This window comes from Streptomyces sp. NPDC097107 (assembly GCF_044762405.1).
Taxonomy (GTDB): Bacteria; Actinomycetota; Actinomycetes; order Streptomycetales; family Streptomycetaceae; genus Streptomyces; species Streptomyces thinghirensis.
In genome coordinates, this window is sequence record NZ_JBIWEF010000003.1 from 169,741 (window position 1) to 280,962 (window position 111,222).

The following is a 111,222-nucleotide window of genomic DNA, read 5'->3' on the forward strand; positions in this document are numbered from 1 at the left end:
ACCGTCACCGTGTGGCTGATGAAGGACAGTGCCTCGCAGGACTTCCTGCGGCGGTTCACCGAGGAGTTCCAGCGGGAGAACCCGGACCTCGACCTCGACGTCCGGATCCAGAGCTGGACCGGGATCGGCGACAAGGTGCAGACCGCGCTCAAGACCGACGGCGCGGACGGGCCCGACGTCATCGAGGTCGGCAACACCCAGGTCCCGCAGTACGCGGAGGGCGGCCGGCTGCAGGACCTCACGCTGGAGTCGATGCGCGACTGGGGCATCCGCGACTGGCTGCCCGGCCTCGCCGAACCGGGGCAGTGGATGTCCCAGCAGTTCGGCATCCCCTGGTACGCCGCCAACCGCGTGGTCATCTACCGCAAGGACCTGTTCGAGCAGGCCGGCGTCACCGAGCCGCCCCGCACCCGTGAGGAGTGGCTCACCGTCTCCGAGAAGCTCGACTCGGGCGGTGACCAGGGCATCTACCTGGCCGGACAGGACTGGTACACGCTCTCCGGCTTCATCTGGGACGAGGGCGGTGAGTTGGCCACGCAGGAGGGCGGCACCTGGGCGGGCGCCCTGGACTCGGAGGCCGCCCTGCGCGGCATGGACTTCTACCGTGAGCTGCAGGCCCTGGGTGAGGGTCCGCTGGACGCCGACGAGGAGCACCCGCCGCAGGCCGGCGTGTTCGCGAGGGGGCAGGTGGCGCAGATCGTCGCGGTGCCGGGGCTCGCCCAGTCCATCGTGCGCGAGAACCCCGAACTCGATGGCAAGCTGGGCTTCTTCCCCGTGCCCGGCAAGAAGGCCGGCAAGCCGGGCGCCGTCTTCACCGGCGGCTCCGACCTCGTCGTCCCGAAGAACACCGACGAACGGGAAGGCGCCCTCGCCGTGGTCGAGGCGCTCGTGGGCACCAAGTGGAACACCGATCTGGCCCGCACCATGAACTACGTCCCGAACAAGAAGTCGCTCGCCAAGGCCGTCGCGGACGAGGAGGGGGTCGCCGCCATGGCGGCCGGCGCCGCGCAGGGCCGGGCGACTCCGGGTACGCCCCGGTGGGGCGCGGTCGAGGCGGACAACCCGATCAAGGAATACATGACGAAGGTGCTCACCGGGGAAGACGCGGAGTCGGAGGCCCGCAAGGCCTCCGACCGCATCACCGAACTGCTGGACCTCGACGCGCGCTGACGCGCGCCGCCGCGTCAGCGCACCCGACTCACCGCACGATGCTCACCGCACGAGCCTCATCGCGCCACGCTCAGCGACAGCGCGAAACGGTCCTCGCCGTCCGTCCACCAGTGGGCCAGCTCCAGCCCCGCCGAGGCGAGTTCGGTCCGTACACCGTCCTTCCGGAACTTCGCGGACACCTCGGTCCGCAGCTCCTCCCCGTCCGCGAAGTCCACGGCCAGGTCGAGAGCCTGGACCTTGACCGTCTGCGCGGTGCGCGAGCGCAGCCGCATCTCGATCCACTCCCGTTCGGCGTTCCACAGCGCCACGTGCTCGAAGGCGGCGGGCGCGAAGTCGGCGTCCAGCTCGCGGTTGATCACGGACAGCACGTTCTTGTTGAACGCGGCCGTCACCCCGGCCGCGTCGTCGTACGCCCGGACCAGCACCCGCTCGTCCTTGACCAGGTCCGTGCCCAGCAGCAGGGCGTCGCCCGGGGAGAGCAGCGCGCGGACGGCGGCCAGGAACGCGGCGCGCTCGCCGGGCAGCAGATTGCCGAGCGTGCCGCCGAGGAACGCCACCAGCCGGGGACCCGGCGTCTCGGGCAGCGTCAGCCCGCCGGTGAAGTCGGCGACGAGCGCGTGCACCTGGAGTTCCGGCCGCTCCGCGACGAGCGCCTGACCTGCCTGGGTGAGGGCGCTCTCGCTGACGTCCACCGGCACGTAGCCGCGCAGCCCCGTCAGCGCGTCGAGCAGGAACCGCGTCTTCTCCGAGGAACCGGAACCCAGCTCCACCAGGGTGCGGGCGCCGGTCGCCGCGGCGATCTCGCCGGCCCGGTCGACGAGGATCTCCCGCTCGGCCCGGGTCGGGTAGTACTCGGGCAGCGCGGTGATCTCCTCGAACAGCTCGCTGCCCCGAGCGTCGTAGAACCACTTGGGCGGCAGCCACTTGGGCGTGCTCGTCAGGCCCGCCAGGACGTCGGCGCGCAGGGCGGCGCCGGTGGCGTCCTCGGGCAGCGTGCGGGTGAGACGGAACGGGCTCACGTGCGGGGCTCCTTCGGGGAGACGAAAGCGTCTGCGAGGGCGTGGTCGCCCGGGTCCTTGAGCGGAGTGAGCCGCACGTCCGTGCGGCTCGCCGTGAGCAGGGTGCGGTCGGGGACCTCCTGCCAGCGCGGGTCGTCGTCGTACGGCTCCGAGGCGACCGCCGTGCCGCCGCCGGGGCGGGTCAGGTACCACAGGGTGTCGCCCCAGGTGGTGGCCGTGATGGTGTCGCCGCCCGTGAGCAGCAGGTTGAGCCGGGAGGCGGGGGCGGCCGCCGCGACCTCCAGGACCGTCTCGGCGAGCGCCCGGCCCTCGTCGTCCCCGGCGCGCAGCCGGGCCAGGACCAGCGCCCACACGAGCGCCGAGTCGTTGCGGGCCTCCAGCGACAGCAACTCCTCGGGCGGCAGCGTGCCGGCCACCCGCGCCAGCGAACCGGGCCAGCCCGCCACGGCACCGTTGTGGCTGAACAGCCAGGCCCCCGAGGCGAACGGCGCCGCCGCGGCCTCCGCGTCCGCACCCGACAGCGTCGCGTCCCGCACGGCGGCGAGCAGCGCGCCGGTCCGCACCACCCGGGCCAGGTCGGCGAAGGACTGGTCGGCCCAGATCGGCCCGGCCCGGCGGTACCGGGCCGGCACCGGGTCACCCCCGGCGTACCAGCCGACGCCGAACCCGTCGGCGTTGACCGTGCCGTAGCGCTGGTGCCGGGGCGCCCAGGACTGCCGGTACAGCCCGTGCGGCGGGGCTACGAGAAGCGCCCCGAGAGGTTCCCCGGGGCCCACGTAGGCGAGGTGACGGCACATCAGGCGCCCTCCGCCGACCGGGCGGTGCGGAACCCGGAGAAGATCTGCCGCCGGATCGGATAGTCCCAGTTGCGGAACGTGCCCCGGCAGGCCACCGCGTCCACGGCGAACGAACCGCCGCGCAGCACCTTGTGGTCGGGCCCGAAGAACACCTCCGAGTACTCCTTGTACGGGAACGCCCGGAAACCCGGGTACGGGGCGAAGTCGCTCGACGTCCACTCCCAGACGTCGCCGATCAACTGCCGTATCCCGAGCGGCGACTCACCGGCCGGGTAGCTGCCGGCGGGTGCCGGGCGCAGATGGCGCTGGCCGAGGTTGGCGTGTTCCGGGCCCGGGTCGGCGTCGCCCCACGGGTAGCGGGCGGAGCGGTCGCCGGCCGGGTCGTACCTGGCCGCCTTCTCCCACTCGGCCTCGGTCGGCAGCCGCCGCCCGGCCCAGCGGGCGTACGCGTCCGCCTCGTACCAGCACACGTGCACCACCGGCTCGTCGGGTGGCACCACTTCGGTGACCCCGAAGCGGCGCCGCAGCCACTGCCCGCCGTCGCGGCGCCAGTACAGCGGGGCGGTGACGGAGTGCCGGCGGATGTGGTCCCAGCCCTCCGGAGCCCACCAGCGCGGGTCGTCGTAGCCGCCGTCGTCGATGAACGCCCGGTAGGCGCCGTTGGTCACCGGCGTGGTGTCGAGATGGAACGGCGCCACCTCGCGCCGGTGCGCGGGACGTTCGTTGTCCAGGGCCCACGGCTCGGTCGACGTGCCCATCACGAACGGGCCGCCGGGCACCAGGACCTCGGCCGGGCCGGTGAACAGGGGCACGGGGTCCGGATCCGGGGCGGTGAGGGCCTGCGGGCCCTTGCGGAGCTGGTGCGTGATGAGCATGGTCTCGTCGTGCTGCTGCTCGTGCTGGGCGATCATCCCGAAGGCGAAGCCCGCCTCCGTCAGCCGGGTCCCGTGGAACGCGGTGCTCTCCAGCACGTCCAGCGCCCGGCCGCGCACGTCGGCCGCGTACCGGCGGGCCTCGGCGGGCGACAGCAGCGGCAACTTGGGCCGCTCGGCGCGCGGGTGCTCGAAGGCGTCGTAGAGGCTGTCGATCTCGGGCCGTATCGCCTCCTGCCCGGCGACGGCGCGCAGCAGCCACTGCTCCTCCTGGTTGCCGATGTGCGCGAGGTCCCACACCAGCGGGGACATCAGCGGCGACACCTGGGCGGTCAGGTCGGGGCCCTCCACGCAGCTGGTCAGCAGTGTGGTGCGGTCCCGGGCAGTGACGAGTGTGGCCAGGGCCCGCTCGCGCAGTGTCTCGGCGTCGACGGCCGACTCGCCGGCGGTGGTGGCGGTGTCGGTGGCGGTGTCCATGGCGGTGTCCATGGCGGGGTCGGTCATGGGCGGGTCTCCCTCCCGTGCGGGCCACGGCTCGCGCCGTCCGGCATGTCCAGCAGGTCGTCGGCGGGGCAGCGGCCCCGCTGGACGTAGCGCTCCAGGTACCCGGCGACGGCGTCCGTCACCTCGGCCGTCGCACCGAGCCGGGGCAGGGCGGCGAGCGCCGCGGTGAAGCACGTGACGGCCGCCTCGCGCAGCTCGGGATCGGCGAGGGCGTCGCGGGCCGCGTCCTCGTACAGCGGGTTGTGCGGGGCGGGCAGCCCGAGCGTGCGCTCGGCCAGGGGCTTCACGGCCCGGTAGGCGGTCTCGGCGGCCTCCGGATCGTCGAACAGCGCCGCCGTCACGGCGAGCGGCACCATCCAGCCGTCGTCTCCGGGCTGCGCGTCGATCATGCGCAGCTCCAGGTGGCCGCGCGGCCTGACCGGCGGGAACAGCGTGGTGAGGTGGTAGTCGAGATCCTCCCGGGTCGGCGGTCTCGGCGTCCCGGTCCTGGTCCACTCCCGGAAGGTCATGCCCTCGGGCACCTCCCAGGGCCCGCCGTCGCGGCGGACGCACATCACCGGCGCGTCCAGGACGTGCCGGGTCCAGGCACCGCGCGGGTCGGCGTCCAGCCGGGGACCGCCCGCCCGGCCGGTGCCGATCTGCGCCCAGCGCAGCTGCCGGGTGGACCGCCAGCCGGTGGGCCGGTCACCCGCCAGCGGGGAGTTGGCGAACGCGGCCAGCAGGACCGCGCCCAGCTGATGGGCCAGCCACCAGCGGCGCACATGACCGAGAGGGCCCGGCTCCGCGTGGCCGGCGTCCACGCACACCTGCACGGAGGCCGAGGTGCACATCATGTAGCGGCCGGCGGGACCGGAGCGGTCGAGGCAGGCCTCCATGGCGTCGTAGCGCGGCTGCCGCAGGAAGCGGCGGGGCGCGTGCCAGGGGTCGTGGCCGAGGCCGACGAGGGCGAGACCGTCCTCGCGCAGCACCGCGCGGACGGCGGCGAGGTCGGCGGAGACGGTACCGATGCACTCCATGAGGGAGGCGGCGGGGAGCGAGCTCAGCTCCAGCTGGCCGCCGGGTTCGACGGTCAGCGCCGATCTCAGGGGCACGGTCCGCAGTGCGGAGTAGACCGCTTCGAGCCGTTCGGGTGACACGGGGAGCCGCGGCGCGCGCAGCTCGTGGACGAGCCATTCCACTTCGACACCGAGACGCCTCGGTGGACCGGTCTTGAAGCAGATGCCGTGGACCAGCGCCTCGACCTCGGCTTCGGTGACTGTGGTGCGTGGCCGGGTGCAGCCACTTACCGCATCGGACATGTCGGGATCCTCCTGAGATTCCATCCATGCCGCCGACCCTCTTGCGGTGGGCCGGGTCGGCACACTCGTCCCACCCAAGACCCTCATGTCGCTCCGCACAAGGGTGCATAACGGGACGTTCCAGCTCGGTAATCTCCGCGACCCCTTCGTCTCCGGGGGCTTTCCCCGTCGTACGCCGGTCGGGAAACTCCGTTGCGCCGCACCACAAGCATCACCCAGGATTCCCGCATGAGCACGACGGGGGAGGCCGCGCGGCGCGCGGTCACGGCGTCCACGGGGGTGGCGCCGTGAGCGCGCGCCTGCGGGGCATCGCACAGCGGACGGAACAGATCGTGACGGCAGGGTCCTACCGCGCGCCCGACGGGCGCGAGGTGCCGATCGCGGCGGCGGTCGAGACGGCACGCGACGGTACGCGGATGTACGGGCCCGGGCCGGTCGAGCCCGCCCCCCTGGCCGCGGTGCGGACGGCCTTCGAGGTCACCGGCGAGAGCAGCCTGGAGGCCGCACGCCGCCTCGGCGGCGAGGTCGCCGTCCTCAACTTCGCCTCCGCCCGCAATCCGGGCGGCGGATATCTGAACGGAGCCCAGGCGCAGGAAGAGGCCCTGTGCCGGGCCTCCGCGCTGTACACCTGCCTGCTGCGGGCGCGCGAGTTCTACGATCACCACCGCGCCCACCGCGACCCGTTCTACACGGATCGCGTCGTCCACTCGCCGGCCGTGCCCGTCTTCCGCGACGACCGCGGCCGCCTGCTGGACGAGCCGTACACCGCCGGCTTCCTCACGTCCGCCGCGCCGAACGCGGGCGTGGTACTGCGCACCGCCCCGGATCGGGCCGCCGGGCTGCCCGACGCCCTGGCCGCACGCGCCGAGCGGGTGCTGGAGACGGCCGCGGCCCACGGCTATCGGCGGCTGGTGCTCGGCGCCTGGGGCTGCGGGGTCTTCCGCAACGACCCCGCCCAGGTCGCGGGCGCGTTCCGGGGGCTGCTCGGGCCCGGCGGACGGTTCGCGGCGGCCTTCGAGCGGGTGGCGTTCGGCATCCTGGACCGCACGCCGGGCGGCACGGTCCGGGAGGCGTTCGCGCGTGCCTTCCCGGAGGGGGTCGGCAGCCCCGGGGCGGGCGACCCCGGTCAGCTCCAGCCGTAGCGCTCCCGCAGCCGCTGCCGTACGAGGTCGAACCGCATCCGGTCCAGGGCGCAGGCCTCGCGGCGCATACCGGCGTCGTGCAACCGCAGCACCCGGTCCACGTCGACCCAGGACGCGCGCCCGGAACGGTCCCAGGGACCGCTCCCGATCGGTACCCACTCCCGGTCCCCGTCGTGGCGCTTGCTGGACAACCGCACGGCCAGCAGCGTGCCGGCGGCCTCGCGGGCGACGACGAGCACGGGCCGGTCCTTGCCCCGCCCGTCGTTCTCCTCGTAGGGCACCCACGTCCAGACGATCTCGCCGGGGTCCGGGTCCCCGTCGTGCGCGGGGGAGTACTCGGTACGCACCCCGCCCACGTCCCGGGGATCGGCCTCGGTGGTGGCGGCGGGGCCGTAGCGGCCGGGGACGGCGTCGTCGGCGTCGTCGCTGTCGTCGGTAAAGGCGCTCACGGCCGTACCGTACGGGACGCGCACGCGCGGTCCGCCACATGCCGGCAGGCGTCGCGCAGGCGCCGACGCGGGGGCGGCCACCAGGGCCCGGCCCGTCAGGCCGACCGGCGCCGTCCGCCACCGGATGGCAGGCTGGTCACCGGGGTTCCGCGCCCGGGACCCCGGCCACCGAGCGGAACGAGCACAGGAAGCCGACCTCATGACCGACCAGCTCACCGTGAGCGTCCTGGGCACCGGCATCATGGGTGCCGCGATGGCCCGCAACCTCGCCCGGACCGGGCACACCGTCCGGGCCTGGAACCGCAGCCGGGACAAGGCCGAGCCCCTGGCCGCCGACGGCGCGCACGTCGCGGGCAGTCCCGAGGAGGCGGTGCGGGGCGCCGACGTCGTCCTCACCATGCTGTACGACGGCCCGGCAGCCCTCGACGTCATGCGGCAGGCCGCACCCGGGCTGCGTCCCGGCACCGCGTGGGTCCAGTCGACCACCGCCGGCGTCGACGCGGTCGCCGACCTGGCGGCGTTCGCCCGGGAACACGGCCTCGTCTTCTTCGACGCGCCCGTCCTCGGCACCCGCCAACCCGCCGAGGCCGGACAACTGCTGGTGCTGGCCGCCGGGCCGGCCGACACTCGGGACGTGGTGGCGCCCGTCCTGGATGCCGTCGGCTCCCGCACGGTGTGGACCGGCGAGGACGGCGCCGCCGGCAGCGCCACCCGGCTGAAGCTGGTGGCCAACAGCTGGGTCCTCGCCGCCACCAACGCGGCGGGCGAGGTCCTGGCACTCGCCAAGGCACTGGGCGTGGACCCGGACGGCTTCTTCGACGCCATCGCCGGCGGCCCGCTCGACATGGGCTACCTGCGTGCCAAGACCGCAATGATCCGTGACGGCGCGCTGACGCCGCCCCAGTTCGCGGTCACCACCGCCGCGAAGGACGCCCGGCTGATCGTCGAGGCCGGCGAGGCGAACGGCGTCCGCCTGGACGTGGCCGCCGCCGGCGCGCAACGCCTGGCACGGGCCGCCGCGCAGGGGCACGGTGACGAGGACATGGCGGCGGCGTACTTCGCCAGTTTCGAAGAGAAGCCGTCCGACTGAGCGCACCCTGGGTACCGGGTGTACGAGCAACCCGAACGCCGACACCGCCGACACCGCCGACACCGCCGACACCGCCGACACGGTCTCGGCACCGCCGACACGGTCTCGGCACACACCGAGAACAGAGGAGTCCGCATGTCCAAGCCGCCGCTGCCCTCCGAGGCCGTCGACCTGCTGCGCCGTCCCAACCCGTGCGTCATGGCCACCCTCCGCTCGGACGGCGCTCCCGTCTCCACGCCCACCTGGTACCTGTGGGAGGACGACGGCCGGGTCCTGATCAACCTCGACGAGGGCCGGGTGCGCCTGGGGCACCTGCGCCGCGATCCGCGCGTGACCCTCACCGTCCTCGCGGGCGACGACTGGTACACCCACGTCACTCTCATCGGCCGTGTCAACGAGACCCGCGACGACGAGGACCTCACCGGCATCGACCGCCTCTCCCGGCACTACACGGGCAACCCGTACCCGGACCGGGTCCGTCCCCGGGTCAGTGCCTGGATCGAGGTGGAGCGCTGGCACGGCTGGGGCGCGATGAAGGACAGCGACCAGGCGTCCTCCTGAGAAGCGACCCGAAACCGCGGTGGGTTTCGCCGGGTGTCGACACCTCGCCGCGCCCTGTCTAAGATCTTCGGCGCGGCATCGCGTGCCGGTCACCGTCCGGGTGAGGCATGGAGGCGCCGCGGAGATGCCCGTGGAGGCATTGACCCGTGTCAGTCGAGTTCAACCACACCATCGTCCTCTCCCGGGAGCGGGAGAAGTCCGCTCACTTCCTGGCCGGAATCCTGGGGCTGGAGGTCGGCGAGCCGGCCGGAAAGTTCCTGCCCGTGACGACCGCGAACGGCGTCACCCTCGATTTCGCCACCGTCGACACCGACATCCCCGTGCAGCACTACGCGTTCCTCGTCTCCGAGGGCGAGTTCGACGCGATTCTCGCCCGGCTCGTGGAGGGCGGGATACCCATCCAGGCCGACCCGCAAGGCCGGCACCCGCGCCGGATCAACCGCAACGACGGCGGGCGGGGCGTGTACTTCATCGACCCTTCCGGGCACGCGGTGGAGGCCTTCACCCGCCCTTACGGCAGCGACCCGTCCTCGCCGCTGAACGGCGTCACGGAGGACGTCCCCGGGGCGCGCTGACCGGCGTCCGCACACCGTTGGCCTTCTCTCGTCCGGCCTGTTGTCAGACCTCCTCCGCATACTGGTGGCCTCACAGGGAGCCGGACGCGATCAGGGGGCGGTCATGCGGAGGGTGTACAGCGGTGAACTGGCGGTCGTCCACGGGCGGTTCCACGTGGACAGCCGCCGGGACCCGCACGGTCCCGGACCGTCAGAGGCCTGCGCCGGACAGATCAACGGGCTGTGCGGTGCGGCCGTCCCCGGCTGTCTCCTCCTGGACACCGGCCTGCGTACCGGCAGGGTCGGGCTGACCGTCGAGGTGCACGGGGCCGCCCCGCCGCTCGACGACGGCTGGGAGGACGTGGTGGAGGCGTCCTTCCGGCCCGTCTCCTTCCCGACGGCCGTTCTGCCCTGCGGCCGTGGGGTGTTGTGCGAGGTGGACCTGCCGCCCGCCGACCACCGGGTGCGCTACTGCGCGCGCGGAATGGACCGGAGCGAGGAGACCGGGTTCACCGCGGCCGAGGTCGCCGGGCCGGTCGGTCACTGTCTGCTGCAGTTCTGGCCCGCCCCGCCCGCCGCGGACCGGGTCGTCCGGCAGACCTCACGCAGCGCCGAGGACCGGCACCGGTACGCGCGCAGTCTGCCGCCGTCCCCTTCCGGGGTAGGGACCGCGCGCGAGTGCGCGGAGACCCTGTCCTGGGGCGGTCGGCTGCCCAGCCGGCGAGTGCGGGAGGCCGGCGGCGACGCACGCGGGCTCGTCCCATTGGACCGGGACCTGCTCGACGCCGTCGACGCGGCGTGTCCGGCGACGCAGCGAAGCCTCGCGCGGTGGGCAGCCCACCGGGCCTTCACCGCGGCGGGGCTGGACGACGTCGACTGGATCACGCCGGCGCTGACGGCGCTGGACCGGGGGGAACCCCTGCCCGCCCCGTTCGACGACCCCCAACGGGCCTGGGAACGCTTCTTCACCGACGACCGCACCACCCCCGGCGCGTCGCACGCGTCCGACGGATGCCGTGGCAACCTGCTGCGACAGGCCACGGCCATGCCCGCGCTCCGTGCCGCGGCCCAACCGGACCCGCTGCGCGCAGCGCTCGGCGCCCTCTTCGCCGCCGCGGTCACCCACGGCACCGACTACCCGGCCCTGTTCGCCGAGGCGCGCCGGGAGTTCCCCGCCCTCCGCCGAGGCGTACCGCCGCAGTGACGAGCGACAGGATCGCGACAGGACATGCGCGGGAGTTGAGGCCTCCGTCGGTACCGCGACGACCGGGAGGACTTCACCGGTCACCGGTAGCCTCCACCAAGTCCTGACCGGTCATGCGGTCCTGCCGCGGCAGCAGCAGCGGGGTCGCGAGGAGCAGTACGCCCGCGAGCGCGACGGCCGCACGCGTTCCGGTCAGGCTGGCCAACAGGCCCCACACCGCGGTCAGTCCCGCGGTCGCCAGCTTCCCGCTGACCGTCCAGGCGGACAGGGTACGAGCGACCCGGTCCGTCGGGGTCAGCTCCAGCCGGCGGGTGGCGTACACCGGGTTGAACACGCCGATGGACGCGATCAACCCGAACTCGACGACCATCACGAGGACCAGACCCGAGGTGCCGGGGCCGACGAAGGCCAGCCCGACGGGCCAGCACACGCGCAGCACCCCACTGGTGACCAGCACCCGGTGCTCCCCGAAGCGCGCCACGAGTGTCCGGGCCAGCCGGGAGCCGACCAGTCCGCCGGCGCAGGGCACCGCGAAGGCGAGACCGTACTGCCAGGGCGCGAAGCCCAGATCGCCCAGCATCAGGACGGCGAGCAGCGGTGCTGTCGCCATGATCAGGCCGTTGGCCAGGACCGTGTTGAGGAACAGCGGACGCAGGCCCGGCGAGGCGAGTACGTACCGCCAGCCGTCCAGCAGGTCACCGGCCCGCAGCCGGGGCACGTCGGCGCGCCGCGGACGGGGCTCCCCGCCGCCGATCGCCCGGATCCCCAGCGCCGACAGCAGATAGCTGGCCGCGTCGACGGCCACCGTCACCACCGGTCCGAAGAGCCCGACCGCGGCCCCGCCGACCGGGGGCCCGAGCATCGTCGCCGTCCAGGTCGTCGCCTCGAACCGGCCGTTCGCGGTCAGCAGGTCCCGCGGCCGCACCAGAGCCTTGAGACAGGAACCGGCGGCGGCCCTGAACGTGATGTCGGCCGCGGCGACGACGACCGACACGATCAGCAACTGGGCGAAGCCGAGCCGGCCGAACGCGAACGCGAGCGGCACACTCAGCAGCACCACGCACCGGACCAGGTCCATCGCGACCATGACCGGCCGCTTGCGCCGGAACTCCACCCACGGCCCCAGCGGCACCGCCACCAGCGCTCCCACCGCGAGACCGGCCGCCGCGAGCGCCGCCACCTGCGCCGTTCCGGCGTCCAGCACGACGACCGCGATCAGCGGAAAGGCGTCGAACGCGAGCCGCGTGCCGAACGTGCTGACGGAGTACGCGGCCCACAACCACCCGAACCGCCGCCCCAGCGGCCCGCCGCCCACGACACCCGACTCCGTCACGGGCGACATCAAAGCGAGTGGCGGCCGCGCGGATCAAACAACCGCTCGGAGGCCACGCACAACAGGCCGTTGTGCGCCGTTCGCCGGCGCCCGGACCCGCCGCCCGGGGCCTACCGCGTCAGCAGCTTCCGCAAGGACCCGGCGACCTCGCCGGGCGCCTCCTCCGCCATGAAGTGGCCGCAGTCGACGGTGTCGTGCCGCAGATTCGGGGCCCACGCCCGCCACAACGCGGCGGCGTCGTAGCCGAGGGCGGCGCCCCAGTCCTGCTGGAGGACGGTCACCGGCATCCGCAGCCGGTTGCCGCTGTCGCGGTCGGCCCGGTCGTGGGCGACGTCGATGCCGGCCGAGGCCCGGTAGTCGGCCACGATGGACGGCACCGCCTCGCGGGACGCCCTCAGATAGGCGGCGCGTACGCCGGCGGGCAGGGCGTCCGGGTCCCGCGTCCAGATGTCGAGGAAGTGACCGAAGAACGCGTCCGGCGCGGCACCGATCAACTGCTCCGGCAGTCCGGGCGGCTGCGCCATCAGGTACAGGTGGAAGCCCACCACGGCGGTGGTGCCGTGCAGTACGTCCCACATGTCGAGGGTCGGCAGTACGTCCAGTGCGGCCAGGTGCGTCACCGCGTCCGGATGGTCGAGCCCCGCCCGCACCGCGACGAGGGCGCCCCGGTCGTGACCGGCCAGCGCGAACCGCTCGTGCCCGAGCGCCCGGGCGAGGGCGACGACGTCGGCGGCCATGGCCCGCTTGGCGTAAGTGGTGCCGTCCGGGTCGGCCGGCTTGTCGCTGTCGCCGTAACCGCGCAGGTCGGGGCAGATGACGGTGTGGTCGGCCGCGAGGTCGGCGGCGACGTGCCGCCACATCAGATGGGTCTGCGGGAAGCCGTGCAGCAGCACGATCGGGCTGCCGGAGCCGCCGACGGCCACGTGCAGGGCGACGCCGTCGGCGACCGTCACACGGTCGTGGGTGAAGCCCGGGATGGTCGGTTCCATGGCTGGTCTGTACCTTTCAGGTCACATCGGGGTCTGGTCACATCAGGCGCGCATCAGGGCCGCGCACATCGGGTCTGTTCGCGTCTCGCTGTTGACGCCTTCGAGCCTGCCGGGCCTCGATCAGCAACCGATCAGCACGCGTACCGTGGTGATCGCACCAGCGGTGGCGGATCGGAGCGGACGGAACATGGAAGCGGTCACGTTCGGTGTGCTCGGACCGGTCACGGCCGAGCGCGCGGGCGCCGCGCTCGCCCTCAAGGGCCCCCGGCACCGTGCCGTGCTGGCCCGCCTCCTCCTGGCCCGGCGGCGGGTCGTTCCGCTCGCCCGCCTGGTCGAGGACCTGTGGGACGAACCACCGCCGCGGGCCGTGGGCGCGGTGCGCACCTTCGTCGGGGACCTGCGCCGCGCCCTGGAACCCGACCGCCCGCCCCGGGCCCCGGCCCGGCTGCTGGTCACCGAGGGGCCCGGATACGCCTTGCGCGCGGTGCCGGAGGCCGTGGACGCCTGGCGCTTCGAGGCGGCCGTCGGCCGGGCCGACCGGCTGCCGGCCGTACAGGCGCCGGACCGGCTGCGAGCGGCGCTGGGGGAGTGGCGGGGGCCCGCCTACGCCGACGTCGGCGGAGCGGAGTGGGCCCGCGGCGAGCGCTCCCGGCTCACCGAACTGCGGCTGCGTGCCGTCGAACGGCGGGCGGAACTGCTCGTGGAACTGGGCCGCGCCGCCGAGGCGGTCCCCGACCTGGACGCGCACCTGACCGAGCACCCCTGGCGCGAGGAGGCCTGGCGCCTGCTCGCCCTGGCCCTGTACCGGACCGGACGCCAGGCGGACGCTCTCGCCGTGCTGCGCCGCGCCCGCGCCCTGCTCGCCGGGCAGCTGGGCGTCGACCCCGGGCCCCGGCTGCGCCGCCTGGAGGCCGGCATCCTCGCCCAGGACCCCGGCCTGGACCCGCCCGGCGAGCCGGCCGAGGCGGCGGCCCGGCTGTGGGCCCGCGCCACCGAGGCGTACGACCGCACGGTCGCCCCCGGGGCCCACGCCCGCCTGGAGTCGACCGTCGGCCTGCTGCGCTCCCTCGCGGTCACCGGCGCCGGCGGTCTGGAGGCCGCCCGGGAGCACCGTACGACGGCCGTCGCGGCGGCGGAGGAGACGGGAGACGCGGAACTGACGGCCCGGGTGATCGGCGCCTACGACGTGCCCGCCAACTGGACCCGCAGCGACGACCCCGAACGGGCCCGGCGGATCGTCGAGGCGGCCGAGCGCACCCTCGCCGCCCTGCCGGACGACACCACCGCCGAAGCGGACCGCTGCCGCCTGCTGGCCACCGTCGCCCTGGAGTCCCGGGGCGTCCGGTCACCGCGCGGACCGCGGGCGGCGGACGCGGCCGAGCGGATCGCCCGCCGCCTGGACGACCCCGCGCTGCTCGCCTTCGCCCTCAACGGCGTCTTCATGCAGTCCTGCACCACCGCCGGGCTGGCCCCGTGCCGCGACGCGACCGGCGCCGAACTCGTCGCCCTCGCCACCCGGCACGGCCTGGTCAACTACGCGGTCCTCGGCCATCTGATCCGGCTCCAGGCACGCTCGGCACTCGCCGGCTTCACCGCCGCCGACGAGCACGCCACCGCCGTCGACCGCCTGGCCGAACGGCACGAACGGCCGCTCGTGGCCGTCTTCACCGACTGGTACCGAGCCCTGCGCCGGGCCGCCACCGGCAGCCCGTACGACAGTGCCGAGGCCGCCTACCGGTCCGCCGCCGCGCGGCTCGACGGCGCGGGAATGCCGGGCCTGGAACGCGGACTGCTGCCCCTCGCCCTGCTGGGCCTGCGCCTGGCCCGCGGGCGTCCGGCGGAAGTGGACCCGCGCGCGGACTGGGGACCGTACCGCCCCTGGGCCGAACCGTTCGCCCTCCTCGCCGACGGCCGTGACGCCGAGGCCCGGACCGCACTGCGGGCGCTCCCGGAGCCGCCGCCCGACCTCCTGTACGAGGCCCTGTGCTGCGCCGAGGCCGCACTCGCCCTCGAACTCGGCGACGGCCCGGCCCTGGAGCGGACGTACGGGCGACTGCTGCCCGCGTCCGGCGAACTGGCGGGCGCGGGCAGCGGGCTGCTCACCTTCGGACCGGTCGACGACTGGCTCACCGCGATCCGCCGGGCACTCGGCCCCGCCTCGGCGGGGCCTCACCAGGGCGGGACTCGGAAGCCCGGAACGGTACGCCGGTCGGGGGGCCGGCAGGCGGACCCGGCGGCGGGACACCGACCGGGCGGGTTGCCCCGGTGCCCGCCGGGTACCCGGCGGGCATGAAGTGGCGACAGGTGCAGGACGGTCCGTCCGCGGTGTACGTGGTGGTGCTCGACCCCGGCGAGGACGCGGTCGCCGAACTCACCGCCTTCGCCCGTGACCGCTCCCTCGGCGCCTCCCAGGTGACCGCCGTGGGCGCCTTCTCGGAGGCGGTCGTCGGCTGGTTCGACCGGCAGGCCAGGGACTACCGCCCCATTCCTGTGGAGGAGCAGTGCGAGGTGCTGTCGCTGATCGGTGACGTCGCCGTCGCCGACGACGGGCCGACCCCGCACCTGCACGCCGTGGTGGGCCTGTCCGACGGCTCCACCCGCGGCGGCCACCTGCTGTCCGGGCGGGTCTGGCCGACGCTGGAGGTCGTCGTCCGGGACAGCCCCGCCGAACTGGCCAAGACCCACCGACCCGACATCGGCCTGGCCCTGATCGACCTCGGCTGAGCCGGCCGCCGGAGAACGTTTCACCGGCCCGGGTGCGGGCTACGCGGCCCGCACGGAACCGAGCCCCCACACCCCGGGAGGCGCGACCATGACACGGCGCATCCGAGACGTGATGTCACCCGCCGCGGTGGCCGTCGAGCCCATGACCACGGTGGCGCGGGCGGCGCGGCCGATGCGCGAGGAGGACGTCGGCGACGTCCTCGTGACCTACGACAGCGACCTGTTCGGCCTGCTCACCGACCGCGACATCGTGCTCCGGAGCGTCGCCGGCGGCCGCGACCCCGAGCACACCACGGTCGGCTCGGTGTGCACACCCCCGCCCGTCGTGACCCTCGAACCCGACGACACCGCCGACCGCACGGCCGAGCTGATGCGGCGTCACGCGGTCCGGCGGCTCCCCGCCGCCGAACACGGCGGCGTCCCGGCCGGCGTGGTCACCCCGGGCGACCTCGCGGCCGCCGACGACCCGCGCTCCGCCCCGGCGGACATCAGCAGGGCCGCGCCCGGCCACTGAGGCGCCCGGGCGCCGACGTTCCCGACTCCTTGTACGGAGGGAAGGCATGAGTGACCGACGCCGCCCCGACGGGGCCACGGAACCCGACCCACGCGCGACGTCCGGCGCGATCGGCCGCCGCCTCCCGCGTACCGGCACCGAACCGGTCACCGCACAGAGCCCGCTGCGGCTGCGACTGCTGCTGTCGGCCGTCTTCCTGCCGCTGTTCGTCGCCGGGGCCGCGTTCTTCGGCGTGTGGGCCGCGGACACCGGCCCCGGCGACAGCCCCGGACGCGGCACCCTGGTGGCCCTCGCCGCCGTGTGCGCGGCGTTCGTCCTGCTGGCGGCGGCGGACCTGATGGTCGTGACCGGCCGGCTGAGGCGGGAACGGGGCGCCCCCGCCCGGCACTGAACCCGGCACACCAGAAAGGGGACGGAGGAAACGACATGGCCTCCCCGGCACGAACCCCGACCCCCGCGGCGGACCCCCGGCAGGACCGCCGGGCCCCCGCCCGCACCGCGCGGCTGCGCAGCCGGATTCCCGAACCCGACGAGGAACCGGACCTGCTCGGCCAGTACCTGACCCAGATCGGCGCCACCCCGCTGCTGACCGCGGAGGACGAGGTGAGCCTGGCCCGGCGCATCGAGTCCGGTGTCCGGGCCATGGAGGAACTGGAGTCGGCCGACACCGGCGAGCCCGCGCCGGCCCCCGGACGCCGCCGCGCACTGGAGGAGACCGTCCACGACGGCCAGGCCGCCAAGGACCACATGGTGCGGGCCAACCTGCGGCTCGTGGTGTCGATGGCCAAGCGCCACGCCCATCGCGGGCTGCCCCTCCTGGACGTCATCCAGGAGGGCAACCTCGGCCTGATCCGGGCCGTCGAGAAATTCGACCACACCAAGGGCTTCAAGTTCTCCACGTACGCCACCTGGTGGATCCGCCAGGCCATCGAGCGGGGCCTGGCGACCCACGCGCGCACGGTGCGGCTGCCGGTGCACGTCGTGGAGCAGCTGCAGAAGCTGGCCAAGGTCGAGCGCAAGCTCCGGGGGAGCCTCGACCGAGAGCCGACCGCCGAGGAGGTGGCCGCCGAAAGCGGCATCGACGGCGACAAGGTCGTCTGGCTGCGCCGCGTCGGACGGGACGCCGTCAGCCTGGACACCCCGGTCGACGAGACCGGCGAGACCGTCGTCGGCGACCTCATCCCCGACACCGAGGTGCTCCAGGCACCCGAGGTCGCCGAGTTCCAGGCGCTCGCGGAGGAACTGCGGGAGGCCGTCGGCACCCTCGCGCCCCGTGAGGCCCTGATCCTCAGCCTGCGCTACGGCCTGCACGACGGCCGCCCCCGCACCCTGCACCAGGTGGCGCAGCACGTGGGCCTGACCCGCGAGCGCGTCCGCCAACTGGAGAAGGCGTCCCTCGACCACCTCCGAGCCCCACAGACCCGGGGGCGCCTGCTGGACTGGGCGGGCTGACCGGGCCGGCAGGCATCACACCTGGCAGGCGCACCTATACGCGCAGCCGGGCCCCCTGCCGCAGCAGCTCGTGCTGGACCATCCGGTAGGGCAGGCCGCGCGGTCCGCGCCCGTGCCGGACGGTCAGGGCCGCGCACACCCCGGCCGCCTGCCCGGTCGCCATGGCGATGGGCATGACCCGGTACGAGGAGTGCGCCACGTGCGTCCCGGAGATGCAGCGCCCGGCCACCAGCAGCCGCTCGGTGTCCCGGGGCACCAGGCAGCGCAGCGGGATGTCGTAGAAGCTGCCCTGCGGAACCCGCTTGAGGATGGTGCCGGAGCCGCGCGGGTTGTGGATGTCGACCGGGTAGGCGCCGTGCGCGACCACGTCCGGGAAGGTGCGGGCGGCCAGGATGTCGTGGCCGGTCAACTGGTAGTCGCCGAGCACGCGCCGGGTCTCCCGTACGCCGATGTGCGTGCCGCTCTGCACCACGTACGCCTCCTCGAAACCGGGCACGCGGGTGCGCAGGAAGCGGTCGATCTGGGAGAGCTGGCGCCGGGCCGTGTACTCGGCGCGGGTCAGGTCCCACACGCTGGTGCCGAGCACGCGGTTGACCCGGGTGCTGTTGACCGCGACCTCGCGCGGATGCGGGGTGGCGAAGAAGAGGATGTCCTCGCGCGGCAGCCGCAGCTCGCCGTTGGCCCTGGCCTCCTCGATCAGGTCCCACAGGCCGTGCACGCCGCGCCACTGGTCTGGGTGCTCGCGCACGTAGTCGGCGAAGTCCGGCCGCGCGAAGTCCGCGACGCGGAACATCAGCGTCATGGGCTGCACCAGCCCGTCCTCGGGCCGGCCGATCTCGTACGGCGCCCCGCAGGCGGTCGCCACGTCACCGTCGCCGGTGCCGTCCACGACCACCCCGGCGTCGATCACCACGGGCCCCGACTTCGTCTCGAACACCACGCGCCAGCCGGAGCCGTCGTCGAGGGGCAGCGCGCCGGAGGCGAAGGAGTGGAACAGCATCCGGACCCCCGACTCGTCCATCATCTCGAGCAGGGAGAGCTTGAACAGCTCCGGGTCGAAGGGGACCGTGTAACCGGTCTTCGGTGAGGGCGGCAGACAGCCGCCGCGCCCCATGAGGCGGTCGAGCAGCTGCCACAGCACACCCGCGACCACCGGCTCGCCCTCGCCGTGGTCGGTGGGCAGCAGCCGTGAGGTGTCCCCGGACTCGGTGAACGCGGCCTGCTTGTGCTCGTTGTGGAACGACATCAGCGGCATCACCAGCGCCGCGGTCGCGTTGCCGCCGAGGAACCCGTACCGCTCCACCAGCACGACGTCGGCCCCGGTGTCGGACGCGCCGACCGCGGCGGCGAAGCCGGCGGGACCGCCGCCCACCACCAGGACGTCGCACCGGCCCCCGTGCCGGGCGGGCCGCGGGGGCAGGGTGACCGTGCGGGGCTCGCGGGGCTCTTCCAGGATCGGCATCGCTCTCCTCGGGGATCAGGCGTGCAACGGTCGCGGCTCGTCGGCGTACGGCACGGGGGCCGCCGTCCGTGCGCGCCGTCCGCCGCCGATCGCGTCGATCTCGTCCAGCAGCGAGCCGCAGCGCACGCAGGTCTCGCGGGCCGCCGCGGACAGCTCCCCGATCCGGGACCGGAAGTCCTCCCGGCGCTGCGGGTACTCGTCCCACAGCCGGTCCACCTCCGCCAGCAGCAGCCCGGCCTGCTCCCGCGCCACGCCCACCAGCGCCGGGGCGCCCAGCCGGCGCGCGAAGTCGAAGACCTTGCCGGAGTAGGGCAGCGGCAGCACCGGGACGCCGGTGAGCGCCGCGAAGATCACGAAGTGCAGCCGCATGCCGACGGCCACGTCCAGATGGCGCATGAAGCCGAGGACCTGCCCCGGGCTGTAGTCGCCGTGCAGGATCCGGCCCTTGTCCGGCGCGGTCATGTGGGACAGCACGGCGTGCGCGTGCCGTACGTCGTGCCGCTCCATCGGCAGGAACACCACGTGCGCGTCCAGCCGCCGCACGAGGAAGTCCGCGACGTCGGCGAGCAGTGCGTGGTAGTCGCCCTCGTCGAGCTTCTCCGCGGCCCGCCCCGGTTCGCGCACCGACATTCCCACCAGCCGGGCGCCGGAGGGGATGCCCTCGTCCCGCATCATGGCCTCGGTGAACGGCTCGGGCCCCAGCAGCAGGGCCGGGTCGGCGGTGACCGCGACCTCGCGTTCCAGGCCGACCTCCTCCAGCACCAGCCGGGACTCCTCGTCGCGCACCACGACGTCGTCCATGTCGGCCAGCACGGTGCGCACCGCGTCCCGGTCCTCGGCGTCCGTCAGCGGTCCGGCCCCGACGGCGTACGCGAAGGTCGGCACGTTCCGGGTCTGCGCGGCGCGCACCAGCCGCAGGTAGCGGCGCGCCTCACCGTCGTAGAGGATGCCGCCGCCGCCGAGGACCAGCAGGTCCAGGCCGGGCAGCACGTCCAGGACGTGGTTACGGCTGACGCCCTCCCAGGGGACCACCTCGTCGGCGGCGGGGTGGTGGGTGCGGGTGTGCTCCGCGTCCCGGCTAAGGACGACCAGGTGCGCGTCGGGTCGCTGCGCGCGCAGACAGCTCAGGACGCAGGCCAGGATCGCCTCGTCGCCGGTGTTGAAGCCGCCGTAGGAGCCGAGCACACCGATGCGCGGGCCCGGCCGGGCGGGGTGCGGATGCGAGGGGGCAGTGGTCATCCGGGGGCTCCCGTCACGTCGGAGTCGGCCGGCCCGCCGGCCTCGGTGCGCAGGCCGCGCACGGTGCCGGGTTGCCTGGGCCGCTGCGTGGAAACACCCTGACGAGGAACGTGAACGTGGTCCCCTTCCGCCGCCTGTCACAGGAGCATCAGTGAACGTCTCCCCCAGCGTCTGGCTGCTGACCGTCGCGGGCCTGTGTGTCCTCGTCGCCGCCGACTTCTTCATCGGCCGCAAGCCGCACGACGTGTCGATCAGGGAGGCCGGGATCTGGACGGCCGTCTGGGTGGTCCTGGCCTGTCTGTTCGGCGTGGGGCTGCTGGTGTTCGCGGGCGCAGGCCCCGGGGGCGAGTTCTTCGCCGGTTACATCACCGAGAAGTCGCTCAGCGTCGACAACCTCTTCGTCTTCGTCCTGATCATGGCCAAGTTCGCGGTGCCCACGCAGTACCAGCAGCGCGTACTGATGGTCGGCGTCATCGTCGCCCTGGTGCTGCGCGCAGCCTTCATCGCGGCCGGCGCGGCGATCATCTCCGCCTTCTCCTGGGTCTTCTACATCTTCGGCGCGTTCCTGATCTGGACCGCCTGGAAGCTCATCCAGGACGCCCGCAAGGGAGGGCACGACGAGGAGTACGAGGAGAACAAGCTGCTGAAGTCGATCGAACGCCGTTTCGGTGTCGCCGACCGCTATCACGGCACCAAGCTGTGGATCGAGGAGAACGGCAAGCGGGTGATGACCCCGATGCTGGTCGTGATGCTCGCGATCGGCTCCACCGACGTCCTGTTCGCCCTGGACTCCATCCCAGCCATCTACGGTCTGACCCAGGATCCGTACATCGTGTTCACGGCCAACGCGTTCGCTCTGATGGGCCTGCGCCAGCTGTACTTCCTCATCGGCGGTCTGCTGAAGAAGCTGGTGCACCTCTCGTACGGTCTGTCGGTCATCCTGGGCTTCATCGGCGTCAAACTGATCCTGCACGCCCTGCACGAGTCCGGGGTCCACGTCCCCGAGATCGGCATCCCCTTCTCGCTCGGCTTCATCGTGATCGTCCTCGCGGTCACCACGGCGACGAGCCTGTGGGCCGCGAGGGGACAGGACCAGGGGCGGGACGTGTGACGGGGGGCCCGAAGGCCTACTGGATGGTCCAGCCCACGCTGCCGACCCCCGAGCTGTAGATCGCGCAGACGCCCGAGGACTCGCCGTACTGCCCCGGCGCCAGCGTCACCCACTGTCCCGAGACGTCCGGCGCCCAGCCGCAGACGACCTCGGCGCGGAAGGTGACGGTGCGGCCGGTGTTGTTGCTGCAGCCGGCGATGCCGTGGTCCGGGTTGTTGTTGTGGACCCAGCCGTCGCAGTCGACGCCGGCCGCCGCCGGTGCCGACGGGGCGGCCTGCGCCGGAACCGCGAAGCCGGCGGCGGTCAGGGCCAGGGCCGAGACCGTGGCCGCCAGCCCGGCCGTGACGACGTTCTTCCTGCGGTGCATAGGTACCCCCATGAGATCGCGCTTCCTTCGGTTGCGCGACCAGTCAAGGAGATGACGGCTCCCGCGTGAACCTCGGACATGTGAGGGTCGCTCCTGCTCGCTTCCCGCCCCGGTGGGCCGGTGCCTCAGCAGCCCGCGCGGGAGGGCCTGCCGCGCGAGACGACGCGGGTGCCGTGCCCGTCGACGACGCGGGCCTGGAGCGAACCGCAGGCGCACCGGGTCCACAGGGTGCCGCCCGCGGCGGTCGGGTGCGCGGACAGCACCTGGAAGGGCTCGGCACCGTCGGGCCACCCGCAGTGCGGGCAGACGACACCGGTCGTGCTGGGCATGGCGACTCCTCGTTCGTCGGTCGGCGGGTGTTCGAGCCTCGCTCCACAGACAGGGTGCGGTCACGGATCCGTTCACGTCCAGGTTGACTTTACGGACTCCATCGTGAAGCGTGCACTTCATGATTGACCTGCGCAGGTTGCACGTCCTCCGGGCCGTCTCCCACTACGGCACAGTCACCGCGGCGGCCCGCGCCCTGCACTTCACCCCGTCCGCCGCCTCCCAGCAGATCCGCCAGCTCGCCCGCGACCTGGGCGTCGACCTGCTGGAGCCGCAGGGCCGAGGGGTCCGGCTGACCCCGGCCGCGGAGAGTCTGCTCGCGCACGCCGACGCCATCGAGGCCCGCTGGGACGAGGCCGAACTCGACCTGCGGGCCGAGGAGGGGGCGCCCGCCGGGCCGCTGCGGGTGACGGGGTTCCCGGTGGCCGTCTCCGTGCTGCTGGCACCGATGGCCGCGCGGCTGCGCGAACGGCATCCACGGCTGTCGGTCCGGATCCGGGAGGTCGAGGTGGGGGAGAGCTTCGACCTGCTCTTCGAGGGCGAGGCCGATCTGGCGGTGGTGGAGGCGACCCCGTCCAACCCGCCGTCGGCCGACGCGCGCTTCGACCAGCGGCCGCTCCTCGACGACCCGTTCGACCTGGTCGTCCCCGAGGGACACCCGCTGGCCGGACGGGAAGGGGTCGATCTGGCCCTCGCGGCCGACGAGCCGTGGATCGCCCCCGTGCCGCAGAGCCCTTGCCGTCCGCACGTGATGTCGGCGTGCGGTGCCGCCGGTTTCACCCCCGACGTGGTCCATCACGCGCTCGACTGGAACGTCGTCGCCCACCTGGTCGCCCACGGGCTCGGCGTCGCGCTGATACCCCGGCTCGCCCAGCTGACCCCGCAGTTGCCGATCGTCCGGGTGCCCTGCGCCAACCGGCCGCACCGCAAGCTGCTGACCTGCACACGGAGTGGCGGTCACCGGCGTCCGGCGGTCGCGGCCGCGCTGGAGGAACTGCGCACCCTGGCCGCGACCGCGGTGGCCTGACGCACAGCAGTACATACGCCGGTACACACGCCGGAACCGGAGCTCGGCGGAGCTCCGGTCCCGTAGGCGTCCCGCGTGCCGTCAGGCGGCGATGGCCTCGTCCGCGTGGCCGTGCAGCCGGGCGACGACCTCGGTCAGCTGGGCGGCGACCTCGGCGTCGTCGGCCGGGTGGGTCTCGGCGAAACGGGTCATCGAACCGGGGATGGACAGCTTGAGGTCCTCGATCACCTTGCCGCCGGCGATGCCCACGGCCTTGCGGGTGTCGTCCTGCGCCCACACCCCGCCGTACTGGCCGAAGGCGGTGCCGACGACGGCGACGGGCTTGCCGGCGAAGGCGCCCGCGCCGAACGGGCGGGACAGCCAGTCGATGGCGTTCTTGAGGACGGCCGGGATGGTGCCGTTGTACTCCGGCGAGAAGAACAGGAAGGCGTCGGACGCCTGGGCGGCCTCGCGCAGCTTCGCGGCGGCGGCCGGGACGCTGCCCTCGACGTCGATGTCCTCGTTGTAGAAGGGGATCTCGGCCAGCCCTTCGAACAACTGCACCTCGGCGCCCTCCGGCGCGAACTTGGCGGCCGTCTCGGCGAGCTGGCGGTTGTGCGAACCGGCGCGAAGGCTGCCGACGAGCGCAAGGATGCGGACAGACATGAGTACTCCCACTGACGGAGCAGAGGCTGCGGGAACAGACGCTGCTGAGACACTGCCGTAAAGATCCGGACCGGGGTCCGTTTAATTTGTAGCATCTCAAACGGACCGCGGTCCAGTTTTCTTCCCGATGCTTTACGCTGGCTTCATGTCCGCCGCCCTGCCGCCCTTCCCGAAGCCCCAGGAGACCGCCGGTCCCCCTGAGCTGCTGCAAGTCGGCACGGGGACCGAGGAGGACGAGCCCTGCCTGCGCGCCGACGCCGCGCGCAACCGGGCCCGGCTGCTGGAGGCCGCCGCCCGGCTGGTCGCCGAGCACGGCGCGGCCGGCGTCACGATGGAGGCGGTGGCCGCGGCGGCCTCGGTGGGCAAGGGCACGGTCTTCCGCCGCTTCGGCGACCGCACCGGCCTGCTCATGGCGCTCCTCGACCACTCCGAGAAGAAGTTCCAGGCCGCGCTCCTCGGCGGCCCGCCGCCGCTGGGGCCCGGGGCGCCGCCCGTCGAGCGGCTGCGCGCCTTCGGCTGCGCGATGCTGCGCCGCTCCCTCGACGAAATGGACCTGCAGCTGGCCGCGGAGCCGAGCGCGGAACGCCGCTACACCTCCGCGCCGCGCCGCTTCCTGCGCGGCCACGTCGCCCTGCTGCTGCGGCAGGCGGTCCCGGACGGGGACAGCGAACTCCTCTCCCACACGCTCCTGGCGTACCTCGACGCCGCCCTCGTCCACCACCTCACCGAACAGTGCGGGGTGCCCCCGGCGCGACTGCAGGCGGGCTGGCTCGATCTGGTCGCGCGGGTGACCCGCACCGAGCACTCGGCCTGACCCCGCGACCGCCGCGCCCGCGAGGTGGGATTTCGTCCGATCCGGACGGCGTCGCCCCGCCCGTCGCCCCGTACCCGGCTTCTGCCAAGATGCCGTACGTCATGGTGCAGATACCGAAACAGCCCGCCCCCGAGCCCCTCGCACCGCGCTCCGTCCCCACGAGTGCCGATGTGGCCCGCCTGGCCGGCGTCTCGCGCGCGACCGTCTCCTACGTTCTCAACAACACCAGCGCCGTCCGGATCAGTGAACCCACCCGCCGCCGCGTCCACCAGGCCGCCCGGGAACTCGGATACGTCCCGCACGCCGCGGCCCGCTCCCTGCGTGCCGGACACAGCCGTACGGTGCTGATGCCCGCGCCGTCCTTCCCCGCCGGACCGCTCTACAGCCGGTTCCTCAGCGAACTCCAGGGGGCCCTCGGCCGCCTCGACTACACCGTCGTGCAGTACGGCACCGTCGGCCTGTACGACGACGAGGCCGCCCGGGCGTGGGCGGAACTGCGCCCGGTCGCCGTCCTGGTACCCGGCTCGGGTCTCGGCCCGCGGGGCGTGGAGGTCCTCAAACGCTCCGGCGCCCGGGCGGTCGTCACCCTCGGCCCCGAGGCCGTCGAGGGAGCACACGCCCTGCTCATGGACCACGAGACCGTCGGCCACACCGCGGCCCGCCACCTCTACGACCGCGGACACCGCGGGATCGGCGTCGTCGTGCCCGCGGAGGACGGGCTGGAGGTCTTCTCGGCGCCGCGCCTGGCCGGCGCCCGCCGCGCCGTGCGCGACACCGACGCCACCGTCACCGAACTGCCCCTCGCCCACGACGAACGGGACGCCGCCCGGCTGGCCGCCCGCTGGCGCTCCCTCGGCCTGGACGCCGTGTTCGCGTACAACGACGAGTACGCGATGCTGCTGATGCGGGCCCTGCAGGACGAGGGCCTCGGCATCCCTGCCGACGCGGCCGTGATCGGCGCCGACGACCTGATGCTCGGCCGCCTGCTGCGGCCCCGGCTGAGCACCGTCCACCTGGAGCTGCCCTCCGGCCGCGACCTGGCCGCCCTGGTCGACCGCGCGGTCCACGACCCCACCACCGCGCCCGGGCGCCACGAGGTGCTGGGCGCGGCGGTGGTGCACCGCGAGTCGAGCTGACCGGCGGCCGGCTCCGCTCCGCTGCTACTGGCCTGCTGTTGACCTTCCAGTGACCTGCTACTGGCCGTCCTGCCCGGCCTGGCCCTCGGCCTGCGCCTGCTGGTCGGCGACCGCCTTGCGGACCTCGTCCATGTCCAGCTTGCGGGCCTGGCCGATGACGTCCGTCAGCGCCTCCTCGGGCAGCGCGCCCGGCTGCGCGAACACGGCCACCTGGTCCCGGACGATCATCAGAGTCGGAATCGACTGGATGCCGAAGGCCTGCGCCAGCTCGGGCTGCGCCTCGGTGTCCACCTTGCCGAACACGAGGTCGGGGTTGGCCTCGGCCGCCTTCTCGTAGACCGGGGCGAACTGCTTGCACGGACCGCACCACGACGCCCAGAAGTCGATCAGGACGAACTCGTTGTCCGTGACCGTCTGGTCGAAGTTGTCCTTGGTGAGCTCCACGGTGCTGCTCATGGTGTGACCCTCTTCCTGGGTTCGGGTGCGTAAACCGTCGGCACAACACTGCCGACCTGGTGGGTATTCCGCGCACGTACCCATGTGGCCACGTCGCACACCACCCACCAGACTGACCCCATGACGCAATCGGATTCCATCGCGTACGACGTCGTCGTGATCGGCGCGGGCCCCGTGGGGGAGAACGTCGCCGACCGTACCCGTGCCGCCGGACTGTCCACCGCGATCGTGGAGAGCGAACTGGTCGGCGGCGAATGCTCCTACTGGGCGTGCATGCCCAGCAAGGCCCTGCTGCGACCCGTCCTCGCCCGCGCGGACGCCCTCCGCCTGCCCGGTCTGAGCCGGTCGGCGCGAGACCCCCTCGACACGGCCGCGGTCCTCGCCCGCCGCGACGAGTACACCTCCCACTGGAAGGACGACGGCCAGGTCCAGTGGGTGGAGGGCATCGGGGCCGACCTGTACCGCGGCCAGGGACGGCTCGCCGGGCCGCGCACGGTCGAGGTGGCCGGGCCCGACGGCACCCACCGGGTACTGACCGCCCGGCACGCCGTCGCCGTCTGCACCGGCAGCGGCGCCGCCCTGCCCGGCCTGCCCGGACTCGCCGAGGTACGCCCCTGGACCAGCCGCGAGGCCACCAGCGCCAAGAGCGCGCCAGGCCGGCTCATCGTGGTCGGCGGCGGGGTCGTCGCCGTCGAGATGGCAACCGCCTGGCAGGCCCTTGGCTCCCGGGTGACCCTCCTGGTACGCGGCAACGACGGCCTGCTCGCCCGCATGGAGCCGTTCGCCGGCGAACTGGTCGCCGAGGCGCTCACCGAGGCCGGCGTCGACATCCGCACCGGTACCTCCGTCGAGTCCGTCAAGCGCGAGGGCGACACCGTCGTCGCCGTCACCGACACCGGCGACCGCGTCGAGGCCGACGAGATCCTCTTCGCCACCGGCCGCGTCCCCCGCACCGACGACATCGGCCTGGACACCGTAGGACTGGAGCCGGGCTCCTGGCTCCCCGTCGACGACAGCCTCCGAGTCGAGGGCCACGACTGGCTCTACGCCGTCGGCGACGTCAACCACCGTGCCCTGCTCACCCACCAGGGCAAGTACCAGGCCCGTATCGCGGGCGCCGCCATCGCCGCCCGTGCCTCCGGCGTACCGGGCCTGGACTCCGGCCCGTGGGGCGCGCACGCCGCGACCGCCGACCACGACGCCGTCCCCCAGGTGGTGTTCACCGACCCCGAGGCGGCCTCCGTCGGCCTGACCCTGGCCGAGGCCGAGCAGGCCGGCCACCGGGTCCGCGCCGTCGACGTCGACCTCGCCACGGTGGCCGGCGCGAGCCTGTACGGCGACGGCTACAAGGGCCGCGCCCGCATGGTCGTCGACCTGGAGGACGAGATCGTACGCGGCGTCACCTTCGTCGGTCCCGGCGTCGGCGAGATGATCCACTCCGCGACCGTCACCGTCGCCGGAAGAGTGCCGATCAGCCGCCTGTGGCACGCGGTCCCGTCGTACCCGACGATCAGCGAGGTGTGGCTGCGGCTGCTGGAGACATACCGCGACAACTGACCGGCTCCCCCCGCCGCACCAGCGGCACTACCGCCCAAGCCCGCAGCCCGCTGTTGCCGCTGCCGTCGCCGCCGCAGCTGCGGGCAGTCGTGACTCCCCCAGTGCCTGAACGGCCTGGAGCTGTGCGCCAGCCGGTGGTGGTTGCGGCGGTGGACGGGCCCGGCCCTCCGGTGTGGCGGAGGGCCGGGTGGCTGTCAGTTCTCCATGCCGAAATAGCGGCCGAGGTAGTTGCTGATCTCGGCGCTGTGGGGGAGCAGTTCGGGCAGGTGGGTGGCCAGGGTGTCGCGGGTGGCGGTGGCGAGGGCGGCGGCGCTCGTGGCGGCGGGGCGGACGTAGGGTTCGAGGCGCTTGATCAGTTCGTAGTTGCTGTCGATGTTCTCGGCGCGCATCGCCTTCTCCAGGGGCGGCGCTCCGGGCGGTGGGACGGGTGCCAGGACCCGGCTGAGGTAGGTGACGCGGTGCAGGATCCGCCAGCACGGGGGCTTCACGGAGTTCTGCCGGGTCTGACGCAGTGCGGCGGCGTCGGGGGCGTCACTGCCTGAGAGCCAGGTCGGGTCGACGACCTTGTGGTAGAAGTCGTCGAAGTTGGCGCTGTTCTCGCCGAGGTAGAAGGTGAGGAAGCGGTAGGCGTCGACCTTGCCCGGCACCAGGACCGGTTTGCCGGCGACGTCGTAGACCGGTTTGCCGTCCTTGTCGCGGCGTTGAAGGTCGCCCGAGGGCGCGCACTGGACGTTCAGGCCGAAGGAGCGGGAGGCGTCTTTGCCTTTGGCCCTGGTGGTGCTGAGGCCGCCGCCCACCGAGGCATCCATCTGGCCCCACCAGCCGAGTCCTAGGGCGCCGAAGCTGCCCTCGAAGCTGGCGCCGAACTTGCCGCTGAAGGCGTAGGAGCCAGAGGTGGTCTCGCTGACGGCGTCGGTGGCCTCGGTGGTCTCGGCGAAGAAGCCGCCCTTGGCGGTCCAGACGTAGTTGTTGACCAGGTCCCGGTGCGAGAAGCCACTGGCGGCGGCACTGCCGGCGATGTTGCGACCGCTCTCCTTGTGCCCGGCGGACATGCCCATCGAATCCAGCAGTGCGGTGGCCTGGGCCCCGGTCGGGTCCTGGTGGTGCGTTTCGGTGGAGATCGACTCGTAGAAGGCGTGCAGCCGCTGCTGGTCGCGGGTGATCCGACGCTTGAGCGCGTAGGCGTCCCGGGGTTTGAAGTAGCTGTACTCGCCGTAGTTGGCGGCGGTGGGATAGTCGGGATCAAGGACTTTACCCCGGTCGTCGAAGCCGACCGCACCGTCCAGAGTGCCCTGCTTGGTGTAGCGGGGGTTGATCGGGAAGTGAATGACGTTCCAGTCCCGCGGGATGTCGGGGTTGGGCAGCATCCGATAGGCGACCAGGGCGCCGGTGTGCGCCAGGCGCAGCGCGAAGACGTCGGCGGTCTGGGACTGCACCAGTGCCAGGCCGGTGTTGGCGGGCACGTACCGCCGGCCGATCGCGGCGTTCAGCACCTTGGCGGGATCCTCGGTGTGGCCGGTCAGCGCCAGGCTGGTCTTGCGGGCGGTGTTCCTGCCCTGGCTGACCCTGGTGTCCTGGCTCCACGTGTTGGCGTATTCCAGGCTGCCCGACATGCCGAGCTTCAACTGGCCCTCGGCCAGCGGGGTGGCGGTGCCGAAGCCCAGCGGCGCCGTGATCGTCATGACGCTCGCGTCGGTCTCGATGCCCAGGGCGAAGTTGAAGGCTGCGTTCACGCTGCGGGTCTTGCTGGAGGACAGGCTCTGCACAATCTGGTCGGCCTCGGCGAACTCCACCGTGGAGGCTCCGGCGTAGCCTTCCCCCGTGTCGGTGAGGTTCTCCGAGGGCACCGGTGGGGCGCCCTCGACGTAGCCCATGAGCTGCGGGTCGAACTGGGCCTGGCCGACCCACTCGGTGGTCAGGTCGCCCACCTTGTAGCCGGTGACCAGGTGCCAGCGGCCGCCCCGGACGAATCCGTAGCAGCGTTTGAGGACGCCGAGGGCTTCGCCCTTGGCGTCGAACTGGAGGTCTGCGTACTCGGTGGCGCCGGGTGCGCCGGCGATGGTGTCGTGGAAGGGGGTGCGGACGTCAGCGAGGGCCGAGCGCACCTGGGCGGTGTCGGTGGACACCGGCGCGGTGGAGAGCAGGATGCGCGGCCGCGTGGCGGAGAAGCCCAGGTTGTTGCCGCGCAGACCCTCGTCCCGGACGGACGTGCTGCCGGGCTCGGTGGAGTCCCGGTCGAACGGCCAGTAGCCGAGCAGGTCCTGCTTCTCCCCGCGCAGGCGGGTGAACAGGTTGTCCTGGATCTGCTCCTGGGTACGGACGGTCCGCCAGATGCGGACCTCCTCCAGCGTGCCGGTGAGCAGGTCGACCGGCTTGCCGCCCTCCAGCCGGGCGCCCAGGGTGAGTTGGGGGTCGCCCCAGGCCGCGGCGGTGTCCTGCGCGGTCAGTGGTGCCTCGGAGAGCGGCTCGCCGTTACGGTACAGCCGCAGCGGGCTGGCCAGGGGGTCGACGTCACGGGTCCAGCGGGCGCCGCGCAGCTTCGCCGGGAAGGTACCGGACACGTCGAGGGTGACGTTGCCGGCGTTCTCGTTGAACGCCCAGCGCGCCAGCAGGCCCTTCTCGCGCGAGGTGACCGGCAGCCCGAGCCGGGCCTGCGGCCGGGCGGAGTTCCACAGCCGCAGCTCGCACAGCACGCCGGTCAGCCCGCGGCCCATCACCACCTCGCTGTTGTTGGCCTGTGCGCCGGGGCCGCTGTACACGAAGCTGCCGACGGCACCGCCGTCGAGGTAGAAGCGGATCTCCTGCTCCGGCTGTACCGCGTTCGTGGTCGTCTGGGAGGTGGTGGACACTGCGGGCTTGCGGCCCTCGCGCACCACGGTGATGCGCTGGAACGCGCCGGGCGTGACGGCCCGGTCGGAGGTGTAGCGGACGGGCTTGCCGTTCGCCTCGGCGAAGGCGAACTCCACCAGGCCGTCGGCCCGGATGCCCAGGTGGTACGGGACGCCGTCCCGGCCGCCTTCGACGGCTGTGCCCTTGGTGAGCAGGCCGATGGGCGTGCCCGGCTTGTCGATGCGGACGAACGCCTCGACGGTGAGGTCATCCAGCACGTCCAGTGCGGGTTGCGCGGCCACCGACAGGCCCTCTCCGCCGTCCAGGCTCAGTGCCCAGGACTGGGTGAAGGTGGCGGCGAGGTGCGCCCACTCGTTGCAGGGGAAGCGCTCACCCGACTTCAGCACCCGGTCGCCCACCCGGGCGGTCACCTGGTAGCCCTTGATCGGCGAGGCCGGGCCGCTCGTGCCGGGGAAGGCCCAGTACCCCAGCAGGCCGGGTTCCCGGCCGGAGAGGCGCTGGTGGCGCTCGGCGGAGATCTCCTGCTTGGTGCGGGCCCGGCCGAAGACCCGGACCTCGTCGATCTGGCCGTCGAGGTAGTCGCCGTTGAACGGGAAGTGGCCCAGGATCAGCGGGCCGTTGCCGGTGTAGGCCCCGGTGGCGGTGCGGCGGGCGACCTCGACGCCGTCCCGGTAGAGGACCTGCTCGCGGGTGGCGTTCCTGTACACCGCGGCCCAGTGGTGCCACTCCAGGTCAGGGTAGGCCTGGGTGGTCTTCAGGTCGTCACGGTACAGCGAGAAGCAGAAGGTCTCGTCGGGGTGGAACCACAGGTGCAGGGACTGGTCGACCCGGCCGTCCATCGCGCCGTGGAACAGCAGCGGCTCGACGCGGCCCCGGGCCTGGTTGCGCTTGGCCCACAGCTCGATGGTGAAGTCCCGGTTCGCCAGGTCGAGCGAGGGAGTCAGCTGGGCCTTGGTGCCGTTAACGAACTGCCAGGCCGGCAGGGCGGCCGGGGTGAGTGCCAGGGAGTAGCCCGATTTGTCCGTCCTGGCGTGGACGATCCGGCCCCCTCCGGCCTCGGGGTTAACCCATGCCTCCAGGCTCAGGTCGCCGGTCGGGGTGACGCTCGGCAGATGGGCGGCGGGCAGTGTCAGGTACTGGTCCTTGCCGTCGAACAGAAAGGCCCGGCCCGGCATCTCGGCTCGCCAGCGGCAGCCGCGGCCGGTGATGCTCGCCTTGGCGGTGCCGTTGGGCACGGTGTCGACCCCGCCCGTGATCAAGGAGATCAGCCGGGATCCGGTGGACAGCAGGACCCCGGGCCGGGTGGACTCGGCCCGGGCCCAGTCGTAGCCCACCAGGCTGACCTTGTCGCCGGGCTTGATCGCCGTGCCGGCCGTGGTGAGGGTGAGTGTCTTGGAGCCGGAGGGGACATCCGCGTCCACCGCGTACCCGGTGCTGCCGATCATGAGGTGGGCCTTGGCCGGGACCAGGGTGGTGGTGGCCCCGGTGAGCACTACGGTGCTGCCGGACACGCGGGCGACCGCGCCGACCGTCACCGGCCGGCCGGGGCTCCCTGTCAGGGCGGCCGCCATCTGGTCGGCCTTGCGAGGCAGGGACTTCCAGGTCTCGGTGTCGGCGCCGACGGTGAGGGTCAGGTCGCAGCGGCCCGGGGCGTCGCCGTCGGCGACCTTGATGGTGGCGGAGTCCAGGGCGATGCCCGGGTCGCGGGCGACGAAGGAGAGTGTGCCGCTGTCCCCGGCCAGCGTCCGGGCTCCGCGGACGACGGCGGTGTCGTAGTACACGGCGAAGAACTGGTCGTCGGATCCGCGGAAGTACAGCACGACGTTTCCGGTGCCGCTGTCCAGCAGGGCGGGCCGGTCGGTGCCGCGGGCGAATTCGAGCAGGCCCCCGGACAGGCTCAGGCCGGTGCAGTCGACCGCGAGCAGCGGCATCGCCACCGTCAGGTCGTCGTCGCCCTGCAAAGCGTGCGACATACGGGCCAACCGGTCCCGGGCGTCCTGCAGTTCCGCCTGCTTGGCGGTCAGCGTGAGCTGCAATTCAGCGACCCGCTGCTGGGCGGTCCTCGCCTCTTGGAGCAGGGCGCGTGCGGCGTCCATCTTCTCCTTGGCCGCGGCGTACTGCACGTCCAGACCCGATTTCATGGACAGACGCGTCATGCGGAACAGGCCCGACTCCGCCTTCAGGCATTCGCTCGATTGAACTACGAAGGGATACTCGGCCGTGGAGGGCAGGCCGATCGCGAGGCGGCTCTTGCGGTTGACGATGCGGACGTTCTCACCCTCGGGAACCAGCTGGAAGTGCGTGCTTTCGTTGCTCAGTTCGCGGGATACAGCCGTGCTCAGGTTGGCGTTCTCCGCCGTCGAGTTACCTGTGACGCGCAGGTCCGCGTTGCGCTCCTGGGAGACCAGAAAGTAGTAGCGCAGGCCGTCCTGGTACGCGCCGGTGGACTCCACCCGCCAGGTCGACGGGAGGTTGGGGGTGAGGAGCACCTTGGTCTCCTCCATCGACGAGCCACCGGCGGCGTAGAGCCGCTGCACTGCTGTGCCTTTTACCAGACGCGGTGTTGTGAGCTCCAGTGTGTATATCCAGGAGGTCTCCAGGTCCCTCGCGGCGAAGTAGTGGCGCTCCAGGTCGTCGAACGCCGGTTTCAGCCGGTCGTGTTCCGCCTGCCGCTCAGCCACCTTGCCCGAGGTGGCATCCAGCCGGGCGATATCCGACGGCATATCCGCGACCTCGGACTCCAGCCGCCTGGTCAACTGCTGGAGGGCGCTGATCTGCTCCGAGTCCTGACCCTTCGTCGGCCGCTTGAGCACCGCCGGGTCCAGCACGTCCGGCACCTGGGCCAGCCGGCCGTCGCGGCCCACCGCGAAGTCCAGGCTCGCCAGACACGGGCTCTGGCCGTACTTGGCGGAGAACGCCAGCATCACCCGGGCCTGCCGCTTGGCGGGCTTGGGGTCGGGGCGATACCCGGCGACGGCACTCTCCTGCTGGTGGTAGAGCACCGCAGACATGCCGGACACCACCGAGCGGCCCTTGAGCACGAAGCTGTCGCGCCGCACCCCGGGGTGGTCGCCGACCGGGGCCTCCGAGCCGGTCCACTGCGCGTCGCCGCCCAGAGTGCCGTGCAGCGCCCGGTCGGTCTGGTCGTAGGCGGTGGTTCCCGTGCCCTCGTCGAAGCGGTAGTAGGCCACCAAGCCCGGCTCGTTGCCGATCAGCCTGTGGTTCATGTCCTCGGCGAGCTCGGTGGCGGAACGCACCCGGTCCCAGATCCGCAACTCGTCGAGGTCGCCCTCGAAGCACTCGTCCGCACCACCGGAGGAGTGCTTGCCGACCAGCGTCTTCACACCGGTGGCCGGAGCGAACGGCAGCGCCCCACTGCCGGCGGGCTTGCCATTGACGTACAGCTTCGCGGTGGTGCCGTCGAAGGTGGCGGCGATGTGGGTGTACAGGTCCGCCGGGACCGGCTCGGTGGACAGCAGCGGCGACGTCGCACCCTCGTGGGTGAGGCTCACCAGGCCGGCGGCGTCCACGGCCAGCAGGTACTCACCGCTCCTCGCCAGCACCGGGCCGTCGTGGGACGCCGGCTTGACCCACGCCTCGATGGAGTAGGGCCTGCCACCGAACCGCAGCACCGCCGGATCGCCCAGGTCGACGTGGGCGTCGGCGCCGGCCAGCCGCAGCGCGGTCTCGGCCTGCCCGTCGCTCCCCGTCACCGGCACCAGCCCGCTCCCGGTGAACGGACAGGCCCCGGGGCTACGCTCGAACACCGAGTCCCGGTAGAGCGGGTCCGGGCTGGTGTAGAAGCGGGTGCCCTGGGTGTTGAACAGGCCCTGCGCGCCCTGCTCGATACTGAAGGAGTCGATTCGCCCGGTGGCGTCGTTGTGGGCGAACAGCTGCCAGCGCTGCACTCCGCTGATCGCGGTCGGCACGAGCACCGCGGCGAACCGGCCCTGCGTCAGGTTCCGGACGAAGGAAAGCTCCTGGGTCGGCTCGTAGAAAGGGCGGCCCTCCATGTCCTCCGTGCCCAGGCTGTCCTTGGCGGACTCCGGAAGCGTGGCGTGCCGACTGCGCTTGTAGCGCACCTCCAGGACCGGCTTGAGCTTGCCGTCCACGAGCAGGAACCGGTCGCACAGCAGGGTGTCGCGCACCAGCGGCACCTTCTTCGTGCCGCTGAGCAGGTAGTCGTTGCGGGACGCATCCCCAGAGGAGCCGCCACCGGCCAGCTTGAACACCGCCCCGGAGTGGGTCTCGTTGACCGACTGCCGCAGCACCACCACGTACGTGCCGTCCGATATGACGTGGAACGGGGCGTCCGCAGTCAGCCGCGCGGTGGTGGTCAGGAAGGGGTCCGTTTCCTCAGCCGTCGGCCGTTCGGCGGCGGACGCCTCGGCCCCGCCCCGCTTGACGGTCGGCATCGCCGTCGCACCGGCGACGGCGTACCCCACCTCCGCCAGTTCTCGGGGGAAGGGCAGCTCTGCCGGATTCTCGCTCCAGTACGCTGTGTCTGCTTCGCCCTTGGTCGGCGGCCCGGACAGGTCCAGCACGGAGTAAACGACCCGGCGGGATGCGTCCATCGCGAAAGCGATGGTCGTGCCCTGATGTCGAGCCATGGTCACGTGCCGGTACGACCGGTCCCCGTAGACCTTGAGCAAGGAATCCTGAGATGCCACTGTTCCCCTCCCACGAGCATGAACGCCAGGACCTCCGGTTCCCCCTGCGGTCCGGAGCGGCGATGGACTTGCGGCGCACCCTCGGGATGCGCCGGTCAGTCTGACATGTAGGGCTTTGGTGAAGAGGCGGTTGGGAAATTGTCAAGAATATATGACTTGATGGGGTAATAGATGGCTGGACTTCGACGGCCACCACCTGGCTGGACGCTGCCGCCCCGGCCGCCTCCGGGCCCGGCCGAATGCCCCACGAGGCCACCCGACGACATCACTTGCGGCAGAAGCCCCGAGCGGCCCAGCGTCCCCCAGCCGGGCTCCCCGTATTCTCCTCGTCGAGCGGCGGCCAGGGCCTGATCCCTCTTCTGGCACAGCGCCTCGGCCCCAGGGCTCCCATCCAGCGATGCCGTGAGCGAGCTCACCCCGTGGGCTCGCAACAGGATCCTGCACGCGCAGGGCACGCAGCTCGGCACGAGCCGCGTTGAGATCCTGGCAAAGTGCAGCGCTCTGTTCGCGCAGCATGCGGTTCTCCACCGTCAGCGCTGCGCCTTGTCGGGCCGCGACGTCGACCGCGGCACGGGGCCTGCCGCCAGCGAGGTGAACTTCGATTGGATCGCACCCCCGGTCATGGGCATGCTCGCCGGAAAGATCACCGGTGTGCGGAGGCGTTGGTCGACCACCGACGCCCAATGTAGATCGCCCAAGGACCCCGGCTCTGACGACTTCTCGGCCCGAAGCCGGTCGCCTTCTCGGCCCGAAGCCGGTCGCCGCAACATAGATCACGATCGCCGGTTACCCAAACCGGCGATCCTCGTGACACTTGAAGCTCCCCTTCCCCCAGAACTCCAGCAGTCCGCCATGCGCGCGATCTGCTGGCCGCCACGTCGGAGGAGCCATTTCCCAGCCCCACTCACCCGCGCGCCCGGGTAGGCAGGACAGCAAGCACTACCCAGCGTTACCGCACAAACGCGCCCACAGGGGGCTTTTGCCCATGATCAGTCGACGACGTCCACAGCCGGGAGTGCTCACCCATACCAACACCCCAGGTCAGAGGCTCGCGAGTGCCCACCGAAATGCGCAACCTACACGAGAGTGGGGAGGCACCCCGCAACGCCGGGCCCCGCACCCGCCCCGGCGCCCACCTCCCCAGCGACCCATCAGACCGCCGGTCCCACCGGCCCGGCTGCCCCCGAAGCCCCCGAAGCCCCCGAAGATCCCGCAGACCCGGGAGGCAGCCCAAACCCCAACCCCGCCGCAGCCCGCTCCGGAGTCACCTGCCCCCACCACTCCGCCATCGCCCGATTCGACGCCAGCGACCGCAACTCGGCCCGGTCCAGGTACAACACACCGTCCAGATGATCCGTCTCGTGCTGCACGATCCGCGAGGGCCACCCTGCGAACACCTCGTCCACGGCCCGCCCGTGCCCGTCCCGCGCCACCAACCGCACCTCGGCATGCCGAGCCACCACCGCCTGCCACCCCGGCACACTCAGACAGCCCTCGAAGAACGCGGCGCGCCCGCCGCCCACGGCCTCGTACGACGGATTCACCAGCACCCGGAACGGCTGCGGCACCCGCCCGCGCGCCACCCGCACCTCGTCCGGCACCGGCGCCGGGTCCTCGATCACCGCGATCCTGAGTCCCACCCCCACCTGCGGCGCGGCCAGACCGACACCCGGCGCCGCGCGCATGGTGCGGCGCAGCGCCTCGACGAACCGCGCCAGCAGCGCCGGCTCCAACTGCCCGTCGAAGGGCTCGGCGGCGCGCCGCAGCACCGGATCGCCGGCCTCGACGATCGGCAACGGCCCATCGGCGGCGAGCAGTTCCTCGACCCGATCGGCAAGGAGCGCGCGATCACTCGGAGTTCCCATCGCGCCAGGATGCCACGGCGTACGGCATCCGCCCGCCGGCCACGACGGTGTGACGCAGGCCACGTGCGGGGCCGGGAACCCGGCGCACTCCCGCCCCGACCACTGGGACCACCCCGTCCCCACGACGTCCCCGGAGCGCCCACAGATGACCACCACGTCCCCGACTCCCACGGACGAGGCCGCCAAACCGCCGACCCCGCCGCCTCCGCCCGGCAGATGGTCCACACTCCGCCCGCTCGTCCTGCGACTGCACTTCTACGCCGGACTGTTCGTGGCGCCCTTCCTCCTGGTGGCGGCGGCCACCGGTTTCCTCTACGCCGCCTCGTTCCAGGCCGAGAAGATGGTCTACGCACATGAGCTGACCGTCCCCGACGTGGGTGACCGCAAGCTGCCCGTCTCCGAGCAGGTCGCCGCCGCCCGGCAGGCCCGTCCCGAGGGCACGGTGTCGGCCGTACGCCCCTCACCCGAGGCCGACGCCACCACCAGGGTGCTGCTGACCGGCGTCGAGGGTGTCGACCCGGGCCACACGCTCGCGGTCTTCGTCGACCCGTACACCGCGAAGGTGCGCGGCGCCCTCGAACAGTACGGCTCGAGCGGCGCGCTGCCGCTGCGCACCTGGATCGACGAGTTCCACCGGGACCTGCACCTGGGTGAAACGGGGCGTCTGTACAGCGAGTTCGCCGCCAGCTGGCTGTGGGTGATCGCGGGCGGCGGCCTGGTGCTGTGGTTCTCCCGCCGCCGGGCCCGGCGCAAGCTGCGCGGCACCAGCGGCCGGCGCCGCACCCTGGGCCTGCACGGCACGGTCGGCGCGTGGGCGGCGGCCGGATTCGTCCTCCTCTCGGCGACCGGTCTGACCTGGTCGACCTACGCCGGGGCGAACATCGAGGACCTGCGCGTCTCGCTCGGCCAGACCACCCCGTCCGTGTCGGCGTCGGCAACCGGGGGCGGGGAGCACGCGGGCCACGGCGCGGCATCGGGCGCGGGCGGGGACGCCGCGCACGGGGTCGGCCTCGACAAGGTCCTGTCCGCCGCGCGCGCCGAGGGCCTGGGCGACCCCGTGGAGATCGTCCCGCCCGCCGACGCGTCCTCCGCCTACGTCGTCAAGCAGGTGCAGCGCAGTTGGCCCGAGAAGCAGGACTCGGTCGCAGTGGACCCGGCGACCGGCCAGGTCACCGACGTACTGCGCTTCGCCGACTACCCGGTGCTCGCCAAGCTCAGCCGCTGGGGCATCGACCTGCACACCGGCAGCCTGTTCGGCCTGCCCAACCAGATCGCCCTGATGCTGCTGGCCGCTTCCCTGGTCCTGCTCGTCATCTGGGGGTACCGCATGTGGTGGCAGCGCGGCCGGGGCTCCGCGTTCGGCCGCCCGATCCCGCGCGGGGCGTGGCAGCAGGTGCCGCCATCGCTCCTCGTCCCGCTGCTCGCGGCGGTCGCGGTCCTCGGCTACTTCGTGCCGCTGCTCGGCATCCCGCTGGCCGCGTTCGTCGCGGCCGACGTCGTACTCGGCGAGATCGCCCACCGGCGGGGGCGGCGGACGCACCCGGGCGCCGCGACGCCGAAGCGCTGACTCACGGCGGCGGGGCGGTGGATCACGGCGGCGGGGGGTGGCTCACGGCGGCGGGGCGGTGGATCACGGCGACGAGGCGGTTGGCCGGCGCCGCCCCCTCACCGCCTCGTCGCCTCACCGCTACGTCGCCTCACCGCTCACCGCTCACCGCCTCACCGTGACGCCGCCGCTCAGCGGTCGGTGGAGTCGCCCGCCAGCGCGGAGGCGATCCGCAGTTGCGCGTCGGCCTCGTCCTGGCGCCCCTGCCGTTCGAGGGTGCGTCCCAGCATCAGCCGGGCGTACTGCTCGACGGGATCGCGCTCGACGACGATCCGCAGTTCGTCCTCCGCCCGCCGCAGTTGGGCCGAGTGGTAGTAGGCGCGCGCCAGCAGCAGCCGCGGTCCGGTCCGCTCGGGCACCTCCTCGACCAGACCGCTCAGGACGCGTGCCGCGGCGGCGTAGCCCCTGGCGTCGAAGAACATCCGCGCGCGCTCCCAGCGCTCCGCCTGCGTTCCGTGGTCGTAGTACGTGGTGTCCACTCGTGACCTCCTTCGGTGTGCTGCAACCACGCCAGCTGATTGAACATTCCACCATCGGTGGGAGCGGGGGAGACGTGTATCCGCCCGTCACGGTGACGGCCGGAGTACGGCCTGACGCGGAGGCCCGTCCGGCGCTAGTTTGGGCGGCATGAGCAATCTTGATCGCGAGGCGGTTCCCAGCCTGTGCGGCGGCCGCGGCTTCGTGGTGGCGGAGCCGGTGCGGGAACTCCTCAGCCCTCGCCACGTCAAGCTCGGCGAGTCCACCGAGGTCCGCCGACTCCTGCCCAACCTGGGCCGGCGCATGGTCGGCGCCTGGTGTTTCGTCGATCACTACGGCCCCGACGACATCGCCGACGAGCCCGGCATGCAGGTGCCGCCGCATCCGCACATGGGCCTGCAGACGGTGAGCTGGCTGCACGAGGGCGAGGTACTGCACCGCGACTCCACCGGCAGCCTCCAGACCATCCGCCCACGCCAGCTGGGCCTGATGACCTCGGGCCGCGCGATCAGCCACTCCGAGGAGAGCCCGCGGTCGCACGCCCGCTTCCTGCACGGCGCGCAGCTGTGGGTCGCCCTCCCGGACGCCCACCGCCACACCGACCCGCGCTTCGAGTTCCACGCCGACCTGCCCGTCGTCACCGCCCCCGGCCTGACGGCCACCCTGCTCCTCGGCACCCTCGACGGCACCTCCTCGCCGGGAACGGCGTACACCCCCATCGTCGGCGCAGACCTGACCCTCACCGGCGGTACGGACGTACGTCTCCCACTGGAACGGGACTTCGAGTACGCCGTCCTGTCCATGGCCGGCGAGGCCCACGTCGACGGCGTGCCGCTGGTACCGGGCTCGATGCTCTACCTCGGCTGCGGCCGCGACGAACTGCCCCTGCGCGCCGACTCGGACGCGAGCCTGATGCTCCTGGGCGGCGAGCCGTTCGAGGAGGAGCTGATCATGTTCTGGAACTGGATCGGACGGTCCCAGGAGGAGATCGAGCAGGCCCGCCGGGACTGGATGGAAGGGGCCGGGTTCGGTGAGGTCAAGGGCTACGACGGCGCCCCGCTGCCCGCTCCGGAACTGCCGCCCGTGCCGTTGAAGCCGCGAGGCAGGGTGCGCTGACCTGCGGTAACGCGCTAGTTTCGGTGGCTGTCGAGCGGAGACCACGGTCGACGGTGACGGCGGTGGGGAAGGACGAGGCAGGCGGCGCAGGGCAGTAGAGAATGAGGTCATGACGATATGCAAGAAGTGCCGGGCGCAAAAGCGTAGTTGGCCCCGGTCCTGTGCCCGGTGCCGGTCCGAGTCGGACCGGACGGACGCTGCTGAAACCGCCGCTGAGATCGCTGTGGAGGCAGGACTGCTCGGTTGGATCTGGCGTGGAGTCGCGGGAGCCGTGCGGCTGGTGCTGCGCGCGCTCAACTGACCGTTTCAGCGTGAGATCGGAGTGTCGGCCGACGGTGGGCACACCTCCACGACGGGACGGAGCACCGTCAGGGATGCTTCCTGGCGAGCCACCATCGCGAAGGGGAACCAGGCGATTTCCAAGCAGAGATCGACATCGTCCGGGTGGTAGCCGCTCCGCCGCCCACCCGCGAGATCGCCCGCGGCACGAGAAGCCCCCGCGCGGTGGAGATACGGGGCCGCCTCGACGTCGTCCCCGGCGATGGACCGGCCGATGTATTCGGCGCAGGCCAGGTCCTCGTTTGCCTGGCCTCCCTCACCGGTGACCACGAACGTCACCGGCCCGGGCTCCTTGGCTCGCAGGAACCGCGCGGTCGGGCCGGCCACCACGAAACTCGCGCACAGGACCAGTGGTGCGTTCGCGACCGCCAGCGCGCCCACGGTTCCTGCCGTCGTCTTCTGCACCAGCGTGCGGCCGGCGAAATCGCACGACCTGAGCAAGCCGGGTGAGTTCACCGTGTCGAAGCCCGCCGCTGGAGCTCCGTCCTTCAGGGCCAGCCAACCCGGGTGGCTCTCCTTCAGGGCAAGTGCCTCACTGGCCGCCGAGGCCAGGACGATCCTCTCGACGCCGCGTGAGAAGGCCCAGGCAGCCACGGTGAAGGCGCGCATGACGTCGATGACGACAGCGACACGGGGAACGCCGGTCAACTCCGGTATGCCGGCGAAGTGGTGGTCCATCACACCATCCTGCCGCTTCCCGCAGCGCACGGGGCCGATTGGCCACACCACCCCCCGGAAACGAGTCCCTGCGGGACCATGAAGCATGCGTTCGGACGTTTGGCACCTCACCGAAGACATCGGCGATTTCCTCGGCCGGGCCGGGGACTTCCTCCGTTCTCGCCCCGTCCTGCACAACACACCGCTCACCGTGATGGAGAAGTGGCGGACCCGACCGGGGGCGTTCGAGCCCGGTACGGTCCTCTTCGGCCGGCTGGAGTGGGAAGGCGAGACCCGGGCGATCTTCTTCCTTCCGCCGACCCGCCGGCTGACCCTCACCCCGCTTTCTCCCGAACGGGCCGGCGCCCTCGCCGCCCGTCTGCACGGCCTCGGGCACACTCTTTCCGGCGTCACCGCGGACCACGACACCGCCACCGCGTTCGCCGAGGCCTGGCAGCGGCACACCGGCGCGACGCCGACGCTCCGCGTCGCAATGCACCTGTACCGCCTCGGCACGCTCACCCCGCCGGAGCCGCACCCGGAGGGCCGCAGCCGGATCCTGGGCGAGCAGGACCACGACGACCTCATGCGCTGGTGCCGTGAACTCGCCGCAGACCTCGGGGAGACCGCCACCATCGACGCCGGCTCCTGGGCCGGCACGCGATTCGCCGAGAAGCGCTACACCTTCTGGGAGACCCCGGACGGCACCCCCGTCTCCATCGCGGGCGTGAACCCGCTGGTCGCCGGCATGGTCCGGGTGGACCCCGTCTACACCCCAGCCCGCCTCCGCGGGCGCGGCTACGCGGCCGCCGTGACGGCCGAGGTGAGCCGGGCCGCGCTCACCTCGGGCGCCACGGAGGTCGTGCTGTACACGAACGCGGCCAACTCCACCAGTAACGCCCTCTACCAGCGCCTCGGGTACCGGCGGGTAACCGACTGGGCCCCGTACGACTTCGCGTACGCCGATCCGCAAGCCGGTGAGCGCCGGGAACACTGAAGCCCACTCGGCCCGCCCCGCGGCCGTCGGGGGTGCCTCTGTGCTTTTGGTCGAGCGAGGCGTGGTGTTCGGGGTTCGTGGAAGGTGCCGTCGCGGACCATCGCGAGCAGCGCGTTGGTCCGTTGCCGGGCCAGGCGGAACTGACGATCACCGTGTGGGACAGCTTCCTGGTCTCGCGGGCTCCCCCCTGCTTCCCGGTCCCGCCGGCCCTCCCCTACGTCCCGGTCTCGCGGGAGAGCAGGTGCAGGGCGCGCAGCGTGGCCTCCAGGGCGAAGCGGTGATCGGGATCGGCGAGGCGGTCGCCCAGGAGGGCGTCCAGGTTCCGCAGGCGGTAGCGCACGGTCTGGGCGTGCACGCCCAGCATCTCGCCCACCTGCTCCGCCGGCGCACGCGTCGAGACGTGCACGCGCAGGGTCTCCACGAGCCGGTCGCGGCGGCTGGCCGGCAACTGCTCGATGGGGGCCAGTTCCGCGGCCGCGAGATGGCTGACGAGCACCGGGTCCGACAGCAGCCACAGCGTCACCAGGTGGTCCTCGCAGCGGACCACGGGGGCGTCGGCCACCACACCCTCGTCGATCAGCTTGAGCACATGGCGCGCCCAGCGGACGGAGTCGGCCGCCTGGGCCAGCGGCACGGTCAGCCCCAGCACGGCGGGTGAGCCCGCCAGGGCGGCGTCGAGCATGGCCAGCCGCTCGGGGGTGAGGGTTCCGGGTATCAGCAGGTGCGGATGGGGGATGTCCAGGTCGAAGAGGACGTCGTCGGCCAGCCCCGCTTGAAGGTGCTCGGGGAGCGGTGTGCGCAGGGCGACCAGGGTGACGTCGGCGGGCAACGGCCATGCGGCTGCCTCGCAGAGCCCGGACAGGGCCTGCGGGAGCGGCGGTCCGGTGAGGATGAGGTGGAGGAGCCGTCTGCGCTGTGCCGGCACCTCGGAGGAAGCCCGCGACTGCACCTCGACGTAGCCCTCGCGGGAGATCTGCTCCAGCTCCTCGACGTAGGCGAACAGGGCGTCGGCGAAGGCGAGTATCAGGGTGGGGGAGAGCCGGTACTGCTGGCCCACGGCCCTCGCCCGGCGCAGCGCGATGCGCGCGCCGAGCCGGTACGCTCCCTGGAGGGTGTCCAGTTCGCGGCCCTCGTACGCTTCCACGCGGCCGAACCTGCGCAGCAGTTCGTCGCGGAGCGCGGCGTTCTTGCCGGGATCGGCGACGCGGTCCACGAACGCGTACAGGGCCTGTTCGACGCCTTGGCGGATGGCGTCGGCGTTGGGGCCGTTGAGCAGCCGCCCGTACACGGGGTAGGCACGGGTGACCTCGGCGCCGATCTCCTTCATGAGGCCGGGTAACTCGGGCCGCATGAAGGCGGCGAACTCCTTGGGGAGCGGTTCTAGCGGTTCACCGACTTCCGGTGGCCGCGTGGTTGAAGGCATCAGTGCCGTCCCTCGCTCTCCGGTGCCCACGGTGCACCGGTCGTGTGCCCCGGTCCTTCACGAAGGAGGCACACGCCGGACTTGACGTGATGTGTGTCTGGGCTGCTGAAGCTAAATCAAGTTCGTTGGGACGTACACAGCCTGTGCACATTTAGATGCGGTGGGACGCGGCGGGGCTGCCGGTACGGCTGGGAATCGCCGTCCCGCGGCCATTACTCGACGGCGGAGTGCCAGTTCCGTGAGAGGTGCTTGCCCGCGTCGGGTGCCACCGTGCCGGGGGCGTTCAGGCCGGCGAGATGGGTCTGGGCGTTGTTGAGCGTCAGGCTGTTGTTCCCGGCGGCGGAGGGCAACCCGGTCTTGGCGTTGACCGCCGCGTCGATCAGACCGAACAGCCCCAGCCCGCAGCCGCCGGCACCGGGCACGGCGAAGGAGCTGTCGTTCTGCGTGGCCCCGGTGAGGTTGATGCGGCTCATCTCACCGTCCTCGGCGACCGTGCCGTCACCCCGGAAGAACGACATGCCGAAGTCGGGGAACTGCCGGTTCTCCGGGCGCAGTACGATCGGCTTGGCCGCGGAACCGATGTAGCACTTGCTGCCGAGGAACGGGTTCTCCAGGTGGATGCGGACCGGGAGGGCGACGATCGGCTGGTCGGTCAGGATGCCGGCGGTCTGGTCGAAGTCGTAGGGGGCGCCCACGGACTCCACCGTCGCCGTGATCTTGTTGAGCGTGCTGTTGCTGAGCTTCTCGCAGATGGCCGTGATCGCGGGGATGTTGCTCGGGCACATCAGTCCCAGCAGCCCGCCGGGGACGGTCGCGGAGTCGGCGATGAGGGCGCCGCCCGCGGGGGCCACCACGGTGCTGGTCCCGTCGGAGTTCTGGACGACGCCGATCTGGAGGTTGGTCCTGCCCGTGGTCACGGTGGTCTTGCCCAGCTTGATGGAACCGCTCGGCGAGGTCGAGACCACACACTGCGGGGTGCGGGCCAGACCGTCGGCGGCCAGCATCGCCGGAGCGTCCACGGGACAGCGGGTGAAGGGCGCCCACTCGCCGTTGGGCACGGCGGCCGCCGCCGCGGTCGCGGTGCCCATCGAGGCGAAGGCGCCGAGGGCGGTGCCGAGGGCGGTGGCGGTGGTGGCGACTCTGGCGCCGAGGGAGAACCGCATGATGAGGCCTTCCGTATCAGGGGATGGAGGGTGCGGGGCGGAGCCGGGGATGGGTGGGTCCGGGCGGAGCCGGGGATGGGTGGGTCCGGGCGGAGCCGGGGATGGGTGGGTCCGGGCGGAGCCGGGGATGGGTGGGCCCGGGCGGAGCCGGGGATGGGAGTGCGCGGGCGGAGCCGGGGATGGGAGTGCGCGGGAGCCGGGACGGGGTGGTACGGCGGGAGGGCGGTCAGCGCTCGGCCACCGGGATCTCCAGGGGCTGCCGGTCGGGGGTGCACTCGTCCGGGTTGGGCTCCTCGGCCCAGACGTAACAGGCCTGCCCCTGGACCATCTTGACGTAGTTGCCGGGACCGGAGACGGAGGCCGTGAGCAGGCGGTCGAGGTTCTCGCCCCCCGCGGTGCCGCAGCCCGTGAAGTCCGGGATGGCGACCTCGCCGGTCAGCGGACCGCCGGAGAGCAGCAGGTAGCCGGTGGCGGGTTCGCCGGTGACCTGTTCACCCCGGCCGTGCAGGACCAGGTGGTCGCCGGGGAACTTCTCCGGGTCCGGTTCCGGTGAGACGAGGGATGTCCTCGTCCGGCACTTGGCCCCCACGTCCAGCGGGGTGCCGTTCACCTTCAGGGACGTCACACGCAGCACGACCGGTGCGCGGACGTAGGTGTCCGTGCTGGTGAAGAGAAAGTCGGTGGCGCCGTTCGAGTCGATGGTCATCGGACCCGTCTGCTCCAGCACCATCGTGGCCGTGGTCGGAGTGAAGTCGAAGGTGAGGAAGGTCGCCTGGAAGGGAAGCGTCTCCTTGCGCTGCTGGTAGTACAGGTCCGCGGTGGAGTGCTGCCTGATGTAGGCGCCGCTGAAGTCCGGGAAGAACTCGAACTCGGGCTCGCCCTGGGTGATGAGCGTGCAGAACGGCGGGACCAGCGCGGCGCCGTCGAGCTTGGTCACGTTCGAGTAGCCGGTGATGTAGGCGTTCAGGGACATCGGGCCGGCCGGGTACTTCTCGTCGTACTTGCAGGGCGGTGCCTTCCGCTCGGCGGCGGGGCCGTCCGGCGCGGGCTCGACAACCTTCGGGGCGCGTTCGCCCTGGCGCTCCGCCGGTTCGTCCGTCGGATCTCCCGGCGTTCCGGAGGCGGAAGGGGACCCGGAAGACGAGCCGCTGGGGGTGCCCGCGGGGCCTTCCTCGTCCGTGCCGACCTGGACGGTGGCCAGTCGGCCGCCGCCCGGGGCCTCGTCGGTGAGGGTGCAGTCGACGGTCACCGAGGCGGGATCGGTGGAGCCGCCGTCCGTCGTGGTCAGGGCGAGGTCCAGGGCGAAGCCACCGCCGGTCAGGGTCAGTTCGCCCGCACTCTGGCCGGTCACCGAGGGCACGTCCCCCGTCGCGGTCAGCGTCAGCGGTCCGGTCGCGGTCAGTTGCGTGGGCTCCGTGCCGCCGCGCCACGTCGCCTCGGCGGTGGCCTCGCCCTGCGCCACGCCGACCGAGAGCCGGGTCGCGGCCCGCACACCGGAAGCGCCCAGCGCCGTCAGGTCCGCCACCGCAGGCTCCGGCAGTTCGACGGTCGTGGTCACGTCCGACGGCTCGATCGCCTCACCGGGCGCCACCCGCTCGGGGAAAGCCGCCGAAACCTTGACCGTCGCGGGCTGCTGCCCAGAGGGGAACAGGCACGTGTACGGCAACGCGGCGTCGACCTCCTGCGTACCGGCCGCCCCCGCCGCGGCGGGCACGGTGGCCGCCAGCACGACGAACGCGGCGATCGCCGCGTTGCGGGCGCGGCCGCGGACCGTCCGTCGGACGGCGGTACGGGGGCCTGTCATCTCTCACTCCGCTCGGGTCGTTCCACGGTCCGGACGGCCGGTGGCGGCCGCGGCGTGCCGGCGGCCCGCACGTCCGGCCGGGATCACCGGCCGGGCGGCGAGCCGCCCTCCTGCTTACGGGTTGGACCCGACGATCTTCGGGATGGTGTTGCTGCCCGTGACCTTGACCGCGTACTTGCCCTTGAAGGTGGGCTTGGTGGCGGTGGTGACCACGGAGCCGCAGCCGGAGGCCGAGGTGACGACCAGGTCGCCGCTGACACTCGCGACCGAGAGGATGCCGGTCGAGTTGGTGTAGGTGGCGGTGGCCTTGCCCTGCACGTTGAACACGCAGGCGCCGGCGGTGACCTTGGCCTTGACGTTGCCGACGTGGCCCTTGGTCACACCGGTGGCCGCGGTGTAGTCCTGGGCGACGACGGTCCAGGGCGTGGTCGCGATGGTCGTGACGTTGCCCAGGACGCTGGTGCAAGGCGAGCCGCTGGTGCCGAAGTTGATGGCGTTGATGCCGGCCACGGTGGCGGGGTTGCCGGTGGTGCTCGCCATGGTGCCCGAGGCGCTGGACGTCGTACACGTCATCGGGATGTTGGCGGTCAGCACGATGTTCCCGCTGTTGGTCGCCGAGAAGTTGGCCGGCGACGGGGTGACGGTCCAGACCGTCGACGGAACGGCCGAGGCGGGGGCGACGGTCATGGCGAAGGCGGCGGCACCCGCGCCCGCTACGACGGCAATTCTTGACAGGGACTTCTTCATGACGTGGGGACTCCCTTGTGGATTGACCGGCAGAGAGGGATCTCGCCCGTACCTGTGGAGTGGGGACGGGCGCAGTGCGGCCCGGAAATCGACCGCGAGCCACGACGTTACTTGCGGGAAACTTAGGCGAACAATGGCGTCGGTCATGATTCTTTGGAGAACTGGAAATATCTGTTCCCCAAGTGAGCGGTCCGGAGCCCGGCATAGTCATCCGCTGCTAAGTAAGGCGCCCGCGCACGGTTCGCAGCCGTGTCGCTCCTGGGGAGGTGGGGACGGTCCACGGGCTCCGGCCGGCCCCGCCGTACTCACCGAGTGACAAGAAGAAGGCGCGTATTTGTCGCCGTGCTGACAAACGCGCTATGGCTCAACCGAATCCTTCGGGAAAGTCGGAACCTCCTCTTGCCCGCTCAGGTTACTCAGCCGTAGCGTGCCGGGCACGGCGCTGATCTCCTGGTGGGTGCCCCCCCATGCCGAGGAGGCGCGATGGCTGTCTTCCGGCCTTGCCCTCCTTCAGGGGCGGACATCCGTCGGCAGGGCCGCGTGGAGCTCCTCCCTCCCGGAGCCGCGCGACCCTGCCCCGCACCCGGCGGACAAAGCGCCGGACGCGTCTTGTCCACGCAGTGACAAAAGGCGAGGAGGCCGGCGTCCCACCGGTTGTCAGCACACCGCGCACCGGCTCGGCGTGCGCTCCGCGGCACGCACCGATCTCACCTGTTTTGGAGGTGATATGGGAATCGAAGTAGTGGTCGAGGGCCTCACCAAGTCCTTCGGCAGGCAGAAGATCTGGCAGGACGTGAGCCTCACCCTGCCGGCCGGAGAAGTGAGCGTCATGCTCGGTCCGTCCGGCACCGGAAAGACGGTGTTCCTCAAGTCGCTCATCGGACTGCTGAAACCGGAGCGCGGCCATGTCCTCATCGACGGCGTCGACATGGTGAACAGCCCGGAGCGCGATATCTACGAGACCCGCAAGAAATTCGGGCTCATGTTCCAGGACGGCGCCCTTTTCGGTTCCATGTCCCTCTTCGACAACATCGCCTTTCCGCTGCGCGAGCACACCCGGAAGAAGGAGGCGGAGATCCGCCGCATCGTCATGGAGCGGATCGAGGTCGTCGGTCTGCTGGGCGCCGAGGGCAAGTTGCCCGGAGAGATCAGCGGCGGCATGCGCAAGCGGGCCGGACTCGCCCGCGCGCTCGTGCTCGACCCGCAGATCATCCTGTGCGACGAACCCGACTCCGGACTCGACCCCGTCCGCACCGCCTACCTCTCCCAGCTGCTGATCGACCTGAACGCGCAGATCGACGCGACGATGCTGATCGTCACCCACAACCTCGACATCGCCGCCACGGTCCCCGACAACATGGGCATGCTCTTCCGGCGCGAACTGGTCACCTTCGGCCCGCGCGAGGTGCTCCTCACCAGCGAGGAGCCGGTCGTGGCCCAGTTCCTGGCCGGCCGCCGCGAGGGACCGATCGGGATGTCGGAGGAGAAGGACGCCGCCACCCTCGCCGCCGAGGCCGCCGGGCCGCGGGGCGCCGACGGCCCCCGGGAGATCACTCCCCAGCTGGAGCCGTCTCCCGGGCTCCCGCCGCGCCGCGCCGTCACCCGGCGCCGGGAGCGGGTGCTGGGCATGCTCGACCGGCTGCCGCCCGCCGCCCGCGCCGCCATCGAACGCACCTACGCGACCCCCGCGACCCCCGCGGCCGCCGGGCCCACCGCGCCCGGCACACCCGGGGCCCAGGGAGTCACCGCCCCGACGCTCCGGATGCCGGCCACCGGGAGCGGCACATGATCACCGGTGCTCTGCGGCAGACCGGTCGGCTCTTCGCGCTCGCCGCCGAGGTGGCCCGGGCGATCTTCCGGCGGCCGTTCCAGTTCCGGGAGTTCGTGGAGCAGTTCTGGTTCATCGCCAGTGTCACGATCCTGCCCGCGGCCCTGGTCTCGATCCCGTTCGGCGCCGTGATCGCCCTCCAGGTCGGCTCGCTCACCCAGCAGCTCGGCGCCCAGTCCTTCACCGGCGGCGCCAGCGTGCTGGCCGTCGTGCAGCAGGCCAGCCCCCTGATCGTCGCCCTGCTGATCGCGGGCGCGGCCGGCTCCGCGATCTGCGCCGACCTCGGCTCGCGCACCATCCGCGAGGAGCTGGACGCGATGGAGGTCATGGGCGTCTCACCGGTGCAGCGCCTCGTGGTCCCCCGGGTCCTGGCCACCATGGGTGTCGCGGTCCTGCTCAACGGCCTGGTCTCCGTGGTCGGCATCCTCGGCGGCTACGTCTTCAACGTCTTTCTCCAGGACGGCACCCCCGGCGCCTACCTCGCCAGCTTCTCCGCCCTCGCCCAGCTTCCCGACCTGTATGTCAGTGAACTCAAGGCCCTGGTCTTCGGGTTCATCGCGGGCGTCGTCGCCGCCTACCGGGGCCTGAATCCCCGCGGCGGCCCCAAGGGCGTCGGCGACGCGGTCAACCAGTCCGTCGTCATCACCTTCCTGCTGCTGTTCTTCGTCAACATGGTGATGACGGGCGTCTACCTGCAACTCGTCCCGCCGAAGGGAGGTTGAGGTCCGTGGCCTCCCCGCTCGTCTGGCTCGACCGCTCCGGCGACCAACTCCTCTTCTACGTCCGCTCCCTGCTGTGGATCCCGCGCACCCTGCACCGCTACCTCAGGGAGGTGCAGCGGCTGCTCGCCGAGGTCGCCTTCGGCACCGGTGGCCTCGGGGTCGTCGGCGGCACCATCGGCGTGATGATCGCGATGACCCTGTTCACGGGCACCGTCGTCGGTCTCCAGGGCTACGCGGCCCTCGACCAGATCGGCACCGCGGCCTTCACCGGCTTCGTCTCCGCCTACTTCAACACCCGCGAGATCGCGCCGCTGGTCGCCGGACTCGCCCTGTCCGCGACCGTCGGCGCCGGCTTCACCGCCCAACTCGGCGCCATGCGCATCAACGAGGAGGTCGACGCCCTCGAAGGCATGGGGATCCGCTCCCTGCCCTACCTGGTCACCACCCGCATCATCGCCGGCGTCGTCGCCATCATCCCCCTCTACGCTATCGGGCTGGTCTCCTCCTACCTGGCCTCCCGGTACGTCACGGTCCTCTTCAACGGCCAGTCCCGGGGCACCTACGACCACTATTTCAACCTGTTCCTCTCACCCACGGACGTGCTGCTGTCCGTCCTGAAGGTGTTCATCTTCAGCGTGATGGTGATCGTCGCCCACTGCTACTACGGCTACCGCGCCACCGGCGGCCCGGCCGGCGTCGGCACGGCCGTCGGCCGGTCGGTGCGCAACGCCATCGTGCTGATCAGCGTCACCGACTTCTTCCTGTCGCTGGCGCTGTGGGGCGCCACCACGACCGTGAAGGTGGCGGGCTGAGATGACCGCAGTGAACACGGCACGGGGCGCGACCGCGCGCCGCCGCCTCGCGGGCGTGGTGTTCCTGGTGGTCCCCGCCCTCCTGGTGTGGCTCGCCATCGCCGTCTACGAGAAGAAGTTCACGGACTCCGACCCGGTGGTCGTGGAGGCGGCGAGTGTCGGCAACGAGATGCACCTGGGCGCCGAGGTGAAGCTGCGCGGCGTCGTCGTCGGCGAGGTCCGCGAGATCGACGCCACCGACGACGGCGCCCGGCTCACCCTCGCCCTGCGGCCCGGGGCCCTCGACGACATCCCGGCCGACGTGCGCGCCCAGATGCTGCCGACCACCCTGTTCGGCGAGCGCTTCGTCGCCCTGGTGCCCCCCGCCGCGCCCTCCCCGCAGCCGCTGACCGCCGGTGCCGTCATCCCGCAGGACCGCTCGGAGAGCGCCGTGGAACTCCAGCAGGTGCTGGACGGCGTCCTGCCCATGCTCACCGCGGTGCAGCCGCAGAAGCTCTCCGCCACCCTCTCCGCCGTCTCCCAGGCCCTTGCGGGACGCGGCGACCGGCTCGGGGAGACCCTCAGCCTCCTCGACTCCCACCTGCGGGAGTTCAACCCCCAACTGCCCACCCTCAACCGTGACCTGAGAGAGCTGGTGAAGGTCAGTCACGTGTACGCCGACTCCGCGCCCGACATCATCACGGCCCTCACCGACTTCACCACCACCAGCGGCACCCTGGCCGAGAAGGAGAGCGAGCTGGCCGGCACCCTCGGGGCCACCACCACGACGGCCGAGGACGTCACCGCCTTCCTGCGGCAGAACCGGGACAACATCATCCGGCTCTCCGCCTCCTCCCGGCCGACCCTGGAACTCCTCGCCGAGTACTCCTCCGCCTTCCCCTGCACCCTGCGCACCCTCGCCGACTTCGTCCCGGCCATGGACAAGGCTCTCGGGAAGGGCACCGACCGGCCCGGCCTGCGGGTCGACGTCACCACCGTGACCTCCCGCGGCGCCTACCGGCCCGGCAGCGACACCCCTTCCTACGACTCCGGCGGCGGGCCCCGCTGCCATCCCGTGCCCTACCTCGGGGTCGCCGCGAAACCCGCCGTACAGGTGCCCGCGTCGGCCGGCCAGGGCCTCGGTCCGGCCAACTCCCCGCAGGAGAACGACCTCGTCAACGAACTCCTCGCGCCCGCCACCGGCAAGGCCCCCGCCGACCTCCCCGAGTGGAGCAGCCTCCTGGCGGGCCCGGCGCTGCGCGGCACGGAGGTGACCCTGCGATGACGTCCGCCCCCTCCGCCCCCACCCGGCGCCGTCCACTGACCGGACCGCTGCTGAAATCCCTCGCCTTCCTCGTCGTCACGGCACTGGCCACGACCGTCCTCGGACTGAGCGTCTCCGGCACCGGCGTCGGCGACGACAGCCTCTCCTACAGGGCGCTGTTCACCGACGCCACCGGCGTCACCGACGGCGACAGCGTGCGCATCTCGGGCGTCGAGGTCGGCGAGGTCACCGACGTCCGCGTCGTCGGCCGGCGGACCGCCCAGGTCACCTTCAGCCTCCGCGACGACCGCACGCTGCCCCGCTCGACGACCGCCGCCGTGAAGTACCTCAACATGGTCGGGCAGCGCTACATCGCCCTCGACCGGGACAGCGGCGACCTCACCGGGACGCTCGATGCCGGCGACACGATCCCGCTGGACCGCACCGCCCCCGCGCTCGACCTGACCCTGCTGTTCAACGGGTTCAAGCCGCTCTTCGAGGGCCTGTCCCCGAAGGACGTCAACGAGCTGGCCGGCTCCATCGTCCAGGTCCTCCAGGGCGAGGGCGGCACCGTCGACAGCCTCATCCGGCACATCGGCTCCGTCAGCACGACGGTCGCCGCCAAGGACAAGGTCATCGGCGAGGTGGTGAAGAACCTCAACACGGTCCTGACCACCCTCAACGACCGCGAGGCCGACTTCGACGACCTCGTGGACACCCTCCAGAAGCTCGTCTCCGGCTTCAGCGCCGACCGCAAGCCCCTGGGCAAAGCCGTCGCGGCCATGGGCGACCTGACCACCGTGACCGCCGACCTCCTCGAAGAAGGGCGGGCGCCGCTCAAGCAGGACATCCGCGAACTGGGCCGGCTCTCCGGCAACCTCGGCGACGCCACCCCGCAGATCGAGGACTTCCTCGCCCGGACCCCCGCCAAGATGACCGCGCTCGGCCGCCTGTCCTCGTACGGCTCCTGGTTCAACCTCTACCTGTGCGAGGCGCGTGTGGGCCCCGTGACCACCTCCACCGGCGAGGACGCGCCGACCGGCATCGCGGTCACCGAAGCGAGGTGCGGCGCATGAGCACACTGACGCGCCCCGACCGCGGTGCCGGGAGCCGGGCCACGCCCCGCCGCCCCCGCGCGCCCCGCCTGAAGCCGGTCAAGGACCGCAACCCCGTCACCGTGGCGGTCGTCGGTCTGCTGCTGCTGGCGCTGCTCACCGTCTTCGCCTACAACGCCGACCGGCTGTCCCTGACCGGCGGCACCACCTACACCGCCGACTTCACCGAGGCGGCCGGCCTCGACGACGGCGACGAGGTACGCGTCGCCGGAGTCAAGGTCGGCGAGGTCACCTCCGTCGCCCTCGACGGCGACCGGGTGAAGGTGGCCTTCGAGGTCGAGAACGCCTGGATCGGCGACCGCACCACCGCCGCCATCGCCATCAAGACGCTGCTCGGCGACAAGTACCTGGCCCTCGACCCCCTCGGCTCGGGACGCCAGGACCCCGGCGACCGCATCCCGCGGACCCGTACCACCTCCCCGTACGACGTCACCCAGGCGTTCCAGGACCTGAGCGGCACCGTCGACGCCATCGACACCCAGCGGCTCGCCGAGAGCTTCGAGACCATCTCCAGGACCTTCGAGAAGTCGCCGCCGCACGTCCGCAAGGCGGCCACCGGCCTGTCCGACCTGTCGAAGTCCGTGTCCAAGCGCGACCGCGAACTGTCGGAACTGCTCAAGGGCAGCGCCCGGTTCACCAAGACACTGGAGAACAAGGAGTCGAGCTTCGAGACCCTCATCGAGGACGCGGGACCGCTCCTCGGCGAGCTGCGCGACCGACGGGACGCCATCGACGCCCTCCTCGTCGGCAGCCGCGACCTGGGCACCGAACTCGGCGGCCTGGTCGAGGACAACGACAAGCAACTGGAGCCCACCCTCAAGGCGCTCGGCCGCGTCACGACCGTCCTGGAGAAGAACGGCACGCAGCTGGACCGGACGCTCGCACTGGTCGGCCCCTACTACCGCCTGGTCGGCAACACCCTGGGCAACGGCCACTGGTTCGACAGCTACCTCTGCGGGGTCGTGCCCCGCGACTACCTGCCCGCACAGTCCCAGCCCACGAACGGGTGCGTGCCGCCGAAGCAGCAGGCGGCGGCCCCGGGGAGCGGTGAGTGATGAGCAGACGCAGAAGACTCCTGTCGGCGGCGATCGCCCTCGCCGTGGTCGCCGCCGGCCTGGCCACGGTCCGCGCCCTCGACGACGACGGCACCCGCGTCACCGCCTACTTCGACCGCGCCGTCGGCATCTACGCCGGCTCCGACCTGCGGATCCTCGGCGTCCGCGTCGGCGAGGTGGAGTCCGTGGAGCCGCAGGGCACCCGGGTGCGGGTCGGGCTCGCCCTCGACGACGGCGTACAGGTCCCCGCCTCGGCCCGCGCCGTGGTCGTCGCACCCAGCGTCGTGGCCGACCGCTACGTGCAGCTCACCCCGGCCTACCGCTCCGGACGGGCCCTCACCGACGGCGCCGTGCTGCCCGCCTCGCGCAACCGCACCCCCGTCGAGATCGACCAGCTCTACGCGTCCATCACCGACCTCAGCGAGGCCCTCGGGCCCGAGGGCGCCAACTCCTCCGGCGCCCTGTCCGAACTGCTGAAGACCGGCGCCGCCAACCTCGACGGCAACGGCGAGGCCATCGGCGACGGCATCGAGGAGTTCGGCAAGGCCGCCAAGACCCTCGACGGCTCCAGCGACGACCTGTTCGCCACCCTGGGCAGCCTGCAGACCTTCACCACCATGCTGAAGGACAAGGACACCGACGTGCGCACCGCCCAGGAGCGACTGGACACGGTCGTGGGCTTCTTCGCCGACAACAAGGACGACCTGGCCGGCGCCCTGGAGGAACTCGGCACCGCCCTCGCCCAGGTGAAGACCTTCATCCAGGACAACCGGGGCGAGCTGAAGAAGAACGTCGACAGGCTCGTGCCGATCACCGAGACCCTCGTCCGGCGGCGCGCGTCCCTGGCCGAGGCCCTGGACGTCGCCCCGCTCGCCGCCGGCAACGTGGTGAACGCCTACGACACCCGCACCGGCATGCTCGACGGCCGCGCCAACCTCAACGAGATCAGCATGGGCGGCCCCCTGCTGCCCCTGCCGGTCACCGGAGGCGCGGCGACCTCGGGGGAGGGGGCGCGATGAAGCGCGTCGTGGGACGCCGAGGCCGGGGGACCGCCCCGGTCCAGGCGCCGGACGAGGACCAGGTGGAGACCGAGCGGGCCGACCGCGTAGAGGTCCACGGCACGGTGAAACGGGGAGCGCTCACGACCACCACGGCCGTCGGCGCCGGACTGGGCGGACTCCTCGCCCTCGGACTCGGCTTCGCCCTGACCCTCGGCGCGTTCTCCGCCACGGCCCCGAGCTTCGGCGGCATCGAGGACCTGCCCCTGCCGGGCGGTGCCGACCTCGGCTCCCACCCGTACACCGTCAACGCCGAACTCGACGACGTCCTCAGCCTCGTGCCGCAGGCCGCGGTCAAGGTCAACGACGTAGCGGTCGGCCGGGTCACCGCCATCCGCCTCGACGGTGACGCCTGGTCGGCCCGCGTCACCATGGAGGTCAACGGAGACGTGCGGCTGCCGGCCGACGCCACGGCCCGCCTCGAACAGTCCAGTCTGCTCGGCGAGAAGTACGTCCAGCTCAGCGCGCCCGGCACGTCGGCCGCCGCGGGACGGCTCACCGACGGCGCCGTCATCCCGCTGGCGCGCACCGGCCGCAACACCGAGGTCGAGGAGGTGTTCGGCGCGCTGTCCCTGCTCCTCAACGGCGGTGGCGTCAACCAGCTCAAGACCATCACCCAGGAGCTGAACAAGGCCCTGGGCGGCCGCGAGGGCGAGGTCCGCTCGATGCTCGAACGCGTCGAGAAGCTGGTCGGCAACCTCGACGACCACCGGGGAGACATCACCGACGCCCTGGACGCCGTCAACCGCCTGTCCTCCACCCTCGCCGGCCGCAAGGACGACGTGCGGACCGTCCTGACCGACCTCTCACCCGGGCTGAAGACCCTGCACGAGCAGCGCGGCTCCCTGCTCACCATGCTGCGCTCCCTGGACACGCTCTCCGGGGTCGCCGTCTCCACCGTAGAAGCGAGCAAGGACGACATGGTCGCCGACCTCAAAGCCATCGCGCCCACCCTCAAGGCCCTCGCCGACGCGGGCACCGACCTCCCCGACTCCCTGGAGGTGCTGCTGACGTACCCCTTCACCGACGAGGTGCTGAACGGGGTGAAGGGCGACTACCTCAACGTGTACCTGAACATGACGGCCGCCCCCGGCACCGAGATCATCCCGCCGCTCGTACCCGGGAGCACCCCCTCGCCGACGCCCTCCGCCACCGCGCAGAGCGGACGGGACGGCGCGGCCGGCCAGGGCACCCGGAGCGGATCCGGTGCGGACGCCCGCACCCGAACCGGATCGGGGTCCGGGGACGGGGAGAGGCCCACCCCCTCGGCCCCGCTGCCCCTGCCCTCCGTGCCGACCCCGCCGGCGGGCGGAGGTGCCCAGGGATGATCACCCTCGCCGTCCGGCTGAAGAACCTCGCCTTCCTGGTCATCGCGGTCCTCGTCCTCGGCTTCGTGGGCATCCGGTACGCGGACCTCGGACGGTACGTCGGAGCCGCCGACTACTACACCGTGGACGTCGAACTGCCCCGTACCGGAGGCCTGTTCACCCACTCCGACGTGACCTACCGGGGTGTCTCGGTGGGCCGGGTCGGGCCGATCGACCTCACCGCCGACGGCGTGGTCGCCCACCTGCGCATCAAGAAGTCCGCCCCCTCCATCCCCGCCGACACCCGCGCCGTCGTGGCCGGGCTCTCCGCGGTCGGCGAGCAGTACATCGACCTGCGGCCCGAGAGCGACTCGGGCCCCTACCTGGCGGACGGCACCCGCATCGAGCTGCCCGACACGGAGGTGCCCGCACCCGTCACCGACGTCCTCACCAGCGTCGACGCGCTCACCCGCTCGGTGCCGCTGGAGGACCTGCGCACGGTCGTCGACGAGTTCGGCAAGACGTTCGAGGGCCACGGCGACGACCTCCAGGCGCTGCTGGACAACGGCAGCGCCTTCGTCGAGGCCGCCGACCGGGCACTGCCCTCCACCACGCGCCTGCTCACCGACGGGGAGACCGTGCTGCGCACCCAGGCCGAGGAGGCGGAGGCGATCCGCGGCTTCGCCGACGGCGCGACGGAGCTGGCCCGCGCGCTGAAGGGCTCCGACGCGGACCTGCGGCGCCTGCTCACCGTCACCCCGGAAGCGGCGACCCAGGTCAGCGGTCTCCTCAGGGACCTCGACCCCAGCCTCGGCGTCGTGCTCGCCAACCTCCTGACCACCTCGGAGGTGGCCGTCACCCGGCAGCGCGGCATCGAGGAACTGCTCGTCAAGTACCCGGCGGCCGTCTCCGCCGGCGCCACCGCCGTCGACGGAGGAACGATGAAGCTGGGCCTGGCCGTCACCTTCTTCAAGCCCCTGCCGTGCACGGCCGGATACGGCGGCACCCGCTACCGCAACGGCCTGGACCTGGGGACGGCCCCCGCCCTCAACACCGGCGCATCCTGCACCGCCCCGCCCGGCAGCGGCGTCAACGTCCGCGGTTCGGCCAACGCCCCCCGCGGCGGCCCGGTGCCCGAACCCGCCAGGCCCGGCTCCCTGCCCTCCGGCAGCGCGCAACCGTCGGCGTCCACGGGCACGTCCGCCGCCGGGCCGCTGCCGGGCGCCCTCGCGCTGCCGGACGTGGGCGGAGCCGGGGCCCCCGACCTGGCCGGGCTGCTCGGAGCGGGCGAGGAGGACGGCCGGTGAGCCGGGCCCGGATCGCCGGCGGCGCGGCCCTGGCACTGTCGCTGGCCTTCTGCGGCGCCGGCGCGTGGAGTTACGCGCAGGCACGCGGTGACGACTCGCTCGCCTACGGTCGCGAACGCGACGAGGCGCTCGCCGACGGACGCGAGCGCCTCGCCGTCCTCCACACGCTGGACGCCTCCTCGCGGGAGCACGCCCAGGAGGGCGTCCGGGCCTGGCGCGCCGCCGCGACCGGCCCACTGCGTGCCGAACTCGGGCGCACGAACCCGGAGAAGGGTGCCTCGGCCCGGGGCGCGGTCACGGAGGCGGCCCTCACGGCCCTCGACACACGGGCGGGCACCGCCAAGCTCATCGCGACGGTGCGCGTCGAGGTCACGCCCGCCGGAACCGCGCGGGCGACCACGGACCGCAAACGCCTGGAAGCGGTGCTGGCCCGCACGGGCCCGGGTGAGTGGAAGGTCAAGGCACTGAGCGCGGTACCGCTCGCGCGGACGGCTGAGGAGGACGACGGCCGATGACACGGCTGCTGCACATCAGGCGGGCGCGGGACTCCGCGGCCGGCGAGCCCTCATCACCCCGCAGGGGGACGGACGCGGCCCCCGGGAACGCGGGCGAGCGGTCCAACGGCGGCACGGTGGCCGAGCAGGACCGGGACGTGGCGAAGGCCGGGGCCGGCACGGTGGCCGAGCAGGACCGGGACGCCGAAGACGCCGAAGACACCGGGGACGGCACGGTCGCCGTACGGGACGAGGACATCGAGGCGCCGCCCACGGGACGCCGTAGCCCTCGGTGGGGCCGGCTCCGCAGGGCCGCACCCGCGGTGGGCGCCGTCGCCCTCGTCCTCGCCGGCTGCGGATTCTTCCACGGGGCGCACCAGCTCCGGTCCACCCCGTCGGCCGGGAACGCGGCGCTGACCGACACCGCGGCGAGCACGCGGGTGGCCGGAGACGTGGGCAACGCCCTCGCCCGCGTCTTCTCGTACACGCCGGAGGGGGTCGAGGCCACCGAGCGTTCCGCACGCAGCGTCCTCGGCGGACGGGCGGCCCGGCAGTACGCCGAGCTGATGGAGCGGATCCGCGCCGACCTCGCCGAGCAGCGCGTCACCCTGAGCACCCAGCCCGTACGCACCGGAGTGATCGAACTCGACGGCGACCGGGCGCGGCTCCTGGTCTTCCTCGACCAGATATCCCACCGCGGCAAGGACGGCACCACCTCCGCGGCGGCTCAACTCACGGTCACCGCGCGATGGGAGGAGGACCAGTGGCGGATCGTCGACATCAGGACCCACTGAAGCCGGAGCGGCGGAGGGGGGCACTCGTGCAGCGCGCGGCCGCATCACAGGACCGGCTCGGGGGGAGGTCGGTCACGGTCCTCGCCCTCGTCCTCACCCTGGTGGCGGGGGGCTTCGCGGCGTGGACGGGCTGGGACTGGTACGAGACGGCCCACGACGACACGACGGCCTACGCCGTGCAGCGTGACGAGGCGCTCGCGGCCGGGGAGCAGGCCGTGCAGAACCTGAACACCCTGGACCACCGCAAGCTGGACCAGGGACTGGACCTCTGGGAGTCCTCGACCACCGGAGACCTGCACGAACAACTGGTCGGCGGGCGCGAGGAGTTCACCACGCAGGTGAAGGGCGCCAAGACGGTCACCACGGCACGGGTGCTGTCCGGTGCCCTGACCGAGCTCGACGACCGCGCCGGCCGCGCCCGGGTCCTGGTCGCCCTGCGGGTGACGGTGAAGGCGCCGGGCGACGCGAGCACCGACAAGGACAGCCGCATGCTCGGTGAACTGACCCGCACCGGTGGCGGCTGGAAGCTCAGCGCCCTGGGTCAGGCCCCCGTCGGCGGTACACCGGCCGGCTGACCGGCCGGAGGAGAGGACGACCCACCATGCCGACGACCCGGCACCACCTGAACAACCTCCGCCGTCGCCAGGCCCGCGAGGCACTGCGCACCCCGGGGGGCACGCACGAGCCCCAGGAGCGCGGGACCCCCCGCCCCCCGGCCGGCGCCGAATCCGTCGATGAGCGCGGCTCCCTGCTCGACCGGCCACGCCCGGCGCGTGCCGGTGCCTCCGTCACCACCACCCGCAAGCCCCCGGACGCTCGGGGCAGGGCCGCGGACCCACCGGACGCCCCGCACACGTCGGAAGCGCAGGACGCACCCGACGCGAAGGACGCGCCGCCCCTGCGCCCGTCCGCCCCGCACCGCCACCGCACCGCGCTCCTCGTCCTCTGCCTGCTGACACTGGTCCTCGGCGGCTTCGCCGGCTGGGCGCACTCCCGGGCGGAGGCCCTGCGCGACACCCCGGCCGCCCGCAACACCGCCCTGTCCGACACCGCCCGCACCAGCGAGATCAAGGGGCAGTCGGCCAAGGCCGTCGCCGCGCTCTTCTCGTACGACCACGCCGACCCCGACGGCCTCGACAAGGCCGCGAAGGAATGGCTGACGGGCCGCGCCGTCACCCAGCACCGGGACCTGTTCGGCGACGTCCGCACCCAGGCCGACCAACAGAAGGTGGTGATCACCACGACGGTCACCGACAGCGCGGTCGAGCGCATCGACGGCGACCGGGCCCGTGTCCTGGTCTACGCCGACCAGAGCAGCGTCAGCACCGCGGGCGGCAAGAAGGCCGAGGACGACGGCACCTACGCCGGGGCGATGTTCGCCGTCGACGTCCAGCGACGCGACGGTCGGTGGCTCGTCTCGGGCATCGACACCTTCGGCCGCTGAACCCCGTACGCGCCTCACCAGCAGGGAGTGACAGACCATGCCCGAAACGCGCGACCGCCGCGTACCCGCCCGGACCCGGCAGGGTCTTCGGGCCACCGCCGCCGCCGTGACCGCGGTGGCGGCACTGACCGCCTCCCAAGCCCCCGGACTCCCCCGGGAGGAGAACGCCCGTCCGGCCTCCGAGGCCCGCTCCGCCGCCCCGGCCACGGACCTCCCCTACGCCGAGCTGGCCCCGCCAGACGACGGTTCCTACCACACCGAACTGCCGCCGCTGGTCACCCCGAACGTCCCGCCGCGCGCCGGCCAGGCCGCCCGCACGCGTGCCGAGTCCGGCATCCCGGGAACCGTGCTGCGCGCCTACCGCGCCGCGGAGAAGTCCGTCGGCCGCACGGACCCGGGCTGCGCGCTGCCCTGGGAACTGCTCGCGGCCATCGGCAAGGTGGAGTCCGGGCAGGCACGCGGCGGCGCGGTGGACCGGCACGGCACCACGCGCGGCCGGATCACCGGCCCGGCCCTCGACGGCGGCGACTTCGCCCTGATCCTGGACAGCGACGGCGGGGTCCACGACGGTGACACGGTGTACGACCGGGCGGTGGGGCCGATGCAGTTCCTGCCGTCGACGTGGGCGCGCTGGGGCGCGGACGGGAACGGCGACGGCCGCGACGACCCCAACAACATCTTCGACGCGGCCCTGGCCGCCGGGCACTACCTGTGCGCCGGAGACCGCGACCTGCGCCGGGCCGCCGACCTCGACCGGGCGGTCCTCAGCTACAACCACTCCCGTTCCTACCTCGCACTGGTCCGTCACTGGCTGGACTTCTACCGCGGGGGCGTGCACACCGTCCCCGACGGCAAGGGCGTCGTCCCGCAGTCTCCCGGCGCCGGCGGCGCCACTCCGGCGACGGAGCCGGTCGACAAGGACGAGCGCGGGGGCGCCGACGGCAAGGACGGACGCGGGGGCGGAGGCGGCGACGGGGACGACATCATCATCGGCCCCGACCCCGGCACTCCCGAGCCGTCCCCCTCCCGCACGGATCCGCCCTCGTCCTCCCCGCGGCCGTCCCCGTCCGCGACGAAGCCCGTCCCCTCCCCGTCCCCCGACCCGTCCCCGACCAACTCCCCGACACCGGACCCCTCGCCCACCCCGACCCCCACCGGCTCACCCACCCCGACCCCCGACCCGTCCACACCGCAGGAGTGCCCCACGGACGCGGCGCGCCCTGCCCCGGACACCGGCGCCTCTCCCAGCCCGGACCCGGAGGCGCCCGGACCGGAGCCGGCCTGCCCGGCCTGAACGGGTCCGCACCCTCCGCGTGACGCACGCATCGCACGGCCCAACCGTGGAAGAAGGGCCGCATGACGTCACACGAGGAACAGCAGAATGCCGCCGACCTCTACGACTTCGAGAGCGCTCTCTCCGAGGAGGACCGCAAGATCCTCGCGAGGACCCGGGAGTTCATCCGCGACGAGGTCCGGCCCCTGGTGACCGAACACTGGGCCGACGGCACCTTCCCCATGGAGCTGATCGCCCGCTTCGGGGAGAGCGGGCTGGTCGGCCTGCCGTACGAGGGGGATGCTGCTCCAGCTGGCCCGGATGCAGGACGCCGGTGTCTTCCGGGACGAGCACTCGTCGCTGGCCAAGGCACACGTCACCGCTCGTATGCGGGAGGTCGTGGCCTGGGCCCGGGAGATCTTCGGCGGCAACGGCATCGTCCTGGACCACGATGTCGCCCGCTTCTTCGCCGACGCGGAGGCGATCTACTCCTTCGAGGGCACCCGGGAGATGAACACCCTGATCGTCGGCAAGGCGATCACCGGGGAGAGCGCCTTCGTCTGACCTTCCCAAGGCGTTCAGCGGGGCCCCGGCATCCAACAGGACCTGCCGGGTGCGCGCACAGGGGTATCCACAGGCGTTCACGACGACCGGAAGAGATCATGACGGAGAGGCACGAGGGCAAGACCAGGATCCGCTTCTGTATCTCCTGCGGCGACTTAGGTCCAGGGCGTGCATCAGCCCCGGCAGCCCCGGCAGCCCCGGCAGCCCCGGGGCTGCCGGGGCTGATGCACGCCCTGGCAGCCCCGGGGCTGACTCAGCGGCGGGACCGTTTCGCGATAATGACCAGGTGAACATGGACGTCGCGCCACGGCTCGGGTGGTGGCAGCAGACCTGGCGGCTGGCGGCGGCCGCGGCAATGGGCGTACCGGCCTGGCTCTCCACCGGTGTGCTGCTGGCGCGGGGGCAGGCGGCCGGAACGGGCACCTGGTTCCTCGCCGGTGACCCGCTGGTGGCCCTCGGCTGCCTGACGGCGCTCTGGTGGCGGCGGCGGTTCCCGCTCGCCGTCGCTCTGACGGTCGCGATCGCCTCGGCCGCGTCGGCACTCGCCACCGGCGCCGCGCTCGTGGCGCTGGGATCCGTCTCCGCCCGTCGTCGCCCGGTGGAGATCGGGATCGTCGTGCTCGCCTACGTGACCGCCTCACAGTTCGCTGCCGGGTTCTACCCGGTCCAGAGTCCGCCCGTCTCGTGGTGGCTCCAACTCGCCTTCCCGGCACTGACCGCGGGCATCGCGGTGGCCGTGGGCATGGCCATCGGGGCGCGGCGTGTCGAAGTACGCTCCTTGCGGGACCGGGCGGAGAGCGCGGAACGGGAACAGACCGCGCGAGCGGCGCAGGCGCGGGCCCTGGAACGCAACCGGATCGCCCGCGAGATGCACGACGTGCTCGCGCACCGGATCTCGCTGGTCGCCATGCAGGCCGGAGTGCTGGATCACCGCGGCGACCTCGGAGCCGAGGAAAGCCGCGTGCTGGTCCGCGGCATCGCCGAGGGCTCGCACCAGGCCCTGGAAGAACTACGGGACGTCCTGGGCGTGCTCCGGGCCGGCCCGGGCCACCCGGAAGCGCCACAGCCCTCCTTCGAGGCAATTCCCGGCCTGGTGGCCGACGCCCGCACGTCCGGACTGGACGTGACGCTCACCACCACGGTGACGGGATCGCCGTCCGACGCCGTCGGACGCACCTGCTACCGGGTCGTCCAGGAGGGGCTGACCAACGCCGCCAAACACGCCCCGGGCGCACACATACACATCACGCTCGAAGGATCAGCGGGCGGCCGACTCGACGTCGGCGTCCGAAACTCCCCAGCCGGCACCGGGTCCGCACAGCCACCGGCATCGGGATTCGGCCTGCTCGGTCTCACCGAACGCGTCGACCTCGTCGGCGGAGAACTCGACCACCACCCCACACCCGACAACGGCTACATCCTCACCGCACGACTACCCTGGCCGAACGCCACCCACGGAAAGAGAACATGAGTGGACAGCGAGCGGGAACCGGTGCGTGTCGTCATCGTCGACGACGAACAGCTGGTGCGCATGGCTCTGAGGCTCGTCATCGACGGTGAACCGGACCTGACCGTCGTCGCGGAGGCGGCCGACGGAAGCGCCGCGATCACCGTGGTGGACGAGCAGCGGCCGGACGTCGTGCTGATGGACGTCCGGATGCCCGGGCGGGACGGTCTCAGCGCGACCCGGGAACTCGTCGCCCGACCGGCGCCGCCCCGGGTGCTCATGCTGACCACGTTCGACTCCGACGACCTGGTACTCGGCGCACTGCGCGCCGGAGCACTCGGGTTCGTCCTCAAAGACACCCAGCCGTCGCAGATCCTCGACGCGGTGCGCGCCGTCGCGGAGGGCTACCCCGTGCTGTCCCCGGCGGCCACGGCACGGGTGATCGCCGCGGCCACCGGCCCGCAGTCCTCTCACGCTCGCACGTCGTCCCGCGAAGCCGCTCGGAAGCAGCTGTCCACACTGACCGAACGAGAACTCGAAACCGCTCGGGCCATCGCGGACGGACTGGGCAACCCGGAGATCGCCCGGAAGCTGCGCATCAGCATCGCGACCGTCAAGGCACACACAGGCAACCTGTTCGCCAAGCTGGCGGTCGAGAACCGCGTACAGATCGCACTCCTGGTCCGCGACGCAGAGGGGTGACCGGCCCGGCGCGCGCGCAACGCGCTGACCCGCCCTCTCCCGGCGTGCCGCCGGCGCACGATCTCGATGACCCGGGCGGCGGCGTACGGAGACGTGCAGCCCGGCCTTGAGCCCAGCCCGCAGCGAGGTCCAGCCCAGCGTCGCCCGCCGAAGGAGGCGTCGGTCGCATCCGCCCCGGTCAGTGGCCGTGGGGCCGGAGCCACTGCGGCCGGTGGGTGGTCGGACGACGATGTCCGGCCGGCTCGCCGACCGTGCCGCTGCCGCCTTCGCCTGCCATCCGGCCGGCCAGTTCGTCGCGCTCCGCGGCGGCCCGCGTGGCGGCGTCACGGTCCCTGCGGCGCTTCTTGCTGCGGTGGCGCGCCAGCACTGTTCCGGCCAGCAGCATCCACAGCCCCAGGCCGAAGATCAGGGTCAGCGCTATACCGCCGAGGAACGCCCCGAGCGTGCTGATCGTGAAGGGATCGCTCCCCAGCAGAGACACCGTGTAGTCCGGACCGCCGGACAGATTGTCCGCGATCAGAAGCCCCGCGAAGGCGGCGGCACCCGCCATGAGCAGGAGACCCAGCACCAGCATGGTTCTCACCTCGTCGCACGTGGGTGTACTCCGAACGGGTCACCAGGAGAAAGGAGACAAAACGTGCAGTGCTCGACCAGTGGCGTCTCTCAGCCGCCGATCGTACGGACGGAGTCAGGGACGCAGGCCGTAGCAGTGGAGGTACGGGTCGAGTTCGTGGACATGGACCTTCGACCAGCCGGTGGTGAGAAGCTCCACGTCGCAGGCATCGCGGTCCCAGGGCCTGGGGGTTTCCCGGGAGGGGTCGTGTACGGAGGTGACCACCCAGAAGACACCGCCGGGCGCGAGGAGGGCGCGTACGCGGGACAGGAAGCCGGGTTTGTCGGCGGCCCACCGGTAGACGAGACGGCAGGTGATGACGGCGAAAGCGGGGTGGGGGAGCCGGGCGGCGTCGTCGGCGCCGAAGTCGAAGACCCGGATGTCGGCGCCGGGATGCCGAACGCGGGCGGCGGCCACGGCGGTGGGGGAGCAATCGACGCCTGCTGCGCGGTAGCCCAGTTCGGCGAGGTGCGCGGTGAGCGCGCCCTCGCCGCAGCCGATGTCCAGCGCGAGACGGCCGCGGCCGGTACCCAGGTGCCGGCCCAGCGCCTCGGTCTCGGCCCTGTCGATGGCACGGTAGCGGCTGCCCCGCCGCCACACCGGCTCCCAGTAGGAAGCGGCACCCCGGGCCGCATACGGCGCTCGGGTCGGGCTCATCCGGCAGGGGCCTTGTCGTCGTCGCACACCGGCACGGGCTCCTCCGCTCTGGGCGGTTCACGGACGGTTCGAAGCGGTGGACAGGGCGATCGGGAGAACGTCCAGTGTCACGCCGGTCTCGCCGATCCACAAGGTGCTGTCGCGGCGCCAGGAATACCGGTGCGACGTGGCGCGGCGAACCACCGGTGACCAAGTTCCCCGCGGGCACCGGTGGTTCGGCAGCACGGGCGTCAGGCGCCGAGGTCGTACAGGACGAACTCCTCCCAGGAGCCGGTGATGTCGGTGGAGCGGGCGCGCAGCGCGTACTGGAGCGATCCGGTGTAGCCGTTCTCCATCGTGACGAAGAGTCCGTTCAGCGTGGACCGGAGCGCCCAGCGGTCCAGGCCCTCGCTGTAGTACACGACGAACCGCTCCCAGCCGCCCACGCTCGTGGAGCGGGCACGCAGCACGTTCTGCGCGCTGCCGGTGTAGTTCTTCTCCACCGCCACGTAGCGGTTGTTCGCCAGGGACTTCAGGGCGTACGTCTGGGTGGCCTCGTCCCACTCGAAGGCGAAGCTCTCCCAGGAGCCGCCGAACTCGGCCGAACGAGCCCGCAGGGCACCGGTGTTCGGAGCGGCGTAGTCCACCTCGGTGGCCACGAACCTGCCGTTGCGGGCCGACTGCATGGCCAGCAGCTCCGGCTCCGCCTCCGCGGCGAGGGCGCCGTCGCCGGCGGCGAGCGGCGCCTTCCGGGCGCCCGTCTCCGCGGTGATCCGCGCCAGATCGCTCGCGTCCACCGCCTCCCAACCGGCGGGCACGGCGGCCGGTCGGTCGGCCCCGGGGTCGGCCACGGCCGCGGGAGCGGCCAGGGCGGAGGTCGCCAGCAGGGCGCTCAGGGAAAGAAGTACGGAGGTCATGCGTCTCACGGGAATTCCTCAGCTCTCGTCGAACGAATTCCGGGGGTGACGCGACAATGGGCCCGCCACGGGTCCGGTCGACTTCTCGAGATATTCGCCATATGAGCGATATTCGAGATGTCGAGGAAGGAACAGCACCCGCCGTTCCCCCGCGTTTCTCCGCACCCCCGACAACTGCGATCGGTGCCCCTCCCCGGGCACGTCGCAGCCGCTGCGCCAACTCGGCGAAGCGGCTTCAGCATAGTGATCTGACGTGCGCTTCAGCAGTGATCCGGCGTTGCATCGGCGAAAGTTGAACGGAATCGCACGGCATTATGGATTCCGTGGTTCTCCGTTAAGGGCGGCGATGCTCTTCGTTACCGTCGCGGCCACTCGGCGGGCGGTGTGCCGTCACCGGCCCCTGCGGGTGAGTCCGTCGACGACGAATCCGACCCCGATGCCGAGCATCCAGGTGTCCTTCGCCAACGCCGTGCCCTCCTGGGTAGGGCGCAGACTGCCCTCCTCGCGCATGCCGGGCGTGCGCAGGTACAGACCCACCAGCCCGGCGGAGAACGCGGTCAGGCCGACACCCGCCACCGCCGTCGGTACGACCGGCAGGAGCAGCGCGGCGCCGAGCGCCGTCTCACCGGCGGAGAGCAGCCGGGCGAAGGTCGCGGGCTGCAGCCTGCCGAGGAACGGATAGGCGTTCTTCGCCATTCCGTGCAGCATGGCGGCGGTCTGCTCATCGGCCCCGCGCTTCGCCAGCCCGGAGTTGAGCATGAAGGCCCCCGTCGCCAGTCGTGGGGCGACATGCCTGAGTTCGATGGGCAGACGCATGACGACTCCTAGCGGCGTTTCCTGCAGACGCGAGTCAGCCTAGGGCGCACGACGGTGCCCGGCATGCCGGGAGGCCACCGGCTGCGCCGTTCGGCGCACGGCGGCGTCTCGTCGCGTACGCCCGGGCCAGTACACGGGGTTACTCCCGTCGCCGGACGTCTTCACGGCCGCCGCCCGGCAGCGTGGGTGGGGTGAAACTCAGCCGTCCCGTCCGCCGGGTCACCCTCGTCGTCCGTGTCGTCGCCTCCGCCGGCTGGCTCGGGCTCTCGCTCGGGCTGCTGGCGCTCGGGGCCACCGCCGCCACCACCGCTTCCGCGGTGACCGTGGAGGCCAGTGTCCGCGGCATGAAGCTCTTCGCCGACTGGCTCCTGCTCCCCCTCGCGTTCCTGACCCTGTCGAGCGGCGTGGTGCTGGCCCTGGGCACCCCCGGGGACTGGCCCGGCACCGGTGGGTGTACACGAAGGTCTGGCTGACGCCGGCCGCGGCGACCGCCACGGTCTTCGCGCTGCGCCCCGGGGTGAACTCGGCCGTTGCGGCGGTCGCCGCGGGCGAGTCGCTGCCCGACGCGGGCGATGTGCTGTTCGGGCCGGTCGTCTCCCTGTCCGCCTATGTCTTCATGACGGTGATCTCGATCCTCAAGCCCTGGGGACCGACGCGGCGCGGCCGGCGGCCGCGAGCGGCGGCCGGGTCCGTCGGGCGCGGCCACCGCACCCGCGCCGCCCAAGTGTGAACGGGCCGGCCCCGGCCGGTCTCCCTGGGCGGGGACATGACGCTGCAGCCCTCCGCCGTCGGTCGGGCGCTGCGCCGGGACCGGCCGGTTCGTAGCATGAGGTCATGACCGGCACAGTCCCCGACCTGATGCGGGCGGCGTACATCGACTCCGTCGGCCCGGCCGACCACATCCGGTACGGGTGGCTCCCCGTGCCGTCGATCGGCCCCACGGACGTGCTCGTGCGGGTCGACGCCGTGGCCGTCAACCCCGTCGACACCTTCGTACGGTCGGGGGCGTACGCCACACCGGTGCCGTTCCCCTTCGTCGTCGGACGTGACCTGGTGGGCGAGGTCGCCCTGGCCGGCCCCGGCGCGGCGGGCTTCAGGCCCGGCCGGCGGGTGTGGTGCAACAGCCTGGGCCACGCGGGCCGGCAGGGCTCCTGCGCCCAGTACGCGACGGTCGCCGCCGAACGCCTCTACGCGGCACCGAGCGACATCGGCGGAGAGCACCTCGTGGCGGCCGCCCACCCGGCGGCGTCGGCCTGGCTGGCGCTGTTCCGGCACGGGCGACTGAGGCCGCAGGAGACCGTGTACATCCGGGGCGGCGCCGGAAACGTGGGCGGTGCCGCCGTGGCCCTGGCCTCCAGGGCCGGGGCGCGGGTGGTCGCCACGGCGCGTGCCGAGGACGCCGCGGCCGTTCGGGAACTGGGCGCCGCCGAGGTCCTCGACCACCGGGCGCCGGATCTCGTCGAGCGTTCGCGCCGGGCCGCCCCCCACGGCTACGACGTGCATCTGGACACGTCCGGACACGGAACGCTCGCCGACGCCGTGGACCTGCTGGCGCGGGGCGGGCGCCTGGTGGCGATGGTCGGACTGGGTTCAGGGCCCGCCGGACTGCCGGTGAGCCGGCTCTACACCAGGGACGCGAGCATCGTGGGCTTCGCCATCAGCAACGCCACGACCGCCGACCTCGCCGAGGCGGCGGAGGGCGTCGTACGCGTCCTGAGAGACACGCCGTGGCGTCCGCGCATCGCCGACCGGCTGCCGTTGCCGATGACGGCGGAGGCGCACCGCAGGCTGGAAGCGGGCGAGGTGCGCGGGCGGCTGGTCCTCGCACCCTCTTGATCGTCTTTCCGGCCGGGCGACCGCGGTCCATGATGGAGGGAACCCGTCACAAGAAGCGTGGGGGACCCAAGCATGCGCCGCGAAGACCTGCCCGCACCGGAGTCGGGACTGCTGCTCACCCACTTCCTCACCGTGGCCGACGTGCCCCGCTCGCGTGCCTTCTACTCCGACGTGCTCGGCGGCGAGGTCGTGCTCGCGGAGAATCCGTGCATCGCCGACCGGGGCGTGCTGCTCCACGACGGCACCGAACGACCGGCCGGCACCGTGGTCGTGGCCACCGACGCGGCCACCGCGGCACGTCTGCTGCCGGGGCTCGACGTGCCGCCCGGCCGGACCGTCACCACGTACTACCACGCGACCGGCCGCTCACCGCTGCCCGAGCCGACCCTCGTGGTCGACAGCACGCTCGCCGTCCTCAACACCTGCGTGCTCACCGAGGTCAGCCCCACCTACGCGCCACCGGGCACCGCGCTGGTCTCCACGTCGGTCCTGGGAGCGGGCGCACCGGACGGCGAGAGCGCCGTCCGCCGGCGGGCGGCGCTGCTGTACGGCACCGACACGGCCGACTGGCAGCCGGTCGCCGCGTACACCGTCGAGGACGCGCTCCCGGCGATGCGGCCCCCGTGGCCGCTGAACCGCGACACACGCTGGGCCGAGGGCCGTTACGTGTGCGGGGACCACCGTGCCACCGGATCGGTCCAGGGGGCCCTGGCCTCCGGCAGCCGGGCCGCCCGCGACGTCCTGGCGGACCTGCGGACCGGACCGCGTCCGCGGGACGCGCTCCCCGGCAACCACCGGGGAGACGGCTTTCGACCGTGACCCGTTCTCCGGTCGCCCGAGCGACCGGCAAGCGAAGGAGTACCGAGATGGCGAAGGACCGCGACGAGGACGAGAACCTCAAGAAGGGCGACGAGGTCGAGTGGAGCACCCACGGCACCCGGACCGGGGGCGAGGTGGAGAAGAAGATCACCGAGCGGACCGAGGCCGCGGGCCGCACGGTGGACGCCTCCCCCGACGACCCGCAGTACCAGGTCCGCAGTGAGAAGTCGGGCAAGTCCGCGGTGCACAAGCCGTCCGCGCTGAAGAAGAAGAGGAAGTGAGGCGGCATGGACGGAGAGGAGCAGAAGGAGACCTGGGACGGCTTCCGCGAGCTGGTGAACATGACGCCGGCCGAACTGGAGAAGTGGCTGGCCTCCGACCGGTCACAGGACGCCGGACAGCACAAGGACGGGGGAGAGTCCACCGGGCACGCGTCCGGACGCAGGATCGTCGACATCCTGCGGACGGACAAGGGCGATCTCTCGGACGACGACTACCAGCACATGCGCAAGGTCGTCGGCTACATCCGCCGGCACCTGGCCCAGCGTCCCTCGGGCGACGTCCAGGACACCCGCTGGCGGTACTCGCTCATGAACTGGGGCCACGATCCGCTGGCATGACGCCGTCCCCACGAGGACCGGCACGTGCATCGACCCGCGCACCGGCCCTTCGTACGGAAAGGAACCACCACGGTATGGGAGACCCGCACCGGCGCCCCGAGAACGTCAGCGACGAGACCGTGGAAGCACTCGGGTCCCTGTCGAAGTCGCTGGAGACGACCGAGCGTGCCCGTGGGCACCTGTTCTCCTTCCATCAGCTCACCGGCACGGCTGACCTGGAACTGGACCGCGCGGTGGCACTGCTGCGCAAGGCGGGCCACGTGGAGTGGGCCGAGCGGATCGAGAGGGAGGTCCTCGGGCGGAACGTCATCCCCGGCCACTGGACGTTCCAGATCGTCGAGGCCTACGACCGGACGTACTACCAGGCGTTCAAGGACCTGGAGCGCGCGGCGGTGGAGCGGCTCGCGGAGGGCCGGGAGCACCTGTACGAGGCGGAGATGAAGGAAGCCCGCCGGACCCGGAACCACCCGGACCACACGGCCCGCCCCGACAGCCCCGGCACCCGTACGCCGAACAGCCCCTTCACCTGACGGCCGCCCGGCTTCCGAGGGAGAGCGGGCCCCGCCCGGTCAGTCGCGTCCACGGGCCCGGCGGAAGCGGTCCAGGCCCTCGGCGAGATCCACGATCGGGTCGGGATAGGCGTCGTACGCGGCCCGCTCCGGGCCGGGCAGTCGCCACGGCTCGTGCACGGCCCGTCCCTCCAGACCCGCCAGTTCGGGCACCCAGCGCCGGACGTACGTTCCGTCGGGGTCGAAGCGCCGTGCCTGGGTCGTGGGGTTGAGGACACGGTGGGGGCGGGTGTCCGTCCCGGTGCCCGCCGCCCACTGCCAGTTGAGCTGGTTGTTGGCGATGTCGCCGTCCACGAGCAGGTCCAGGAAGTGCCGCGCGCCGACGCGCCAGTCCACGTAGAGCGTCTTGGTGAGGAAACCGGCGGTCAGCAGGCGGCCCCGGTTGTGCATCCAGCCCTCGTGCCGCAGTTGGCGCATCGCGGCGTCGACGAGGGGGTAGCCCGTGCGCCCGTCCTTCCACGCGGCGACGTCCTCCTCGGCCCCGGGCCCGGTACGCCAGCGGTCGTGCCGGGTGCGGTAGTCGAGCCAGGCGGCGTGCGGACGTGCGGAGAGGACCTGGTGGTGGAAGTCCCGCCAGGCCAGCTGCCGTACGAACGCCCCGGCGCCGGGGCCGCCCTTGCGGCGGGCACGGTGGACCAGCTCGACGGGGGAGAGGGCACCGAAGTGAAGGTAGGGGGAGAGACGGGAGGTGGCGTCGCCGGCCAGGTCGTCGTGGTGCTCCTCGTAACCGGTGATACCGCCGCGCAGCCAGGCCGCCAGCCGTTTCCTGGCCTCCTCCTCACCGCCGGCGGGCAGCCCCGGGGACAGTCCCGGCAGATCACCGCGGAAGGGCAGCGGCTGTGAGCCGATGCCGTCCGGGACGGGGATCCTCCGGGGTGCGGCCAGGACGTTCCGGACCGGGCGCTCGCCCCAGCGCCGGAAGTACGGAGTGAAGACGGCGAAGTGGTCGGAGGAGGCGGGGGTGACGGACCCCGGGGCCAGCACGGTGGTCACGGTGTCGTGGACGTGCAGCCGGCAGCCCCGGGCCTCCAGCGCGGCCCGCAGGAGTTCCTCACGCCGGTGCGCGTGCGCGCTGACGTCGGCCGCCATGTGCACCTCGTCGGCGTCCGCCTCGCCGACCACCCCGCACACCTCCTCGACCAGGTCACCGGAGCGGACGATCAGCCGCCCGTCCCGCTCCCGGAGCCCCGCGTCCAGGCTCCGCAGGCAGTCGGCGAGGAAGGCGAGCCGGTTGGGCGCGGCGTAACCGGCGGCGTCGACGGCACGGTCGCGGACGAACAGCGGTACGACGGCCCGGGAAGAGTCGAGAGCGGCGCGCAGCGGCGGATGGTCGTGCAGTCGCAGGTCGCGGGTGAACAGGACGACCGACGTGGTCATGGCGCTCCTCGGTGGTACGGGACGCGGAAGGGTGCTGCCGCACGCTCTGGACGGTGGGAGGCGGAAGGCCGGCCTACGCGCGCCCCGCACGCGGTACAGACTCGGGAGGTGCGCCCAGGTGGCGCGGCCGTCCCGGCTCAGGAGGCGGGGGTGTCCCGCACCGGGCCGGACGGCCGGGGGTCCCGCGCGGCGGCGCGGGCGATGTTGCGTGCCATGCCGCCGAACACCACGGAGTGGAAGGCCCACACGCTCCACCAGTAGGCGTGGCCCGCCAGCCCGTGCGGATGGAACAGGGCACGCTGGCGGTACCGCGTGCGGCCCGCGTCGTCCGTCTCGGCGTACATCTCCAGCCAGGCCAGCCCCGGCAGCCGCATCTCCGCGCGCAGGCGCAGCAGACGGCCGGGGACGATCTCCTCCACCCGCCAGAAGTCGAGCGAGTCACCGGCCCGCAGCCGGGCGGCGTCCCGGCGCCCGCGGCGCAGGCCGACCCCGCCCACCAGCCGGTCCAGCCAGCCCCGTACCGCCCAGGCGAGCGGGAAGGAGTACCAGCCGTTGTCGCCGCCGATCCCCTCGATGACCCGCCACAGCGCGTCGGGCGGCGCGTCGACGGTCAGCGCACGGTGGTCGGTGTAGAGGCTGCCTCCCGCCCAGTCGGGGTCGGTGGGCAGCGGGTCGCTCGGCGCCCCGGGCACCGACGCGGAGGACCAGCGGGTGGTGACCCGGGCGTCCCGCACGCGTTGCAGCGCCAGCCGGACGGCGTCGTCGAAGCCGAGCGGATACCCCGGCGGGGCGGGCACGTACCGGAGGATGTCGTTCTCGCGGCACACCACCTCGTGCCGCAGCGACTCGGTGAGCGGGCGCGCGATGGACGCGGGCACCGGGGTGACCAGGCCGACCCAGTGGCTGGACAGGCCGGGAGTGAGGATCGGCACGGGCAGGATGAGCCGCCGCGGCAGCTCGGCGATCCTGGCGTACCGGACCATCATGTCCCGGTAGGTGAGGACGTCCGGTCCGCCGATGTCGAAGGCGCGGGAGACGTCGTCCGGCATGCGCGCGCTGCCGACGAGGGCGCGCAGCACGTCCCGGACCGCGACCGGCTGGATACGGGTGTGGACCCAGCTCGGCGTGACCATCACGGGCAGTCGCTCGGTGAGGTAGCGCAGCATCTCGAAGGAGGCCGACCCGGAGCCGATGACGACCGCGGCCCGCAGGACGGTCGTGGGCACGCCGGAGGCCAGCAGGACGCGGCCGACCTCCGCGCGGGAGCGCAGGTGCGGCGACAGGTCGTGCTCCGGTACGCCCGGTGGCGTCAGGCCGCCGAGATAGACGATGCGCCGTACACCGGCCGCCTCGGCCCGCTCCGCGAAGGTGTGCGCCGCCCGCCGGTCGGTCTCCTCGAAGTCCCCGCCGCCGCCCAGCGCGTGCACCAGGTAGTAGGCGACGTCGATGCCCTCCATCGCCCCGGTCACCGAGTCCGCGTCCGTGACGTCCCCCCGTACCACCTCGGCCTGTCCGGCCCAGGAGTGGTCGCGCAGCTTGTGCGGGGAACGGGCCAGGCACCGCACCCGGTGCCCGGCGGCGAGGAGCTCCGGCACGAGTCGGCCGCCGATGTACCCCGTGGCACCGGTGACCAGGCAGTGCAGCCCCGCTCCGCCGTCGTCCCTTTCGCCGTCGCCGTCGCCGTTCACGCGGCCGTGTCCTTCGCTCATGGGGCAGGCTCCGTCTCGCACGGGAAGTCGTCGCGCTGATCACTTCCCGCTCGGGGACCGCGATGGATGCGCGGTGACCCAGGTTGACCCTTCTATACGCTGATCGCGTGGCGACAGCGAACCAGCGCGGACAGCACGCGCACGAACGGGGGACCGGAGCCGGGTCCGAGGCGAGCGACCTGTACGTCCTCGCCGCGCAGCTCCGGCGGATGAACGGCGAGATCAACCGCCTCGTGCAGAGCTTCGCCGGCGAGCACGGGCTGCACGCCACCGACGTCCAGGCACTCGCGGCGATCCTGGACGCACAGGAGCCCATGACGCCGGGGCGGCTGCGCGAGCACCTGGGGCTGACCTCGGGCGCGGTGACGGCGTGCGTGGACCGGCTGGAGCGCGCTGGGCACGTGCGCCGGGTCCGGGAGAGCGCCGACCGCCGGGTCGTCCATCTGCACTACGTGCCCGACGCCCGGGCGGCGGCCCGGACGTACTTCCGCCCGCTGGCCGAGGCCGCCGCCACCACCTGCGCCCGCTTCGACGAGAGCGAACTGACGGCCGTGCTCCGCTTTCTGGCGGCGATGAACGAGGAGTTGCGGCTCATGCGGTCGGACGACCGCTGATTCCCCGGCGGAGCGCATCCGGCGGACGGGACCGGGCAGAAGCCGGTGTGTCACGTCCACCCCGGTAACTCAATCATTGAGATTGTTTATGATCGAGTCACTTCCGTGCCGCTGGAGACCTGGAGACCCGAAGCCCGATGTCCATGCCCTCCCGACGAGCCCGCTGGCTCGTCCCCGTCGTCCTCCTCCTGATCTGGCTCGGCATCGGCGGAACGCTCGGCCCTTACGCCGGAAAGCTCGGCGAGGTCGCCACCAACGACCAGGCCGCCTTCCTGCCCCGCAGCGCCGAGTCCACCCGGGTCGTCGACGCGCGGAAGGCCTTCCAGCAGGACGAGACCCTCCCGGTGATCGTCGTGTGGACCGCGGACGGCGGCGGCGCCGTCACCGAACACCGGGCGGCCGCCACCCGGTCGGTCGCGGGCCTCGAAGGACGGCCCGGCATCGTCGGTCCCGCGACGCCCGCCCTGCCCTCCGACGACGGCGCGGCCCTCCAAGCCGTCGTACAGGTCGAGCCCGACCTCGGCGACCGCCTGCCCGCAGTCCTGGAGGGCATCGGGGACGCCGCCGGGCAGGTGGCCGGCACCCAGGCGCAACTCGCCGGGCCGGCGGCCTCCCAGGCCGATCTCTCCGACGCCTTCGCGGGCATCGACGGGCTGCTGCTCGGCGTCGCACTGGTCACCGTGCTGGTGATCCTGCTGCTCGTCTACCGCAGTGTCCTGCTGCCCCTCGTCATCATTCTCGGCGCCGTCTTCGCACTGGGCCTGGCCTGCGCGATCGTCTACGCGCTCGCCGACCGTGACGTCGTACGCGTCGACGGACAGGTCCAGGGCATCCTCTCCATCCTGGTCATCGGCGCCGCCACCGACTACGCGCTGCTGCTCACCGCCCGCTACCGCGAGGAACTGGCCAGGCACCCGGACCGTTTCAGCGCCGTCCGCGCGGCCCTGCGCGCTTCCTGGGGAGCGGTCGTCGCCAGCGCGGCGACCGTCGCCCTGGGCCTGCTGGCGCTGCTGCTCAGCGACCTGACCAACAACCGCGCGCTCGGACCCGTCGGGGCCATCGGCATCGTCTGCGCCGTACTGAGCACGCTCACCTTCCTGCCCGCAGTCCTGGTCCTGCTCGGCCGGGCAGCCTACTGGCCGGCCAAGCCCGTCCGGACCGGCGATCCGGACGCCGGGCACCGCCTGTGGCACCGCATCGCCGAACTCGTGGACCGGGCCCCGCGCCGCATCTGGGCGATCTCCCTCGCCGCGCTCCTCGCCTGCGCCGCGTTCTCGCCGACCCTGACCTCCAAGGGCGTACCGCTGGACGAGATCTTCGTGAACGACGCGCCCTCCGTCGCTGCCCAGCAGACCCTGGCGCGGCACTTCCCGGGCGGCTCCGGCAACCCCGCCGTGATCATCGCGGACGCCGACCGTCTCGACCCCGTCCTCGCCGCGGCCCGCGACACCCGCGGCGTCGCCACCGCCGCCGCGGTGACCGCCTCCGGCCGGCCCGGCGGCGGTGAGCCGAACGTGGTCGACGGGCGCGTACGGATCGACGCGACGCTCCAGGCGCCCGCGGACAGCGACGCCGCCAAGAGCACCGTGGCCCGGCTGAGGTCGGCCGTCCACGGCGTGCCCGGCGCGGACGCCCTCGTCGGCGGCTACACCGCCCAGCAGTACGACACCCAGCGCACCGCCGAACACGACCGCACGCTCATCGTCCCCGTGGTCCTCGCCATCATCCTGGTCATCCTGATCGTCCTGCTGCGTTCCCTGCTGACGCCCGTGCTGCTCGTGGCGACGGTGGCGCTGAACTTCCTGGCCACGCTGGGCGTCTCGGCCCTCGTCTTCACCCACGTGTTCGGCTTCAGCGGCACCGACGCGTCCGTGCCGCTGTACGGGTTCGTGTTCCTGGTCGCCCTCGGCGTGGACTACAACATCTTCCTCATGTCCCGGGTACGGCAGGAATCGCTGGACCACGGGGTGCGGGAGGGCATCCTGCGGGGTCTGACCGCCACCGGCGGCGTGATCACCTCGGCCGGCGTCGTCCTCGCCGCCACGTTCGCCGCCCTCGGGGTGATTCCGCTGGCCTTCCTCGTGCAGATCGCCTTCATCGTGGCCTTCGGTGTCCTGTTGGACACGCTCGTCGTGCGCTCGCTGCTCGTACCGGCGCTCGCCCGCGACATCGGCGCCGCCGCGTGGTGGCCCGGGCGACTCGGCCGCCGCTCACCGGCCGGGGCGGCCGAGGCGTCCGCTTCCCGCCCCGGGGGCGGCGACTGACCCCTCGGGGGCTCACCCTCCGGGGGCGTCGCTCCCGGAGGGCGCGAGGGGACGCACCGTGCCCATGAAGCGCCGGACGGCGATTTCGATGACGACCCGCTCCGGGTTCGCCCGCGGCTGCCGGTAGCGGGCCGCGTACCGTGCCTCCGCGTCGCGGACCGCCTCGGCGTCGTCCCGCACGGTCGCGACGCCCTCCAGGGTGGACCAGCGCCGGCCGTCCACCTGACCCACGGCGACGACGGGACTCTCCGCCCGCTCGACGTTGCGCACCTTCGCGGTGCCCCGGCTCGTGATGACGCGTGCCGTACGGGTGCCGGGGTCGTACGTCACCCCGATCGGCACCAGGTGCGGGGTCCCGTCGGCACGCCGGGTCGACAGGAAGCACACCCGGCGCTCCTGCCAGAAACGCACGAACTCCGTATCCGCGTCCGTGGCGTGCGGTTCCTCAGTGTTCACCGGATCTCCTTGCGTGAGCTGTGCTTGTTCCCGTCCGGGACGGCATCGTCAGTGCCTCGGCCGGTTCGCGCGGCCGCGGCAGCCCGGCAGGGCCCGGTGTCCCCGCCCCGGGCCGGCGACCAGGACGACGGGGCCGCGCCGGGCGCCTCTGGCGCCCCACCGCGTGTCGGCGAGGTGGCGGGTGAGGGCGGAGTCGGCCGTGGACCGCGTCCGGGACCACGGCACGACGGCACGCGGTCCCTCACCGGGTACGGCGGAGCGTGGCGAGATCAGTATCCGCCGGGCCCGGTCCCGCGCCGTCGTCGCTCACACCTTCCACCCCGGACACCCCCACACCATACGACGCACATTCGCTGCGAGTTGCCGCCCGTGGCCGTCGTTTCAGGCTGGGACGGTCGGAGGTGTCCGCGTCCAACGAAGCAGCCGGACCGGCAGGGCCGGACGACTCGTGAAGGAGCAGCAGCCATCTTTACCGCACAGTGGCCCCCCCGGGGGCCCGCCCCCGCTCCGTCCCTCTCGCCGGCGGCGGCCGCGGAACCGCCGGCCGAGGAGGACCTGGCCGAAGGGTTCGTGCGCGGCGAGGGGGGCGTGCCTGGCGGCCGCCTGTCACCGATGGAGCGGCCTCGTGTTCACGCCGGCGCGGCGGGCGCTGGGCGACGCCCGGGGGGCGGAGGACGCCACCCAGGTCGTGTTCCTGGCCGCGTGGCCGGGCCGTCACACCTTCGTGCCCGTGCGCGGCGTACCGGCCGCCGGCTGGCCGGCATCGCCCGGCGCAAGATCGCCGACGCGCTGTCCGCCCGCACCCGGCGCGCCGAGCTCGTCGCGGCGGCCGGCACCCGGCTCGCGCAGACCGCGTCCGACACGGCCAACCGGCCGGAAGCCGTACTCGACCGGGTGGTCGTCGGCCAGGAGCCGGCCAAGCTGCCCGCACCGCAGCGCCGTGTCCTCGGCCTCGCCTGCTACGGCGGCCTGACGCACACGTTGTACGACGACCTGACGCACACGCAGATCGCCCGGCTGGCCGGATGGCCCCTCGGTACGGTCACGAGCCACGCCCGCCGCGGCCTGCGCCGGCTCGGCCATCGGCTGCGGGAGGCGGACGTGCCGCGGACCCCTCGTAGCTCCGCCGCAAGAGTGATGCGAGCCATCGAGGAGGCTGACGCGAAACGGCGGAACGATCCCGCCAGTGGGTGACACCGGCCCGCCGAACGGGAAGCCGTGTCCCGTAGGTCCGCGCACCGCCGACGGGACGGAGTACAGGAGATGGCCGGCACGACAGGTGAGACCCGAGCGGCCACGACGGCGCCGAACAGCATCCGGCTGCCCGGCATCGTCCTCGGGGTCGGGCTCGGCGGCTTCGTCGACGGCATCCTGCTCCACCAGCTCCTCCAGTGGCACCACATGCTCACCAGCACCAACGACGACCGCATCGGTGTGAAGTACTACAACCCGAACACCGTCTCCGGGCTGGAGATGAACACGGTGTGGGACGGCGTCTTCCACACCGTGTGCTGGATCGCCGTCCTGCTCGGCCTGGCCCTTCTGTACTCCCGGGTCACACACAACCGGCGGGCGGTGTGGGCCTCGCGGGTGCTGTGGGGCTGGATCCTCGTCGGCTGGGGCCTGTTCAACCTGGTCGAAGGCGTCCTCGACCACCACGTCCTGGGCATCCATCATGTCTACGCCGGCCCGCACCAGGCATGGTGGGACGCCGGCTTCCTCGCCCTCGGAGCCCTGTTCCTGGTCGGCGGTCTTCTGCTCCAGCGCGGTGGACGGCCCTTCGGCCCCGACGCCCCCCGCGGCACCGCACGGCCCCGGGGCCAGGCCTGATGGACGGCGGCGGCGCGCACGACGGCACCCACCCCGTGCCCCACGACGGCTCCGGCAGCGGCGAAGGGGTACTCGACGCGCTGCCCACCGTGCTGGTCCTCGCGACCGTCCTCGCCGCGGCCGGGGGCTACCTGCTCGCCGTACGCCGCGCTCGTCGCCGCAACCCGGCGCAGGGCTGGAGCGGTTGGCGGTCGGCGGCGTTCCTCGGCGGGCTGGCGCTGCTGGCCGTCGCCCTGCTGCCACCGCTGGGACCGGCCGCGCACCACGACTTCCGGGGGCACATGGCCCAGCACATGCTGATCGGCATGTACGCCCCGCTGGCACTGGTGCTGGCCGCGCCGGTCACCCTGGCACTGCGCACCCTGCCACCGGCCGGCGCCCGCCGGGTGACCACCCTGCTGCACGGCCGCCCCGCGCGGCTGCTCACCCACCCCGCGGTGGCGCTCGCGCTGAGCACCGGCGTCCTGGGAGCGCTGTACTTCACCCCGCTGTACGACACGGCGATGAGCCATCCCGCGGGGCACTGGCTGATGAACGCCCACTTCCTGGCCGCCGGATGCCTCTTCGCGCACGCCGTCGCCGGCCCCGACCCCGCCCCCGCGCGGCCCGGCGTCCCGGTCCGGCTGGTGTACCTGGGCGTCGCGATCGCCGCCCACGCCCTGATCGCCCAGGCGATGTACGGCGGTTTCCTCGTCCACATCCACGCGCCCGTCGACCAGGTCCAGCAGGGCGCGGAGATCATGTACTACGCAGGGGACATCGCCGAACTCCTGCTCGCCGCGGCACTGGTGGCCACCTGGCGCCCCGAGCGCCGGAGCCGGCGCCCGCGGACCGGCCGGGGAGCCGTGCCGGCGGGACCGGCGTCGTCAGGCGGCGCCCCGGCCGGGTGAGCGGTGCCCGGCCGGCTCCGGATTCCGGGCCGGCCGGGCCTCCTCGGCTCTGCCGCCCGGAACGAGACGCAAGTGCCGGCGCCGGGAGTGCCGGGCCTGGCCCGCATCGCCGAACAGCCGGTCCTCCAGGTACGTCATGGTGAACAACAGCAGCCCCATTCCGGGCAGCAGCAGGACGGCAACGATGACCACGCCGCAGGCCCCCTCCGCTGTGGATGACTTCCTTCCGGGTGCCCGGGCCGGCGCCGGCGATGGGCCGGTGTCGAGTGAAGATGACGCAACCCCCGGACATACGGGGCAAGCGGGCGAAATGGCTGTGCCCGGGCCGAAGCGCGCCGGGCGTCATGTTCGAGCCGTCCTTGGGTAGGCGGCCCCGACGGCAGAGACGTAGTCCCCAGGAACGGAGCGCTCGAGCCGATGCCGCACGCCTCCCCATCCACCGGCCCGGCCGGCGACCCGCGGTTGGCGGCCTCGTGGTAGGGCTGGATCGGCGACCACGGCCGCTCCCTGCGCCAGGACCCGGACTTCGAGGACCTCCTGCTCGAGGACCCCGCGGTGTGGGGCGCGCAGTCCCTGGACGCCGACGGCGTGCTCGTGCGCCTCGCGGTCAAGACCGTGCCGCTCCAGCAGTGGGGCGTCCCCCGTGAGCTGCGGCGCCGGGTCAAGGACGCCCTGGACGCGGCCGGTATCGACATCCCGTTCCCGCAGCGGACGGTCTGGGTGCGCACCGACGCGCAGGACTCCGAGCCCGGCGCCCTGATGCGCTGACTCGCGTGGGGCGGGTGGGACCGGCGGTGTGTCTTGCCGGATCGGCAAATTTCTTTGCCGGCCCGGCGCCCGCCGGTGCAGCCTGCGTATGGCGGGGCGCGCGGCCGTAGCGCGTCCCGCCGAGCAGACCATCCCGCCCCCAGGAGGCACCATGTCCGACACGCCCGCCCCGGCCCCCGCCGCGGAGTTCTGGGAGGCCCGCTACCGCGACACCGGCCGTGTCTGGAGCGGCCGCCCCAACGCCCTGCTGGTCCGCGAGGCGAGCGACCTCGCCCCCGGCACCGCCCTGGACCTGGGCTGCGGAGAGGGGGCGGACGCCGTGTGGCTGGCCTCGCGCGGCTGGCGGGTCACCGGCGTGGACATCGCCGGCACCGCGCTCGACCGTGCCGCCGGGCACGCCGCCGACGCCGGGGTCGGCGACCGCGTCGCCTGGGAACGCCACGAGCTCGGCCAGTCGTTCCCCGAGGGCACGTTCGACCTGGTGAGCGCCCACTACCTGCAGTCCCCGGTCGCGCTCGACCAGCAGGCAGTCCTGCGCGACGCCGCGCGGGCCGTGGCGCACCGCGGCACCCTGCTGATCGTCCTGCACGCCGGCTGGCCCTCCTGGCAGACCGAACCGCCGTTCGACGCCGTCTTCCCCACCCTGGAAGGGGTTATCGGCGAACTCGCCCTGCCCGACGGCGAGTGGACCGTCGAGACCAAGGAGACGGTCCGGCGGCCGAGCGCCTCGCCCGAGGGGGTCGAGGGCTTCCGCGAGGACCACGTGTGGCGCCTGCGGCGAGTGGAGTAGACGAGATGTATGTCCTATTTGTTGAAGAAGTTACCTTCTGAGAATTTTGAGAAGAGAGGCATGCTTTGCGGCTTCCCGGACACCTGTGGTGTGAAGGCCATTGGCTACCAGAGGGAGATGGTGAAATGCCTTCCAAGGACAAGGTGCTCGAGGAAGTCCGCACCGAGAACATCGACATCGAAGCGGTACTCGACCCCGCCGAGCCCGACGGAGTCTTCCGCGACAGCCGCGAGTGCGCCGCACTCGCCCTCCAGTCCGGAGGTACCTCTCTGCTGCTTTCGCCGCCGACCCCGCGCCCGAAGAAGGGTTGACGGACCGACGGGAGCAGTGAGATGGAGCAGTCGAGCACGTCAGCCCTTCTCCAGGGAACGGTGCTGGACCTCGCTTCCGACGTGGTCTCCGCTCTTCGGAGCGGAGACCACGTGCGAGCGGGGGGCACCCTCACCGGAGGTGGAGCGGGCGAAGGCGTCGCACGTGCGGCGGTCCGCGTTCTGGGCGCCGACACGCTGTTGCCCACCGTCCTCCTGCGCGTTCCGCCCGACCCTGGGCAACTCGCCGTGTTCAAGGACGCGGTGGCGGCCCATCCGCCGCGGGACGACGCGGCCCCCGCCGTCGTATGGAGCCACTGGGCCATGGCCCGTGCCCTGCGCCGGCTCGAACCACCCTTGAACGACCCGCTCGCCGGCGACCCGGGCGCGGAACCCGGCGCCGGCTGGCTCGACGACGCGGGCTGGCAGTTCCTGACCCACCAGCTCGCCGTACTCGCCCCGCTCGCGCTGCCCGGCGAGGAGTGCGCGGTGACCCGTGCGGCCCGGCGCCGTCCGGTGGACGTCGCCCGCGGCTTCGTACGGGCGGTGCGCCGCCGTGACTGGCAGCAGGCCGCCGGAGCCGGGCGCTGGCTCACCCTCCTGGACGGGGTGCCCGACACCCTCGGCCTCGAGGCGGGCCTCGACTTCGTACGGCTCATGGGCGGCAGCGACCCGCGGGTGGCCCTGCAACTGGAGGCGGCACGGCTGATGCCGGCCGGAGTCCTCCTGTGAGCGTCCGGGAGGTCGAGGAGACCGCACTGGAGTGGGTGTGGGCCCACCGCGACCGCTTCGCCCTCGGCGACGACGCACTGGCCGCCGACGGCCAGGTGAACCGCACCTGGAAACCACTGGGCGAACTGGCCCAGGTCTGCGCGTCCGTGTCCGCCTGCACCCCGCCGTCGGACCCGGTCCACACGCGCGTGTCCGACCTGCTGGACTTCGCCTGGCAGCAGACCCGCCAGGGCGAGCTGTTCCTGCTGATGCAGTCGCTGGAACCCTTCGCCACCTACCCGCTGGAGGTGTACGCGGCCTTCGCCTCGGCCGGCCACCGGCACCCCGGCTACGAGGCGTCCGCCGCCGTGGTGGCCCGTACCCGCGGCTGGCGGCTCACCGAGCAGTACCCCACCCGGCGGCTCGGCGTCATCGAGGCCGAGCGGCGCAGCGGCCTGAGCCCGCACGGCCGGGTACCGCAAGCGCTGGGCCGCACCTGGCTGGGCGGCCTGCCGGAACCCTGGACCTTCGAACGCGCGGCCGGTTACGCGCTCACCCACGTCGTCTTCCACCTCACCGAATGGGGACGCACCGCCCAGGGGGTGCCACCGGACCTCGCGGACTATCTGCGGCACTGGCTGCCGCCCTGGCTCGACACCTGCCTAGAGGCCCGGATGTGGGACCTGAGCTGCGAGTTGCTGGCGGTGGCGGCGAGCGTGCCGCACCCGCCTGACCCCGCCGCCCTGGACGACGCCTGGCAGCGCGTCGCGGCGGCACAGCACGCCTCCGGCGCGATCCCCGAGGAGGGCGCCGTCCAGGACGCCACAGGGTCCGCCGACGGAGCGGACCCCTACGCCTTCACCGACTGCTACCACTCCACCCTGATGGCGGCGTTCGCGGCGGCCCTCACCACGGCACGGCTGAGGGACGTGGACCACGCCGGACAAGGAGTGCCCGGATGACGGACACCCGCCTGATCCACCGCGTCGGAGTCGGCGCCCTGGAGTGGCTGTGGGCCCACCGCGACGGCTTCCGGCTGGAGCCGGACGTGGACCCCGAGGTCGGCTTCCTGGAACGCTTCAAGCCGATCGGGGAACTCGCCCTGATCTGCAAGGTGCTCTTCCGCGAGGGCGTCGCCGGCTCCCGGCAGGCGCAACTCGCCCGCCGACTGCTCGACCACACCTGGCGCGAGACCCTGGACGGCGGCCGCATGCTGGTGCGCGGGCAGCGCATCGAGCCGTTCTCGCCGGTCCCCTTCGAGGTGTACCTGCCGTTCAAGGAGCTGGGCTACAGCCAGCCCGAGGTGGAGCGGGCCACGGTCCTCAACCACCGGCTGGACAGCTGGACGCGGTTCCCGGTGACACCGACCCGGCGCCTGGGCCTGTCCGCCTTCCAACGCCGCTTCGGCCTCACGGCGCGGCCGCCCGAGGCCGACCTGGCGGCCACCACCTGGCTGGCCGGCACCCCCGAACCCTGGACGGTCGAGGGCCACACGGCCTACGACATCACCCACACCGTCTTCCACCTCACCGACTGGGGCGAGAACCCGGACGGCCTGCCGCCGGCCATCGCCGACTACCTCGCCGCCTGGCTCCCGGTCTGGATCGACGACTGGCTGGACCTCGAACGCTGGGACCTGCTCGGCGAACTCCTCGTCGTCGACGCCTGCCTGCCCCGGCCCACCCTCGACGAGCCCGCCTGGCAGGGCTTCGCCGCCGCTCAGCAGCCCGACGGCGCCATGCCGGCCGTACGGACGATGCCCGAGGGCGACCCCGGGGCGGTGTTCGACATCGTCTACCACCCGACGCTGGTCGCCGCCTTCGCCTCCCTGCTGGCCACGTCCCGCGCCCTCACCGAGCTGGCGCCCACCGGCTCATGACGGACCGCCGCACGCCCTGGCCGGGCGACCCCGCCGAGCACGAGGACACCCCACCGCAGCGCGCACACCCCGGACCCGCCGACGAGGCGGCCCTGCGTGAACGGCTCGCGGACGCCGTCGACGCCTCCGACGCACCCGACGTCGTCTTCACCGTCTCCCGGCACGGCCGGCGCACCCTGCACACCGGCGGCACCGCCCCGCCCCCCACCGTCCCCCGCGAGGACCTGCGCTACGAGATCGGGTCGGCCTCCAAGACCTTCACCGGACTGCTCCTGACCCGGCTGATCCGGAGCGGTGTGCTCACCGGCGGCGAACCGGCCGCCGCCTGTCTGGACCCCGCCCGCCCGGCCGGCCCCGACCCCGTGACGCTCGCCCACCTCATCACCCACACGTCGGGACTGCCCGCCCTGCCGGCCGACTTCGTCCCCCGCGCCCTGCCCGCCTGGCGCACCAACCCCTACGCCCGCTACCCGGCCGAACGGCTGACCGGCGCCTTCCTGCGGCACCGCCCCAGGCACCGCCCCGGAACCCGCTGGCACTACTCGAACTACGGCGTCTCCGTGCTCGGACACGCCGTCGCCGCGGCCACCGGCACGGCATGGGAGGACCTGCTCACCGCCCACGTCCTGCGCCCGCTCGGCCTGAGCGGTACGGCCCTGCGCGCGGAGGACCCCAAGACCGACGCCACGGGGCACCGCAAGGACGGCCGCACCCCCGTCCCGGCCTTCGACGCGGGCGGCTTCCAGGCGGCCGGGGCCGTCCGGTCCACCCCGCACGACCTGCTCGCCTTCCTCGAGGCCCACCTGGACCCGGCCGGCTCACCGGCAGCCGACGCGCTGCGTGCGGTGCGGGTGCCGGTACTGAGGCGCGGGCTGGGGCACCGGCACGTGCACACGGTGGCGTGGTTCCGGCACCCCACCGACGGCGGACCGATGTACTTCCACAGCGGCGCCACCCTCGGCCAGCAGGCGTTCCTGGGCTTCCGGCCCGACACCGGCACGGCCCTGGCCGCGGTGTGCACCCGGCGGTTCCGCGCCCGCGACCCGTTCATCGCCACCGCCTACGCGTTCCTCGCCGGGGAATGACGAAGGCGCGGGGCCGCCTCCAGCAGCGACCCCGCGCCCGCCGCCGCACGGCGGCTCACCGTCCGTCAGACACGCTGCCACAGGGCCGGCGTGCTCTCCGGCGACCAGACACCCTGCGCCTGGTGGTTCTGCAGGCACCGGTACCGCAGGCCGGCGTGGGACACCGTGGCCCCCGCCTCGTAGACCCGGCCCGCCGCCCAGGCGTCCGCCGCCGCGTTGTCCTGCGGCGCGGGCGTTCCGGCCGAGGCGGAGGTGGTCTTCAGGGTGAGGCCGAAGTCGCTGAGCAGCGGGTTGATCGGCTGGTAGAACGTGGTCCCGCCGTTCGTGCAGTCACCGGAGCCGCCGGACGTGGTGCCCTGCGCCTGGGCGCCCGCGACGAACGGGCCGCCGGAGTCACCGGGTTCGGCGCACACCGTGGTCCCGGTCAGTCCGCCGACGGTGCCCTGCGGGTAGCTGACGCTCGTGTCGTGCTGCTGGACCGTGCCGCAGTGCCATCCGGTGGTGGAGCCGGAACGGCACACCGAAGCGCCCACGAGCGCCTCCACCGAGCCGGCGACCTGCACCTTCTCGCCGCCCTCCGCCTGCACGTCCGGTGTGGCGGCCCAGTCGGCGTTGACACCCACCCAGGCCATGTCCTTGACGGGGAAGGTCGAGGCCTCGAAGGTGCCCTGGTCGGCCTCGTTGAACCCGGTGGTGGTGGCGCCCGGGGTGCCGCAGTGACCGGCCGTGGCGAATCCCTGCTGGTCGTCCTTGGTGACGGAGAACCCGATCGAGCAGCGGGCCTGACCGTCGATGTAGTAGGCGTCGCCGCCGACGAGGTCCTCCAGCACCCGCGGCCGGTCCGGCGAGACGCGGACGCCCACACCCCGGCCCGCGATCCCGGCGGCCTTGACGAAGGCCGACGCGGCCCGCTCGCTGGTGGCCTGCACCATGACCCGGTTGGCCTTCACGTCGACGTACCAGACCGGCGTCTCGGGGGTCCGGGTACGCACGGCGGCGGCGTCCAGCTTCTCCTTCACCGCGCGGAGCTCGCCCAGCCCCCGCTCGACGACCGCGGCCTCGGCACCCTGCGCCCGGATGGCGGCGGTGTCCGCGGCGTCGGTCGTGGCGACGGTCAGCTCGGCCGAGGTCGCGCCGCTCACCCAGGCCCCGGCGAAGCGGTCGCCCAGGGCGTTGCGCAGCATGCCCGCCCGGGTGCCGGCCTCCGCCTCGTTGACCAGCCGGGCGGTCGCCTGCCCCGGCGTCAGGTTCAGGTCGCGCTGCATCGCGCGCAGCATCTGTGCCGGGGCTTGGCCGGCGCCGACCGTCCGGGCGGCGCCGGGCTGCGCCCCCGGGACGGGCGGGGGCGCGGCCGCGGCGGCTGCGGGGAGTGTGGTCAGGACCAGGGCGCCGAGCGCGGTCAGGGCTGCGCGGCGGCTGCGCGCGGCATGTCTGCCGACCATGCGATGTGCCTCCTTCGGGGGCTGTGCGAGACAGCGGGGATCGGTGAGTGACCGTGGGTTACGGTGCGACTGCGGCGAAGTCACAGTCCTTGCCGGGAAGACCCGCGGGAATGCCGGGTCCGGGCGTCTTTCGCGCTATGGGGGACGCGGTGGGCGGCAAGTGCAGTACGCGCACGCGCACGCCGGGCCGGGTTCAGGCGGGATTCAGTCCCGGGGCGCCGGCCTCGGTGACGAAGGACGCGGCCGTGCTGATGGGCGCGCCGGGCGTGCTGATGGCGGAGACCGTCCTGAAGTCGAGGCGGGCGGCCTGGTGGCCGAGTTCGACCCGGACGTAGCCGCGCCTGCCGTCGTAGTACTTCATGTGCGGGTTGGCCTCCATGTACAGGTCCCAGTCGGCGGGCCGTTCCACTCCGTCCCGGCCGCTGGCCACCGAGGTGCAGGTGACCTCCGTGCCGACCGTGGCGGACGCCGGGTCGTCGAAGTTCTCCTTGACGTCGAGGGCGTAGCCCACGTGCACGTCGCCGGTGAGGATCAGCCAGTTCTCGATGCCGGCGGCCTGCGCCCCGGCGACGACCCGGGCGCGTGAGGCGCGGTAGCCGTCCCAGGCGTCCATCGAGAGCGGCGCGTCGGCGGTCACGTCGAACTTGCGCTGCGAGAAGCAGACCTGCTGGGGCATCACGTTCCACAGCGCGGTCGAGCTCTGCCAGCCGCCGAGCAGCCACTGCTCCTGCGCGGTGCCGGTGATGGTGCGCGCCGGGTCGTCCGACTCGGGCCCGGGGGCGTGCGGGCGGTCGTCGTAGGCCTGGTCGGAGCGGTACTGCCGGGTGTCGAGGATGTCGAACTGGGCGAGCGTGCCCCAGTGCAGCCGGCGGTACAGCTGCGCGTCCGGGCCCTGCGGCAGCTGTGCGGCGCGCAGCGGCTGGTTCTCCCAGAACGCGCGGTAGGCGGCCGCCCGCCGCAGCAGGAACTCCTCCGGCGGGATGGCGTTCTCCGGGATGCTGCCGGCGTAGTTGTTCTCGGTCTCGTGGTCGTCCCAGGTGACCACGAAGGGGTGCGCGGCGTGGGCCGCACGGAGGTCCTCGTCGTTCTTGTAGAGCGAGTAGCGCAGCCGGTAGTCGGCGAGGGTCATCGTCTCGCGGTTGAACACGTCGGGCAGTACGACGTCGGTGTAGCGGCGCTCCCCGCCCTCCGAGTTGACCGCGTACTCGTACAGGTAGTCGCCGAGGTGGAAGACCACGTCGACGTCGTCCTGGGCGAGGTGCCGGAGCACCGTGTAGTAGCCGTCCTGGTAGGCCTGGCAGGCGACGGCCGCCAGTTTCAGCCCCGACGTGGCGCTGCCCGCCGGCGGCGCGGTGCGGGTGCGGCCGGCCGGGCTCAGCCAGGTGCCGGTCCGGAAGCGGTAGTAGTACACCGTGCCCGGCGTCAGGCCCTTCACGTCGACGTGCACGCTGTGGTTGTACTCGGCGTGGGCGTCGGCGGTGCCCCGGAACAGGACGGCCGCGAAGTACTCGTCGAGCGCCACCTCCCATTCGACCGTGACCCGCTCCGTGCCCATCCCGCCGTCCTCCAGGAACGGTTCCGGGGCCAGCCGGGTCCACAGCAGCACCGAGTCCGGCTGGGGGTCGCCGGAGGCGACGCCGAGGGTGAACGGGTCGCTGCTGATCCGGGCGCTGCGCAGCGGGGCGGCGGCCGCGCCGCGGGCCGGCAGGTTGGTGGAGAAGGCGAGCGCGGCGGCCGCCGCGGTGACGGTGAGGAAACGCCGGCGGCCCAGGTGCCGGGCGGCGGCGCCCATCACGGCGTCGTGCGGGGAGAAGGCGTGCTCGGCCAGTCGGCTGTGACGGCCCGTGGGCGCCATCTGGTGTCCTCTCGTACGGGGCGGGCGGTCCATGGGCGAGCGGCACGGGGATCCGGGTGGGGCCCCGGGCGGTCGCCCCACGCACGCCGGCACGGGGTACTCGCGCCGGGGCGAGCCGGTGTGCGCCGTCCGCGCTCGGGCCTCGTCGCGCGGTGGCGCCGGCCCGCGATGCGTGGACCCCGCATGCTAAGCAGACAAAACACCCGAAATCGGCATGACTTGCGGAGTGATCACACAGGAGGGGGTACGCGCGTGTGGGCGTCGGCCGTCCGGGGCACCCGGAACGGACGGTGAGCGGGTACACGGGTGAGAAGGGCGGCGGGCCGAGCCGATGGCGAGGAAACGGCGCTACGAGGTGGCGGCCTCCGGTCGCCGGTGGGACCCGGAGGACGGCCGCTGGCTGCCGTCCGGCGAGGTGCACGCGTGGGAGCAGGGCATGAACCAGACGGTGTGCGGTCTGTCCCTCAACCGTTCGCAGCTGTCCAGGTTTTCGGCGATCCCCTGGACCGACGTGCTGCCCGAGTCCGGCGGCGCGGCCGACGCGGTCCGCCGGGTCTGCCCCCGCTGCGCCGCCGCGGCCGGCCGCCGGGGCGCGGACGCCCGGTCCGGCTGGCGGCGCACCAACCCGCGGCCCTGACCTGCGCCCGCGGGGACCGGGCGGACGGTCCGGCCACCGGGACGCCGCTGTCCGCCGCCTACGACGGCAGCGGCGAGCGGCTGACACGGATCTTGGACTGGCCGTGCGGCCGCTTCTCCCAGTCCGCCATGAACCGCGCGTGCAGGCCGTGCCTGCGGGCCAGCGTGAGCAGGGTGTCGGTGCGGTAGTAGAAGTCCTCGCGGAGCACCTGGTGTTCGGCGCCCTCGGTGCGGTCGAAGGTGAAGTCGAAGAACCCGGTGTCGGTCAGGACGCGGCCGACGTGGGAGAGGCACTCCTCGATCACGTTCAGCGGCGAGTGCGAGAAGACGCTGTGCGCGTGCACGACGTCGAAGTGGTCGCCCGGCAGGAAGTCGAGGGTGAGGTCCCCGGTGATGGTCAGGTGGGGCAGCTTGGCCTGGAGCCCGTGCTCGGTCAGGGTCTTCTTGGCGGCGATCAGTATGTCCGGCGAGATGTCGATGCCGTAGTAGTGCCCCGCGTCCAGGTGGTCGATGAAGTGCCGGCCCCCGCGCAGGTTGCCGCAGCCGATGTCGAGCATGTGGTGCTCGGGACGCAGCCCGTGCTCGATCAAGTACTCGAACTGCATCTGCCCGAGCGCCAGCCACCGGTCGTGGGTCTGGCTGCCGACCGCGGCCTCCGGGCTGCGGCGGGCGTCTGAGGCCATCACGGCCCGGTAGTAGCCGACGTGGTCCGGGTGCTTGATCCGCAGCCACGCGTCCCGGCCGGCCCGGCGCACGTAGGGGCCGACGCGCTCGGGATGGCGCAGCGCGTACGTGACCTTGTGCCTGAGCGCGGCACGGTTGCTGCGCAGCTTCTTCGGGGACCTGGCGTCCTCGGGCATGGGATCGATCCTCCGTGTGAGCGTGGGGACGGACGGTGCCGCAGAGGGTGTCAGACCCGGCGGCGCGGCGACAGGACCGTGGTGACGGCGAGTCCGGGTGCGAGGCCGCCGAGGAAGGCCGTGTCGATCCGCCCGGAATATCCAGTAGTCGCCGATCGGGCGCCGGTCTGGACTGTCAGTCCAGGCTGTGGACGTGTAGTCTAAGATCTCCGGAACCGAGTAGTGAGGCCTCTGATGAGCGAACCGGACCTGGACGCCGAACGGGACGCCGTCCTCGCCGCCCTGCGCCCCGTCGTGGACGGCATCGCGGCGACGTTCGGACCGGTCTGCGAGGTGGTCCTGCACGACTACCGACGCCCCGAGCGGTCGGTCGTGGCCGTCGCCGGCTCGGTGACCGGACGGACGGTGGGCGGGGCGATGAGCGAGATCGGCATGCGCGTGCTGGCCCGCGGCGACGAGGCCCGGGACGAGCTGAACTACGTCACGCGGACGGCCGACGGCACCCTGCTGAAGTCCTCCACCATGGTGCTGCGCGACTCCACCGGGGCCGTGTTCGGCGCCCTGTGCGTCAACCTGGACGTCACCGCCGTGGACCGGACCCAGTCCCTGCTCGGCGCCCTGGCCGGCACCGCGGCCGGCTCCGCCGACCCACCGGCGACCACCTTCGCCGACGACATCGACGCGGTGGTCGACGCCATCGTGGACGCCCACCCGCTGCGCCGGGACAGCAGCTGGGCGGCGCTGGAGCGCGCACAGCGACTGGAGCTGTTCCGCGACCTGGACGGGCGCGGCGTGTTCGCCGTACGCCGCTCGGTCGAGCAGGTCGCCGCCCGGCTCGGCATCTCCCGGGCCTCCGCCTACAACTACCTCTCCCAGGCCCGCGCCGCGGCCGACCCGGCCGCCGACCCCGCTGGAGGACACGCGTGACGACCACCACCCCGCCGGTCACCCTCGACGACGTCCGCTCCGCCGCCGCCCGCCTGCGGGGCGTCGCGCACCGCACCCCGGTGCTGCGCTCGCGCACCCTGGACGCCCTGGCGGGCGCCGACACCTTCCTCAAGTGCGAGAACCAGCAGCGGGTGGGCGCCTTCAAGTTCCGCGGCGCCTACCACGCGGCCTCCCGCCTCACGCCGGAACAACTCTCCCGCGGCATCGCCGCCTACTCCTCCGGTAACCACGCCCAGGCGGTCGCCCTCGCCGCGCGCGAGCTGGGCACCACCGCCGTGATCGTCATGCCCGAGGACGCGCCGCCCTCCAAGCGGGCGGCCACCGCCGGATACGGCGCCGAGATCGTCACCTACGACCGCTACACCGGCGACCGTGTCGCCGTCGCCGAGGCCCTGGCCGCCGAACGCGGGCTGAGCCTGATCCCGCCCTACGAGCACCCGCACGTCATCGCCGGACAAGGCACCGCCGCCCTCGAACTCGTCGAGGAGACGGGACCACTGGACACCCTGATCGCACCGGTCGGCGGCGGCGGACTGATCGCCGGGAGCGCCACCGCCGTCAAGGGTCTGCACGCCGGCACCCGGGTCATCGGCGTCGAACCGGAGGCCGGCGACGACACCAAGCGGTCCCTGGAGGCGGGTCGGCGCGTCACCGTCCCGGTCCCGCGCACCATCGCCGACGGCCAGGCCCTGCACACCCCCGGCGAGCTGACCTTCTCCCTCAACCGGCGACTGCTCGACGGGATCGTGCTGGTCAGCGACGACGAGATCCGGGATGCGATGCGCTTCGCCTTCGAACGGCTGAAGACCGTCCTCGAACCGAGCGGCGCCACTCCGCTGGCCGCCCTCCTCACCGGCCGCGCCGGCCCGCTGACCGGCCGCGTGGGCGTGATCCTCTCCGGCGGGAACGTGGACGCCGAACGCTTCGCCCGTCTGTGCGGCACACCGCGCTGACCGTGAGCGTCCCCCGGATGGCGGCCCCGAGTTGACAGGCGGACGATGGAGTGGTGGGGCCAGGGAAAGGAGAAGCGTCATGTTCGAGGCAAAGACGCTCGACAAGCCGGACGAGCGGCGCGATTTCCCCCGCGGGCACATCGAGGCCGTGCACATGGGAGGGCTCGACTTCGCCGTCGCCACCTTCGAGCCGGGCTGGCGCTGGTCGGAGTCCGTAGCTCCCATCGCGGGCACCGACAGCTGCATGATCCACCACAACTGCTATGTGGTCGAGGGACGCATGCACGTCCGCATGGACGACGGCGCCGAGAGCGAGGTGGGCCCCGGCGACGTCTTCGTCTGCTCGCCCGGCCACGACGCCTGGGTCGTGGGCGACGGACAGTGCGTCGTCTACGACTTCGCCGGAGGCATGGCCAAGGAGTACGCCAAGGCCGAATAGGCGGAGACCGGCACGTCACACGAGGAACCGCGGGCAACGAGAGGAGGGGGTGGCCGTCGCGACGGCCACCCCCTCCGGCTCCCGGCTCACGCGGCCTGCGCCACCGCCCCGACCGCCGGCGTACGCAGCACCCGCCGGGCCGTCACCAGGCTCGTCCCCAGCGTCACCGCCGCCGACACCGACACCATCGCGAGCCAGACCCCGAGGAACTGGTCCGGAAGCACCGCGTCGGTACGCACGACCGTGAACGGCACCACCCCGGCCAGCGCGGCCACCGTGCCGAAGAACACCCCGGTGACCGTCAGAATCGCGCTCTCGGCGCCGACCACACCCAGCACCTGCCCCGGAGTCGCACCCGCAAGCCGCTGCTGCCCGAACTCACGGGAGCGGTACGTCGTCGCCGCGTACAGCGAGTTGACCAGCATCACGCCGACGAACACCGCGATGATGCCGACCACCGTGAGATTGAGCGTCTCCAGGTTCTTGGCGTCGACCGACTTGACCAGACCGGAGGCCCGCACGGCGTCGCTCTCCACCGCCTGCATGGTCACCGTGGCGGTCGACACCGCCGTGAACAGGATCAGCGACATGAGGATCCCGGCGAGGTGACCGGCCCGCTCCCGCAGATTGCGTACGGCCAGCCAGCCGCTCGCCCCGCTCAGCGGCAGCCGGTGCAGCACGCCCCTCAGCAGCCGCGGCGACAGCAGCGCGAAGCCGACCGACAACAGGATCGCCCCGTAGGCCGGCGGCGCCATCAGCCCCTCGTCCGATGCGGACAACAGGAAGGTGGAGCAGGCACCCGCGGCACCGGTGACCAGCGCGGCGTACGTCAGGAACCGCCGGGCTCCCGCCCGCTCCCTGCTGCCCCGCGTCACCCGCCGCACCGCCAGGAAGGCGGCGCCCGCCGACGCGAGCAGCGTGATGTGCACGCCGCTCATCAGCGCGATCGGGCCGAAGGAGTACCCGACGGACCGCGCCACCTGGCCGCCGTCCTGGAACATCTCCAGCAGCGCCCGTCCACCGAGCATCGCCGGACCGATCGCCAGCGCCGTGCCCACCAGCGCCACGGCCACCGCCTCACCCACGACCATCCGCTTGATCTGGGCGGGGGTCGCCCCCGAGCAGCGCAACAGCTCCAGCTCGGCGGCCCGCTGACGCACGTTGACCGTCAGCGTCGAGGCCACGGCGAAGAACACCAGCAGGGACCCGTAGCCGCCCACGACCCCCGCCGCCGTGCCCAGCGTCTCCGAGCTGACCGGATCCACGCCGTCCTGTCCCGCCGTGTCGTGCATCGAGTTGAACACCATGATGATCGCCGCGCCCAGGAAGGCGGACAGCAGAGTCGCGAGAAACCGTCCGGGGCGTTGCCGGATCGACCGCAGGGCCAGTACGAACATCGTTCACACCCCCGTCGGCACGTCGTCGCCGAGGTGCGCCAGCCGCTCCGCGACCGCGTCCGGCGTCGGAGAGTCCATCCGCCCCGCGAGCCGGCCGTCGGCGAGGAAGACGACCGAGTCGGCGTACGAGGCGGCCACCGGGTCGTGCGTCACCATCACCACGGTCCGGCCGTGCACCCGCACCGCTCCCTGCAACAGCAGCATCACCTGCCGTGCGCTGCGTGTGTCCAGCGCGCCCGTCGGCTCGTCCGCGAAGATCACCCGGGGCTCGGTGACCAGGGCACGGGCGATCGCCACCCGCTGCCGCTGACCGCCGGAGAGCTGGTCGGGACGGTGCCCGAGCCGGTCCCCGAGGCCGACGGTGGTCAGGATCTCGCGGGCCCGCCTCCGGTCGACCCGGCGCCCGGCGAGCTTCAGCGGCAGCACCGTGTTCTGTGCGACCGTCAGCGTCTCCAGCAGGTTGTACTGCTGGAAAACGAACCCGACCCGGCCGCGCCGGAACTTCGTCAGCTCCGCCTCGCCGCCGCCCGTCAGCTCGGTGCCGTCCACGCACACGATGCCGCTGTCCGGCCGGTCGAGACCCGCCGCGCACTGCAGCAGCGTGGACTTGCCCGAGCCCGACGGTCCCATCACCGCGGTGAACGTGCCGCGCCCCAGGCTGAGCGTCACCCCGTCCAGCGCGGTCACGGCGTTCTCGGCGGTGCCGTAGGTCCGGGTCACCTTGACCAGCCGCAGCGCCTCCGGGGCGGGGCCCGGGTCGTGGTCGGCTCGTGCGCCGGTGCGGAACATCGTCATCACCCTCCGTGCGGCACGCCCTGTGCGCTGCCTCACCGAGGACGCTACGGAGCGGGACGCCGGGGCACACTGGGCGCAGAGCCCCTATCGGAGGGTGTACTCAGCGACACCAGGGCCAGGCATCCGTCCGGACCGCTCACCGCCTGCCCGCTCACCGCCTGCCCGCTCACCGCCTGCCCGCTCACCCCTCCACCAGCACCACCTCCAGCGTGCGCGGACCGTGCACCCCCTCGACCCGGTCCAGCTCGATGTCACTGGTCGCCGACGGACCGGAGATCCAGGTCGACGGACGGGCGGGGTCCAGGCGTTCGAGGGCCTGGGGAACCGATGACACCACCTGGTCCGGCACCCGTACGACGCAGACGTGGTGGTCGGGGACGAGGGTGATGCGGCGGCGGCCCTGGTCGGGGGAGCCGTCCAGGACGATGGTGCCGGTCTCGGCGACGGCGACCGCGCAGCCCGTGACCACGCTGTCGGCCCGGTCGAGGTCCTGCGGGGTGCTCGCCGCGCGGTCGTGGACGCGGGTCGCGTCGACCGCCTTGAGCCAGTGCGGAGGCAGCTTTGGCGGAACCACCACGCTCTGCGAGCCGCGTGCCGCCAGAAGCCGCATCAGCAGCTCGGGCAAGTGCGCGTCCGTGCACCGGTGCACGATCGCCCGGTAGTCCGCCAGGTTCCCGGCGAGCAGGTCCACCGTCTCGGCGGCGCCGCGCCGCCCGTGCTCGCGCAGATAGTCCCGCACGACCGGAGCCTCGTCGGCCGGCACGTCCGCGAGAGCACGCCGTACCCGGCCCAGAACGCGTTCCCTGCTGCTCACTTCGCCCCGTCCTTCCCACCGCGCGTACGCTGCCACCAGTCGCGGAACGGCTCCGCGGGAACCTCGGGAAGATCCCGGCTGCCGCTCCACGCCCGGCCCGGTCCGGGGAGCGTGCGGGGATGGAGCCGCCGGGTCCGCGACGTCAGCCGCTGCCCGGCACGCAGCGCGCCCGGGTGCGTGAACGCCCACTGCGCCGCCCGCATCGCCGCCCGCTCGGCGGCATGCCCCCTGGCCGGCTTCAGGACGACCCGGTTGCCCTGCCGGACGGCCGTGCCGCCCTGCACCACCCGCTCCCGCAGGTGGACCAGGACTTCGGGGATGTCGATGGCGACCGGGCACACCTCGTAGCAGGCACCGCACAGCGAGGACGCGTACGGCAGGGAGGCGTCGATCTCGCTGCCCGTGCCCCGCAGTTGCGGGCTGAGGATGGCCCCGATCGGGCCCGGGTACACCGAGCCGTAGGCGTGGCCCCCGGCCCGCTCGTAGACCGGGCAGACGTTGAGGCACGCCGAGCAGCGGATGCAGCGCAGTGCCTGGCGGCCGACCTCGTCGGCGAGGGTGTCGGTGCGGCCGTTGTCCAGCAGGACCAGGTGGAAGGCACGGGGGCCGTCGCCGTCGGTCGTGCCCGTCCACATGGACGTGTACGGGTTCATCCGCTCGGCGGTGGACGAGCGGGGCAGGAGCTGGAGGAAGACCTCGAGATCACGCCAGGTGGGAACCACCTTCTCGATGCCGACGACCGAGATCAGGGTCTCGGGCAGGGTCAGGCACATCCGGCCGTTGCCCTCGGACTCCACGACCACGAGCGTGCCGGTCTCGGCGACCATGAAGTTGGCGCCGGAGATGCCGACCTTGGCGCGCAGGAACTTCTCCCGCAGGTGGAGCCGGGCCGCCTCGGCGAGTTCGGCGGGCGTGTCGGTCAGGCCCTCGGGGGCCGGGCGGCCCCACTCGCCCATCTCGGAGCGGAAGATGTCCCGGATCTCACCGCGGTTGCGGTGGATCGCCGGCACCAGGATGTGCGAGGGCCGGTCCCCGCCCAACTGCACGATCAGCTCGGCGAGATCGGTCTCGTAGGCGCGGATGCCCTCCGCCTCCAGCGCCTCGTTGAGACCGATCTCCTGCGTCGCCATCGACTTGACCTTGACGACCTCCGACTCCCCGGTCGCCTTCACCAGGTCCGCGACGATCCGGTTGGCCTCCTCGGCGTCGGCGGCCCAGTGCACCGTCCCCCCGGCCGCCGTCACCGCCTCCTCCACCCGCACCAGATACCGGTCCAGATACCGCAGCGTGTGATCCTTGATCCGCTTCCCGGCCTCCCGCAGCTGCGCCCAGTCGTCCAGCTCCGCGACCGCCCGGGCCCGCTTGTCCCGGATGGTGTGCGTCGCGTGCCGCAGATTCCCGCGCAGCCCCGGATCGTGTACGGCCGCACGCGCGGCCTCGGGAAAGGCCGGCATCCCCAGGTAGGTCCCGCTCATACGGTCACCGCCTCCTCCGCGCCCGCCAGGATCTCCGCGATGTGCACCGGCCGCATGCCCGTCCGCAGCCGCGTCATGGTCCCGCCGATGTGCATCAGGCAGGAGTTGTCGGCCGCGCACAGCACCTCGGCGCCGGTGGACTCGGCGTTGCGCACCTTGTCCGCGCCCATCGCGGCCGACACGTCGGAGTTCTTCACGGCGAAAGTGCCGCCGAAGCCGCAGCACTCCTCGGCGCCCGGCAGCTCGACCAGCTCCAGCCCCTTCACCGCCTCCAGCAGCCGCCGGGGCCGGTCGCCGAGGCCCAGACTCCGCAGCCCGTGGCAGGTCGGGTGGTACGTCACCGTGTGCGGGTAGTACGCCCCCACGTCCGTGAGCCCCAGCACGTCCACCAGGAACTCCGTCAGCTCGTACGTCTTCGGTCCCACCGGCGCCACAGCGGCCGCGAGCTTGTCCCCGCGCCCCTCCGCCCGCGCCCGCTCACCCATCCGCGGATACAGCTCCCGCACCATCGCCCCGCAGGAAGCCGACGGCGTCACGATCGCCTCGTACTCCGCGAACACCTCCGAGAAGCGCCGGGCCAGCGGCTCCGCCTCGTGCCGGTACCCGGTGTTGTAGTGCGCCTGCCCGCAGCACGTCTGGGCCATCGGGAAGTCGACCTCGACGCCCAGTCTGGTCAGCAGCTTCACCACGGCACGGCCGGTGTCCGGATACAACGTGTCGTTGACGCAGGTCAGGAACAGGGCGACACGCATCGCGGCTCCTTGTGATCGGCCGGCTCGAACATCGTGATCATCGGATGGACCGCAGGGTAGTCGGCATACCCGGGCAGGGGGAGACCCCCGTCGGCGCGTCCCTCCAGGCCGCCCGCTTCCGGCTGCCGCGCCTGACGGGAGCCTCCGCAGGGCGGCGCGGGTAATGTGTGAAGGTCTTCCGGCCGCCCACGTCCCGGTGCGTTGCCCAGCCCGACCCTGGAGGTCCCTGCCCGATGGCCCATTCGGTGGGTATCAAGGACGTCGCCCGAGCCGCCGGAGTATCCGTGGGCACGGTCTCCAACGTCATCAACCGCCCCGACACCGTGGCGACCGAGACCCGCGCGCGCGTACTGGCCGAGATCGACCGGCTCGGCTACGTCCGCAGCGAGTCCGCGCGCCAGCTGCGCGCGGGCCGCAGCCGCATCATGGGGCTGCTCGTCCTGGACATGGGCAACCCCTTCTTCGTCGACGTCGCGCGCGGCGCCGAGCGGGCCGCGCGCGACGCCGGGCTCGGCGTGATGGTCTGCAACAGCGCCCAGAACCCGGGGGAGGAGGCCGAGTACCTCTCGCTCTTCGCCGAGCAGCGGGTCCGCGGCGTACTGCTGACCCCGGCCGACGCCACCGGCCGCAACATCGAGGGCTTCCGGCGGCACAACATCCCCTTCGTGCTGGTCGACCGTGTCGCCGAGGGCACCACCGAGTGCTCCGTCTCCGTCGACGACGTCGCGGGCGGTGCCCTGGCGGTACGTCACCTCGTGGACGCCGGACACCGCTCCATCGCCTACGTCAGCGGCCCGCCCGGCCTCAACCAGGTGCGCGACCGCCGCACCGGCGCCCTGCACGCGCTCGCCGAGGCCGGACTGGGTCCCGACGCGCTGCGCGAACTGCCCACCGAGCGGCTCGACGTCGCCGCGGGCCGGGACGCCGGCGCCCGCCTCCTCGGCCTCTCCGACCGGCCGACCGCCGTCTTCTGCGCCAACGACCTCCTCGCCCTCGGCGTCCTCCAGGCCGTGTACGCCGCCGGGGTCGGCGTCCCCGACGACCTCGCGATCGTCGGCTACGACGACATCGAGTTCGCCGCCGCCGCGGCCGTCCCGCTCACCTCCGTGCGCCAGCCGGCCGTCACCATGGGCGCCATGGCCGCCGGGCTGCTGCTGGAGGAGACGGAGTCGCAGGGCGCGGACCGGGCCCACACACACCGGCGGGTCGTGCTCCGGCCCGAACTGGTCGTGCGGCGTTCCAGCCTCGCCGCCCGCTGACCCGTCGTTCAGCGCGAATCTTCCCTCCCGGGGGTCGGACGCCGCAGAACCGTGTGCTGAACTGGACACGGCCGAAAGACCCGTCCGTATGGTCCATCCGTTCCGGGAGCCCCGTTGAGCGTCAGCTACCGTCAGCCCGGCGTCGTCCTCACCGACCGCCGTTTCACCGTGCCCCTCGACCACGCGAACCCCTCCGGGGAGACGATCGAGCTGTACGCCCGCGAGGCCGTGGCGAGCGACAGGACGGGCCAGAACCTGCCGTGGCTGGTCTATCTCCAGGGCGGCCCCGGCTTCGGGGCGAACCGTTTCATCGGGCGTCCCGCCTGGCTCGGCCGCGCCCTGAAGGACTACCGGGTGCTGCTCCTGGACCAGCGCGGCACCGGCGCCTCCACGCCCGCCAACCGCCAGACGCTGCCGCTGCGCGGCGGCCCCGCCGAGCAGGCCGACTACCTCGCGCACTTCCGTGCCGACGGCATCGTCCGCGACTGCGAGGCCATCCGCCCCCAGGTCACCGGCGGCGCCCCCTGGACCGTCCTCGGCCAGAGCTTCGGCGGCTTCTGCACCGTCGCTTACCTGTCGCTGGCCCCCGAGGGGCTGAGCACCGCCCTGATCACCGGTGGCCTGCCCTCCCTGGACGCCCACGCGGACGACGTCTACCGGGCCGCCTACCCGCGCATCGAGCGCAAGGTCGTCGCGCACTACGCCCGCTACCCCGAGGACGTCGAGCGCGCGCGCCGCATCGCCGACCACCTGCTCACCCACGACGTGGTCCTCCCGAACGGCTACCGGCTCACCGTGGAGGCCTTCCAGTCCCTCGGTATCCTCCTCGGCGGCGGTGAGGGAAGCCACCGCCTGCACTTCCTCCTGGAGGACGCCTTCGTCCGCACCCCGCGCGGACACGAACTGTCCGACGCCTTCCAGGAGCAGGTCCAGGGCCTGCTGTCGTACGCCGGCCACCCGCTCTACGCCCTGGTCCACGAGGCGATCTACGGCCAGGACGCGCGCCCCACCGACTGGTCGGCCGAGCGGGTCCGCGCCGAGTTCCCGCGCTTCGACGCCGCCAAGGCCCTCTCCGGCGACGAACCGCTGCTGTTCACCGGCGAGTCCGTCCACCCCTGGATGTTCGACTGCGACCCGGCGCTGCGCCCGCTGCGCGAGACCGCCGAACTGCTCGCCGCCCGCACCGACTGGACGCCCCTGTACGACCCGGCCCGCCTCGCCGCCAACGAGGTGCCGGCCGCCGCCGCCGTGTACCACGACGACATGTACGTCGACACCGGCCACGCGCTGACCACGGCACGCGCGATCCGCGGCCTGCGCACCTGGGTCACCGACGAGTTCGAGCACGACGGCGTACGGGCCGGCGGCCCCCGCGTCCTGGACCGGCTGCTCGCACTCGCCCGCGACGAGGCCTGAACGGCGCCGCGTTCGAATTCCGGGTGGGATGTCAGCGGCACGGGTTAATGTGCGGGCATGACGGAGCCGACGATCACGCAACTGGAGCCCATGCCCGGCGACTGGCGGCGCGCCCTGGCCGTCGTCGCCCACCCGGACGACCTGGAGTACGGCTGCTCGGCGGCGATCGCGGCCTGGACCGACGAGGGCCGCGAGGTCGCTTACGTCCTCGCGACCCGCGGCGAGGCGGGCATCGACACGCTGGCGCCCGCCGAGTGCGGCCCCGTGCGGGAGCGGGAGCAGCGGGCGAGCGCGGCCGTCGTCGGGGTGAGCGAGGTGGAGTTCCTCGACCACCGGGACGGTGTCGTCGAGTACGGCACCGCCCTGCGCCGCGACATCGCCGCCGCGATCCGCAAGTACCGCCCCGAGCTGGTCATCACCATGAACCACCGGGACACCTGGGGCGGCGTCGCCTGGAACACCCCGGACCACGTCGCCGTCGGCCGTGCCACGCTCGACGCGGCGGGCGACGCCGGCAACCGGTGGATCTTCCCGGAGCTGACCGAGCAGGGCCTCGAACCCTGGGACGGCGTGCGCTGGGTCGCCGTCGCGGGCTCCTCCTCGCCCACGCACGCCGTGGACGCCACGCCGGGGCTGGAGCGCGCGGTGCGCTCCCTGCTGGAACACCGCACGTACATCGAGGCGCTGACCGACGAGGACCCGGAGACGTACGTGCGCGGATTCCTCGTCGGGTTCGCCGAGGCGGCGGGTGAGCGGTTCGGCGGTAAGCCGGCGGTGACCTTCGAAGTCTTCGGACGGTAGCGGCGTGGTGGGGGAGCGGGGGGAGCATTACGTGCGGGGGGAACGGAGCGTGCGGGAGGAACCGGACGCGCGGGGGCAGCAGCGTCTGGCGGAGCGGTTCGAGGAGCACCGGGGGCAGCTGAAGGCCGTGGCCTACCGCATGCTCGGTTCGCTGACCGAGGCGGAGGACGCCGTGCAGGAGGCGTGGCTGCGCCTGGACCGCACCCGCGCGGACGGCATCGACAACCTCGGTGCCTGGCTGACCACCGTGACCGGCCGGGTCTGCCTGGACCTGCTGCGCTCACGCACCGCGCGCCGCGAGGAGCCGATGGCCGAAGGCTTCGACACCTTCGTCCCGGACCCCGTGCTGAGGGCACTGCCGCAGGGCGATCCGGAGCAGGAGGCCCTGCACACCGACTCGGTGGGCCTGGCGCTGCTGGTCGTACTGGAGACCCTGGAGCCCGCCGAGCGGCTGGCGTTCGTGCTGCACGACATGTTCTCCGTGCCCTTCGACGACATCGCGACGATCGTCGAGCGCAGCCCGGCCGCCACCCGGCAGCTGGCCTCCCGGGCCCGGCGCCGGGCCCGGGAGGCCACACCCGCGGCCGATCCCGATCTCGGCCGGCAGCGTCAGGCCGTCGAGGCGTTCCTGGCAGCCAGCCGCGCCGGCGACTTCGAGGCCCTGGTGTCCGTCCTCCACCCGGATGTGGTGCTGCGGGCCGACGCCGGCGCGTCGGCCGCGGGCGTGGCGGCGTCGAAGGTGGTGCGGGGGGCGCGGACGGTCGCCACCGGAGCGTTCCACTTCCGCCATCTCGCCGGTCTCGCACGTCTCGCCCTGGTCAACGACGCGGTCGGCACCGTCGCCGTGTCGGAGGGACGTCCGCGGTCGGTCACCTACGTCACCGTCGTCGACGGGCTCATCACCGGCCTCTACATCCTGTCCGACCCCGAGCGGCTGGCCCGACTGGACCTGACCGCCCTGGAGGCCTGACCGGCGCCGCCCACCGGGACCGGGGCCGGCGGCGCGGTGGTGCGACGGCGGCCCGTATCCTCGACGTCATGCGAGGAAACACGACTGACCAGGCGGAACTGCGCGGCGACTGCGAGCGCTGCTTCGGCCTGTGCTGCGTGGCCCTGCCCTTCTCCCGCTCGGCGGACTTCGCCGTCGACAAGGACGCCGGAAAGCCCTGCCCGAACCTTCAGGGCGACCACCGCTGCGGTATCCACGCGCGGCTGCGGCAGAGCGGCTTCACCGGCTGCACGGTCTACGACTGCTTCGGCGCCGGACAGAAGGTCTCGCAGGTCACCTTCGGCGGACAGGACTGGCGCACCGGCCCGCCGGAGCGAACCCGCCGCGTCCTCGACGTGTTCCCGGTCGTCCGCCAGTTGCACGAACTGCTCTGGTACCTGACCGAGGCGCTGACCCTGCCCGCGGCCCGCCCGGTCCACGCCGACCTTCGCCGCGCCCTGACCGACACCGAGCGCCTCACCGACGGGTCCCCCGACGAGCTGGCCGCCCTCGACGTCGCCGAGCACCGGCAGCGGGTCAACACGCTGCTGCTGCGCACCAGCGAACTCGTGCGGGCCGGGACACGCGGCAAGAAGAAGAACCGCCGCAACGCCGACCTCATGGGCGCCCGCCTCAAGGGCGCCGATCTCAGCGGGGCCGATCTGCGCGGGGCCTACCTCATCGCCGCCGACCTCACCGGCGCGGATCTGCGGGGCGCGGACCTGATCGGCGCCGACCTGCGCGACGCCGACCTCACGGACGCCGACCTGACCGGCGCCTTCTTCCTGACCCAGCCGCAGCTCACCGCGGCCCGGGGCAGCGCCGGTACGACACTGCCCGGGTCAGTCACCCATCCCCTGCACTGGACAGCGGGGCGCTGAGGCGGCGTCCTCGGCGACGGCGGCGCGGTCAGGAGTGCCCCCGGGCCGGCCGGCCGCGGTCCGCCGGTCCAGCCGCAGCCGCAGTCCTTCCGGCATCAGCGTCAGCCGCTCGGTCACCCGGAGCCGGTAGTCCGGGTCGGGCCGCAGCTCGTAGCGGCGCAGCAGCAGCCCCAGGACCAGCGTCGCCTCGTGCAGCGCGAACTGCCGCCCGATGCACGCCCGCGCCCCCGTTCCGAACGGCTTGAAGGTGTGCGGGGCACGCGACCGTACGGCCTTGGCGTCGAAGCGGTCCGGATCGAACCGCTCGGCGTCCGGTCCCCAGACCTCCGGGTCGCGGTGCAGCATCCCCGCGAGCACCAGCGCCCAGGCACCGCGCCGCATCGGATGCTCACCGCCCAGCACCGTGTCCCGGCGGGCCTCCCGAGCGAAGGCGGGCGCGGTCGGCCACAGCCGCAGCGACTCGTCCAGCACCCGGCGCAGGTAGCGCAGTTTGGCCACCTGCTCGTAGCCGGGCGCCTGCGTGTCGCCCCACACCCGGTCCACCTCGTCCCGGGCCCGGGACGCGACGTCGGGGTGCTGCGCGAGGTAGTGCAGGGCGAAGGAGAGCGCGCCCGAGGTGGTTTCGTGCCCGGCCACCAGAAAGGTGATGACCTGGCGGCGGACGTTCTCCGGCGACAGCCGCTCACCGGTTTCGGGATGTGCGGTCTCCAGCATCCGGTCGAGCAGGTCGCCCTCGCCGTCGCCGCCGGCGGCTGTGCGGGCGCGGACCAGGCCGTCGACGGTGCGGTTCAGGTAGGCGATGTCGGCGGCGTTGCGGCGGCTCGCGCCGCGCAGCAGCCACGGGGCCAGCGGGGCGGGCACGGTGTTGAGGCGCTGTGCGTAGGTGAGTGTGCCCACCATCGCGGTCACGAAGGGATGGAGCCGGGCGCGCTCGAAGGACCCGAAGTCGTGCCCGAAGCCGGTGCGCGCGATCGTCTCCAGCGTCAGCTTGGTCATGTCGCCGGGCACGTCCACCGCCCGCCCCGCCGCCTGCGCCCGGTCCCACTGGTCCGTGAGCCGTCCGGCCACGTCCAGCATCATCACGTGGTAGCCCGCCATGGCCTCGCGGCTGAACCCGGGCGCCAGGACGTCGTGCGCGAGCTGCCAGTTGGACTCGTGGTTGTACGCCGTGAACAGCCCGTCCCCGGCGATCGACCGCAGGTTGGCCACGCCGAGTCCCACATGCTTGGCGAACCGCCCCTCGTCGGCGAGATCGGCGGTGAGCGAGGCGCCCCACACGAACACGAACTCCTTGCCGAAGGCCCGCCGCCGGAATATCGGCCCCAGCTGCCGGGCGTAGCGCAGCGAGTCCTGCATCGGGGTGTGCCTGCTCGCGCCCACCACGTCCCCCAGCAGGGGGAGCCGGTACGGCGGACGCGGGAGGCGACGCAGTTCGGGCCAGCCCAGCTCGGCGCTGCGGAAGCCCTTCGGCAGTCCGTCCGGTTTCGTTCCGTTCGTCGTCTCCGCCATGACGCGATCTCCCTTGACGCAGCGGCGTGTTGCGTGTGCCGAGGCAAGCCTGTTGTACATGGATTCAATAACGCGGTTCAGTCTCCGCCCGTTGTTGAACCGACGTCAAGTAAGGTGCGCACATGGCCGCGAACCAGGGCGAGCGCACGCGCCGCCGGCTCAGCACCGGCGAGCGGCGGGAGCAGTTGCTGTCGGTGGGCGCGCGGCTGTTCTCGGACAGTCCCTACGACGACGTGTGGATCGAGCAGGTCGCCGAGATCGCCGGCGTCTCCAGGGGGCTGCTGTACCACTATTTCCCTACCAAACGGGACTTCTTCGCGGCGGTCGTCGAGCGCGAGAGTGAGCGCATGCTGCGGATGACGGCGGCCGTGCCCGGCGTTCCGGTCAGGGAGCAGCTCACCGCCGGACTCGACGCGTATCTGGAGTACGTCCGGGCCCACGCGCACGGATACCGCGCCTTCCACCGTGCCGACGCGGCCGGGGACCAGGCGGTGCGCCGGGTCTATCGGCAGGCCCTCGCGGCGCAGGAGCGGCAGATCCTCAACGCCCTGTCCGCGGACCCCGAGTTCGGCCCGGCCTTCGAGGCACGGGCCGACGTACGGCTGGCGGTGCGCGGCTGGCTGGCGTTCACCACCGCGGTCTGCCTGGAGTGGCTGCGGGACCCGGAGCCGGCCCGTGAGCAGGTGCGCGACCTGTGCGCGCGGGCTCTGCTGGGTGTCATCGCGCCGTGAGCGCCCCCGTTGCACTGAGGAACGCGCGCTCAAGTCGCTGAAATGCGCCCTCTGGTGCACTGAGAAGTTCCGCAAAGATCACCCGTCCAGGTTGGCGCACACCTCGATCTCCTATAGGTTAGGTGAGCCTTGCCTAATGAACCTGATGATCTGTGCTCAATGAACTGACGAAGGAGGTCGGGGATGGGTGACAGCCACACCTGGACGGCCGCTCCTGCCGCGGCGGAGCAGGCCCGTTCCGTACTCGCCGCCGCCTGGTCCTGCGCGGTGACCGCGGAGGGCGGCCGCGAGGAGTTCGTCGGCGCGCACTCCGTGGCCGACGACGGCCGGGTGCTGCTGCACGTGCCCGAGGACAGCGCACTGCTCGCGGCCGCGATCTGCGCGCCACGGGGCGAGCCGTCCGCCGTGCTGGAGTTCGCCGACGTGGCGCCCGTCCCGGTACGGGGCCGGATCAGGGCCAGGCTCTGGCTCGCGGGCTGGTGCGTCCTGGAGGACGGCCACTTGGCGTTCACGCCCACCCGCGTGGTGCTGCGGCAGCCGTCCGGTGCCGTGGTCGTCGGCCTCGACGAGTTCACCGCCGCCGGGCCCGACCCGCTGGCTCTGGCCGAGGCCCGGCTGCTGACCCACCTCGCCGACTGCCACGGTGACGCCGTGGAGCGGCTGACCCGGCTCGTCGATGCCGACAGCCTGCACGGCGCGGTGCGGGTGCGGCCGCTCGCCGTCGACCGGCACGGACTGACGCTGCGCGTCGAGCGCGCCCGCTCACACGGCGACGTACGCCTGCCCTTCCATGCGCCCGCCGGCGACGTCGCGCAGCTCACCGAGCGGATGCACGTGCTGCTGGCGCAGGCGAGCGCCGCCTCCTGCCCCCGGGCCCTGCAACGGCAGCGCACCGACGGCGACGGGTGAGGTGAACGGCCCCGCCGGCCCCGTCCCCCGGCCCCCGCGTCGCCGCGTCGCCGCGGCCCCGTCCCGCGGCCCCGCGTCGCCGCCGGCCCCGTCCCCCGGCCCCCGCGTCGCCGGCGGCCCCGTGACTACCAGTCCCCGTCCTCCACCGGTGCGCCCGGTGCGTCCTTGAGCGGCCGGACCTGCTGCTGTGCGGGCGACTGCCACGGCTCGTGGTCGTCCCCGATCCAGTCGCCGACCGGCTTGACGTCCTGGAGCGGGTCGGTTGGCGCGAGGTCGTGGGCGTCCTGGTCGTAGTAGTCGTACCAGGGCAGCCCGGCCCGCGTGTACGCGGCACGGTCCACGGGGGACGGCGGCGGCGCCTCGCCGGTGATGCGCCGCCACTCCGGCGGCGTCACCAGATGCACGAAGACCCGGCCCGCGGGCCGCTCGGCCCAGTCCGTCAGCGGACGTTCGTCGCGGTAGACCTCCTGGCGCATGGACCCTCCGACACCTAGCCCCATGGCCGGTGCGGACCGGGTCCGGGCCGCGCCCGCGTGGGCCGGGGCCGCGCCCGGGGCGGCCGATGCGCCCGGGGCGGCCATCGGCATCGCGGCCCCGTAGGCTCCGCCCGACCGGGCCGCGCCGCGCGCCAGTTCTCTCCGGCGCCGCTCCTCCTCGCGCCAGCGGGCCAGCTCGGCGTCGCCCAGCGCGAAGGCCTGCAACTGGACGCCGCCCCAGACCTCCTCGCCGGTGACCTGGCCCTCGACGGTCGCCCCCATGCCGAGAGGTACCGCCACGAACTGGCGGACCGTGCCCGTTCCGGAGTTGATGCCGTCCAGCCAGGGCTGGCGGGGGAGCACCACGTAGTTCTGCGGGTCGCGGGCGAGCCGGTCGCTCCAGGGCTTGCCCGAGACCGCGCACACCTTGCCCACTCCGACCTGGAGCGCGGCGGGCTCCGTCGTGCCGGCGAAACTCAGCCACATGGCCTCGCGCAGGTACACCGGCAGCATCACGCCCCCGCGCGCCCGCCACGCCTCGGGCACGGTGTCGGCGTAGTCGGCGACCCGGCGGACCGGGAACTCGCCGAGCCCCGGCGGCAGCGCGTGCGTGCCCGTCTCGGGCAGTCGCAGGGTGCGGACGAAGCGGACCGCCGCACCGCCCGGCAGCAGCAGTCTGTTCCCGTCGATCCGCACGCTGGTGTCGGTCATCCGTACGCCCCCTCTTCCGAGTCCCACTGTTCCTCGTCTTCTCCCTCCTCCTCAAGCCCCTCTCCGAGGAGAACGACTAAGGAGAACAAGGAGGAGAACGACGCTTCCTCAAGGAGAACGCCGCGCGGCGGCGCTGCGGTTCCGCTTCCGGAGCCGGGCCCGCACCCCGTCCCGCAGGCGGGTCAGCCGCGGCAAGCGTTCGCGCAGCTCGCGCGTGTGGTGGTCCAGCTCCTCCAGGAGCCGGCGGGAGCGGTGCTCGGTGTCCATCTCGTCGATGATGCGGTTGACCTCGGTCAGTACCGCGCCCTGCAACTGCCAGTGCAGTGGACTGCGCTGCACCTCCGTCAGGAGCAGCTGGGCCAGCTTGTCCCGGGTGAGCGCGGCCTGCCGCAGCTCGGCGGTCAGGCGCTCCTCCGCGGACTCGGCGTCCTCGCTCGCGCTGGTGGTCACCAGCACCGCGAAACTGACCACGGCGTCGGCGATCTCGGACAGCAGCTGCTGGATGGTGGCGCCCGTCTCGGGCGGGAACAGGGGATCCGGTTCACGTTCCTTCGCGAGGTCGGTGAAGGTGCGCGCGAGGACCCGCATCACCACCGTGCAGATCTCCAGGGTGTCCAGACCGGTCCGCAGGACCACCCGGTGGAGCAGGCCCTCGCGTACCCGCGGGTTGAGCCGCAGGCTGTCCTCGGCCTGACGGAGGTCCTCGTCCACCTCGCCGATGTCGTGGTCGAGCCGGCGGGCCTCGTGCAGCCGGGCCGCGGCCTCGTGGAACGGCGTGCTGTCGGCGGCCTCCTCACCCATGCGCAGCATCAGCTGCCGCACCCGCCGGGCCAGTCCCTCGATGGACTCGCCGGCCTGCTCCACCCACACCGGAGGGGCGAGGAGCAGGTTGAACGACAGCCCGACGATCGCCCCGATCAGTGTCTCCACCACCCGCGCCCACGCCAGGCTCCCGTGCGAGGTCACGCCGAGCACCAGCATCGCGCTGATCGCCACCTCGGCCACGAACTCGTGGGCCCGCACCAGGTGCCCCACGCCCAGTGCCGCCACGATCAGCAGCCCGAGACTCCACCAGCTCAGTCCGACGAGCTGGCTGAAGGCGATGGCGACCAGGACCCCGGCCACCACGGCGTTCACACGGCGGAAGCTCATCTTGAGCGTGGCGTACAGGGTGACCTGGACGACCAGCAGCGCGGTCAGGGGCGCGGTGAGCGGCGCCGCCGACTTGTCGGGGGTCAGCCGCACCGCGATGACATAGGCGATCGAGGCCGCGGCGGCCGATCGGAGCGCCTGCACGACCATGGGGTCCCTGAGCCACTTCACCCGCCGCAGAGCCGCCGCCGCACTCTTACGTACATCCCGCATCCTCGGGCTGTTCCCTTCCCCAGGCGCCTCGAACGTATCCGGACAGGACGGTAACCGGACAAAGGGGGCGGGATGCCTCTCACGCGCCGTACGCCGACGGGCATCCGTGAACGTCGGGCGGACGGCTTGGTGAGGAAGGCCGACAGGTTGCCCCGGCTCCGGGCGACCTGCTCCTCCAGAGGGTCCGGACGGCCTGCTCCTCCATGGAGGAACGTCGATCGCGTATCGACGGCCCGGCCTGACGAAATCTGGGCCCTCTGGGTTTCCGCCCAGCGTGGATAGCCGTGAGGGCATGAGGAGGTGATGTCGGTGAATTTCGCGGGCGCGAGTTCATAGCATGAATTAAGTGGAGAGGGAAGTCGCGTACCGTGGTCCTGAAGAGGTATGTTGCAGTCCGGGCAAGGTACGGGAGGAGCCACATGACGGGGCGGAACGGGCGCACGGTGCGCGACCTCAGAAGGGCCAACCGTACGGCCGTGCTGCAACGGCTCTACTTCGACGGACCGCTCAGCCGCTTCGAACTGGGCCCGGCGACCGGGCTCAGCTCCGGCTCGGTCAGCAACGTCGTCGCCGATCTGCTCGCCGACGGCCTGGTGGAGGAGGCCGGCAGTGTCGACTCCGACGGCGGCAGGCCCCGCACCCTGCTGCGCGTGGCCCCCGGCAGCGGCCACATGATCGGTGTGGACGTCGGTGAGACCAGGGTCCGCGTCGAGCTGTTCGACCTGACACTCACCGAACTGGCCCGCGCCGAACGCCCGCTGGCCCAGCAGCGGTACGACGTCGAGGTGATCGTCGGCCACATCCGCGACGGGATCGCCGAGGTGCTGGGCGCGGCCGGCCTCGCACCCGAGCGGCTGCTCGGCGCCGGAATCGGCGTCCCCGGCATCGTCGAGCAGACCCCGGACCGGGGAGCCGTCGTGCACGGCCAGACCATCGGCTGGGACGCGGTCCCGCTGGAGGCTCTGCTCCGCGCCGGTTCCCCGCTGCCCGACACCGTCCCCTACCTCATCGACAACGGTGCCAGAACCCTCGGCCAGGCCGAGATGTGGTTCGGCGCCGGACGCGGCGCCCGCAACGCGGTCGTGGTCCTGTTCGGCTCCGGCGTCGGTGCCAGCCTCGTCACCCCCGAGGCCGAGCACGGCCGGGCGGTCGAATGGGGGCATCTGACGGTCCGGGTCAGAGGCCGCCGCTGCCGCTGCGGCGCGCTCGGCTGCCTGGAGGCGTACGCGGGCGCCGAGTCCCTGCTGGCCCGCTGGCGGGAAGAGGGCGGCCGGGTGCCCGAGGGCACCGACGAGGAGAGCGCCCTGACCGCGATGCTCGCCGCCGCCTACCCGGCCGACGACGAGGCGGCGGACCCGGTCGCGCTCGCCGTCCTGGAGGAGACCGCCGAGTACCTGGGCGCCGGCCTGTCCGACCTGATCAACCTCTTCCAGCCCGAGCGCATCCTCATCGGCGGCTGGGCCGGGCTCCAGCTCGGCACCCGCTTCCTGCCCGCCGTACGCCGCCACGCGATGTCGTACGCGCTGCGCCATCCCGCCGAGAAGGTGACGGTCGACCTGGGGCGGCTCGGCCCGGACGCGGTCACCGTCGGTGCCGCGATCCTGCCGCTGG

At 72.8% G+C, this 111,222-nt stretch carries 103 protein-coding genes and 4 pseudogenes (2 of these 107 cut by a window edge); 67 read left to right on the forward strand and 40 right to left on the reverse strand.

Going from position 1 to position 111,222, the window contains the following annotated elements; translation table 11 throughout:
• A protein-coding gene (locus tag ACIQ1J_RS07910) for an extracellular solute-binding protein (protein WP_403555081.1) crosses the window boundary here: on the forward strand, positions 1-1,170 show its 3' portion. Its footprint begins 93 nt before the window's first position; only the last 1,170 of its 1,263 coding nucleotides appear in the window; the start codon falls outside the window, past its left edge; it ends in the stop codon at positions 1,168-1,170.
• 56 nt (positions 1,171-1,226) lie between these two features.
• Here the strand turns inward: ACIQ1J_RS07910 and egtD are convergent, their stop codons facing one another.
• From egtD to egtA, 4 genes are read right to left on the reverse strand one after another with little or no spacing between them, the layout of a single operon-like run.
• Positions 1,227-2,189: an L-histidine N(alpha)-methyltransferase gene (egtD, locus tag ACIQ1J_RS07915; protein WP_403555083.1), complete on the reverse strand. Its 963-nt coding sequence runs from the start codon at positions 2,187-2,189 to the stop codon at positions 1,227-1,229.
• Positions 2,186-2,986 carry an ergothioneine biosynthesis protein EgtC gene (gene egtC / locus ACIQ1J_RS07920; RefSeq protein WP_403555085.1) on the reverse strand — a complete coding sequence of 267 codons (801 nt, stop codon included), beginning with the start codon at positions 2,984-2,986 and terminating at the stop codon, positions 2,186-2,188. Before egtC ends, egtD begins: the two co-directional genes overlap by 4 nt.
• The gene (egtB, locus tag ACIQ1J_RS07925) at positions 2,986-4,362 is read right to left on the reverse strand and encodes an ergothioneine biosynthesis protein EgtB (protein ID WP_403555087.1); all 1,377 of its coding nucleotides are present in this window, start codon (positions 4,360-4,362) and stop codon (positions 2,986-2,988) included. The genes egtC and egtB overlap by 1 nt, the downstream gene beginning before the upstream one ends.
• Positions 4,359-5,660, reverse strand: a complete 1,302-nt coding sequence (egtA, locus tag ACIQ1J_RS07930) for an ergothioneine biosynthesis glutamate--cysteine ligase EgtA (RefSeq protein WP_403555088.1) — start codon at positions 5,658-5,660, stop codon at positions 4,359-4,361. The genes egtB and egtA overlap by 4 nt, the downstream gene beginning before the upstream one ends.
• Before the next feature lie 287 nt (positions 5,661-5,947).
• On the opposite strand from egtA, the gene ACIQ1J_RS07935 reads away from it, so the two are divergent.
• On the forward strand, positions 5,948-6,802 hold the full coding sequence (locus tag ACIQ1J_RS07935) for a TIGR02452 family protein (RefSeq protein WP_403555089.1): 855 nt from the start codon (positions 5,948-5,950) through the stop codon (positions 6,800-6,802).
• On the opposite strand, the gene ACIQ1J_RS07940 is transcribed toward ACIQ1J_RS07935, so the two are convergent.
• The gene (locus ACIQ1J_RS07940) at positions 6,787-7,251 is read right to left on the reverse strand and encodes a type II toxin-antitoxin system PemK/MazF family toxin (protein WP_210962946.1); all 465 of its coding nucleotides are present in this window, start codon (positions 7,249-7,251) and stop codon (positions 6,787-6,789) included. The genes ACIQ1J_RS07935 and ACIQ1J_RS07940 overlap by 16 nt on opposite strands.
• A 199-nt stretch (positions 7,252-7,450) precedes the next feature.
• On the opposite strand from ACIQ1J_RS07940, the gene ACIQ1J_RS07945 reads away from it, so the two are divergent.
• The 4 genes from ACIQ1J_RS07945 (at position 7,451) to ACIQ1J_RS07960 (ending at position 10,660) form a co-directional block, all read left to right on the forward strand.
• Positions 7,451-8,341 carry an NAD(P)-dependent oxidoreductase gene (locus tag ACIQ1J_RS07945; RefSeq protein ID WP_403555091.1) on the forward strand — a complete coding sequence of 297 codons (891 nt, stop codon included), beginning with the start codon at positions 7,451-7,453 and terminating at the stop codon, positions 8,339-8,341.
• 135 nt (positions 8,342-8,476) lie between these two features.
• Entirely contained in the window at positions 8,477-8,902 is a 426-nt protein-coding gene (locus ACIQ1J_RS07950) for a PPOX class F420-dependent oxidoreductase (RefSeq protein WP_210962944.1), read from the forward strand.
• A gap of 146 nt (positions 8,903-9,048) precedes the next feature.
• On the forward strand, positions 9,049-9,477 hold the full coding sequence (locus tag ACIQ1J_RS07955; RefSeq protein WP_403555092.1) for a VOC family protein: 429 nt from the start codon (positions 9,049-9,051) through the stop codon (positions 9,475-9,477).
• A gap of 103 nt (positions 9,478-9,580) precedes the next feature.
• Positions 9,581-10,660: a hypothetical protein gene (locus ACIQ1J_RS07960; RefSeq protein ID WP_403555093.1), complete on the forward strand. Its 1,080-nt coding sequence runs from the start codon at positions 9,581-9,583 to the stop codon at positions 10,658-10,660.
• Between the two features lie 73 nt (positions 10,661-10,733).
• On the opposite strand, the gene ACIQ1J_RS07965 is transcribed toward ACIQ1J_RS07960, so the two are convergent.
• Both ACIQ1J_RS07965 and ACIQ1J_RS07970 read right to left on the reverse strand, forming a co-directional pair.
• On the reverse strand, positions 10,734-12,002 hold the full coding sequence (locus ACIQ1J_RS07965; protein WP_403555094.1) for an MFS transporter: 1,269 nt from the start codon (positions 12,000-12,002) through the stop codon (positions 10,734-10,736).
• A gap of 101 nt (positions 12,003-12,103) precedes the next feature.
• Positions 12,104-12,982, reverse strand: coding sequence for an alpha/beta fold hydrolase (locus ACIQ1J_RS07970; RefSeq protein WP_403555095.1), 879 nt, complete (start codon positions 12,980-12,982; stop codon positions 12,104-12,106).
• Between the two features lie 187 nt (positions 12,983-13,169).
• On the opposite strand from ACIQ1J_RS07970, the gene ACIQ1J_RS07975 reads away from it, so the two are divergent.
• From ACIQ1J_RS07975 to ACIQ1J_RS07995, 5 genes are all read left to right on the forward strand, one after another.
• Positions 13,170-15,275, forward strand: a complete 2,106-nt coding sequence (locus ACIQ1J_RS07975) for a BTAD domain-containing putative transcriptional regulator (RefSeq protein ID WP_403555096.1) — start codon at positions 13,170-13,172, stop codon at positions 15,273-15,275.
• Positions 15,272-15,706 (forward strand): PPC domain-containing DNA-binding protein, encoded by a 435-nt coding sequence (locus tag ACIQ1J_RS07980; protein ID WP_403555097.1) that lies wholly within the window; start codon positions 15,272-15,274, stop codon positions 15,704-15,706. Before ACIQ1J_RS07975 ends, ACIQ1J_RS07980 begins: the two co-directional genes overlap by 4 nt.
• An 88-nt stretch (positions 15,707-15,794) precedes the next feature.
• Positions 15,795-16,220 (forward strand): CBS domain-containing protein, encoded by a 426-nt coding sequence (locus tag ACIQ1J_RS07985; RefSeq protein ID WP_403555098.1) that lies wholly within the window; start codon positions 15,795-15,797, stop codon positions 16,218-16,220.
• Positions 16,221-16,266: 46 nt separating this feature from the next.
• Positions 16,267-16,611 carry a DUF6343 family protein gene (locus tag ACIQ1J_RS07990; RefSeq protein WP_403555099.1) on the forward strand — a complete coding sequence of 115 codons (345 nt, stop codon included), beginning with the start codon at positions 16,267-16,269 and terminating at the stop codon, positions 16,609-16,611.
• Between the two features lie 35 nt (positions 16,612-16,646).
• The gene (locus ACIQ1J_RS07995) at positions 16,647-17,672 is read left to right on the forward strand and encodes an RNA polymerase sigma factor RpoD/SigA (RefSeq protein ID WP_403555101.1); all 1,026 of its coding nucleotides are present in this window, start codon (positions 16,647-16,649) and stop codon (positions 17,670-17,672) included.
• A 34-nt stretch (positions 17,673-17,706) separates the two neighbouring features.
• On the opposite strand, the gene ACIQ1J_RS08000 is transcribed toward ACIQ1J_RS07995, so the two are convergent.
• Positions 17,707-19,134, reverse strand: coding sequence for an FAD-dependent oxidoreductase (locus tag ACIQ1J_RS08000; RefSeq protein ID WP_403555103.1), 1,428 nt, complete (start codon positions 19,132-19,134; stop codon positions 17,707-17,709).
• 15 nt (positions 19,135-19,149) lie between these two features.
• On the reverse strand, positions 19,150-20,373 hold the full coding sequence (locus ACIQ1J_RS08005; RefSeq protein WP_403555105.1) for a polysaccharide pyruvyl transferase family protein: 1,224 nt from the start codon (positions 20,371-20,373) through the stop codon (positions 19,150-19,152).
• A 151-nt stretch (positions 20,374-20,524) separates the two neighbouring features.
• Between ACIQ1J_RS08005 and ACIQ1J_RS08010 the strand changes: the two genes are divergently transcribed.
• Positions 20,525-21,484, forward strand: coding sequence for a TerC family protein (locus tag ACIQ1J_RS08010; protein ID WP_403555107.1), 960 nt, complete (start codon positions 20,525-20,527; stop codon positions 21,482-21,484).
• A gap of 16 nt (positions 21,485-21,500) precedes the next feature.
• Here ACIQ1J_RS08010 and ACIQ1J_RS08015 read toward each other — a convergent pair whose 3' ends face one another.
• Complete coding sequence (locus tag ACIQ1J_RS08015) at positions 21,501-21,863, reverse strand: hypothetical protein (RefSeq protein WP_403555109.1); 363 nt, start codon at positions 21,861-21,863, stop codon at positions 21,501-21,503.
• A gap of 113 nt (positions 21,864-21,976) precedes the next feature.
• Complete coding sequence (locus ACIQ1J_RS08020; protein ID WP_403555111.1) at positions 21,977-22,180, reverse strand: hypothetical protein; 204 nt, start codon at positions 22,178-22,180, stop codon at positions 21,977-21,979.
• A gap of 119 nt (positions 22,181-22,299) precedes the next feature.
• On the opposite strand from ACIQ1J_RS08020, the gene ACIQ1J_RS08025 reads away from it, so the two are divergent.
• A complete protein-coding gene (locus ACIQ1J_RS08025) occupies positions 22,300-23,205 on the forward strand; it encodes a LysR family transcriptional regulator (RefSeq protein ID WP_403555113.1) in 906 nt (301 codons plus the stop codon).
• Between the two features lie 81 nt (positions 23,206-23,286).
• Here ACIQ1J_RS08025 and ACIQ1J_RS08030 read toward each other — a convergent pair whose 3' ends face one another.
• Entirely contained in the window at positions 23,287-23,850 is a 564-nt protein-coding gene (locus ACIQ1J_RS08030) for an NAD(P)H-dependent oxidoreductase (protein WP_403555115.1), read from the reverse strand.
• A gap of 145 nt (positions 23,851-23,995) precedes the next feature.
• Between ACIQ1J_RS08030 and ACIQ1J_RS08035 the strand changes: the two genes are divergently transcribed.
• On the forward strand, positions 23,996-24,664 hold the full coding sequence (locus tag ACIQ1J_RS08035; RefSeq protein WP_403555117.1) for a TetR/AcrR family transcriptional regulator: 669 nt from the start codon (positions 23,996-23,998) through the stop codon (positions 24,662-24,664).
• Positions 24,665-24,765: 101 nt separating this feature from the next.
• Entirely contained in the window at positions 24,766-25,800 is a 1,035-nt protein-coding gene (locus tag ACIQ1J_RS08040) for a LacI family DNA-binding transcriptional regulator (RefSeq protein WP_403555119.1), read from the forward strand.
• Between the two features lie 57 nt (positions 25,801-25,857).
• Here ACIQ1J_RS08040 and trxA read toward each other — a convergent pair whose 3' ends face one another.
• A complete protein-coding gene (trxA, locus tag ACIQ1J_RS08045) occupies positions 25,858-26,256 on the reverse strand; it encodes a thioredoxin (RefSeq protein ID WP_210962926.1) in 399 nt (132 codons plus the stop codon).
• Positions 26,257-26,376: 120 nt separating this feature from the next.
• Here trxA and ACIQ1J_RS08050 point away from each other — a divergent pair, with 120 nt between their 5' ends.
• The gene (locus ACIQ1J_RS08050) at positions 26,377-27,813 is read left to right on the forward strand and encodes a dihydrolipoyl dehydrogenase family protein (RefSeq protein ID WP_403555121.1); all 1,437 of its coding nucleotides are present in this window, start codon (positions 26,377-26,379) and stop codon (positions 27,811-27,813) included.
• A 194-nt stretch (positions 27,814-28,007) separates the two neighbouring features.
• Here the strand turns inward: ACIQ1J_RS08050 and ACIQ1J_RS08055 are convergent, their stop codons facing one another.
• Together ACIQ1J_RS08055 and ACIQ1J_RS08060 are read right to left on the reverse strand one after the other, a co-directional pair.
• Positions 28,008-35,237, reverse strand: coding sequence for a LamG-like jellyroll fold domain-containing protein (locus ACIQ1J_RS08055; protein WP_403555123.1), 7,230 nt, complete (start codon positions 35,235-35,237; stop codon positions 28,008-28,010).
• Positions 35,238-36,484: 1,247 nt separating this feature from the next.
• Complete coding sequence (locus ACIQ1J_RS08060; RefSeq protein ID WP_403555125.1) at positions 36,485-37,198, reverse strand: peptide deformylase; 714 nt, start codon at positions 37,196-37,198, stop codon at positions 36,485-36,487.
• A 145-nt stretch (positions 37,199-37,343) separates the two neighbouring features.
• Between ACIQ1J_RS08060 and ACIQ1J_RS08065 the strand changes: the two genes are divergently transcribed.
• Positions 37,344-38,765: a PepSY-associated TM helix domain-containing protein gene (locus ACIQ1J_RS08065; protein WP_403555127.1), complete on the forward strand. Its 1,422-nt coding sequence runs from the start codon at positions 37,344-37,346 to the stop codon at positions 38,763-38,765.
• Between the two features lie 170 nt (positions 38,766-38,935).
• Here ACIQ1J_RS08065 and ACIQ1J_RS08070 read toward each other — a convergent pair whose 3' ends face one another.
• On the reverse strand, positions 38,936-39,283 hold the full coding sequence (locus tag ACIQ1J_RS08070; RefSeq protein ID WP_403555129.1) for a tetratricopeptide repeat protein: 348 nt from the start codon (positions 39,281-39,283) through the stop codon (positions 38,936-38,938).
• Positions 39,284-39,431: 148 nt separating this feature from the next.
• On the opposite strand from ACIQ1J_RS08070, the gene ACIQ1J_RS08075 reads away from it, so the two are divergent.
• Positions 39,432-40,397, forward strand: a complete 966-nt coding sequence (locus tag ACIQ1J_RS08075) for a pirin family protein (RefSeq protein WP_403555131.1) — start codon at positions 39,432-39,434, stop codon at positions 40,395-40,397.
• Positions 40,398-40,703: 306 nt separating this feature from the next.
• Here ACIQ1J_RS08075 and ACIQ1J_RS08080 read toward each other — a convergent pair whose 3' ends face one another.
• The gene (locus tag ACIQ1J_RS08080) at positions 40,704-41,414 is read right to left on the reverse strand and encodes a 2-phosphosulfolactate phosphatase (protein WP_403555133.1); all 711 of its coding nucleotides are present in this window, start codon (positions 41,412-41,414) and stop codon (positions 40,704-40,706) included.
• A gap of 85 nt (positions 41,415-41,499) precedes the next feature.
• On the opposite strand from ACIQ1J_RS08080, the gene ACIQ1J_RS08085 reads away from it, so the two are divergent.
• Complete coding sequence (locus ACIQ1J_RS08085) at positions 41,500-42,390, forward strand: GNAT family N-acetyltransferase (RefSeq protein WP_403555135.1); 891 nt, start codon at positions 41,500-41,502, stop codon at positions 42,388-42,390.
• 214 nt (positions 42,391-42,604) lie between these two features.
• On the opposite strand, the gene ACIQ1J_RS08090 is transcribed toward ACIQ1J_RS08085, so the two are convergent.
• From ACIQ1J_RS08090 to ACIQ1J_RS08105, 4 genes are all read right to left on the reverse strand, one after another.
• Positions 42,605-43,813: a helix-turn-helix domain-containing protein gene (locus ACIQ1J_RS08090; protein WP_403555137.1), complete on the reverse strand. Its 1,209-nt coding sequence runs from the start codon at positions 43,811-43,813 to the stop codon at positions 42,605-42,607.
• A gap of 212 nt (positions 43,814-44,025) precedes the next feature.
• Positions 44,026-44,976: a hypothetical protein gene (locus tag ACIQ1J_RS08095; protein ID WP_403555139.1), complete on the reverse strand. Its 951-nt coding sequence runs from the start codon at positions 44,974-44,976 to the stop codon at positions 44,026-44,028.
• Between the two features lie 226 nt (positions 44,977-45,202).
• On the reverse strand, positions 45,203-46,780 hold the full coding sequence (locus tag ACIQ1J_RS08100; RefSeq protein WP_403555141.1) for a DUF6801 domain-containing protein: 1,578 nt from the start codon (positions 46,778-46,780) through the stop codon (positions 45,203-45,205).
• 114 nt (positions 46,781-46,894) lie between these two features.
• Positions 46,895-47,527, reverse strand: a complete 633-nt coding sequence (locus ACIQ1J_RS08105; protein ID WP_403555143.1) for a hypothetical protein — start codon at positions 47,525-47,527, stop codon at positions 46,895-46,897.
• A gap of 727 nt (positions 47,528-48,254) precedes the next feature.
• Here ACIQ1J_RS08105 and ACIQ1J_RS08110 point away from each other — a divergent pair.
• From ACIQ1J_RS08110 to ACIQ1J_RS08195, 18 genes and pseudogenes are all read left to right on the forward strand, one after another.
• Entirely contained in the window at positions 48,255-49,316 is a 1,062-nt protein-coding gene (locus tag ACIQ1J_RS08110; protein WP_403555144.1) for an ABC transporter ATP-binding protein, read from the forward strand.
• Positions 49,313-50,077: an ABC transporter permease gene (locus ACIQ1J_RS08115; protein WP_210963887.1), complete on the forward strand. Its 765-nt coding sequence runs from the start codon at positions 49,313-49,315 to the stop codon at positions 50,075-50,077. Before ACIQ1J_RS08110 ends, ACIQ1J_RS08115 begins: the two co-directional genes overlap by 4 nt.
• Before the next feature lie 5 nt (positions 50,078-50,082).
• Positions 50,083-50,889, forward strand: coding sequence for an MlaE family ABC transporter permease (locus ACIQ1J_RS08120; protein ID WP_403555146.1), 807 nt, complete (start codon positions 50,083-50,085; stop codon positions 50,887-50,889).
• Position 50,890: 1 nt separating this feature from the next.
• Entirely contained in the window at positions 50,891-52,153 is a 1,263-nt protein-coding gene (locus tag ACIQ1J_RS08125) for an MCE family protein (protein ID WP_403555148.1), read from the forward strand.
• Positions 52,150-53,208 (forward strand): MCE family protein, encoded by a 1,059-nt coding sequence (locus ACIQ1J_RS08130; RefSeq protein WP_403555150.1) that lies wholly within the window; start codon positions 52,150-52,152, stop codon positions 53,206-53,208. Before ACIQ1J_RS08125 ends, ACIQ1J_RS08130 begins: the two co-directional genes overlap by 4 nt.
• On the forward strand, positions 53,205-54,302 hold the full coding sequence (locus tag ACIQ1J_RS08135) for an MCE family protein (RefSeq protein WP_403555152.1): 1,098 nt from the start codon (positions 53,205-53,207) through the stop codon (positions 54,300-54,302). The genes ACIQ1J_RS08130 and ACIQ1J_RS08135 overlap by 4 nt, the downstream gene beginning before the upstream one ends.
• Positions 54,302-55,321 carry an MCE family protein gene (locus ACIQ1J_RS08140; protein ID WP_403555154.1) on the forward strand — a complete coding sequence of 340 codons (1,020 nt, stop codon included), beginning with the start codon at positions 54,302-54,304 and terminating at the stop codon, positions 55,319-55,321. The genes ACIQ1J_RS08135 and ACIQ1J_RS08140 overlap by 1 nt, the downstream gene beginning before the upstream one ends.
• 104 nt (positions 55,322-55,425) lie before the next feature.
• A complete protein-coding gene (locus tag ACIQ1J_RS08145; RefSeq protein WP_403555803.1) occupies positions 55,426-56,688 on the forward strand; it encodes an MCE family protein in 1,263 nt (420 codons plus the stop codon).
• The gene (locus ACIQ1J_RS08150; protein WP_403555156.1) at positions 56,685-57,974 is read left to right on the forward strand and encodes an MCE family protein; all 1,290 of its coding nucleotides are present in this window, start codon (positions 56,685-56,687) and stop codon (positions 57,972-57,974) included. The genes ACIQ1J_RS08145 and ACIQ1J_RS08150 overlap by 4 nt, the downstream gene beginning before the upstream one ends.
• Positions 57,971-58,489 (forward strand): hypothetical protein, encoded by a 519-nt coding sequence (locus ACIQ1J_RS08155; RefSeq protein WP_403555158.1) that lies wholly within the window; start codon positions 57,971-57,973, stop codon positions 58,487-58,489. Before ACIQ1J_RS08150 ends, ACIQ1J_RS08155 begins: the two co-directional genes overlap by 4 nt.
• Positions 58,486-59,262, forward strand: coding sequence for a hypothetical protein (locus ACIQ1J_RS08160; protein WP_403555160.1), 777 nt, complete (start codon positions 58,486-58,488; stop codon positions 59,260-59,262). Before ACIQ1J_RS08155 ends, ACIQ1J_RS08160 begins: the two co-directional genes overlap by 4 nt.
• Positions 59,217-59,837, forward strand: coding sequence for a nuclear transport factor 2 family protein (locus tag ACIQ1J_RS08165; RefSeq protein ID WP_403555162.1), 621 nt, complete (start codon positions 59,217-59,219; stop codon positions 59,835-59,837). Before ACIQ1J_RS08160 ends, ACIQ1J_RS08165 begins: the two co-directional genes overlap by 46 nt.
• Before the next feature lie 26 nt (positions 59,838-59,863).
• Positions 59,864-60,706 (forward strand): hypothetical protein, encoded by an 843-nt coding sequence (locus ACIQ1J_RS08170; RefSeq protein WP_403555164.1) that lies wholly within the window; start codon positions 59,864-59,866, stop codon positions 60,704-60,706.
• Positions 60,707-60,743: 37 nt separating this feature from the next.
• Positions 60,744-62,000 (forward strand): lytic murein transglycosylase, encoded by a 1,257-nt coding sequence (locus ACIQ1J_RS08175; protein WP_403555166.1) that lies wholly within the window; start codon positions 60,744-60,746, stop codon positions 61,998-62,000.
• Positions 62,001-62,062: 62 nt separating this feature from the next.
• Positions 62,063-62,215 (forward strand): annotated as a pseudogene (locus ACIQ1J_RS08180) (acyl-CoA dehydrogenase); the annotation flags it as partial.
• 61 nt (positions 62,216-62,276) lie between these two features.
• Positions 62,277-62,543: pseudogene (locus tag ACIQ1J_RS08185) on the forward strand (acyl-CoA dehydrogenase family protein); the annotation flags it as partial.
• Between the two features lie 292 nt (positions 62,544-62,835).
• On the forward strand, positions 62,836-64,014 hold the full coding sequence (locus ACIQ1J_RS08190) for a sensor histidine kinase (RefSeq protein WP_403555805.1): 1,179 nt from the start codon (positions 62,836-62,838) through the stop codon (positions 64,012-64,014).
• Positions 64,015-64,692 carry a response regulator gene (locus ACIQ1J_RS08195; RefSeq protein WP_403555168.1) on the forward strand — a complete coding sequence of 226 codons (678 nt, stop codon included), beginning with the start codon at positions 64,015-64,017 and terminating at the stop codon, positions 64,690-64,692.
• A 178-nt stretch (positions 64,693-64,870) separates the two neighbouring features.
• Here the strand turns inward: ACIQ1J_RS08195 and ACIQ1J_RS08200 are convergent, their stop codons facing one another.
• From ACIQ1J_RS08200 to ACIQ1J_RS08215, 4 genes are all read right to left on the reverse strand, one after another.
• Positions 64,871-65,266: a hypothetical protein gene (locus tag ACIQ1J_RS08200; RefSeq protein ID WP_403555170.1), complete on the reverse strand. Its 396-nt coding sequence runs from the start codon at positions 65,264-65,266 to the stop codon at positions 64,871-64,873.
• Between the two features lie 114 nt (positions 65,267-65,380).
• A complete protein-coding gene (locus tag ACIQ1J_RS08205) occupies positions 65,381-65,962 on the reverse strand; it encodes a class I SAM-dependent methyltransferase (protein WP_403555172.1) in 582 nt (193 codons plus the stop codon).
• Positions 65,963-66,192: 230 nt separating this feature from the next.
• Entirely contained in the window at positions 66,193-66,858 is a 666-nt protein-coding gene (locus ACIQ1J_RS08210) for a fascin domain-containing protein (protein ID WP_403555174.1), read from the reverse strand.
• A 390-nt stretch (positions 66,859-67,248) separates the two neighbouring features.
• Entirely contained in the window at positions 67,249-67,674 is a 426-nt protein-coding gene (locus tag ACIQ1J_RS08215; RefSeq protein WP_403555176.1) for a hypothetical protein, read from the reverse strand.
• Positions 67,675-67,865: 191 nt separating this feature from the next.
• Between ACIQ1J_RS08215 and ACIQ1J_RS08220 the strand changes: the two are divergent.
• From ACIQ1J_RS08220 to ACIQ1J_RS08245, 6 genes and pseudogenes are all read left to right on the forward strand, one after another.
• Positions 67,866-68,404: pseudogene (locus ACIQ1J_RS08220) on the forward strand (DUF2269 domain-containing protein).
• 104 nt (positions 68,405-68,508) lie between these two features.
• Complete coding sequence (locus tag ACIQ1J_RS08225) at positions 68,509-69,510, forward strand: NADPH:quinone reductase (RefSeq protein WP_403555178.1); 1,002 nt, start codon at positions 68,509-68,511, stop codon at positions 69,508-69,510.
• 210 nt (positions 69,511-69,720) lie between these two features.
• Positions 69,721-70,329 (forward strand): annotated as a pseudogene (locus ACIQ1J_RS08230) (FAD-dependent oxidoreductase); the annotation flags it as partial.
• Between the two features lie 47 nt (positions 70,330-70,376).
• Positions 70,377-70,610 carry a DUF2945 domain-containing protein gene (locus ACIQ1J_RS08235; RefSeq protein ID WP_403555180.1) on the forward strand — a complete coding sequence of 78 codons (234 nt, stop codon included), beginning with the start codon at positions 70,377-70,379 and terminating at the stop codon, positions 70,608-70,610.
• Between the two features lie 6 nt (positions 70,611-70,616).
• Positions 70,617-70,949, forward strand: coding sequence for a DUF3140 domain-containing protein (locus ACIQ1J_RS08240; RefSeq protein ID WP_403555182.1), 333 nt, complete (start codon positions 70,617-70,619; stop codon positions 70,947-70,949).
• Between the two features lie 74 nt (positions 70,950-71,023).
• Positions 71,024-71,479, forward strand: coding sequence for a hypothetical protein (locus ACIQ1J_RS08245; RefSeq protein WP_403555184.1), 456 nt, complete (start codon positions 71,024-71,026; stop codon positions 71,477-71,479).
• 39 nt (positions 71,480-71,518) lie between these two features.
• On the opposite strand, the gene ACIQ1J_RS08250 is transcribed toward ACIQ1J_RS08245, so the two are convergent.
• Both ACIQ1J_RS08250 and ACIQ1J_RS08255 read right to left on the reverse strand, forming a co-directional pair.
• Positions 71,519-72,895 (reverse strand): cryptochrome/photolyase family protein, encoded by a 1,377-nt coding sequence (locus ACIQ1J_RS08250; RefSeq protein ID WP_403555186.1) that lies wholly within the window; start codon positions 72,893-72,895, stop codon positions 71,519-71,521.
• A 137-nt stretch (positions 72,896-73,032) separates the two neighbouring features.
• The gene (locus tag ACIQ1J_RS08255; RefSeq protein ID WP_403555188.1) at positions 73,033-74,604 is read right to left on the reverse strand and encodes an SDR family oxidoreductase; all 1,572 of its coding nucleotides are present in this window, start codon (positions 74,602-74,604) and stop codon (positions 73,033-73,035) included.
• A 107-nt stretch (positions 74,605-74,711) separates the two neighbouring features.
• Here ACIQ1J_RS08255 and ACIQ1J_RS08260 point away from each other — a divergent pair, with 107 nt between their 5' ends.
• Together ACIQ1J_RS08260 and ACIQ1J_RS08265 are read left to right on the forward strand one after the other, a co-directional pair.
• The gene (locus ACIQ1J_RS08260; RefSeq protein WP_403555190.1) at positions 74,712-75,218 is read left to right on the forward strand and encodes a MarR family winged helix-turn-helix transcriptional regulator; all 507 of its coding nucleotides are present in this window, start codon (positions 74,712-74,714) and stop codon (positions 75,216-75,218) included.
• Between the two features lie 137 nt (positions 75,219-75,355).
• The gene (locus tag ACIQ1J_RS08265) at positions 75,356-77,482 is read left to right on the forward strand and encodes an MMPL family transporter (RefSeq protein WP_403555192.1); all 2,127 of its coding nucleotides are present in this window, start codon (positions 75,356-75,358) and stop codon (positions 77,480-77,482) included.
• A 12-nt stretch (positions 77,483-77,494) separates the two neighbouring features.
• Here the strand turns inward: ACIQ1J_RS08265 and ACIQ1J_RS08270 are convergent, their stop codons facing one another.
• Positions 77,495-77,938, reverse strand: coding sequence for a TIGR03618 family F420-dependent PPOX class oxidoreductase (locus ACIQ1J_RS08270; protein WP_210963859.1), 444 nt, complete (start codon positions 77,936-77,938; stop codon positions 77,495-77,497).
• Positions 77,939-78,640: 702 nt separating this feature from the next.
• Between ACIQ1J_RS08270 and ACIQ1J_RS08275 the strand changes: the two genes are divergently transcribed.
• The 3 genes from ACIQ1J_RS08275 (at position 78,641) to ACIQ1J_RS08285 (ending at position 80,658) form a co-directional block, all read left to right on the forward strand.
• Positions 78,641-79,132: an RNA polymerase sigma factor gene (locus ACIQ1J_RS08275; RefSeq protein WP_403555195.1), complete on the forward strand. Its 492-nt coding sequence runs from the start codon at positions 78,641-78,643 to the stop codon at positions 79,130-79,132.
• Between the two features lie 69 nt (positions 79,133-79,201).
• Positions 79,202-79,768 (forward strand): DUF2243 domain-containing protein, encoded by a 567-nt coding sequence (locus ACIQ1J_RS08280; protein WP_403555197.1) that lies wholly within the window; start codon positions 79,202-79,204, stop codon positions 79,766-79,768.
• A complete protein-coding gene (locus ACIQ1J_RS08285; RefSeq protein WP_403555199.1) occupies positions 79,768-80,658 on the forward strand; it encodes a cytochrome c oxidase assembly protein in 891 nt (296 codons plus the stop codon). The genes ACIQ1J_RS08280 and ACIQ1J_RS08285 overlap by 1 nt, the downstream gene beginning before the upstream one ends.
• On the opposite strand, the gene ACIQ1J_RS08290 is transcribed toward ACIQ1J_RS08285, so the two are convergent.
• The gene (locus ACIQ1J_RS08290; RefSeq protein WP_403555201.1) at positions 80,635-80,850 is read right to left on the reverse strand and encodes a hypothetical protein; all 216 of its coding nucleotides are present in this window, start codon (positions 80,848-80,850) and stop codon (positions 80,635-80,637) included. The genes ACIQ1J_RS08285 and ACIQ1J_RS08290 overlap by 24 nt on opposite strands.
• Positions 80,851-81,195: 345 nt before the next feature.
• Between ACIQ1J_RS08290 and ACIQ1J_RS08295 the strand changes: the two genes are divergently transcribed.
• From ACIQ1J_RS08295 to ACIQ1J_RS08325, 7 genes are all read left to right on the forward strand, one after another.
• A complete protein-coding gene (locus ACIQ1J_RS08295; RefSeq protein WP_403555807.1) occupies positions 81,196-81,426 on the forward strand; it encodes a hypothetical protein in 231 nt (76 codons plus the stop codon).
• A 151-nt stretch (positions 81,427-81,577) separates the two neighbouring features.
• Positions 81,578-82,216: a class I SAM-dependent methyltransferase gene (locus tag ACIQ1J_RS08300; RefSeq protein WP_403555203.1), complete on the forward strand. Its 639-nt coding sequence runs from the start codon at positions 81,578-81,580 to the stop codon at positions 82,214-82,216.
• A 125-nt stretch (positions 82,217-82,341) separates the two neighbouring features.
• Positions 82,342-82,527 carry a hypothetical protein gene (locus ACIQ1J_RS08305; protein WP_210963854.1) on the forward strand — a complete coding sequence of 62 codons (186 nt, stop codon included), beginning with the start codon at positions 82,342-82,344 and terminating at the stop codon, positions 82,525-82,527.
• A gap of 21 nt (positions 82,528-82,548) precedes the next feature.
• On the forward strand, positions 82,549-83,256 hold the full coding sequence (locus tag ACIQ1J_RS08310; RefSeq protein WP_403555205.1) for a hypothetical protein: 708 nt from the start codon (positions 82,549-82,551) through the stop codon (positions 83,254-83,256).
• Complete coding sequence (locus tag ACIQ1J_RS08315; protein WP_210963852.1) at positions 83,253-84,197, forward strand: DUF6895 family protein; 945 nt, start codon at positions 83,253-83,255, stop codon at positions 84,195-84,197. Before ACIQ1J_RS08310 ends, ACIQ1J_RS08315 begins: the two co-directional genes overlap by 4 nt.
• Complete coding sequence (locus tag ACIQ1J_RS08320; RefSeq protein WP_403555207.1) at positions 84,194-85,114, forward strand: DUF6895 family protein; 921 nt, start codon at positions 84,194-84,196, stop codon at positions 85,112-85,114. Before ACIQ1J_RS08315 ends, ACIQ1J_RS08320 begins: the two co-directional genes overlap by 4 nt.
• Positions 85,111-86,199 carry a serine hydrolase domain-containing protein gene (locus ACIQ1J_RS08325; protein ID WP_403555209.1) on the forward strand — a complete coding sequence of 363 codons (1,089 nt, stop codon included), beginning with the start codon at positions 85,111-85,113 and terminating at the stop codon, positions 86,197-86,199. Before ACIQ1J_RS08320 ends, ACIQ1J_RS08325 begins: the two co-directional genes overlap by 4 nt.
• Positions 86,200-86,264: 65 nt before the next feature.
• Here the strand turns inward: ACIQ1J_RS08325 and ACIQ1J_RS08330 are convergent, their stop codons facing one another.
• A complete protein-coding gene (locus ACIQ1J_RS08330; RefSeq protein ID WP_403555211.1) occupies positions 86,265-87,641 on the reverse strand; it encodes an alpha-lytic protease prodomain-containing protein in 1,377 nt (458 codons plus the stop codon).
• A gap of 193 nt (positions 87,642-87,834) precedes the next feature.
• Complete coding sequence (locus ACIQ1J_RS08335; RefSeq protein WP_403555213.1) at positions 87,835-89,496, reverse strand: alkaline phosphatase D family protein; 1,662 nt, start codon at positions 89,494-89,496, stop codon at positions 87,835-87,837.
• Positions 89,497-89,827: 331 nt separating this feature from the next.
• Between ACIQ1J_RS08335 and ACIQ1J_RS08340 the strand changes: the two genes are divergently transcribed.
• Complete coding sequence (locus ACIQ1J_RS08340) at positions 89,828-90,133, forward strand: hypothetical protein (RefSeq protein ID WP_403555215.1); 306 nt, start codon at positions 89,828-89,830, stop codon at positions 90,131-90,133.
• A 58-nt stretch (positions 90,134-90,191) separates the two neighbouring features.
• On the opposite strand, the gene ACIQ1J_RS08345 is transcribed toward ACIQ1J_RS08340, so the two are convergent.
• A complete protein-coding gene (locus ACIQ1J_RS08345; protein WP_403555217.1) occupies positions 90,192-90,992 on the reverse strand; it encodes a class I SAM-dependent DNA methyltransferase in 801 nt (266 codons plus the stop codon).
• Positions 90,993-91,226: 234 nt separating this feature from the next.
• Between ACIQ1J_RS08345 and ACIQ1J_RS08350 the strand changes: the two genes are divergently transcribed.
• From ACIQ1J_RS08350 to ACIQ1J_RS08360, 3 genes are all read left to right on the forward strand, one after another.
• The gene (locus ACIQ1J_RS08350; RefSeq protein WP_403555219.1) at positions 91,227-91,919 is read left to right on the forward strand and encodes a transcriptional regulator; all 693 of its coding nucleotides are present in this window, start codon (positions 91,227-91,229) and stop codon (positions 91,917-91,919) included.
• On the forward strand, positions 91,916-92,893 hold the full coding sequence (locus tag ACIQ1J_RS08355) for a pyridoxal-phosphate dependent enzyme (protein ID WP_403555221.1): 978 nt from the start codon (positions 91,916-91,918) through the stop codon (positions 92,891-92,893). Before ACIQ1J_RS08350 ends, ACIQ1J_RS08355 begins: the two co-directional genes overlap by 4 nt.
• Before the next feature lie 79 nt (positions 92,894-92,972).
• Positions 92,973-93,332 (forward strand): cupin domain-containing protein, encoded by a 360-nt coding sequence (locus ACIQ1J_RS08360; protein WP_403555223.1) that lies wholly within the window; start codon positions 92,973-92,975, stop codon positions 93,330-93,332.
• A gap of 86 nt (positions 93,333-93,418) precedes the next feature.
• On the opposite strand, the gene ACIQ1J_RS08365 is transcribed toward ACIQ1J_RS08360, so the two are convergent.
• The 5 genes from ACIQ1J_RS08365 to ACIQ1J_RS08385 all read right to left on the reverse strand — a co-directional run bounded on the left by ACIQ1J_RS08365 (position 93,419) and on the right by ACIQ1J_RS08385 (position 98,565).
• Complete coding sequence (locus ACIQ1J_RS08365; RefSeq protein WP_403555225.1) at positions 93,419-94,729, reverse strand: FtsX-like permease family protein; 1,311 nt, start codon at positions 94,727-94,729, stop codon at positions 93,419-93,421.
• Positions 94,730-94,732: 3 nt separating this feature from the next.
• Positions 94,733-95,518, reverse strand: a complete 786-nt coding sequence (locus ACIQ1J_RS08370; RefSeq protein WP_210963896.1) for an ABC transporter ATP-binding protein — start codon at positions 95,516-95,518, stop codon at positions 94,733-94,735.
• A gap of 187 nt (positions 95,519-95,705) precedes the next feature.
• Positions 95,706-96,338 (reverse strand): lactate utilization protein C, encoded by a 633-nt coding sequence (locus tag ACIQ1J_RS08375; protein WP_403555227.1) that lies wholly within the window; start codon positions 96,336-96,338, stop codon positions 95,706-95,708.
• Positions 96,335-97,813, reverse strand: coding sequence for a LutB/LldF family L-lactate oxidation iron-sulfur protein (locus ACIQ1J_RS08380; RefSeq protein ID WP_403555229.1), 1,479 nt, complete (start codon positions 97,811-97,813; stop codon positions 96,335-96,337). The genes ACIQ1J_RS08375 and ACIQ1J_RS08380 overlap by 4 nt, the downstream gene beginning before the upstream one ends.
• Positions 97,810-98,565 carry a (Fe-S)-binding protein gene (locus ACIQ1J_RS08385; RefSeq protein WP_403555231.1) on the reverse strand — a complete coding sequence of 252 codons (756 nt, stop codon included), beginning with the start codon at positions 98,563-98,565 and terminating at the stop codon, positions 97,810-97,812. The genes ACIQ1J_RS08380 and ACIQ1J_RS08385 overlap by 4 nt, the downstream gene beginning before the upstream one ends.
• 233 nt (positions 98,566-98,798) lie before the next feature.
• Between ACIQ1J_RS08385 and ACIQ1J_RS08390 the strand changes: the two genes are divergently transcribed.
• The 5 genes from ACIQ1J_RS08390 to ACIQ1J_RS08410 all read left to right on the forward strand — a co-directional run bounded on the left by ACIQ1J_RS08390 (position 98,799) and on the right by ACIQ1J_RS08410 (position 103,910).
• The gene (locus ACIQ1J_RS08390) at positions 98,799-99,824 is read left to right on the forward strand and encodes a LacI family DNA-binding transcriptional regulator (protein WP_403555233.1); all 1,026 of its coding nucleotides are present in this window, start codon (positions 98,799-98,801) and stop codon (positions 99,822-99,824) included.
• A 114-nt stretch (positions 99,825-99,938) separates the two neighbouring features.
• Positions 99,939-101,240 (forward strand): alpha/beta fold hydrolase, encoded by a 1,302-nt coding sequence (locus tag ACIQ1J_RS08395; RefSeq protein ID WP_403555235.1) that lies wholly within the window; start codon positions 99,939-99,941, stop codon positions 101,238-101,240.
• A gap of 57 nt (positions 101,241-101,297) precedes the next feature.
• Positions 101,298-102,041 (forward strand): PIG-L deacetylase family protein, encoded by a 744-nt coding sequence (locus ACIQ1J_RS08400; RefSeq protein WP_403555237.1) that lies wholly within the window; start codon positions 101,298-101,300, stop codon positions 102,039-102,041.
• Positions 102,042-102,090: 49 nt separating this feature from the next.
• Positions 102,091-103,011 (forward strand): sigma-70 family RNA polymerase sigma factor, encoded by a 921-nt coding sequence (locus tag ACIQ1J_RS08405; protein WP_403555239.1) that lies wholly within the window; start codon positions 102,091-102,093, stop codon positions 103,009-103,011.
• Between the two features lie 68 nt (positions 103,012-103,079).
• Positions 103,080-103,910 carry a pentapeptide repeat-containing protein gene (locus ACIQ1J_RS08410; RefSeq protein WP_403555241.1) on the forward strand — a complete coding sequence of 277 codons (831 nt, stop codon included), beginning with the start codon at positions 103,080-103,082 and terminating at the stop codon, positions 103,908-103,910.
• Here the strand turns inward: ACIQ1J_RS08410 and ACIQ1J_RS08415 are convergent.
• Positions 103,872-105,419 carry a cytochrome P450 gene (locus ACIQ1J_RS08415; RefSeq protein WP_403555243.1) on the reverse strand — a complete coding sequence of 516 codons (1,548 nt, stop codon included), beginning with the start codon at positions 105,417-105,419 and terminating at the stop codon, positions 103,872-103,874. The genes ACIQ1J_RS08410 and ACIQ1J_RS08415 overlap by 39 nt on opposite strands.
• 122 nt (positions 105,420-105,541) lie before the next feature.
• Between ACIQ1J_RS08415 and ACIQ1J_RS08420 the strand changes: the two genes are divergently transcribed.
• Entirely contained in the window at positions 105,542-106,150 is a 609-nt protein-coding gene (locus tag ACIQ1J_RS08420; protein ID WP_403555245.1) for a TetR/AcrR family transcriptional regulator, read from the forward strand.
• A 183-nt stretch (positions 106,151-106,333) separates the two neighbouring features.
• A complete protein-coding gene (locus ACIQ1J_RS08425) occupies positions 106,334-107,059 on the forward strand; it encodes a DUF2470 domain-containing protein (RefSeq protein ID WP_403555247.1) in 726 nt (241 codons plus the stop codon).
• Between the two features lie 125 nt (positions 107,060-107,184).
• Here ACIQ1J_RS08425 and ACIQ1J_RS08430 read toward each other — a convergent pair whose 3' ends face one another.
• Entirely contained in the window at positions 107,185-108,246 is a 1,062-nt protein-coding gene (locus ACIQ1J_RS08430) for a hypothetical protein (RefSeq protein ID WP_403555249.1), read from the reverse strand.
• A 108-nt stretch (positions 108,247-108,354) separates the two neighbouring features.
• Positions 108,355-109,611 carry an aromatic acid exporter family protein gene (locus tag ACIQ1J_RS08435; RefSeq protein ID WP_403555251.1) on the reverse strand — a complete coding sequence of 419 codons (1,257 nt, stop codon included), beginning with the start codon at positions 109,609-109,611 and terminating at the stop codon, positions 108,355-108,357.
• Positions 109,612-110,030: 419 nt separating this feature from the next.
• On the opposite strand from ACIQ1J_RS08435, the gene ACIQ1J_RS08440 reads away from it, so the two are divergent.
• On the forward strand, positions 110,031-111,222 hold the 5' portion of the coding sequence (locus tag ACIQ1J_RS08440) for an ROK family protein (RefSeq protein ID WP_403555253.1). It continues 95 nt past the right edge of the window; the window shows 1,192 of its 1,287 coding nt (coding positions 1-1,192); the start codon lies at positions 110,031-110,033; its stop codon lies off the right edge, out of view.

Excerpts from the sequence above, each read along its gene's own strand:
- egtC (WP_403555085.1), bottom strand. The coding sequence starts at position 2,986 with ATGTGCCGTCACCTCGCCTACGTGGGCCCCGGGGAACCTCTCGGGGCG.
- egtB (WP_403555087.1), bottom strand. The coding sequence starts at position 4,362 with ATGACCGACCCCGCCATGGACACCGCCATGGACACCGCCACCGACACC.
- egtA (WP_403555088.1), bottom strand. The coding sequence starts at position 5,660 with ATGTCCGATGCGGTAAGTGGCTGCACCCGGCCACGCACCACAGTCACC.
- ACIQ1J_RS07945 (WP_403555091.1), top strand. The coding sequence starts at position 7,451 with ATGACCGACCAGCTCACCGTGAGCGTCCTGGGCACCGGCATCATGGGT.
- ACIQ1J_RS07950 (WP_210962944.1), top strand. The coding sequence starts at position 8,477 with ATGTCCAAGCCGCCGCTGCCCTCCGAGGCCGTCGACCTGCTGCGCCGT.
- ACIQ1J_RS07960 (WP_403555093.1), top strand. The coding sequence starts at position 9,581 with ATGCGGAGGGTGTACAGCGGTGAACTGGCGGTCGTCCACGGGCGGTTC.
- ACIQ1J_RS07965 (WP_403555094.1), bottom strand. The coding sequence starts at position 12,002 with ATGTCGCCCGTGACGGAGTCGGGTGTCGTGGGCGGCGGGCCGCTGGGG.
- ACIQ1J_RS07970 (WP_403555095.1), bottom strand. The coding sequence starts at position 12,982 with ATGGAACCGACCATCCCGGGCTTCACCCACGACCGTGTGACGGTCGCC.
- ACIQ1J_RS07975 (WP_403555096.1), top strand. The coding sequence starts at position 13,170 with ATGGAAGCGGTCACGTTCGGTGTGCTCGGACCGGTCACGGCCGAGCGC.
- ACIQ1J_RS07980 (WP_403555097.1), top strand. The coding sequence starts at position 15,272 with ATGAAGTGGCGACAGGTGCAGGACGGTCCGTCCGCGGTGTACGTGGTG.
- ACIQ1J_RS07985 (WP_403555098.1), top strand. The coding sequence starts at position 15,795 with ATGACACGGCGCATCCGAGACGTGATGTCACCCGCCGCGGTGGCCGTC.
- ACIQ1J_RS07990 (WP_403555099.1), top strand. The coding sequence starts at position 16,267 with ATGAGTGACCGACGCCGCCCCGACGGGGCCACGGAACCCGACCCACGC.
- ACIQ1J_RS07995 (WP_403555101.1), top strand. The coding sequence starts at position 16,647 with ATGGCCTCCCCGGCACGAACCCCGACCCCCGCGGCGGACCCCCGGCAG.
- ACIQ1J_RS08000 (WP_403555103.1), bottom strand. The coding sequence starts at position 19,134 with ATGCCGATCCTGGAAGAGCCCCGCGAGCCCCGCACGGTCACCCTGCCC.
- ACIQ1J_RS08005 (WP_403555105.1), bottom strand. The coding sequence starts at position 20,373 with ATGACCACTGCCCCCTCGCATCCGCACCCCGCCCGGCCGGGCCCGCGC.
- ACIQ1J_RS08015 (WP_403555109.1), bottom strand. The coding sequence starts at position 21,863 with ATGGGGGTACCTATGCACCGCAGGAAGAACGTCGTCACGGCCGGGCTG.
- ACIQ1J_RS08020 (WP_403555111.1), bottom strand. The coding sequence starts at position 22,180 with ATGCCCAGCACGACCGGTGTCGTCTGCCCGCACTGCGGGTGGCCCGAC.
- ACIQ1J_RS08025 (WP_403555113.1), top strand. The coding sequence starts at position 22,300 with ATGATTGACCTGCGCAGGTTGCACGTCCTCCGGGCCGTCTCCCACTAC.
- ACIQ1J_RS08030 (WP_403555115.1), bottom strand. The coding sequence starts at position 23,850 with ATGTCTGTCCGCATCCTTGCGCTCGTCGGCAGCCTTCGCGCCGGTTCG.
- ACIQ1J_RS08035 (WP_403555117.1), top strand. The coding sequence starts at position 23,996 with ATGTCCGCCGCCCTGCCGCCCTTCCCGAAGCCCCAGGAGACCGCCGGT.
- ACIQ1J_RS08040 (WP_403555119.1), top strand. The coding sequence starts at position 24,766 with ATGGTGCAGATACCGAAACAGCCCGCCCCCGAGCCCCTCGCACCGCGC.
- trxA (WP_210962926.1), bottom strand. The coding sequence starts at position 26,256 with ATGAGCAGCACCGTGGAGCTCACCAAGGACAACTTCGACCAGACGGTC.
- ACIQ1J_RS08050 (WP_403555121.1), top strand. The coding sequence starts at position 26,377 with ATGACGCAATCGGATTCCATCGCGTACGACGTCGTCGTGATCGGCGCG.
- ACIQ1J_RS08055 (WP_403555123.1), bottom strand. The coding sequence starts at position 35,237 with ATGGACGCATCCCGCCGGGTCGTTTACTCCGTGCTGGACCTGTCCGGG.
- ACIQ1J_RS08060 (WP_403555125.1), bottom strand. The coding sequence starts at position 37,198 with ATGGGAACTCCGAGTGATCGCGCGCTCCTTGCCGATCGGGTCGAGGAA.
- ACIQ1J_RS08065 (WP_403555127.1), top strand. The coding sequence starts at position 37,344 with ATGACCACCACGTCCCCGACTCCCACGGACGAGGCCGCCAAACCGCCG.
- ACIQ1J_RS08075 (WP_403555131.1), top strand. The coding sequence starts at position 39,432 with ATGAGCAATCTTGATCGCGAGGCGGTTCCCAGCCTGTGCGGCGGCCGC.
- ACIQ1J_RS08080 (WP_403555133.1), bottom strand. The coding sequence starts at position 41,414 with ATGGACCACCACTTCGCCGGCATACCGGAGTTGACCGGCGTTCCCCGT.
- ACIQ1J_RS08085 (WP_403555135.1), top strand. The coding sequence starts at position 41,500 with ATGCGTTCGGACGTTTGGCACCTCACCGAAGACATCGGCGATTTCCTC.
- ACIQ1J_RS08090 (WP_403555137.1), bottom strand. The coding sequence starts at position 43,813 with ATGCCTTCAACCACGCGGCCACCGGAAGTCGGTGAACCGCTAGAACCG.
- ACIQ1J_RS08095 (WP_403555139.1), bottom strand. The coding sequence starts at position 44,976 with ATGCGGTTCTCCCTCGGCGCCAGAGTCGCCACCACCGCCACCGCCCTC.
- ACIQ1J_RS08100 (WP_403555141.1), bottom strand. The coding sequence starts at position 46,780 with ATGACAGGCCCCCGTACCGCCGTCCGACGGACGGTCCGCGGCCGCGCC.
- ACIQ1J_RS08105 (WP_403555143.1), bottom strand. The coding sequence starts at position 47,527 with ATGAAGAAGTCCCTGTCAAGAATTGCCGTCGTAGCGGGCGCGGGTGCC.
- ACIQ1J_RS08110 (WP_403555144.1), top strand. The coding sequence starts at position 48,255 with ATGGGAATCGAAGTAGTGGTCGAGGGCCTCACCAAGTCCTTCGGCAGG.
- ACIQ1J_RS08115 (WP_210963887.1), top strand. The coding sequence starts at position 49,313 with ATGATCACCGGTGCTCTGCGGCAGACCGGTCGGCTCTTCGCGCTCGCC.
- ACIQ1J_RS08125 (WP_403555148.1), top strand. The coding sequence starts at position 50,891 with ATGACCGCAGTGAACACGGCACGGGGCGCGACCGCGCGCCGCCGCCTC.
- ACIQ1J_RS08130 (WP_403555150.1), top strand. The coding sequence starts at position 52,150 with ATGACGTCCGCCCCCTCCGCCCCCACCCGGCGCCGTCCACTGACCGGA.
- ACIQ1J_RS08135 (WP_403555152.1), top strand. The coding sequence starts at position 53,205 with ATGAGCACACTGACGCGCCCCGACCGCGGTGCCGGGAGCCGGGCCACG.
- ACIQ1J_RS08140 (WP_403555154.1), top strand. The coding sequence starts at position 54,302 with ATGAGCAGACGCAGAAGACTCCTGTCGGCGGCGATCGCCCTCGCCGTG.
- ACIQ1J_RS08150 (WP_403555156.1), top strand. The coding sequence starts at position 56,685 with ATGATCACCCTCGCCGTCCGGCTGAAGAACCTCGCCTTCCTGGTCATC.
- ACIQ1J_RS08160 (WP_403555160.1), top strand. The coding sequence starts at position 58,486 with ATGACACGGCTGCTGCACATCAGGCGGGCGCGGGACTCCGCGGCCGGC.
- ACIQ1J_RS08165 (WP_403555162.1), top strand. The coding sequence starts at position 59,217 with ATGGGAGGAGGACCAGTGGCGGATCGTCGACATCAGGACCCACTGAAG.
- ACIQ1J_RS08170 (WP_403555164.1), top strand. The coding sequence starts at position 59,864 with ATGCCGACGACCCGGCACCACCTGAACAACCTCCGCCGTCGCCAGGCC.
- ACIQ1J_RS08175 (WP_403555166.1), top strand. The coding sequence starts at position 60,744 with ATGCCCGAAACGCGCGACCGCCGCGTACCCGCCCGGACCCGGCAGGGT.
- ACIQ1J_RS08190 (WP_403555805.1), top strand. The coding sequence starts at position 62,836 with ATGGACGTCGCGCCACGGCTCGGGTGGTGGCAGCAGACCTGGCGGCTG.
- ACIQ1J_RS08200 (WP_403555170.1), bottom strand. The coding sequence starts at position 65,266 with ATGCTGGTGCTGGGTCTCCTGCTCATGGCGGGTGCCGCCGCCTTCGCG.
- ACIQ1J_RS08205 (WP_403555172.1), bottom strand. The coding sequence starts at position 65,962 with ATGAGCCCGACCCGAGCGCCGTATGCGGCCCGGGGTGCCGCTTCCTAC.
- ACIQ1J_RS08210 (WP_403555174.1), bottom strand. The coding sequence starts at position 66,858 with ATGACCTCCGTACTTCTTTCCCTGAGCGCCCTGCTGGCGACCTCCGCC.
- ACIQ1J_RS08215 (WP_403555176.1), bottom strand. The coding sequence starts at position 67,674 with ATGCGTCTGCCCATCGAACTCAGGCATGTCGCCCCACGACTGGCGACG.
- ACIQ1J_RS08225 (WP_403555178.1), top strand. The coding sequence starts at position 68,509 with ATGACCGGCACAGTCCCCGACCTGATGCGGGCGGCGTACATCGACTCC.
- ACIQ1J_RS08235 (WP_403555180.1), top strand. The coding sequence starts at position 70,377 with ATGGCGAAGGACCGCGACGAGGACGAGAACCTCAAGAAGGGCGACGAG.
- ACIQ1J_RS08240 (WP_403555182.1), top strand. The coding sequence starts at position 70,617 with ATGGACGGAGAGGAGCAGAAGGAGACCTGGGACGGCTTCCGCGAGCTG.
- ACIQ1J_RS08245 (WP_403555184.1), top strand. The coding sequence starts at position 71,024 with ATGGGAGACCCGCACCGGCGCCCCGAGAACGTCAGCGACGAGACCGTG.
- ACIQ1J_RS08250 (WP_403555186.1), bottom strand. The coding sequence starts at position 72,895 with ATGACCACGTCGGTCGTCCTGTTCACCCGCGACCTGCGACTGCACGAC.
- ACIQ1J_RS08255 (WP_403555188.1), bottom strand. The coding sequence starts at position 74,604 with ATGAGCGAAGGACACGGCCGCGTGAACGGCGACGGCGACGGCGAAAGG.
- ACIQ1J_RS08265 (WP_403555192.1), top strand. The coding sequence starts at position 75,356 with ATGTCCATGCCCTCCCGACGAGCCCGCTGGCTCGTCCCCGTCGTCCTC.
- ACIQ1J_RS08280 (WP_403555197.1), top strand. The coding sequence starts at position 79,202 with ATGGCCGGCACGACAGGTGAGACCCGAGCGGCCACGACGGCGCCGAAC.
- ACIQ1J_RS08285 (WP_403555199.1), top strand. The coding sequence starts at position 79,768 with ATGGACGGCGGCGGCGCGCACGACGGCACCCACCCCGTGCCCCACGAC.
- ACIQ1J_RS08300 (WP_403555203.1), top strand. The coding sequence starts at position 81,578 with ATGTCCGACACGCCCGCCCCGGCCCCCGCCGCGGAGTTCTGGGAGGCC.
- ACIQ1J_RS08305 (WP_210963854.1), top strand. The coding sequence starts at position 82,342 with ATGCCTTCCAAGGACAAGGTGCTCGAGGAAGTCCGCACCGAGAACATC.
- ACIQ1J_RS08310 (WP_403555205.1), top strand. The coding sequence starts at position 82,549 with ATGGAGCAGTCGAGCACGTCAGCCCTTCTCCAGGGAACGGTGCTGGAC.
- ACIQ1J_RS08320 (WP_403555207.1), top strand. The coding sequence starts at position 84,194 with ATGACGGACACCCGCCTGATCCACCGCGTCGGAGTCGGCGCCCTGGAG.
- ACIQ1J_RS08325 (WP_403555209.1), top strand. The coding sequence starts at position 85,111 with ATGACGGACCGCCGCACGCCCTGGCCGGGCGACCCCGCCGAGCACGAG.
- ACIQ1J_RS08330 (WP_403555211.1), bottom strand. The coding sequence starts at position 87,641 with ATGGTCGGCAGACATGCCGCGCGCAGCCGCCGCGCAGCCCTGACCGCG.
- ACIQ1J_RS08335 (WP_403555213.1), bottom strand. The coding sequence starts at position 89,496 with ATGGCGCCCACGGGCCGTCACAGCCGACTGGCCGAGCACGCCTTCTCC.
- ACIQ1J_RS08340 (WP_403555215.1), top strand. The coding sequence starts at position 89,828 with ATGGCGAGGAAACGGCGCTACGAGGTGGCGGCCTCCGGTCGCCGGTGG.
- ACIQ1J_RS08345 (WP_403555217.1), bottom strand. The coding sequence starts at position 90,992 with ATGCCCGAGGACGCCAGGTCCCCGAAGAAGCTGCGCAGCAACCGTGCC.
- ACIQ1J_RS08350 (WP_403555219.1), top strand. The coding sequence starts at position 91,227 with ATGAGCGAACCGGACCTGGACGCCGAACGGGACGCCGTCCTCGCCGCC.
- ACIQ1J_RS08360 (WP_403555223.1), top strand. The coding sequence starts at position 92,973 with ATGTTCGAGGCAAAGACGCTCGACAAGCCGGACGAGCGGCGCGATTTC.
- ACIQ1J_RS08365 (WP_403555225.1), bottom strand. The coding sequence starts at position 94,729 with ATGTTCGTACTGGCCCTGCGGTCGATCCGGCAACGCCCCGGACGGTTT.
- ACIQ1J_RS08370 (WP_210963896.1), bottom strand. The coding sequence starts at position 95,518 with ATGTTCCGCACCGGCGCACGAGCCGACCACGACCCGGGCCCCGCCCCG.
- ACIQ1J_RS08380 (WP_403555229.1), bottom strand. The coding sequence starts at position 97,813 with ATGAGCGGGACCTACCTGGGGATGCCGGCCTTTCCCGAGGCCGCGCGT.
- ACIQ1J_RS08385 (WP_403555231.1), bottom strand. The coding sequence starts at position 98,565 with ATGCGTGTCGCCCTGTTCCTGACCTGCGTCAACGACACGTTGTATCCG.
- ACIQ1J_RS08390 (WP_403555233.1), top strand. The coding sequence starts at position 98,799 with ATGGCCCATTCGGTGGGTATCAAGGACGTCGCCCGAGCCGCCGGAGTA.
- ACIQ1J_RS08400 (WP_403555237.1), top strand. The coding sequence starts at position 101,298 with ATGACGGAGCCGACGATCACGCAACTGGAGCCCATGCCCGGCGACTGG.
- ACIQ1J_RS08410 (WP_403555241.1), top strand. The coding sequence starts at position 103,080 with ATGCGAGGAAACACGACTGACCAGGCGGAACTGCGCGGCGACTGCGAG.
- ACIQ1J_RS08415 (WP_403555243.1), bottom strand. The coding sequence starts at position 105,419 with ATGGCGGAGACGACGAACGGAACGAAACCGGACGGACTGCCGAAGGGC.
- ACIQ1J_RS08420 (WP_403555245.1), top strand. The coding sequence starts at position 105,542 with ATGGCCGCGAACCAGGGCGAGCGCACGCGCCGCCGGCTCAGCACCGGC.
- ACIQ1J_RS08425 (WP_403555247.1), top strand. The coding sequence starts at position 106,334 with ATGGGTGACAGCCACACCTGGACGGCCGCTCCTGCCGCGGCGGAGCAG.
- ACIQ1J_RS08430 (WP_403555249.1), bottom strand. The coding sequence starts at position 108,246 with ATGACCGACACCAGCGTGCGGATCGACGGGAACAGACTGCTGCTGCCG.
- ACIQ1J_RS08435 (WP_403555251.1), bottom strand. The coding sequence starts at position 109,611 with ATGCGGGATGTACGTAAGAGTGCGGCGGCGGCTCTGCGGCGGGTGAAG.